General features: G+C 27.1%; 99 protein-coding genes and 3 pseudogenes. 87 read left to right on the plus strand and 15 right to left on the minus strand.

Features of this window, described 5'->3' with window-relative positions; translation table 11 throughout:
* Positions 1–35 precede the first annotated feature (35 nt).
* Both Q0Y03_RS04300 and Q0Y03_RS04305 read left to right on the plus strand, forming a co-directional pair.
* A complete protein-coding gene (locus Q0Y03_RS04300) occupies positions 36–953 on the plus strand; it encodes an Rpn family recombination-promoting nuclease/putative transposase (RefSeq protein ID WP_297712599.1) in 918 nt (305 codons plus the stop codon).
* A gap of 56 nt (positions 954–1,009) precedes the next feature.
* Positions 1,010–2,305: a M18 family aminopeptidase gene (locus Q0Y03_RS04305; RefSeq protein ID WP_297712601.1), complete on the plus strand. Its 1,296-nt coding sequence runs from the start codon at positions 1,010–1,012 to the stop codon at positions 2,303–2,305.
* Positions 2,306–2,477: 172 nt separating this feature from the next.
* Here Q0Y03_RS04305 and Q0Y03_RS04310 read toward each other — a convergent pair whose 3' ends face one another.
* The 3 genes from Q0Y03_RS04310 to Q0Y03_RS04320 all read right to left on the minus strand — a co-directional run bounded on the left by Q0Y03_RS04310 (position 2,478) and on the right by Q0Y03_RS04320 (position 4,165).
* The gene (locus Q0Y03_RS04310; protein ID WP_297712602.1) at positions 2,478–2,918 is read right to left on the minus strand and encodes a prepilin-type N-terminal cleavage/methylation domain-containing protein; all 441 of its coding nucleotides are present in this window, start codon (positions 2,916–2,918) and stop codon (positions 2,478–2,480) included.
* An 822-nt stretch (positions 2,919–3,740) separates the two neighbouring features.
* On the minus strand, positions 3,741–3,905 hold the full coding sequence (locus Q0Y03_RS04315) for a hypothetical protein (RefSeq protein WP_166484656.1): 165 nt from the start codon (positions 3,903–3,905) through the stop codon (positions 3,741–3,743).
* 71 nt (positions 3,906–3,976) lie between these two features.
* Positions 3,977–4,165: a hypothetical protein gene (locus Q0Y03_RS04320; protein ID WP_297712603.1), complete on the minus strand. Its 189-nt coding sequence runs from the start codon at positions 4,163–4,165 to the stop codon at positions 3,977–3,979.
* Positions 4,166–4,518: 353 nt separating this feature from the next.
* On the opposite strand from Q0Y03_RS04320, the gene Q0Y03_RS04325 reads away from it, so the two are divergent.
* The 8 genes and pseudogenes from Q0Y03_RS04325 to Q0Y03_RS04360 all read left to right on the plus strand — a co-directional run bounded on the left by Q0Y03_RS04325 (position 4,519) and on the right by Q0Y03_RS04360 (position 13,943).
* Positions 4,519–5,454 carry a type I phosphomannose isomerase catalytic subunit gene (locus Q0Y03_RS04325; protein ID WP_297712604.1) on the plus strand — a complete coding sequence of 312 codons (936 nt, stop codon included), beginning with the start codon at positions 4,519–4,521 and terminating at the stop codon, positions 5,452–5,454.
* 117 nt (positions 5,455–5,571) lie between these two features.
* Positions 5,572–6,240 (plus strand): transposase, encoded by a 669-nt coding sequence (locus Q0Y03_RS04330; protein WP_297712606.1) that lies wholly within the window; start codon positions 5,572–5,574, stop codon positions 6,238–6,240.
* 111 nt (positions 6,241–6,351) lie between these two features.
* Positions 6,352–6,486: pseudogene (locus Q0Y03_RS04335) on the plus strand (glycerate kinase); the annotation flags it as partial.
* 297 nt (positions 6,487–6,783) lie between these two features.
* Positions 6,784–7,383: an ATP-binding protein gene (locus Q0Y03_RS04340; protein WP_297712607.1), complete on the plus strand. Its 600-nt coding sequence runs from the start codon at positions 6,784–6,786 to the stop codon at positions 7,381–7,383.
* Positions 7,384–7,534: 151 nt separating this feature from the next.
* A complete protein-coding gene (locus Q0Y03_RS04345) occupies positions 7,535–9,205 on the plus strand; it encodes an AAA family ATPase (protein ID WP_363318711.1) in 1,671 nt (556 codons plus the stop codon).
* Positions 9,206–9,578: 373 nt separating this feature from the next.
* Positions 9,579–10,022, plus strand: coding sequence for a MarR family transcriptional regulator (locus Q0Y03_RS04350; RefSeq protein ID WP_297712608.1), 444 nt, complete (start codon positions 9,579–9,581; stop codon positions 10,020–10,022).
* A gap of 179 nt (positions 10,023–10,201) precedes the next feature.
* Positions 10,202–11,935 (plus strand): ABC transporter ATP-binding protein, encoded by a 1,734-nt coding sequence (locus Q0Y03_RS04355; protein ID WP_297712609.1) that lies wholly within the window; start codon positions 10,202–10,204, stop codon positions 11,933–11,935.
* A 13-nt stretch (positions 11,936–11,948) separates the two neighbouring features.
* Positions 11,949–13,943 (plus strand): ABC transporter ATP-binding protein, encoded by a 1,995-nt coding sequence (locus Q0Y03_RS04360; protein ID WP_297712693.1) that lies wholly within the window; start codon positions 11,949–11,951, stop codon positions 13,941–13,943.
* 157 nt (positions 13,944–14,100) lie between these two features.
* Here Q0Y03_RS04360 and Q0Y03_RS04365 read toward each other — a convergent pair whose 3' ends face one another.
* Positions 14,101–14,943 carry a hypothetical protein gene (locus Q0Y03_RS04365; protein WP_297712610.1) on the minus strand — a complete coding sequence of 281 codons (843 nt, stop codon included), beginning with the start codon at positions 14,941–14,943 and terminating at the stop codon, positions 14,101–14,103.
* Positions 14,944–15,596: 653 nt separating this feature from the next.
* On the opposite strand from Q0Y03_RS04365, the pseudogene Q0Y03_RS15520 reads away from it, so the two are divergent.
* Together Q0Y03_RS15520 and Q0Y03_RS04370 are read left to right on the plus strand one after the other, a co-directional pair.
* Positions 15,597–15,671 (plus strand): annotated as a pseudogene (locus Q0Y03_RS15520) (winged helix-turn-helix transcriptional regulator); the annotation flags it as partial.
* Positions 15,672–15,820: 149 nt separating this feature from the next.
* Positions 15,821–16,831, plus strand: a complete 1,011-nt coding sequence (locus tag Q0Y03_RS04370; protein WP_297712611.1) for a hypothetical protein — start codon at positions 15,821–15,823, stop codon at positions 16,829–16,831.
* 415 nt (positions 16,832–17,246) lie between these two features.
* Here the strand turns inward: Q0Y03_RS04370 and Q0Y03_RS04375 are convergent, their stop codons facing one another.
* A complete protein-coding gene (locus Q0Y03_RS04375) occupies positions 17,247–17,381 on the minus strand; it encodes an IS3 family transposase (RefSeq protein WP_363318712.1) in 135 nt (44 codons plus the stop codon).
* A gap of 115 nt (positions 17,382–17,496) precedes the next feature.
* Here Q0Y03_RS04375 and Q0Y03_RS04380 point away from each other — a divergent pair, with 115 nt between their 5' ends.
* The 6 genes from Q0Y03_RS04380 to Q0Y03_RS04405 all read left to right on the plus strand — a co-directional run bounded on the left by Q0Y03_RS04380 (position 17,497) and on the right by Q0Y03_RS04405 (position 24,819).
* The gene (locus Q0Y03_RS04380) at positions 17,497–17,634 is read left to right on the plus strand and encodes a hypothetical protein (RefSeq protein WP_297712612.1); all 138 of its coding nucleotides are present in this window, start codon (positions 17,497–17,499) and stop codon (positions 17,632–17,634) included.
* A gap of 235 nt (positions 17,635–17,869) precedes the next feature.
* Positions 17,870–18,814 (plus strand): hypothetical protein, encoded by a 945-nt coding sequence (locus Q0Y03_RS04385; RefSeq protein WP_297712613.1) that lies wholly within the window; start codon positions 17,870–17,872, stop codon positions 18,812–18,814.
* 103 nt (positions 18,815–18,917) lie between these two features.
* Positions 18,918–19,874 carry a hypothetical protein gene (locus Q0Y03_RS04390; protein WP_297712614.1) on the plus strand — a complete coding sequence of 319 codons (957 nt, stop codon included), beginning with the start codon at positions 18,918–18,920 and terminating at the stop codon, positions 19,872–19,874.
* Between the two features lie 216 nt (positions 19,875–20,090).
* On the plus strand, positions 20,091–21,686 hold the full coding sequence (locus tag Q0Y03_RS04395) for a peptide chain release factor 3 (protein WP_297712615.1): 1,596 nt from the start codon (positions 20,091–20,093) through the stop codon (positions 21,684–21,686).
* Between the two features lie 339 nt (positions 21,687–22,025).
* Entirely contained in the window at positions 22,026–23,990 is a 1,965-nt protein-coding gene (locus Q0Y03_RS04400) for a HAMP domain-containing sensor histidine kinase (RefSeq protein ID WP_297712617.1), read from the plus strand.
* Between the two features lie 76 nt (positions 23,991–24,066).
* The gene (locus Q0Y03_RS04405) at positions 24,067–24,819 is read left to right on the plus strand and encodes a CpsB/CapC family capsule biosynthesis tyrosine phosphatase (RefSeq protein ID WP_297712618.1); all 753 of its coding nucleotides are present in this window, start codon (positions 24,067–24,069) and stop codon (positions 24,817–24,819) included.
* Between the two features lie 124 nt (positions 24,820–24,943).
* Here the strand turns inward: Q0Y03_RS04405 and Q0Y03_RS04410 are convergent, their stop codons facing one another.
* Positions 24,944–25,585, minus strand: coding sequence for a sigma-70 family RNA polymerase sigma factor (locus Q0Y03_RS04410; RefSeq protein WP_297712619.1), 642 nt, complete (start codon positions 25,583–25,585; stop codon positions 24,944–24,946).
* A gap of 575 nt (positions 25,586–26,160) precedes the next feature.
* Here Q0Y03_RS04410 and Q0Y03_RS04415 point away from each other — a divergent pair.
* From Q0Y03_RS04415 to Q0Y03_RS04550, 28 genes are all read left to right on the plus strand, one after another.
* Positions 26,161–26,862, plus strand: coding sequence for a Wzz/FepE/Etk N-terminal domain-containing protein (locus Q0Y03_RS04415; RefSeq protein WP_297712620.1), 702 nt, complete (start codon positions 26,161–26,163; stop codon positions 26,860–26,862).
* 167 nt (positions 26,863–27,029) lie between these two features.
* On the plus strand, positions 27,030–27,707 hold the full coding sequence (locus Q0Y03_RS04420; protein ID WP_297712694.1) for a Wzz/FepE/Etk N-terminal domain-containing protein: 678 nt from the start codon (positions 27,030–27,032) through the stop codon (positions 27,705–27,707).
* An 11-nt stretch (positions 27,708–27,718) separates the two neighbouring features.
* Positions 27,719–28,369 carry a CpsD/CapB family tyrosine-protein kinase gene (locus tag Q0Y03_RS04425; protein ID WP_297712621.1) on the plus strand — a complete coding sequence of 217 codons (651 nt, stop codon included), beginning with the start codon at positions 27,719–27,721 and terminating at the stop codon, positions 28,367–28,369.
* Positions 28,370–28,471: 102 nt separating this feature from the next.
* Positions 28,472–30,370, plus strand: a complete 1,899-nt coding sequence (locus Q0Y03_RS04430) for a nucleoside-diphosphate sugar epimerase/dehydratase (RefSeq protein ID WP_297712622.1) — start codon at positions 28,472–28,474, stop codon at positions 30,368–30,370.
* Between the two features lie 31 nt (positions 30,371–30,401).
* Positions 30,402–31,448, plus strand: coding sequence for a mannose-1-phosphate guanylyltransferase (locus Q0Y03_RS04435; RefSeq protein ID WP_297712695.1), 1,047 nt, complete (start codon positions 30,402–30,404; stop codon positions 31,446–31,448).
* Positions 31,449–31,466: 18 nt separating this feature from the next.
* Entirely contained in the window at positions 31,467–32,063 is a 597-nt protein-coding gene (locus Q0Y03_RS04440) for a sugar transferase (protein WP_297712623.1), read from the plus strand.
* A gap of 9 nt (positions 32,064–32,072) precedes the next feature.
* Positions 32,073–32,663, plus strand: coding sequence for a transferase (locus Q0Y03_RS04445; RefSeq protein ID WP_297712624.1), 591 nt, complete (start codon positions 32,073–32,075; stop codon positions 32,661–32,663).
* A gap of 12 nt (positions 32,664–32,675) precedes the next feature.
* Positions 32,676–33,575: an NAD-dependent epimerase/dehydratase family protein gene (locus Q0Y03_RS04450; protein WP_297712625.1), complete on the plus strand. Its 900-nt coding sequence runs from the start codon at positions 32,676–32,678 to the stop codon at positions 33,573–33,575.
* A 1-nt stretch (position 33,576) separates the two neighbouring features.
* Entirely contained in the window at positions 33,577–34,767 is a 1,191-nt protein-coding gene (locus Q0Y03_RS04455; protein ID WP_297712626.1) for a glycosyltransferase family 4 protein, read from the plus strand.
* A gap of 15 nt (positions 34,768–34,782) precedes the next feature.
* Positions 34,783–35,841: a polysaccharide biosynthesis protein gene (locus tag Q0Y03_RS04460; RefSeq protein ID WP_297712627.1), complete on the plus strand. Its 1,059-nt coding sequence runs from the start codon at positions 34,783–34,785 to the stop codon at positions 35,839–35,841.
* A gap of 12 nt (positions 35,842–35,853) precedes the next feature.
* Positions 35,854–36,960 carry an NAD-dependent epimerase/dehydratase family protein gene (locus Q0Y03_RS04465; protein WP_297712628.1) on the plus strand — a complete coding sequence of 369 codons (1,107 nt, stop codon included), beginning with the start codon at positions 35,854–35,856 and terminating at the stop codon, positions 36,958–36,960.
* A gap of 4 nt (positions 36,961–36,964) precedes the next feature.
* Entirely contained in the window at positions 36,965–38,089 is a 1,125-nt protein-coding gene (gene wecB / locus Q0Y03_RS04470) for a UDP-N-acetylglucosamine 2-epimerase (non-hydrolyzing) (protein ID WP_297712629.1), read from the plus strand.
* A 1-nt stretch (position 38,090) separates the two neighbouring features.
* Complete coding sequence (locus tag Q0Y03_RS04475) at positions 38,091–39,284, plus strand: glycosyltransferase (protein ID WP_297712630.1); 1,194 nt, start codon at positions 38,091–38,093, stop codon at positions 39,282–39,284.
* A 68-nt stretch (positions 39,285–39,352) separates the two neighbouring features.
* A complete protein-coding gene (locus Q0Y03_RS04480) occupies positions 39,353–40,486 on the plus strand; it encodes a glycosyltransferase (RefSeq protein WP_297712631.1) in 1,134 nt (377 codons plus the stop codon).
* A complete protein-coding gene (locus Q0Y03_RS04485) occupies positions 40,467–41,891 on the plus strand; it encodes a hypothetical protein (RefSeq protein ID WP_297712632.1) in 1,425 nt (474 codons plus the stop codon). The genes Q0Y03_RS04480 and Q0Y03_RS04485 overlap by 20 nt, the downstream gene beginning before the upstream one ends.
* Positions 41,888–43,054 (plus strand): glycosyltransferase family 4 protein, encoded by a 1,167-nt coding sequence (locus Q0Y03_RS04490; RefSeq protein WP_297712633.1) that lies wholly within the window; start codon positions 41,888–41,890, stop codon positions 43,052–43,054. The genes Q0Y03_RS04485 and Q0Y03_RS04490 overlap by 4 nt, the downstream gene beginning before the upstream one ends.
* Positions 43,055–43,095: 41 nt before the next feature.
* Positions 43,096–44,514 (plus strand): O-unit flippase-like protein, encoded by a 1,419-nt coding sequence (gene wzx, locus Q0Y03_RS04495; protein ID WP_297712634.1) that lies wholly within the window; start codon positions 43,096–43,098, stop codon positions 44,512–44,514.
* 15 nt (positions 44,515–44,529) lie between these two features.
* On the plus strand, positions 44,530–45,582 hold the full coding sequence (locus Q0Y03_RS04500; protein ID WP_297712635.1) for an acyltransferase: 1,053 nt from the start codon (positions 44,530–44,532) through the stop codon (positions 45,580–45,582).
* Between the two features lies 1 nt (position 45,583).
* Positions 45,584–46,492, plus strand: coding sequence for a beta-1,6-N-acetylglucosaminyltransferase (locus tag Q0Y03_RS04505; protein WP_297712636.1), 909 nt, complete (start codon positions 45,584–45,586; stop codon positions 46,490–46,492).
* Positions 46,485–47,612 carry an acyltransferase gene (locus Q0Y03_RS04510; protein WP_297712637.1) on the plus strand — a complete coding sequence of 376 codons (1,128 nt, stop codon included), beginning with the start codon at positions 46,485–46,487 and terminating at the stop codon, positions 47,610–47,612. The genes Q0Y03_RS04505 and Q0Y03_RS04510 overlap by 8 nt, the downstream gene beginning before the upstream one ends.
* Before the next feature lie 335 nt (positions 47,613–47,947).
* Positions 47,948–49,780: a glutamine--fructose-6-phosphate transaminase (isomerizing) gene (glmS, locus tag Q0Y03_RS04515; RefSeq protein ID WP_297712638.1), complete on the plus strand. Its 1,833-nt coding sequence runs from the start codon at positions 47,948–47,950 to the stop codon at positions 49,778–49,780.
* A gap of 100 nt (positions 49,781–49,880) precedes the next feature.
* The gene (locus Q0Y03_RS04520; protein WP_297712639.1) at positions 49,881–50,810 is read left to right on the plus strand and encodes an LCP family protein; all 930 of its coding nucleotides are present in this window, start codon (positions 49,881–49,883) and stop codon (positions 50,808–50,810) included.
* A 67-nt stretch (positions 50,811–50,877) separates the two neighbouring features.
* Entirely contained in the window at positions 50,878–51,459 is a 582-nt protein-coding gene (locus Q0Y03_RS04525; protein ID WP_297712640.1) for a VanZ family protein, read from the plus strand.
* Positions 51,460–51,903: 444 nt separating this feature from the next.
* Positions 51,904–52,590, plus strand: a complete 687-nt coding sequence (locus Q0Y03_RS04530; RefSeq protein WP_297712641.1) for a winged helix-turn-helix domain-containing protein — start codon at positions 51,904–51,906, stop codon at positions 52,588–52,590.
* A gap of 158 nt (positions 52,591–52,748) precedes the next feature.
* Positions 52,749–53,291 (plus strand): DUF2800 domain-containing protein, encoded by a 543-nt coding sequence (locus tag Q0Y03_RS04535; RefSeq protein WP_297712642.1) that lies wholly within the window; start codon positions 52,749–52,751, stop codon positions 53,289–53,291.
* A 67-nt stretch (positions 53,292–53,358) separates the two neighbouring features.
* Positions 53,359–54,387: a hypothetical protein gene (locus Q0Y03_RS04540; RefSeq protein ID WP_297712643.1), complete on the plus strand. Its 1,029-nt coding sequence runs from the start codon at positions 53,359–53,361 to the stop codon at positions 54,385–54,387.
* Between the two features lie 20 nt (positions 54,388–54,407).
* Positions 54,408–55,733 carry a DnaB-like helicase C-terminal domain-containing protein gene (locus Q0Y03_RS04545; protein ID WP_297712644.1) on the plus strand — a complete coding sequence of 442 codons (1,326 nt, stop codon included), beginning with the start codon at positions 54,408–54,410 and terminating at the stop codon, positions 55,731–55,733.
* Positions 55,734–55,854: 121 nt separating this feature from the next.
* The gene (locus tag Q0Y03_RS04550) at positions 55,855–56,322 is read left to right on the plus strand and encodes a DUF3990 domain-containing protein (protein ID WP_297712645.1); all 468 of its coding nucleotides are present in this window, start codon (positions 55,855–55,857) and stop codon (positions 56,320–56,322) included.
* A gap of 411 nt (positions 56,323–56,733) precedes the next feature.
* Here Q0Y03_RS04550 and Q0Y03_RS04555 read toward each other — a convergent pair whose 3' ends face one another.
* On the minus strand, positions 56,734–57,141 hold the full coding sequence (locus tag Q0Y03_RS04555) for an Rpn family recombination-promoting nuclease/putative transposase (RefSeq protein WP_297712646.1): 408 nt from the start codon (positions 57,139–57,141) through the stop codon (positions 56,734–56,736).
* Positions 57,142–57,453: 312 nt separating this feature from the next.
* Here Q0Y03_RS04555 and Q0Y03_RS04560 point away from each other — a divergent pair, with 312 nt between their 5' ends.
* From Q0Y03_RS04560 to fsa, 7 genes are all read left to right on the plus strand, one after another.
* Positions 57,454–59,373 carry a PTS sugar transporter subunit IIA gene (locus Q0Y03_RS04560; RefSeq protein ID WP_297712647.1) on the plus strand — a complete coding sequence of 640 codons (1,920 nt, stop codon included), beginning with the start codon at positions 57,454–57,456 and terminating at the stop codon, positions 59,371–59,373.
* A gap of 17 nt (positions 59,374–59,390) precedes the next feature.
* Positions 59,391–59,792, plus strand: coding sequence for a PTS sugar transporter subunit IIA (locus tag Q0Y03_RS04565; RefSeq protein WP_133015221.1), 402 nt, complete (start codon positions 59,391–59,393; stop codon positions 59,790–59,792).
* Between the two features lies 1 nt (position 59,793).
* Positions 59,794–60,069 carry a PTS sugar transporter subunit IIB gene (locus Q0Y03_RS04570; protein WP_294129555.1) on the plus strand — a complete coding sequence of 92 codons (276 nt, stop codon included), beginning with the start codon at positions 59,794–59,796 and terminating at the stop codon, positions 60,067–60,069.
* Between the two features lie 52 nt (positions 60,070–60,121).
* Positions 60,122–61,495: a PTS ascorbate transporter subunit IIC gene (locus Q0Y03_RS04575; RefSeq protein WP_297712648.1), complete on the plus strand. Its 1,374-nt coding sequence runs from the start codon at positions 60,122–60,124 to the stop codon at positions 61,493–61,495.
* 84 nt (positions 61,496–61,579) lie between these two features.
* A complete protein-coding gene (locus Q0Y03_RS04580) occupies positions 61,580–62,392 on the plus strand; it encodes a transketolase (RefSeq protein WP_297712649.1) in 813 nt (270 codons plus the stop codon).
* A 12-nt stretch (positions 62,393–62,404) separates the two neighbouring features.
* Complete coding sequence (locus tag Q0Y03_RS04585) at positions 62,405–63,331, plus strand: transketolase family protein (protein ID WP_297712650.1); 927 nt, start codon at positions 62,405–62,407, stop codon at positions 63,329–63,331.
* 33 nt (positions 63,332–63,364) lie between these two features.
* Complete coding sequence (gene fsa, locus Q0Y03_RS04590; protein WP_297712651.1) at positions 63,365–64,003, plus strand: fructose-6-phosphate aldolase; 639 nt, start codon at positions 63,365–63,367, stop codon at positions 64,001–64,003.
* A 135-nt stretch (positions 64,004–64,138) separates the two neighbouring features.
* Here fsa and Q0Y03_RS04595 read toward each other — a convergent pair whose 3' ends face one another.
* Both Q0Y03_RS04595 and Q0Y03_RS04600 read right to left on the minus strand, forming a co-directional pair.
* A complete protein-coding gene (locus Q0Y03_RS04595; RefSeq protein ID WP_297712652.1) occupies positions 64,139–65,233 on the minus strand; it encodes a 6-phospho-alpha-glucosidase in 1,095 nt (364 codons plus the stop codon).
* Positions 65,196–65,624: a PTS transporter subunit EIIC gene (locus Q0Y03_RS04600; protein ID WP_297712653.1), complete on the minus strand. Its 429-nt coding sequence runs from the start codon at positions 65,622–65,624 to the stop codon at positions 65,196–65,198. Before Q0Y03_RS04600 ends, Q0Y03_RS04595 begins: the two co-directional genes overlap by 38 nt.
* Positions 65,625–66,429: 805 nt before the next feature.
* Between Q0Y03_RS04600 and Q0Y03_RS04605 the strand changes: the two genes are divergently transcribed.
* The 4 genes from Q0Y03_RS04605 (at position 66,430) to Q0Y03_RS04620 (ending at position 67,993) form a co-directional block, all read left to right on the plus strand.
* Entirely contained in the window at positions 66,430–66,915 is a 486-nt protein-coding gene (locus Q0Y03_RS04605; RefSeq protein ID WP_297712654.1) for a hypothetical protein, read from the plus strand.
* Positions 66,905–67,291: a nucleotidyltransferase domain-containing protein gene (locus Q0Y03_RS04610; RefSeq protein WP_297712655.1), complete on the plus strand. Its 387-nt coding sequence runs from the start codon at positions 66,905–66,907 to the stop codon at positions 67,289–67,291. The genes Q0Y03_RS04605 and Q0Y03_RS04610 overlap by 11 nt, the downstream gene beginning before the upstream one ends.
* Positions 67,292–67,537: 246 nt before the next feature.
* Positions 67,538–67,756 carry a DUF1659 domain-containing protein gene (locus tag Q0Y03_RS04615; RefSeq protein ID WP_297712656.1) on the plus strand — a complete coding sequence of 73 codons (219 nt, stop codon included), beginning with the start codon at positions 67,538–67,540 and terminating at the stop codon, positions 67,754–67,756.
* A 21-nt stretch (positions 67,757–67,777) separates the two neighbouring features.
* The gene (locus tag Q0Y03_RS04620; RefSeq protein WP_297712657.1) at positions 67,778–67,993 is read left to right on the plus strand and encodes a DUF2922 domain-containing protein; all 216 of its coding nucleotides are present in this window, start codon (positions 67,778–67,780) and stop codon (positions 67,991–67,993) included.
* A gap of 82 nt (positions 67,994–68,075) precedes the next feature.
* Here the strand turns inward: Q0Y03_RS04620 and Q0Y03_RS04625 are convergent, their stop codons facing one another.
* On the minus strand, positions 68,076–71,105 hold the full coding sequence (locus Q0Y03_RS04625) for a glycoside hydrolase family 2 TIM barrel-domain containing protein (RefSeq protein ID WP_297712658.1): 3,030 nt from the start codon (positions 71,103–71,105) through the stop codon (positions 68,076–68,078).
* Between the two features lie 200 nt (positions 71,106–71,305).
* On the opposite strand from Q0Y03_RS04625, the gene Q0Y03_RS04630 reads away from it, so the two are divergent.
* Together Q0Y03_RS04630 and Q0Y03_RS04635 are read left to right on the plus strand one after the other, a co-directional pair.
* Positions 71,306–71,986: an AraC family transcriptional regulator gene (locus Q0Y03_RS04630; protein ID WP_297712659.1), complete on the plus strand. Its 681-nt coding sequence runs from the start codon at positions 71,306–71,308 to the stop codon at positions 71,984–71,986.
* A 21-nt stretch (positions 71,987–72,007) separates the two neighbouring features.
* Positions 72,008–72,142: pseudogene (locus tag Q0Y03_RS04635) on the plus strand (AraC family transcriptional regulator); the annotation flags it as partial.
* A 97-nt stretch (positions 72,143–72,239) separates the two neighbouring features.
* Here the strand turns inward: Q0Y03_RS04635 and Q0Y03_RS04640 are convergent.
* Complete coding sequence (locus Q0Y03_RS04640; RefSeq protein WP_297712660.1) at positions 72,240–73,604, minus strand: glycoside-pentoside-hexuronide (GPH):cation symporter; 1,365 nt, start codon at positions 73,602–73,604, stop codon at positions 72,240–72,242.
* Positions 73,605–74,032: 428 nt separating this feature from the next.
* On the opposite strand from Q0Y03_RS04640, the gene galU reads away from it, so the two are divergent.
* From galU to wecB (Q0Y03_RS04695), 11 genes are all read left to right on the plus strand, one after another.
* On the plus strand, positions 74,033–74,905 hold the full coding sequence (galU, locus tag Q0Y03_RS04645) for a UTP--glucose-1-phosphate uridylyltransferase GalU (protein WP_297712662.1): 873 nt from the start codon (positions 74,033–74,035) through the stop codon (positions 74,903–74,905).
* A 241-nt stretch (positions 74,906–75,146) separates the two neighbouring features.
* Positions 75,147–75,347: a hypothetical protein gene (locus tag Q0Y03_RS04650; RefSeq protein ID WP_297712663.1), complete on the plus strand. Its 201-nt coding sequence runs from the start codon at positions 75,147–75,149 to the stop codon at positions 75,345–75,347.
* 349 nt (positions 75,348–75,696) lie between these two features.
* Positions 75,697–76,440, plus strand: coding sequence for a biotin/lipoyl-binding protein (locus Q0Y03_RS04655; protein ID WP_297712664.1), 744 nt, complete (start codon positions 75,697–75,699; stop codon positions 76,438–76,440).
* Positions 76,437–76,988: an HlyD family efflux transporter periplasmic adaptor subunit gene (locus Q0Y03_RS04660; protein WP_297712665.1), complete on the plus strand. Its 552-nt coding sequence runs from the start codon at positions 76,437–76,439 to the stop codon at positions 76,986–76,988. The genes Q0Y03_RS04655 and Q0Y03_RS04660 overlap by 4 nt, the downstream gene beginning before the upstream one ends.
* Entirely contained in the window at positions 76,975–77,691 is a 717-nt protein-coding gene (locus Q0Y03_RS04665; RefSeq protein WP_297712666.1) for an ABC transporter ATP-binding protein, read from the plus strand. The genes Q0Y03_RS04660 and Q0Y03_RS04665 overlap by 14 nt, the downstream gene beginning before the upstream one ends.
* Positions 77,691–78,977: an ABC transporter permease gene (locus Q0Y03_RS04670; RefSeq protein WP_297712667.1), complete on the plus strand. Its 1,287-nt coding sequence runs from the start codon at positions 77,691–77,693 to the stop codon at positions 78,975–78,977. The genes Q0Y03_RS04665 and Q0Y03_RS04670 overlap by 1 nt, the downstream gene beginning before the upstream one ends.
* 22 nt (positions 78,978–78,999) lie before the next feature.
* Positions 79,000–79,695 carry a response regulator transcription factor gene (locus Q0Y03_RS04675; RefSeq protein WP_297712668.1) on the plus strand — a complete coding sequence of 232 codons (696 nt, stop codon included), beginning with the start codon at positions 79,000–79,002 and terminating at the stop codon, positions 79,693–79,695.
* Positions 79,682–81,292 carry a HAMP domain-containing sensor histidine kinase gene (locus Q0Y03_RS04680; protein WP_297712669.1) on the plus strand — a complete coding sequence of 537 codons (1,611 nt, stop codon included), beginning with the start codon at positions 79,682–79,684 and terminating at the stop codon, positions 81,290–81,292. The genes Q0Y03_RS04675 and Q0Y03_RS04680 overlap by 14 nt, the downstream gene beginning before the upstream one ends.
* 162 nt (positions 81,293–81,454) lie before the next feature.
* A complete protein-coding gene (locus Q0Y03_RS04685) occupies positions 81,455–81,859 on the plus strand; it encodes a TM2 domain-containing protein (RefSeq protein WP_297712670.1) in 405 nt (134 codons plus the stop codon).
* A 25-nt stretch (positions 81,860–81,884) separates the two neighbouring features.
* Entirely contained in the window at positions 81,885–82,607 is a 723-nt protein-coding gene (locus Q0Y03_RS04690; protein WP_297712671.1) for a B-box zinc finger protein, read from the plus strand.
* Positions 82,608–82,639: 32 nt separating this feature from the next.
* Positions 82,640–83,764, plus strand: a complete 1,125-nt coding sequence (gene wecB / locus Q0Y03_RS04695) for a UDP-N-acetylglucosamine 2-epimerase (non-hydrolyzing) (protein WP_297712672.1) — start codon at positions 82,640–82,642, stop codon at positions 83,762–83,764.
* A gap of 60 nt (positions 83,765–83,824) precedes the next feature.
* Here the strand turns inward: wecB (Q0Y03_RS04695) and Q0Y03_RS04700 are convergent, their stop codons facing one another.
* Complete coding sequence (locus tag Q0Y03_RS04700) at positions 83,825–85,120, minus strand: hemolysin family protein (protein WP_297712673.1); 1,296 nt, start codon at positions 85,118–85,120, stop codon at positions 83,825–83,827.
* Between the two features lie 270 nt (positions 85,121–85,390).
* Between Q0Y03_RS04700 and Q0Y03_RS04705 the strand changes: the two genes are divergently transcribed.
* Complete coding sequence (locus Q0Y03_RS04705; protein ID WP_297712674.1) at positions 85,391–86,218, plus strand: hypothetical protein; 828 nt, start codon at positions 85,391–85,393, stop codon at positions 86,216–86,218.
* Between the two features lie 71 nt (positions 86,219–86,289).
* Here the strand turns inward: Q0Y03_RS04705 and Q0Y03_RS04710 are convergent, their stop codons facing one another.
* A complete protein-coding gene (locus tag Q0Y03_RS04710; protein WP_297712675.1) occupies positions 86,290–87,264 on the minus strand; it encodes an LCP family protein in 975 nt (324 codons plus the stop codon).
* A gap of 288 nt (positions 87,265–87,552) precedes the next feature.
* Between Q0Y03_RS04710 and galE the strand changes: the two genes are divergently transcribed.
* A complete protein-coding gene (gene galE, locus Q0Y03_RS04715; protein ID WP_297712676.1) occupies positions 87,553–88,563 on the plus strand; it encodes a UDP-glucose 4-epimerase GalE in 1,011 nt (336 codons plus the stop codon).
* A 116-nt stretch (positions 88,564–88,679) separates the two neighbouring features.
* On the opposite strand, the gene Q0Y03_RS04720 is transcribed toward galE, so the two are convergent.
* Positions 88,680–90,212 (minus strand): LTA synthase family protein, encoded by a 1,533-nt coding sequence (locus Q0Y03_RS04720; RefSeq protein ID WP_297712677.1) that lies wholly within the window; start codon positions 90,210–90,212, stop codon positions 88,680–88,682.
* A gap of 477 nt (positions 90,213–90,689) precedes the next feature.
* Here Q0Y03_RS04720 and Q0Y03_RS04725 point away from each other — a divergent pair, with 477 nt between their 5' ends.
* From Q0Y03_RS04725 to Q0Y03_RS04790, 14 genes are all read left to right on the plus strand, one after another.
* The gene (locus Q0Y03_RS04725; RefSeq protein ID WP_363318713.1) at positions 90,690–91,646 is read left to right on the plus strand and encodes a glycosyltransferase family 2 protein; all 957 of its coding nucleotides are present in this window, start codon (positions 90,690–90,692) and stop codon (positions 91,644–91,646) included.
* A 3-nt stretch (positions 91,647–91,649) separates the two neighbouring features.
* Positions 91,650–93,047, plus strand: coding sequence for an undecaprenyl-phosphate glucose phosphotransferase (locus Q0Y03_RS04730; RefSeq protein ID WP_297712678.1), 1,398 nt, complete (start codon positions 91,650–91,652; stop codon positions 93,045–93,047).
* Between the two features lie 20 nt (positions 93,048–93,067).
* Positions 93,068–94,450, plus strand: coding sequence for an ABC transporter permease (locus Q0Y03_RS04735; protein ID WP_297712679.1), 1,383 nt, complete (start codon positions 93,068–93,070; stop codon positions 94,448–94,450).
* 12 nt (positions 94,451–94,462) lie between these two features.
* Positions 94,463–95,704 carry an ABC transporter ATP-binding protein gene (locus tag Q0Y03_RS04740; protein ID WP_297712680.1) on the plus strand — a complete coding sequence of 414 codons (1,242 nt, stop codon included), beginning with the start codon at positions 94,463–94,465 and terminating at the stop codon, positions 95,702–95,704.
* A gap of 46 nt (positions 95,705–95,750) precedes the next feature.
* On the plus strand, positions 95,751–98,084 hold the full coding sequence (locus Q0Y03_RS04745; protein ID WP_297712681.1) for a glycosyltransferase: 2,334 nt from the start codon (positions 95,751–95,753) through the stop codon (positions 98,082–98,084).
* 19 nt (positions 98,085–98,103) lie between these two features.
* Positions 98,104–99,024 carry a glycosyltransferase gene (locus tag Q0Y03_RS04750; protein ID WP_297712682.1) on the plus strand — a complete coding sequence of 307 codons (921 nt, stop codon included), beginning with the start codon at positions 98,104–98,106 and terminating at the stop codon, positions 99,022–99,024.
* Between the two features lie 284 nt (positions 99,025–99,308).
* Positions 99,309–100,175: a glucose-1-phosphate thymidylyltransferase RfbA gene (gene rfbA, locus Q0Y03_RS04755; RefSeq protein ID WP_297712683.1), complete on the plus strand. Its 867-nt coding sequence runs from the start codon at positions 99,309–99,311 to the stop codon at positions 100,173–100,175.
* A gap of 4 nt (positions 100,176–100,179) precedes the next feature.
* Complete coding sequence (rfbC, locus tag Q0Y03_RS04760; protein WP_297712684.1) at positions 100,180–100,758, plus strand: dTDP-4-dehydrorhamnose 3,5-epimerase; 579 nt, start codon at positions 100,180–100,182, stop codon at positions 100,756–100,758.
* A 24-nt stretch (positions 100,759–100,782) separates the two neighbouring features.
* Positions 100,783–101,676 carry a dTDP-4-dehydrorhamnose reductase gene (gene rfbD, locus Q0Y03_RS04765; protein ID WP_297712685.1) on the plus strand — a complete coding sequence of 298 codons (894 nt, stop codon included), beginning with the start codon at positions 100,783–100,785 and terminating at the stop codon, positions 101,674–101,676.
* Positions 101,677–101,728: 52 nt separating this feature from the next.
* Complete coding sequence (rfbB, locus tag Q0Y03_RS04770; protein WP_297712686.1) at positions 101,729–102,781, plus strand: dTDP-glucose 4,6-dehydratase; 1,053 nt, start codon at positions 101,729–101,731, stop codon at positions 102,779–102,781.
* A 573-nt stretch (positions 102,782–103,354) separates the two neighbouring features.
* Entirely contained in the window at positions 103,355–105,307 is a 1,953-nt protein-coding gene (locus Q0Y03_RS04775) for a hypothetical protein (RefSeq protein ID WP_297712687.1), read from the plus strand.
* Between the two features lie 47 nt (positions 105,308–105,354).
* A complete protein-coding gene (locus tag Q0Y03_RS04780) occupies positions 105,355–106,287 on the plus strand; it encodes a glycosyltransferase family 2 protein (protein ID WP_297712688.1) in 933 nt (310 codons plus the stop codon).
* A gap of 2 nt (positions 106,288–106,289) precedes the next feature.
* Positions 106,290–106,637, plus strand: a complete 348-nt coding sequence (locus Q0Y03_RS04785; RefSeq protein ID WP_297712689.1) for an EamA family transporter — start codon at positions 106,290–106,292, stop codon at positions 106,635–106,637.
* Complete coding sequence (locus tag Q0Y03_RS04790) at positions 106,630–106,962, plus strand: EamA family transporter (RefSeq protein WP_297712690.1); 333 nt, start codon at positions 106,630–106,632, stop codon at positions 106,960–106,962. Before Q0Y03_RS04785 ends, Q0Y03_RS04790 begins: the two co-directional genes overlap by 8 nt.
* Before the next feature lie 92 nt (positions 106,963–107,054).
* On the opposite strand, the gene Q0Y03_RS04795 is transcribed toward Q0Y03_RS04790, so the two are convergent.
* Entirely contained in the window at positions 107,055–108,125 is a 1,071-nt protein-coding gene (locus tag Q0Y03_RS04795) for a hypothetical protein (RefSeq protein WP_297712691.1), read from the minus strand.
* 471 nt (positions 108,126–108,596) lie between these two features.
* Between Q0Y03_RS04795 and Q0Y03_RS04800 the strand changes: the two genes are divergently transcribed.
* The coding region (locus Q0Y03_RS04800) for a glucosaminidase domain-containing protein (protein ID WP_297712697.1) at positions 108,597–109,772 on the plus strand (1,176 nt) is incomplete at its 3' end.

Raw genomic sequence — 109,772 nt, forward strand, 5'->3', positions numbered from 1 at the left:
AAAATCCAAAATTATAAAGAGAGGTTGGCGTGAATATGAAAAATGAGCGTTTACAAAGGCTTGAGCCGTATGAGTTGAAAGACTCACGTACGGTTCTTAGACGGGAAAAGATGAGTAATCATCTCGACCTAGTCGTCAAAAGAATTTTTGGTAATGAAAATAATCCAAGAATATTAATTTCATTCTTAAATGCAGTAATAAAACCAAAAGATTTAATAAAAACAGTACAAATAATGAATAATGATATAGATAAAGAATCTATAGAAGATAAATTTAGTAGATTAGATATTAAAGCAAAAACTAATAAAAATGAATTAATTAATATTGAAATTCAAATTAAAGATGAACATAATATGGTAAAAAGAAGTCTATATTATTGGAGTAAAATGTTTGAAGGACAACTTACAGAAGGACAAAATTATGATAAGCTAGCAAAAACTATTTGTATAAATATATTAAACTTTAAGTGTTTAAAGACAAAAGAAGCTCATTCAATATATAGATTAAAAGAAATTAATACAAATGAAGAGTTAACAGATATTCAGGAAATACACTTTATAGAACTACCTAAACTTCCTAAAAATGAAGAAATAAAAGATGTATTTGATGCATGGATGGAATTTATAGAAAATCCAATAAGTAATAAACTTGAAAAAGCTGAAATGACTATACAAGAGATCAGAGAGGCAAAAAGTGAATTACTAAGATTAAGTGCTAATGATAAAGAGCGTATGAAATATGAAGATAGAAGGGCTGCGTTATTAGATAAAGTAAGTGCTCTTGAGAATGCTGAAGAAAAAGGTATTGAAATTGGGAAGGAAATTGGGAAGGAAATTGGGAAAAAAGAGGGAACTATAGAAGTAGCTAAAAATTTAATTAAAGCTGGTGTGGATATAGAAATAATTATAAGAACTACTGGTCTTGAAAGAAGTGAAATAGAAAATTTATTGTGAAAAAATAGTAAATGAAGTATATTAGAAATATATGAAGTATAAAGGAGTAAGTGACTATGGAAAAGAAGTTAGCGTTAGAATTAATAGATTTTTTATATGACAGTCCAAGTGCTTGTCATGGAGTAAAAGAAACACAAAAGATACTAGATAAAAATGGATTTGTTGAAATAAAAGAAGCTGATAAATGGGATTTAAAAGCAAAAGGTAAATATTATGTTATAAAAAATGATTCAGCATTAATTGCTTTTGAAGTTGGGACTGGAGATATAGAAGAAACAGGATTTAGACTTATAGGAGCCCATACTGATGTACCTGGATTTAGAATTAAACCAAATCCTCAAATGATTTCGGAAGGAAAATATGTTAAGCTAAATACAGAAGTTTATGGTGGTCCAATACTTCATACGTGGTTTGATAGACCATTATCAATAGCTGGTAAGGTATCATTAAAAGGTGCATCTCCGTTAAAACCAGAAACAAGATTAGTTAATATAAATAAACCATTATTAATAATTCCAAGTTTAGCAATTCATATGAATAGAGAAGTTAATGAAGGATTTAAGATAAATAGACAAGTAGACACACTTCCTTTATTAGGACTTATAAATGATAAATTAGAAAAAGAAGATTATTTAATGAACATATTAGCAGAAGAGCTTCAAGTTAATAAAGAAGACATATTAAACTTTGAATTAGGCTTATATGAATATGAAAAAGGTATGTTAATAGGAATGAATGAAGAGCTTATTTCTTCAGGAAGATTCGATGATTTATGGATGGTTTATGCAGGAGTTAGAGCTTTAGTTGATAGTAGAGAAAATGAGGCAACTAAAGTCATGATTTGTATAGATAATGAGGAAATTGGAAGCTTAACTGCTGAAGGAGCTAATTCTACATTATTAAACAATATATTAGAAAGAATTACTTTAGGTTTAGGTAAAGATAGAGAAGGATATTATAGAACATTAGCTAATTCTATAATGATTTCTGCTGACTTAGCTCATGCTGTTCATCCAAACTTAGGTGATAAGCATGATCCAACTAATAGACCTGTACTTGAAGGTGGACCAGTATTAAAGATTGCTGCTTCTGGAAGCTATAGTACTGATAGTTTTAATGGGGCTGTATTTGCTGGTGTATGTGAAGCTGCAGGTGTACCATTCCAAAAGTTTGTTAACAGATCTGATGTTAGGGGTGGAACTACAATAGGGCCTGTAACTGCTGCAAATTTAACTATTCCTGTTATTGATATGGGAGCTCCTGTTCTTGGAATGCACTCTATAAGGGAATTAGCAAGTGTTAAGGATAATTATTATACAGTTAAGGCATTTACTGAGTTTTTTAGTATTTAATTAGGAATTACTTGTTAATGAAGTTATATAAAAATAAATATAACAATAATGATATTTTAAAATAATAATACTAGAGTTATGTAATGATGATATATTTAGTTAAGAATATAATTAAATATATCATCATTTTTTTGTAAGAGATTTTTGAAATTTATAGATAAGGTTTTTTAGTTTATTGTGCAGGAGGTTTTGGTGTAGAACTATTTGTTTCCTTAGGTGAAGTTGCATATCCAGAATCAATTTCAAAAGTATAGTTTTCGGTATCCATTAATTGCTTGCATTGTTCAACAGAAAAATCAGTATCGATTTTTTTTATAGAGCCTTCTTCTAGATATTTTTTGTCTATTAAATCTTTAATAGAAGTGGTACTTTCATCACTATTAATTCTAATTTTTGAAGTTTCATAAGCAGTGACAACAGTTTTAGCTTCATTTAAAACAGCAACCTTTTTAGCTTCCGTAATATAATTACCGAATTTAGGAATAAATGCAGCAGATAGAATTGCAATAATAGCTAATACAGCAACAAGTTCAATTAAAGTGAATCCTTTTTTCTTCTTTTTAGGATTCAAAGTTTTACTTTTAAATTTCATAGTTTTGATTTCAAATCTCAAAAAATTTTCACTCCTTTATTAAATGGTGACAAAGTGGAATTATTTAACAATATGATTTATAAAGAAGTATAGACTATAAATGAATCAAATATTCAAAAAAAGCTGAAAAAATCTATAAAATTCATATTTTTATAAAAAATTACAAAAAATATGAATAAATTAACTGCAAAAAGGATAAAAAAATAATAGAGATAACAAATGATAAATAAATTTATTATTATAAGTTTTAAATAGAATTTAAATATACTATGTTTGTTATATTTAATGTTAAGCTTAAAATTTATAAGGTTATCTCTTTAAGGATTTTGATCTATTTCTTTCAAAATACATAGTATGCATAGTTATTTTTATGAAATAACAGAGGTATTAATTTTTGAAAGGCTACTTAAATTATATATAAGAAAAGCTTTATAAGTGCACATGATGGTTCGAGATAGTATTTTAATATTAATAAGATTAATATTAAGCATAACTTCGGATATTTTCTATTTAGACATACTGCAATAAGAATGATAAAGAAATTTATCAGAAGATGACTAAAGTTATGTATAATACGCTTGTCAACAAGTCATAGAGGATAAAGGACTTATTTATATATAATATAGTAGTTTAAGTTTATAGTTTTAATAATATTTGTATTATTAAAAAATAAAACTTAAATAAAATAGAATCAAAATCCTTTTAATTTTCTAGACCTTTATCTAATAGAAAGAGTACTATAGAGAAAAATGATAAGTAAGCAAAAATGCTATAATAAGTTTTAAATCTTATCATAGCATTTTTATTTTCATTTTGAGATACTAATTAAAACAAAGAATTTTGCTAAAACAAAGTATTCTTTTTACTTTCCTTTTGGATAGTTTCTTTATTTTTATTATTTAAACTACCAAGAGGGCTGTTAAAACTATTAAGAGGATTTGGAAGCTCGGTATTACTAGATGGCATAACACCTCTAGTTCTGTGTTGTTTATCGTTAGATTTAGCCATAATACTATTTCTCCTTTAATATATGATTTTATTCTATTAATATTAAAGTTATTTAGGTTTGGTGTATTAATCTAAATATTGTCACTATCATCTATATAGCTAAATTCATTACAAGCGATATTGTTAGCTACAATAGGATCTTCAACAGTATTTGCTAAAGGTGTATCAACTCCCTCTGGAGATTTACTTACTAAAAATTCTTTACTTGGTTTATAATAACTTCTTACGTGTGGCAAATAAACATTAGATTTATCCTTCAAGATAATCCCTCCTTGCAACATAAAGTATTGTTGTAAATATACTGCTATGCATAAAATTAATTAGTGATTTAACTTTAGGAATAATTAAATATAAGCCAATTAGTTTTATAATAGTTTATTCCTAAGCATATATAGTGTTTGAAGGTTGGACAAAAAATATGCATCATTCGAATAAAATATTAATTTATAAATAAAAAAATATGAAAAAAGGCCAATAAATATTAAATTAAATACATTGTTTTTAAAAATACAATAATATAAAATTAATGTGAAACTATATATGAAAATTATAGATTTAGGATTTAATAAAAAGTATAAAAGCTAAGTATAAAGTGAGAGAAGGAGAAATTATTATGTATCCAATAAGATTTGAGAATCTTTATTATGATAAAATTTGGGGTGGGAGAGATTTAGAATCTTTTAGAAATAATTTACCAGCTGGAGAGATTGGTGAGTCTTGGGATGTTGCATGCCATCCAAATGGAACTGGAATAGTTGCAAATGGTGAGTTAAAAGGTAAAAGCTTTGATGAAATAATAGCTGAATTTGGACATGATTTAGTTGGTTCAAAAGTAAGCACAGAAAAGTTCCCATTATTAGTTAAGTTAATAAATTCAAGAGAAAAGTTATCTGTTCAAGTTCATCCAGGAGATGAATATGCTCAAAGAGTTGAAAATCAATTTGGTAAAACAGAAGCTTGGTATGTTGTAGATGCAAAGCCAGGAGCAAAATTAATTGTTGGAACAAAGAATTGTGATAAAGAAGTATTTGCTAAGGCTATAGAAGAAGGAAGATCTGAAGAGTATTTAAATGTTGTAGATGTTAAAAAGGGAGATTGCTTCTTAATTAATAGTGGACTAGTTCATGCTATTTGTGAAGGATTAATAATAGCTGAAATACAACAAAACTCTGATGTTACTTATAGAGTTTATGATTATGGAAGACCAAGAGAAATTCATGTTGAAAAGTCTTTAGATGTAATTAACTTTGATTTGGAAGCAGCAAATTTATCAAATAAAGAAGTTGTTAAATTTGATGGATTCTCTAAAGTAGATTTTTGTGAAAATGAGTATTTTGGTATGCAAAAAATTAATATTGAAACTGAATGGAACGATTGTAGTAATGCAGATAAGTTCTTTATTTTAACTTGTGTTGATGGTAATGGAAGTATTGAATGGTGTGGAAATAGTGAAGAAATAAAGATGGGAGATAGCTATTTAATACCTGCAACATTAGGAAAGTATGTTGTTAAGGGTAACTTATCAGTAATTAAAAGTTACCCAATGTAAAATTATGTATGTGCCTCCGGGGTCAATCCAAATATTGGATTGACCCCGAAGGTGTATTATTTTTATTAGGTATGTCAATAATTAAGCTAAAACTTTTATCAAAAAGGAGGTTATTTAATGGCATCACCTAAAAGGCCATGGATATCTGGAGCGATTTATCATATAACTAATAGGGGAAATCGTAAGGAAATAATATTTAAGGAAACCATTGATTATATTGTTTATTTAGGAATTTTAAGGGAAACTTTAAAGTTTTATAAAGAGGATAATTATAAATTAATTAGCTACTGTCTTATGAGTAATCATGTTCACTTACTTTTGAAGACTGGGACGAAGGACCCGAGTTTTTTTATGAGAAGAGTTAATAGTATGTATGCAAGATATTTCAATAGTAAATATCAATATATAGGTCATTTGTTTCAAGGAAGATACTTTAGTAATTTAATAAATAATGTTATAGAGTTACTTGAGGTTAGTAGATATATACACTTAAATCCTGTTAGAGCTAAGATGGTTGACAGTCCTGAAAAGTATATGTGGTCTAGCTATAATAAGATTGTATTAGATAAAGATAAGTTTGAAGATTTAGATTTAAATAGTAGAAAGTTTATGTTGGATATCTGCATAGATGAAAGCGAAATATTAGATTTATTTAATATATATTCAATAATCGAAGAAAATAATAAAAAGGATTTAGAACATAAGGTAAGGAATATAATGGAAGGGGGCAAAATTAAATATAGGAATTATGTTGAGAGTAAAGTTTATTCGGAAGAAGAACTATAAACATATGTAAAAATATGTAACCACCCCGGAGGTCCTTACATTTTATGTAAGGACCTCCGGGGTGGTTACAGAAAGTGGAAAATAGATTTATTAATTGTGGAGGAGTATACTATGAAGTTTGTTTTAGCACCAGATTCTTTTAAAGAAAGTATGACTGCAAAAGAAGTTTGTATTGCAATGGAAAATGGAATAAGAAGAGTATATAAAGAGGCAGAATGTATTCATGTGCCTATGGCAGATGGAGGATAAGGAATCATAGATTTTCAAAGTAAATTTGGTAAAACACCTGTTGGAGTGTCAATGAGAGCTAAAAAATATGGTATACATAGAAAGAGTAGTTGAGAATATAGTAAGGATATTTTGATTATACCAATAAATGTATGCACCTCCGGGGAGCACCCATTTATTGGGTGTTCCCCGGAGGTATATCGAAATATAGTAAAAATTGTCGTTGAAAAATATTTAAGTTATTGGTATAATTATATTTCCTAAGGATACGAACAAAAAAATGAAATTTTATATAAATATTTGGAGGAGTTACCAATGCCAGTAAGAATTGCTATACTAGGTGGACCAAGATGTGGTAAAACAACATTAATTCAACAATTATACGTAGATTTAAAAATTAGGGATATAAATGTAGGAGTTGCTACAGAATATAGCACAGATTATTTAAGAGATAAGGGAATGATTGAATCTATTTCAGAGCAATATGGAATATATTTAGGTCAATTACATTTAGAAAAGAGTTTAGATGGACATGATTATGCTATAACTGACTATGCTACTTTTGTACCGTACATATATGGAAGATTAATGCTTGGAGATAAGAAGAGAACTAAGAAGGAAATAGAAATATTAAATGATTTATATAGCTTAGCAATCAGAGATCTACCACAATATGATCATATTTTCTTCGTACCAAGAGAATTTGGTTATAAGAAAGATGGAGTTAGATGGCAAGATGAAGAAGTTGCTCAAATGGTGGACAAGGCTATCTTAGGATTCTTAGATGCTGAAAATGTTAAGTATTCAGTAATCACTGGATCAACTAAGGAAAGATCTGAGCAAATAATGAAGATAGTTGGAATAAATAAAGCAATTGTACAACCTGTTAAAGCAAAAGAGGTTGAAGAAAAATAATTTTCTTAAAATAATATTTAATGTTAAAGCTCTACATTTGTAGGGCTTTTTATAATTTAAAGGGTTTATGTTTAGATAATTAGAATTATGATATAATAATTAATAATATGAGTAAAATGGTAATATTTAAAATAAGAAAGAAGGTGTAATAGTGAAGAAGATAGCTTTAGGTAATAGTGATTTCAAGACTTTAATTGAAGATGATAGATATTTTGTTGATAAGACTCTTTTAATAAAGGAGATATTAGAAGATTCAGCACAGATAATATTGATTGCAAGACCAAGACGTTTTGGAAAGACACTTAATTTATCAATGATAAGATATTTTGTAGAAAGATGTGATGAAGATAGAAGACATCTTTTTAATAATCTTTTAATAGAAAAAGAAGAGATAATGAAAAAACAGGGAATATACCCTACCATATATTTAACATTTAAAGATGAAAAGCATGATAAATTTGAAGATTTTCAAATGAAATTAGCATTTTTTGTTTCAGAAATATATAAAAAACATTACTACTTATATGAAAGTTTAACTTTTCAAGATGATAAAAACTATTTTGATAAAATTATTAATAGAGCAAGTACAAAGGCAGAGTTAGAGATGTCTTTGAAAAATATGAGTAAATATCTTTATGATTATTATGGAGAAAAAGCTATTATCTTAATAGATGAATACGATACACCTATTCAACACAGTTATTTTTCAGGTATTTATGATGAGACAATAGGGTTTATGAGAAACTTTCTTTCAAATACATTAAAAGATAATATATATTTAGAAAAGGCAGTTTTAACTGGAATACTTATAGTAGCAAGGGAAAGTATATTTTCAGGTCTTAATAATTTGAAGGTATGTACTATTCTTAAACATGCTTATTCTGATAAATTTGGCTTTACAGAATATGAAATAGAAAAAATGCTAAATTATTTTGATGTAGTAGAAGAAAAGGAAGAGTTTAAAAAGTGGTATAACGGATATATTTTTGGTGATACAGTAATTTATAATCCTTGGTCAGTATTATGTTATTTAGATGATAAAAATAATGGATTTATGCCTTATTGGGTAAATACATCAGAAAATAAAATTATAAAAACTATATTATCTAAGGGGAGCGAGGGATTAAAAAAATCCTTTGAGGAGCTTCTTAGGGGAAATACTATAGAAACTACTATAGATGAAAATGTAATTATGGCAGATATTGAAGCTAATGAAAATAATATCTGGAGCTTCTTACTATTATCAGGATATTTAAAGGTAGTTGGGAAGCGAAGAGAAAATAATAAGGCTTATTACACTTTATCAATTCCTAATATAGAAGTAAAATTTATGTACCAAAAAATGATCGAAGAATGGCAAGGTGAAAGCTATATAGCATCAGAATATAATGAAATGTTAAAGGCTTTAATAAACTTTGATTATGAAGTTTTTGAAGAAATATTTATAGATTATGTAGAAAAGTCATTAAGTTATTTTGATGTATCAGGTGAAGAACCAGAAAGGGTATATCATAGTTTTGTTTTAGGTATGTTAGTATCTTTAAATAATACACATTATGTTTTATCTAATAGAGAATCGGGATATGGAAGATATGATGTAATGGTAATTCCAAAAGATATAAGTAGGCTAGGGATTATAATAGAGTTTAAAAGAGCAAGAAGAACTAATAAAAAGACAATAGAACAGTTAATAGAAGAGGCAAAGACACAAATAGAAGAGAAAAAATATGAAACAGAGCTTTTAAATAGGGGAATAACAAATATTAAAAAATTAGTTATAGTATTTAAAGGCAAAGAAGTTTGTGTTAATGATGTAACTTAACTAAATTGTTCGTTAGAGCTTGAATGCCGTGATGACGAAAATTAATGATATTACCTCCAGGAATTGTGTAATTTTCGTTAAGAATTTATATCTTTCTTTCCATAAAAACTGCTAAAGCTTCGAAAGTCACTTCGCTCCCTCAGCTTCTTAACTCAGTTTTTATTCCAAGAAAGATTAAATTCTAAAACTTAATTACAATATTCCTTCCAATAATATCATTAATTTTTCTTTATCACTGGCTTTAAAGCTAAAAGATACAATTTTCTGTGTGACCACCTTAAAAGTTAACGACTTCTGCTATATTTTATACATTGACTTATAAAAAATTCAATGCTAGAATACATAGTGTGCTATGTAATGAGGAGGATGAAAAATGAGAAACTTTGATCCAAAAGAACATGTAGGTCTGTTAATAAAATTCATAAATGGAAGAGTTAACACTAAAATTAATAAAAACCTTGTAGAATTTAATCTAACAGGTGTACAACATGAGATTTTATGCTTCATAAATAGAAATGAGCATGAAAGAGATGTGTTTCAAAAGGATATAGAGAAATGTTTAAAGTTGACTAATCCTACTGTAACAGGCATAGTAAAAAGGTTAGAAGAAAAAGAAATGATAGTTAGATGTCCAAGTAGTGATGATGCTAGATATAAATGCCTTCATGTAACTGAAAAAGGAAGAGAGGTTATATGCAAAAGCTTTAAATTTGGATCAGAGAATATAGAAAAGCAGTTAGTTAAAGGCATGAGTGATGAAGAAGTAAAAATGTTAAAAGACTTATTATATAGATCATTAAAAAATATGGAGGAGTAATCCTCTTATTTTTAATTTAAATACATAGTTACCTATGTATTATTAAAATTTAATTAAATTTGTTAAGGAGCATAAAAGTTGATGCACAAAATATAGCTTTGCATCATCAAAAAGTGTTTATATAAAAATAAAAAATCGATATACAAATAAGTATATTGAATGAAAAGGAGAGGTGAACTATGATAAAAAAATTAGCTCCATATATGAAAAAATATAAAACTCCATTAATTTTAGGTGTTTTATGTGCGGCATTAGAAGCTATTTTTGAATTATTAATACCATTAGTAATGGCACAAATAGTTGACGTTGGTATTTCTTCAGGAGATACAGGTTACACAATAAAAATGGGATTATTAATGGTTGTTATGGCAGCTATATCATTAAGCTTTGGTATTGGATTATCAAAGTTTTCAGCTATAGCAGGTCAAGGGTTTGGTGCAGAACTTAGACAAGCAGAATATGAAAAAATTCAAACTTATTCTTTTAATAATATTGAAAAGTTTAGCACTGCATCATTAATTACAAGATTAACTACAGATATTACAATGATACAAAACTCATTAACAATGGGAATAAAGATTTTAGTTAGAGCTCCTATGATGCTTATAGTGGCTTGTATTCTTTCAGTTACAATTAGTCCTCAACTAGCAATGATATTCTTAGTATCTATGCCAGTTCTTACTATTTCAATTGCTCTTATAATAAAAAATGTTAAGCCAAAATTTGAAGCAATGCAAAAGAAGATTGATAACTTAAATACTACAGTACAAGAGAACTTAATTGGTATAAGAGTTGTTAAATCTTTTGTTAGACGTAATAAGGAAAAAGAAAAATTCAAAGCAAGTAATGATGATTTATTACAAGCTTCAGAAGGAGCATTTGGTATAGTTGTTTTAAATATGCCAGTTATGCAAGGGGTTTTATTTGCTAGTATTATAGGTATTCTTTGGTTTGGTGGAAACATGGTTCATGCAGGTACATTAACAGTTGGTAAGCTTACAAGTTTCTTCACTTATTCTTTTCAAATTCTAATGTCTCTTATGTTACTTTCAATGGTTCTTATGATGCTATCAAGAGCAGTTGCATCAGCACAACGTATAATTGAAGTTTTAGAAGAAGAACCAGATATTAGAGATCCAGCTAATCCAGTAACAGAAGTTAGAGATGGAGAAATTGAATTCAGAAATGTTAACTTCAAGTATGAAGATGATAGTGATGAAAACAACTTAGAAGGAATTAATATCAAAATAAAAGCTGGTGAAACCATTGGTATAATTGGAAGCACAGGTTCAGGTAAGTCAAGCTTGGTTCAACTTATACCAAGACTTTATGATGCAACTGAAGGTGAAGTTTTTGTTGGTGGAGTTAATGTTAAGAATTATCACATAGAAACTTTAAGAAATGAAGTTGCTATGGTACTTCAAAAGAATACATTATTCTCAGGAACTATTAAGGAAAACCTTATGTGGGGTAATGAAAATGCCACTGATGCAGAAATTGAAGCAGCAGCCGCATCAGCATGTGTTGATGAATTTATTGACAGGCTTCCAGGAAGATACGATATGCACTTAGAACAAGGTGGAGTTAACGTATCTGGTGGACAAAAACAAAGACTTTGTATAGCAAGAGCTATATTAAAGCAACCTAAGGTATTAATCTTAGATGACAGTACAAGTGCTGTTGATACAGCAACTGATGCTAAGATTAGAAAAGCATTTGCAGAAGATTTAAAAGATACTACTAAGATAATAATTGCACAAAGAGTTAATTCTGTAGCTACTGCAGATAAGATTATCGTTATGGATTATGGTAAGATAAGTGCAATGGGAACTCATGATGAGTTAATGGAAAGTAGTGAAATTTATAAAGATGTATACAAATCTCAACAGGAAGGGGTGGGTTTACGTGAATAAGGATAAGAATAATATGTCTCAAGGACAAGCTGCGCCAGGTAAAGGTGGTAAAAAGCCAGGACCTCCAAAGCCTAAAAATATGAAAAAGACATTAAGAACATTAATGAGTTACTTAGGTAAGTATAAATTACAGTTAGCTATAGTAATGGTATTAATAATTGTAAATTCATTTGCAATGATAGCAGGATCATATTTCTTAAAACCATTAGTAAATAATTATATATTACCGGGTGATTTTGCAGGACTTGCTAAGATGTTAGTATTATTAGGAGCAATCTTTGGATTAGGAGCAATTGCTTCTTATGGATATGCAAGATTAATGGTTCATGTAGCACAAAATACTATTAGTAATATAAGAACAGATTTATTTAATAAAATGCAAGAGCTTCCTATTAAGTACTTTGATAGAAATACTCATGGTGACTTAATGAGTTTATATACTAATGATATAGACAATGTAAGTGAAGCCTTAAACAACAGTTTTACAAATATATTAGCTTCAGGACTTACATTTGTAGGAATGATAATAATGATGGCTGTTTTAAGTCCAATGCTAATTATAATAACAGTAACATTCTTAGCAATAATGATATTTGTTATAACTAAAGTTGGTGCTAAGAGTAAGTATTACTTTGGAATGCAACAAAAGCAAATTGGTAAATTAAATGGTTATGTTGAAGAAATGATAGAAGGACAAAAAGTAATTAAAGTATTCTGTCATGAAGATGAGGCAATTGAAGATTTCAGAAAGCACAATGAAGAGTTAAGAAAAGCTTCAACAGGAGCACAAACATTTGGTGGATATATGATGCCGATGTTAGGAAACCTTTCTCATATGAACTATGCAGTAACATGTTGTGTTGGTGGATTGCTTACAATTGCAGGAGCATTTGATCTTGGTTCACTAGTTTCATATTTACAATATACTAAGCAAGTAGCTAACCCAATTGCTCAAGTTTCTCAACAAGTAAATGTAATTTTAGCAGCACTAGCAGGGGCTGAAAGAATATTTGCAGCTTTAGAAGAAGAAGTTGAAGTTGATGAAGGTAAAGTTACTTTAATAAGAGTTGAAGTTAAAGAAGATGGTAAATTAGTTGAAACTGACAAGTATACAGGTCACTGGGCTTGGAAGGTGCCTGCATCAGTAGTAAGAAAAATAAAAAATGAAGAAAATTACGATTTGATATCAGAAATGGCAGCAACATCTATAAAATCAGGAGATTCTCAATTAGAGTCAGCAGCTGCATTAACTGATGAAGCAATATTAGTAGAACTTACTGGAGATGTTAGATTCAAGAATGTTGTCTTTGGATATAATGAAGAAAAGACAGTATTAAAGGATATTAGCTTATTTGCTAAGCCAGGACAAAAGATTGCTTTTGTTGGATCAACAGGAGCTGGTAAAACTACAATTACTAACTTAATAAATAGATTCTATGAAATCAATTCAGGTACAATTACTTATGATGGAATAGATGTTAAGGATATTAAGAAAGATGATTTAAGAAGATCATTAGGAATAGTTCTTCAAGATACTCACTTATTTACTGGTACAATAGCTGATAATATCAGATATGGTAACTTAAATGCAACTGATGAAGAAGTTAAAGCAGCGGCTAAGCTTGCAAATGCTCATACATTTATTAAGCATTTACCACATGGATATGATACAGTTATTACTGGTGATGGTGAAGGGTTATCTCAAGGACAAAGACAATTACTTGCTATTGCAAGAGCTGCAATTGCTAATCCACCAGTTTTAATAATGGATGAAGCAACAAGTTCAATAGATACAAGAACTGAAAAACTTATTGCAGAAGGTATGGATAAGCTTATGGAAGGAAGAACTGTTTTTGTAATTGCGCACAGACTTTCTACTATTAAGAATTCTCATGCAATAATGGTTCTTGAGCAAGGTGAAATAATTGAAAGAGGAAATCATGATTCTTTATTAGAAGAAAAGGGAAGATACTATCAATTATATACTGGAAAAGCAGAATTAGATTAGACAAAATTCGGGCTGCCTCCGGGGAACAACCATTATATGGTTGTTCCCCGGAGGCAGACCCATATTTTGTAAAAAAAGTTCCTAAGAGAAAAGGAATAATAACTTTTTCTCTTAGGAACTTTTTAAATTCTAGTAATTATCGCTAGAACTAGAAGCTTTAATTGCTTTCAGATTCAGAGTTGCTATTTGAATCAGAGCCACCGCCAGAGTTAGAGCCACCGCCAGAGTTAGAATCGCCACCAGATCCAGAACCACCACCAGAGTTAGAGTCACCGCCAGAGTTAGAGTCACCGCCAGAGTTAGAACCACCACCAGATTCAGAATCACCACCAGAGTTAGAATCACCGCCAGATCCAGAACCACCACCAGAGTTAGAATCACCACCAGAGTTAGAATCACCACCAGAGTTAGAACCACCGCCAGAGTTAGAACCACCACCAGAGTTAGAGCCACCACCAGAGTTAGAATCACCGCCAGAGTTAGAACCACCACCAGAGTTAGAATCACCGCCAGAGTTAGAACCACCACCAGAGTTAGAACCACCACCAGAGTTAGAGCCACCACCAGGGTTAGAGCCACCACCAGAGTTAGAGTCACCACCAGGGTTAGAACCACCGCCAGAGTTAGAGTCACCACCAGAGTTAGAACCATTTCCTGAACTAGAATCAGGTTTAATAATATCTAGATCTGAACTATTTACATCTTCATACTCTTCATAACTATTATATTGTGAATCAGTATCAGAATCAGTAGTAGTATATTCATCTTCATAATCATAATTATTAATATTTTCGACTTTTGGTAAGTCCTCAACTACAACTTCTTCATCTGGAATATATGCTTCAATTTCTTCATCCAATATAGGAGATTTTTCTTTGAAAGCAAGTGAAGTGTTAGTAGCTGAATTTGCTTGTATAACATTAATTGCAAAAATTGAAATAATAGCAACTAACAAAAAAACAATATAAATATTTTGAAATTTTTTCGATTTAAAATTCATAATTTAAATTCTCCTCATAAGATAAATAATTATTTTACATTAAATAATATTCTATAAATTGAAAAAAAATCCTCTAAAAAGTTAAGAGTGATTACTTATTTTTTCATTATAAATAAGGCTTACTATGAAAATAAAGTAAAAAATGGTGTAATTATATGAAATCAATTCAGGTATAATTACTGTAATTTTAGGAAGTTTCTTAAGATTCTTTTGGTAATATGAACATTTAGAATTATTACATTTATGTATTTTAAAGTGCTTGCGTTGCTTTTGTTTCGTAAGCGTAGCATCACAATAAGGACAAATAAAGACTATTGGTTTAGTTGCGTAATTAGTTTCTTTGAATGGAAGATTACAAACCTTGCATTTATATTGACCTTTATTACCATTATTATCATAAATATATTCATGGGGTGCACCACATTTAGGACACTTAATTTTTTCAGGAATAGACTTACCATTCCGTCTTTGGACGGGTTTTACGGTCTTATTATATTTATGTTTGTAATAAGCGCAAAGGAATTTATAATCTACTTGTTCAAATTTAAGATTAGCGTAGAAAACTTTACACTAACAGAAATGAAGAGGGGGTAACTTCAAGAGAACAACAAAAGAAAGAGTTAATAAATAAAGTTAAAAATTAAAAAAAACAAGGTTTAAAACAAGTAGAAATAGCTGATAAATTAGGAATAACAAAAGGTACAGTAAGTAAGTATTTAAAACTATAATAAAAAAGTTTCCTGAAATGGGTCTTTATAAATATGTGTTTCTTTGCCTAGTAGCTATTTTTAGTTTCTCCTATAGTTGTAAATTATGTTATACTATATTGTATTTATATTTATATTTATACTAGAAATTAACAAGGAGAAACTAGCTTATGAGGAATAACAAAAAATTTAATTATTTATTTTTTGGACTAGGAATTATACTAATTGGAGCAGTACTTTTTAAAGCTTTTGAATTGTACGATGGTATAAGAACTAAGAAAATATTGCAAGAAGCTTATCTTTCTTATAAAGATCAAGGAGATAAGTTTCTTGCAGATAATAATATAGAAAGTGCGTTAATAGCTTATAATAATGCACTGGATAATACTAATGGTGATGATATTAAGAAGAGTGCAGTATATGAGGAAATTCTCAATTATTATATTAGTGATAAAAATGTAATAATGGTAGATAAGATCATTAATGAGGTAAAGCAAAATATTGAAAAAACTACAGACTCACTTCAATCTATTATTGATGATGAAGAATCTAAACAGTGGTTTCCTATTAAAGTTAGTAGTTTTTCAGTAAATTTATCTGAAGATAGAGAAGTTTCTTATAAGTATGATGAACAGGGAAGGATAATTGAAAGTTCAGTTCCTTTATTTAGGACAAATGAAATGGATGGTATGGCAGGTCCTTTATTGTATCATTTTGAATATTTAGATGATGGAATTATTATTCAAAAAGAATTTAATGAGACTAGAGATGAATATGATAGTTGGTATTATAAGTTTAAATTAGATGAAAATAATATTGTTGTTTGGTATGAAAAATGGAATTACTACACAGGTGAAATGATTGATTCAGAAACATTATATCCAGAAAAAGTTATAAATAATAATGGAAGTAAGTATGTTCTTGATGATAATTGGAGATTAGAAGAAGTAATAAATACTAAAATTCCACAACTAACTCCTATTCCTAATTATATATATACATATGAGAATGATTATGATGAGTTTGGCAATATTATTAGAATAGATAAGTTTAAATATGTGGATGAAAATCCAATTTGGGAAAAATATGATGAATATACATATGTTTATTGTCATGCTGAAGACTTGAATGGAGATCTTAGTTCTTTTCCAACTTCTTCAAGAGTTGTATATTCAAGATAGTAAATCTTACAACTATGATAAAAAACAAATTACTTAAAGTTATTTAAAAGTAAGGTTATAATTTAATATTGAATAGGTAATTTAATAAACTTTTATACTAAATGGCGGATTAGATATAAATTATCTCATTAGATAAAGATAATTGCGAATAACGTACGTTTAAGGGTAGTATCGGATTTGAATGTTTCGTTAAGATTTGGTTATAATAGGAATATAAAGAAAAGACTAGTGCTGGTAACACTAGTCTTCCAGTTGCAACATTTTTTTGTAGTTCGGGGTTGTGATGAATTAAATATTAAGAAAAATATTTATATGAATAGGCGTTTACTCTTGCAGGGGTTGAACGCTTTTTTCATATCCAGAAACTTCTATGTGGTCTTATATCAATATCTTGGATACAAAAAGTCAAACTTTTTTATGTTGCACTTCTGGCTAATAATTCACATTGATCTGGAGTCATGTAATTAATAGAAGAGTGTAGCCTTTTTCTGTTATACCAACCTTCAATATATTTAAATATAGCTATATTTGCTTTTTGAATGTAAATCAAGAACTGAAGCTAGATAACACCGACCATTCTTTATATTCTTGCTCGTATCTTCTGCCCTTTCCCATAATGGACACATCCTTTCTTAACTAAATAATATTTTACTTAGTTCGACTAAATGTGTCCACTGCTTTATACTAACACCACTTTACATATTTATAATGAAAGCTTAGCAGATGAAATTGCTAAGAGAATTGTTGATAAATATGTAGATGCAATAGGTGAACTTGTAGATAATTTAGAAAAGTTATTGTAATAATATTTAATTAAATATTAAGAAGATAAAAGTTGTTTTATAAATTGATAAGTTTAATTTTTATTATGTAATGTGAATTTTAAATAGTATAGTGTATCTGTTATATAAAAATGTTGGTAACAACATTTTTATATAACAGAATGCCTATAGAGGGAAATAGGTATGTTAATAGATAAAACTTAATAAGGATTAAGGTTGAAAAAATGTGTTAATACTCATAACGAGGTGATGAATTATGAGTAAAACCATTAATAATAAAGAATATAGATTAAAGTTATTTAAAGAAAAAATATATAAATCAACATTAAAAATAGAAAATAATATTAACTATAAAAAACAAAATAAATATATAAAATGTCCTCATTGCAAAAGTGAAGAGGTAATAAAATATGGATCATATAATGGTATACAAAGATATAAATGCAAAAACAGCAAATGTGAAAAAACATTTACTAAACAAACTGAAAGTCCTTTTAGATATTCAAAAAAGTTTAAAGAGAATTATCAGAAGTATAAGGAATTATATGAAAAGGGATTAACAATTAGACAATGTGCAGAGATTCTGAATATAACAATAGTAACATCATTTTTCTGGAGGCATAGATTTTTATATAATTTGAAGCAAGTAAATTATGTAGAGAAGCTATGTGATTATGCTGAATTAACAAGAGTAGTTTTACTTGAGAATTTTAAGGGTGATAGATATAGTAAAAGCAAGGAGAAAGATAAAATTTCAATAGTAAATGCGATGAATAGATCTATTGATATTATATCTATAATTGCGGCTAGAAATCATTTAGGCTTTAGAGAGCTAAAGGAAAATATAGAGCCAAGAATTGATAAGAAAGCTATTGCTGTAGCTTTTTTAGATGGAAGACTTCAAGCTTTTTCTGATAAGCATAATAAAATAAATAAAATTAGAATTAGAAGAGTTGAGATCACTCCGATTGATGCAAGTTACTCTATTAATATAAAAGGGTGGTTGAAAAAATTCAGAGGGGTTGCAACTAAATATATGGATCATTATTTAAGTTGGAGGTCTTATGAGTATAAGAATAACTTTCAATATGAGAAAGGCTTAAATAAAGAAGAAAAAAATAAATTACAAATAGATTTGAAAATAAAAATAACTACATATATATCATGGAATAATATTAAGGCAAAAAAGTTAGCTATATAAAAAATTGCTCCTAAGTTTATATTTTAAAAGGAAGTAAGACATAGTAAAATATTAATGTAAAAAATAGAAGAAAATAGAAGGAAATAATAATATGGAGGGGAAAATGAATAAGAAAAAAACAATAATAGGGGCAACAATAATTATAATTTTAGCTTTAATTACTATACTTGGAATATATACATTTAATGTAGTTAATGCAAAAAAAATAAGTAATTCAATAAAGCTTGGTATTAAAAACTTAACAGAAGAAAATTATGAAGATGCAAAAGTAGAATTTTCAAAAATTTTATCTATAGATAAAGAAAATGAAGATGCAAAAGAGCTACTAACATTAATGGAAAAATATATAGAGTTAAATGATTTATATGAAAGTAAGGAGTACTATTTAGCTTCAGAATTAATTACTAAACTTAAGGAAAATAAACAGGTGGAATTATTGGAAGAAAAAATAAATGCTATATCAGCTAAAGTTGAAGAAAAGATAAGGATAATGTCTGAAATAGATAATATTGAAAGTAAAATAAATCCACTAATAGAAGAAAAGAAATATGATGAAGCTATTAAATTAGTTGATAAATATCTAAATGAAGATTTAAAAGAGGAGTATTTAAGCAATCTAAACAATTTAAAAAGTAGTATTAGTAAATCTAAACTTGATTATGGAGAAGAGCAAAGAATAGCAGAAGAACAAAGAATAGCAGAAGAACAAAGATTGGAAGAAGAAAGAAAAGCTGAAGAACAAAGAAGATTAGAAGAGCAGCAAAGGGCTGAAGCTGAAAGTCAAAATCAAACAAGTACTGATACATATCAAATGATTTCAAAGGATAGGGTTAAGGAAATTCTTGATGGAAAGACAGCGGATATGGGAATTACCTTTGAAAATTATGATAGGCCTATTGTATTTGAAAAAAATGGAGTAGTGTATTGGGCTTATAAGCAAATATGGCAAGGCGAATCAGGAACTTTTCTTATAATAGATATGTTTACAGGTAAAGTTATAGTTTCAGAAAAGTTAGATTTTGATCATGGAGAGGCAGATTTTTATTATCCAGGTTATTAAACTATATTTACAACTTATTTAAGTAAATGTAATGAGTATCCTTACTTAGGGGAATTCTTGTATTATTAAAGAAAAAAGTATATAATAATTAAGTTAACTGAGACTCCAAATTTTAATTTCGTTAGAGGAACTTACTCAGTGACTAAAAGCAGTGGAATTTCAATAATAAAAGAAATAAATTTAATTTATTATAAATAATTTTAGGAGGACATAACATTGGCTGATTACATAAATGAGATAAAAAAGAGAAGAACATTTGCAATTATTTCTCACCCTGATGCTGGTAAAACAACATTAACAGAAAAGTTCCTATTATACGGAGGAGCAATAAGACTTGCAGGTTCAGTAAAAGCAAGAAAAGCATCAACACATGCTGTTTCAGACTGGATGGAAATAGAAAAGCAAAGAGGTATTTCTGTTACTTCATCTGTTATGCAATTTAACTATGCAGGACACTGCATAAACATTCTAGATACTCCAGGACACCAAGACTTCTCAGAAGATACATATAGAACACTTATGGCTGCTGACTCTGCTGTAATGGTAGTTGACGCTGCTAAAGGTGTGGAAGATCAAACAAGAAAGCTATTCCATGTTTGTTCATTAAGAGAAATGCCAATCTTCACATTCATCAATAAGATGGATAGAGAAGCTCAAGATCCATTTGGATTATTAGAAGATATTGAAGCAGAACTTGGAATCAAAACATATCCAATGAATTGGCCAATAGGTTCTGGTAAAGACTTCAAAGGTGTTTACGATAGACAAAATCAAAGAATCATAGCATTTAACGGTGGAAATCACGGTTCTACAGAGGTTGAAGCTATTGAAGGTTCAGTTGATGATGAAAAGTTCAGAGAAATATTAGGTGAAGCATTACATGAGAAGTTAATGGAAGATATTGAACTTCTTGATATTGCTGGTGATGAACTTGATATGGAAAAGGTTAGATTAGGAGAATTAACTCCAGTATTCTTTGGATCAGCCTTAACAAACTTTGGTGTTGAGCCATTCCTAGAACATTTCTTACAAATGACTACATCACCACTTGCTAGAAATTCAAATATTGGAGAAATTGATCCATTTGATGATAAATTCTCTGCATTTGTATTTAAGATTCAAGCAAACATGAACAAAGCACATAGAGACAGAATTGCTTTCATGAGAATTTGTTCAGGTAAGTTTACTAAAGGTGAAGAAGTATTCCACATGCAAGGTGGAAAGAAACTTAAGCTAGCTCAACCTCAACAATTCATGGCTGAAAACAGAGAAATTGTTGAAGAAGCATATGCAGGAGATATTATTGGGGTATTCGATCCAGGTATATTCTCAATAGGAGATACTTTATGTTCACCATCTAAAAAGTTTAGATTTGAGGGAATTCCAACATTTGCTCCTGAACATTTTGCAAGAGTTAGACCAGTTGACACTATGAAGAGAAAACAATTCGTTAAAGGTGTTACTCAAATAGCTCAAGAAGGTGCTATCCAAGTATTCAAAGAAAACCATGTTGGTATGGAAGAAATAATTGTAGGTGTTGTAGGGGTACTTCAATTTGAAGTTCTTGAATACAGACTTAAGAATGAATACAATGTTGATATCAAGATGGATAGACTTGCATTTAGATATGTAAGATGGATTGAAAGCTATGATGGAGATATTGAAAGATTAAACTTAACATCTGATGCTAAGAAAGTTAAAGACTTTAAAGATAGAGACTTAATAATATTCCAAAATGACTGGGGAATTAACTGGGCACTTGACCATAACAAAGGGTTAGTTCTTTCTGGTGTAGGTAAAGACGAAGAGTAATTAACTAAAATAATAGTTAATTAATGAAATAACATAAGAAAATTAAGACTTAATTATATAAATTAAAATAAAATGCATGTAGTAAAATTAAAGTTAATGTAATCTATTTATATAGTATTGTTGAAATAATAAAATTAATAGCTATAGATAGGATATATTAAATTTATTACTACATGCTTTTTTATATTATGAAATAATTTATTTTTACTTAAATAAACAAATAAAAACATAATTATATTACAAAGTAATATAATATAATACAAAATAAGTAAAAACATGGTATAATAACTGTTGGAAAAAATTAATTTAATTGTATTATATATGTTTGGGAGGTTATTAATGTATAAACAAATCTTAGAAGAAGATATAATAAAAAAACAAACCAGGAAAATATTAAAATATATTTTTGCCATTGGGGTAGTGGTAATGAGTATTTTTATAGTAAGGATATTTTTAGTTTATAACGATAAAGACTATATAGATTCTTCTGTAATATTTGTTAGACAAGTAAATGGGTTAATATCTGTGACTGCAATAGCTAGTTGTTTAATATTATACAAAAAAACAAAAGATTCTATAGTATTTACATTACTATTAGTGTATGTTGGACTTTCAATAGCATCTATTACAGGACAACTTGACTATTACACATTTTTAGATAATGAATTTAGAGTTAGTAATTATTTAAGTATAACAACATCTTTTTTAAGAGCAATTATACTTTTTATTGCTATTAGACCAAATTCAAAATTACATAAGTTAATAAATAGATATAAGGTACAAGCATTTATATTTGTGGTTATTTATTCCATTATTAGTTGGGAAATAGAAAAGAGAAAATTTATAGGCGAGATTTTTAGTAATGAAGTAATATTCGTTTCATATAATCTACTTATATCTACTGTATATGCAATAGTAGCATTAAAATTGTTATTAATTGGAATAAAACAAACAAAAATTTTATTAGTTACCTTTAGTATAAGCTTATTTTTAATTGCTATTAAGGTTTTTTATATTATATATGGAGTGACATATGATTCAATGAATATGAAGTTAACATCATCTTTATTAACATATCTATCATTTATTATAGTTATTATTGGCTCTATAATAGAGTTATATTTACTGTATAAAGAAGCTGACTATTTAAATAAGGAGTTAAGAAAGTTTTATAATTTAGCTAATAATAATAAACACTCATATATATTTATTTGTGATAAAAATTATAATGTATCATTTATGAATGAAAAAATAAGAGAAGATTATGGTTATAAAATGGATAATGAGGAATTTAAAAAGGAGTTATTAAAAATTAAATTGCCAGAAGAAATTAAAGATATAATTAGTAAAGAAATTGCTGATAAATCAAATTGGAGAGGGATACTAAAAACTTTAAAGAAAGACTCAATTGTAGATTGTTCTATTCAGTTATTAAAATCTGAAGAAGAAGAAAGTCAAATATTAGTTAGCTATATTGATATGTCAGAAACTATTAAATTACAGTCAGAAATAGAAGCTCATAAGATTAATGATGTAAAAAGATCAGAATTTATATCAACACTTTCTCATGAATTAAAAACACCATTAAATATTTTTTATTCAATAATACAGTTATTAGATAAAACTGAAGCCATTGGAATAAAAGAATTTAAAGAAGCTTATGATAAGTATAGCGCTTCGTTAAAATTAAATAGCAAGAGAATGTTAAGGCTTATAAATAATATAGTAGATTCAACTAGAATTGATACAGGAGACCTTAAAGCAGAGTTTGGAAATTATGAAGTGGTATCAATTGTTGAAGATATAGTAATGTCGATAGTACCATTTGCTCAATCAAAAAATATAAGTGTAGAGTTTGATACAAATATTGAGGAACATTTTATAAAGTGTGATCCTGTTATGATTGAAAAAATAGTATTAAATTTAGTGTCAAATTCAATTAAATATACTGAAGGTGAAGGAAGTATTAAAGTAGAGTTAATGCTAAAGGATGATATACTAGAAATGGATTTTAAAGATACAGGTATAGGAATTCCACAGAAGTTAAAAGATAAAATATTTCATAGATTTTCAAGAGTTGATAGTTCATTAAAGAGAGCAAATGAAGGAAGCGGAATTGGTTTAAATATAGTTAAGTCTATGATAGAGGTTCATAATGGAAGCATATCAGTAGATAGCGTATTAAATGAGGGTAGTACTTTTAAGGTTAAACTACCAAATGTATTAATAGAAGATTTACCAATGATAATTTATGAATTTAATAAGGCAAATGCAGAGTTAGAATTATCAGATATATATAGTTAATGAAAAATTGCCTTTTCCTACATAGGGGTTGTACTATATAATAAGAAATAAATATAAACAGGAAGGGGATAAAGAAATGATTGATATACACTCACATATAGTAGCTGGGATAGACGATGGTTCAAGAGATATAGAAATGACAATTAATATGCTAAAAAAAGCAGAAAAGTCAGGAACAACAGATATAATTGCAACACCACATTTTATGCGAGGAAGATTTGAAGTTGAGTATAATGAAGTACTTAAAAGAGTGGAAGAATTAAAACAAATATCAAGAGAAAATAATATAGATATTAATATATATGCAGGTCAAGAAGTTTATTATAGCAAAAACATATTAGAATATTATAATGATAAAATGATAGGAACAATTAATAATACAAAATATATGTTAATAGAACTTCCTATAGTAGAATTTAATATAGATGAAGTAATAAATACAATATATGAGTTACAAATAAGAGGAATTGTTCCAATAATAGCTCACCCAGAAAGATATAAACTATTTATTAAAAAGCCTTCAATGATTAATACTCTTATAAAAGAAGGAATGTTATTTCAATTAAATGCAGGAAGCCTAACTGGTTCTTTTGGAAAAGAAGTTAAGAAAACTGCAACTAAATATTTAGAAAATAATATATATAGTTTTATTGGATCTGATGCCCACAGAGATAGAGGGAGAGATACTGATATTAAAGAAGCATTAGGTATTTTAGAAAGAAATCAAAAAAAAGCATTTATTAATAATGGAAGATTAATGCTTGAAAATGAAGATGTAAATTTTAAGGGAACTATAGTTAAAGAAAAGAAGTTCTTAGGAATTTTTTAAAACAAATATTTTAAATTTATAAGTTTATAAAATTTCTTAATTAATGAATTATATATTTAAAGTTTTAAAATAAGAATTACTTAATAGAAGGAAAGTAAACTTTTATTAAGTAATTCTTTTTACTTTAATCTTTAATACCTTCTTGAAGTTTAGTTAATAGGGAAAGTAATTCACGTCTTTTCTTTGGATAATTTAAATTATTATTAATGCAGTATCTATATAAAGTAGTATTAGGAGTTAGGTAAGCAATTTTAATTAATTTATACTCATCGGGGGAAAGGTTTTTTAGGAGATTTTTCAATAAATCATTTAAACTGGAATTAACAATATATTCTTCTAAATTAAAAGAATCACTAATCAAATCTTCAATTTCAATATCTTCATCTATGGGAATATTAAGGCTAGATTCATCATTATATTTAATTTGATTACGGGCTAAGTTTCTAAAGCCATTTTTAATGGAATTAATAATATAAGAATCAATTGACTTACTTCCTTTAGAAAGATCGTATTTATTAATAGCCTTAATAACAGAAATATTCCCAGTTTGGATTAAGTCATCTGTATCAAAGTTTTTTAATTTATACTTAAAAGCATACTTTTTTATAAGTGGTTGGTATTTTTCAATAAGGAAAAGAATAGCATCTTTATTATTATTTTTAGCTTTACATAGGGTATGAAATAAAAAATTAGAATCATGTTTTGTATTAACTTTTTTTTCTTTGGAATTAGCATTTTCTTTAATTTCTAAATATAAAGACTTCAAACAAAAGGCCCCCTTTTTAAAAGTTATTTAATAAATAAAAAATTAGAACAAATCGAACGTATGTTCTTGGGTATACGTTTATTATAACATATATTCAAAAAAATGGAATATAAAAATACAAAAAAATATAATATTTCTTTATGAGTGAAAGAATAATAAAAAAAATAGTAAAAAATATATAACATCTTTCGACAATAGAAATTAAATAATTAAAATGTCGAGAATTTATATTAAATAAAAATTATAATGGATTAAAAAATATTATTAAAAAAGGAAATTAAAATGTAGTTTTTTACAAAATAAAACAAAGGATGAAAACAAAACGTTTACTTGACAGAAAATTTGCACAATAGCGACCTTTTACGTATTTTTTTTTTGTGATATAATAATTTTCAGATAAAATTAAAATAAATTTAAATTTAAGAAGTTAAAAACATAGAAAAAATATTTAATTTCTAGATTAAAATTTATATAGAAGTTAAAAGAAAAATTTTAATGTTATTTTTTTATAAATTTTTTTATATACATCTAATAATTATTAATAAAATATCGTAAAATGGATTATAGGGGGATAAATGATAAATATTTTAGAGTATTTGACCGAAGTTAAGAAAAATTGTAGAAGTATAGCTATAATAACCTTAAGCTTCGTTCTTATAGCAAGTATATATACAACATTTTTTATGAAACAAGATTATGAAGCTACAGTAAAAGTATTTATAGGAAAACAAAAATTCAAAAATACAATGGAAACCTATAATAATGAAGAAGTTACTTTATATCAACGTTTAATTACTACATATTCAGAAGTTATTAAAAGTAAAAAGCTTATTAATAAATCAATTAATGAATCTAAAATAAACTCATTAAGAGAAGTAGAAGAAAAAATTGAATATGGATCAGTTATTGGAAATTTAACAGTAAATCCAATAACTAATACTCAAATAATTGAATTGAAATATACTAGTAAAAATCCACAACAAAGCTATAACCTAATTTATTCAATGACTGAAAATCTTATAGCATATTCAAAGCAGCTATATCCAACAGTTAATATAAAGGTTTTGGAGCAAGTTAATGTAAATAGTAGTAATTTAATTAGTAAAAAGATAATGGTTATGGGTATAGCATTTATAGGTGGATTAATAGCTAACATAGGGGAAGTAGTTATGATGATGTATTTTAATAATACATTTAAGAGCAAAGAAACTCTTGAAAAAGAATTAGGACTAGCAGTTCTTGGAACTATTCCAGATATGGAAAGTATTAATGTTTAATAGTTATAAGTAGGAAGTGCTTTGCAATTCCTTAATAAATAAAACAAGAAGATTAAAAATATGTGATGATTATAAATATTAAAAATGAAAGTAGTTATACAGTATAATTTACTGCTTTCAATTTTAAAATTATCACTATTAAAAGGAGTGTTTAAATAATGAATGAAATGGAAGAACAAGTAATAAGTTTGTCGGAAATTTTTGAAGCTTTAAAGAAGCGTTGGATTATGATAGTGGCAATTACAGTAGTAGCTACATTGATATCAGGAGTTTTAAGTTTTTTTGTAATTGATCCTGTATATGAAGCAAGTACTAAAGTGTTTATAGGTAAAGAAGAAAGTGATGATGCAGCATATAATAGTAGCGATATTAATATGTATCAACAATTATTACAAACATATGCACAAGCTATAAAAACTAAGGATTTAGCATCAAGAGCAATAGACACTTTATCTTATGATTTAGAGCCAAGTACTGTAATATCTAATTTAACAGTAAATCCAATTAGTAGTACACAAATTCTTGAAATAAAATATAAAAGCAAAGATCCAAAAGAAGCTAAAGATGTATTAAAAAATGTAACTGATGAATTTATAGTTACAGCTAAGGATTTAGTACCAAATGGTAATGTTAGAGTTATTGAAGAAGTGGAACTTCCAGAAAATCCAGTAAGCCCTAATAAGACTATGAATATTGCTATAGCATTTTTATTAGGTTTTATGGTAAGTGTGGGATTAGTTTTCTTAATTGAATATTTAGATAACACTTATAAGAATAAAGAACAACTTGAAAAGGAATTAGATATACCAGTACTTGGAACAATTCCAGATGTTGATATGGTATAGGAGGTAAAAACATGTTTGTAGTTGAAAAAAATCCAAAATCAATAGCAGCAGAAGCTTATAGAAGCTTAAAAACTAATATTCAATATTCTTCTTTTGATAAGGAGTATAAAACGATTGTAGTAACTAGTTCAAATCCAGGGGAAGGGAAATCTACTACTGCAGGTAATTTAGCTTTAACTTTAGCAGAAGGTGAAGCAAGAGTTCTTCTTGTAGATTGTGATATGAGAAAGCCATCTGTACATAAAAATTTTAGAGTAACTAATACTTATGGTCTTTCTGATGTATTACTTCAAAAGCAAAAGGTTATGGATGTTGCTCATGTATATAAGAAAAATTTACATATTATAACTTCTGGGAAAATACCACCAAATCCTGCTGAAATGTTAGCATCTAAGTCTATGAGTTTATTTTTAGAAGAGATGAAGGAACATTTTGATTATATAGTTTTAGATACACCACCAGTACAAGCTGTTGCAGACCCACAAATTCTTTCTACTAAGGTTGATGGAACTTTAGTTGTTGTTAGAGCGGGGGTTACTAAGAAGGAGGATGTTCAAAATTCTATTGCTACTTTAAAAAAGGTTAATGCAAATATTATTGGAACGGTACTTCATGCTGTTGATAATAGTAGGAATAAATATTACTACTATTATGGAGATTAAAATGAATTATAATGTAGGAGTTTGAGACTGGTAAGAAGTTTAAATTAGTCTGAACTACCAACTTATAGTATTATATCATAACTATTTTACGGGGGTGAGAGTATGGAAGATAAATTTATAGATTCTAATTTATTTAGAAATAGAAAACTAAAAATAACTACTTTAGTATTTATAGATTTAATATTAATTTATTTATCTTATTATTTAGCATTTATATTTAGGTTTTATTATGATGATGGTTTAAGAGATATTACATTAATATATAGGGGGCATTTAGTTAGAATATCTATTTTTGCTGTTTTATATGTATTAGTTTTTTACATATTTAAACAATATAAAAGTATATGGACATTAGCAGGATATGATGAGTTTATTAATGGTGTAATAGCTTCTATTGTGGTAATGGCTTTAAATATAGGATTATCACTTTTAGAAAGTAATAGAATTCCACTTATGGTAACAATTCTTGCAGGAATTATGGTTATGATAACTTGTAATGGGGTAAGAATTTTTTGGAGAGTATGTAGAAGAGCTGTTAAGTACGCAGAAGTAGAAAGGTCAAGAGATGTTAAAAATGTACTTATTATAGGTGCAGGTTCAGGAGGAGCTTTAGTATCTTCTGAATATAGAAAGTTTCCACACTTAGGGAAAAAGGTTGTTGCTTTTATTGATGATGATAAACAGAAGCTTGGAACTTATGTAAATGGAATCAAGGTTTATGGTAATAGAAATGATATTGTTTCAGTTGTTAAAGAGAGAAATGTTGATGAAATTATAATTGCTATTGCTTCCATTAAAGAAGGTGTATTAAAAGGGATAATTGAAAAATGCAAAGAGGCTAAGGTTCAAGTTAAGATAATGCCAGGTGTTGCTGAAATGATAGATGAAAAGTTTTCTGTTAACAAAATAAGAGATGTTGATGTTGAAGACTTACTTGGAAGGGAATCTATTAAGCTTGATTATGATGGAATTTCTGATTATTTAAAAGGAAAAACAGTTCTTGTAACTGGTGGAGGAGGTTCTATTGGTTCTGAACTATGTAGACAAATATCTAAGTTTAATCCTAAAGAACTTATAATATTTGATATTTACGAAAATAATGCTTATGAGATTCAAAATGAATTAAGAAGAACTTATCCAAATCTTAATTTAATGACTTTAATAGGATCAGTTAGAGATGAAGTTAGACTAGAAGAAGTTTATAAAACTTATAAACCACAAGTTGTCTTCCATGCAGCAGCACATAAGCATGTACCGTTAATGGAAGATAGTCCAGCAGAAGCTGTTAAAAATAATGTTGTTGGTACTTTTAATGTGGCTAGTCTTGCTAGTGATTATAATGTTGAAAGATTTGTTCTTATTTCTACAGATAAAGCTGTTAATCCTACTAATATTATGGGTGCAACTAAAAGAATGTGTGAAATGATTGTTCAATCACTTGATAAGGTTAGTAAAACTGAATTTGTAGCTGTTAGGTTTGGTAATGTTCTTGGATCTAATGGATCTGTTGTTCCTTTATTTAAAAAGCAAATTGCAAATGGGGGACCTGTAACTTTAACTCATAAGGATATTACTAGATATTTTATGACTATACCTGAAGCAGCTCAGCTTGTACTTCAAGCAGGGGCTTATGCTAAAGGTGGAGAAATTTTTGTGCTTGATATGGGTGAGCCTGTTAAGATTTATGATTTAGCAGAAAATCTTATTAAGCTTAGTGGTTTTGAGCCACATAAGGATATTGATATTAAGGTTACTGGGCTTAGACCAGGAGAAAAACTTTATGAAGAACTTCTTATGAGTGAGGAAGGATTAACAGAAACTAAGCATAATAAGATTTTTATTGGGAAACCTGGGGATTTTGAGCTTGGTGATGTTAAGGATAAAATTAATGAACTATTGAGAGTTGCTATTGGTGGGAATGAAGTTTTGCTTAGAGAGAGACTTAAGGAGTTTGTTCCTACTTATAGGGATCCAGAAGAGCTTAATAGTAAGGTAGTTTAAGTAAATTTAATATTAAGGGGATATTTTGAATATGATATGTGCATTGATTATGGCTGGAGGTAAGGGAACTAGATTTTGGCCTCTTTCAACTGAAGAAAAGCCCAAACAGTTTTTAAATTTAATAGGTGAAGAGACTATGATACAAATGACCGTTAATAGAATTAAGCCGATTATTCCTATTGACAGAATTTTTATTTGTACTGGAAAAATGTATATTAATCTAATAAAAGAACAATTACCAGATTTACCAGAGAGAAATATTATAATTGAACCAGAAGGTAGAAATACAGCACCTTGTATTGCATTATCAGCTTTTATTATTAGAAAGTATTATAATAATTCTACTATGCTAGTGTTGCCATCAGACCATCTTATTAAAAATGAAAATGAATTTAGAAGTATAGTTAGTGATGCTAATACATTTATTAAAGAAAATAGTAATGCGATAATTACATTAGGAATGAAACCAAGTAGACCTGAAACAGGATATGGATACATTAAATTTAGTGTTAATAATCAGAAAGTAAATCAGCGTACAATAATTAAAGTTGATTCATTTGTTGAGAAACCTGATAAACATAAGGCTGAAGAATATATAAAAGAAGGTTCTTATTTATGGAATGGAGGGATGTTTTTGTGGAAGATTGATAATATTTTGGGGAAAATTAAGAAATATTCAATAAGTACATATAAAGCATTAGCTTCAATTGAAAATGTGGAAGACGATAAATTACAAGATTTAATTAATGAGAATTATAAAAATACTGAATCTATATCAATTGACTATGCTGTTCTTGAAAAATCAAGTGATATTTATGTTATACCAAGTGATTTTGGATGGGATGATGTAGGGAGTTGGGAAGCAATTGAAAGATATAGAAAATGTGATAAAAATAAAAATATTCATATAGGTGATATAACAGCTTTAAATAGCAAAAATAATTTAATAGTATCTTCAAATAATAAGATTATTATTGATGGATTGGATGATATTTATGTAATAGAAAATGATGGGAAAATAGTAGTTGGAAAAAAGGATAGAATTTCAACAATTAAAAGCTTAAAAGATATTATATAAGTAATGGGGGACAAGTAAGTGAAAAGATTGTTTGATTTTTTTATGAGCTTAATAGCGATAATAATATTATCACCAGCAATTTTAATAGTTGCTTTAGCTGTTAAGTTTACTTCACCAGGACATATTCTTTTTAAACAAAGAAGAATAGGTAAAGATAATGTTGAATTTGAAATTTATAAATTTAGAACTATGAGAATAGATACTCCTAATGTTCCTACTCATTTACTTGAAAATCCACAGCAGTGGATTACTCCAATTGGGAAGTTTTTAAGAAAAACAAGTTTAGATGAATTACCACAACTTTTTAATATTTTAAAAGGTGAAATGAGTATAGTAGGACCAAGACCAGCTCTTTATAATCAGCTTGATTTAAAAGAAATGAGAACAGAAGTTGGAGTTCATAAGCTTTTGCCAGGATTAACAGGATGGGCACAAATTAATGGAAGAGATGAAATTCCTTTAAAGTTAAAAGTTAAGCTTGATGAAGAGTACCTTGATAGAAAAAGCTTTTTCTTTGATATTAAAATTATTTTTATGACTGTTGTCTCTGTTCTTAAAAGTGATGGAGTTCAAGAAGGTAAAGCAGAAAATAATAATGAAAATGCTACAGTATAGGTGATTAGGATGAAGGATATTGTAATTATTGGTGCTGGTGGTATTGGAAGAGAAGTTGCTTGGATTATTGAAGAAATAAATAAAGCTAAGTCTACATGGAATATTGTTGGGTTCGTTGATGATAATAGTGAAATGTGGAGGAAAGAGCTTAATGGATATAAGGTTTTAGGGGGACTTGATATCTTAGATAAATTGGAAAGTAAACCAGAAGTTATTGTTGCAATTGCTAATTGTGGAGTTAAGAAGGAGATTGTATCAAGTTTAAATGGTAAGTTTGATTTTGCTACGGTAATTTATCCAAGTGTTAGAGTTAGCAAATATATTGAAATTGGAGAAGGCACTATTATTTATCCAGGTGTTAGTTTAACTGTTAATACTAGGATAGGTAATCATGTTGTTATTAGTGGGAATTGTGGAATTGGGCATGATAGTGTAATTGGTGATTTTAGTTCGGTATTATGGGGAAGTTGTTTTAGTGGATTTGATGTTGTTGGAGAAGAGTGTTTTATTGGAGTTGGAACGAAGGTTGCTCAGGGAGTTAGGGTAGCTGATGGGAGAAGAATCTGTACTGGCGGTATTATTACAGAAGATATTATTTAAGGTGGTGAAATGATGAAGATTTTAATTACTGGTGTATATGGAACAGTTGGTAGCTATTTATGTAATAAATTAAAAGATAAACATGAAGTAATAGGTATTGGAAGAAGAGAAAAATATGATGGATGTCATAAATATTATCCTTGTGATATTACTGATAAAGATCAAATTGAAAATATTTTAAAAGAAAATAGTGATTTAGATATTATTATTCATTGTGCAGCACTTGCTCATAATAAGGGGAATGATTTATCAAAAGAAAGATTTATGAAAGTGAATTACGAAGCAACTAAGTATTTTGTAGATTTAAGCAATGAATATTTAAGGCTTAAGAATTTTATTTTTATTAGTACTATTTCTGTTTATGGTGAAAGGTTAGATCAAGATGTATATGTTGAAACTGATATTTGTGAACCAAAGAGTCCATATGCAGTTGCTAAGAAGCTTTCAGAAGAATATATAAGCGAGATTTGTAAAAGTAATTATACAATGCTTAGACTAGCACCAGTTTATTCAAAAGATTTTGCTTTAAATATTGAAAGAAGAAGTAGAATTAAAGGAATTCCTTATGTTGTTGGAAATGGAAAGCAAAAGTTAAGTCTTTGTAATATAAAAAATATTTATGAGGCTGTTAATTATATTGTTAATAATACTGAAACTGAAGTTAATGAAATTTATAATATTTCTGATAGTGAAATTTATGAATTTAATGATTTACTTAAGTTTATTGGTGCTAGTAAGAAGATTATTTTACCTAAGTTTGGATTTAAGGTGTTGCATAATATAAATAGTGTTACTATAAAGAAGCAATTTATTCATGAAAATACTATTAAGCTTATTAGTGATAATATTTACTCTTCAGATAAGTTAAATAAAAAGGTTAAGATGAAGTATGAAATGAAGGATGTAGTGTAGGATGAAGATATTAGTAATTACTCAATATTTTTGGCCAGAAGAATTTAGAATAAATGATATTTGTAAAGGGCTTAAAGAATCAGGACATGAAGTAGAAGTATTAACAGGATTGCCTAATTATCCTACAGGAAAAATATTTAATGGCTATTCTTATTTTAAAAGAGGTGCTAAAGGTTATGAAGGAATTAAGATAAGAAGAGTTGGAATGATTCCAAGAGGGAAAAACAATTCTATTATGTTAGCTTTAAATTACATATCATTTATGATTAGCGCATCTATACGAGTAATTCCATTACTTTTTAAGAAGTATGATAGAATATTTGTTTTCCAAGTATCACCTTTAACTACAGCAGTACCAGCAATAATTTTATCAAAAATAAAAAAAATTCCTTCATATATATATGTACAAGATTTATGGCCGGAAACTTTTTATTCAATAGTAAATGTATCTAATGAAAAAGTAAGAAAAATTATGAAAAAGATATGTAATAAAATATATGATGCATTTGATAAATTATTAATTGCATCAAGGGGTTATGAAGATATATTGGTAAAAGAAGGAATAGATAAAGATAAACTAGAGTATTTTCCACAATGGGCAGAAAATTTTTATTCAAAAGATGATACAAATGAAGAATTAAGAGATGATTTTATAGTTACTTTTGCAGGTAATATAGGAAAGGCACAAAGTGTAGATACAATAATTGAAGCAGCTAATTTAGCTAAAAGTAATGAAAATATTAAATGGCAAATTCTTGGAGATGGTAGTGAGTTTGAATATATAAAAAGCTTAGTTGATAAATACTCCTTACATAAAAATGTAAATTTACTGGGGAGAAAGCCAGCTTATGAAATGCCAAATTACTTTTCAAAATCAGATGCTTTAATAGTTACATTAAAGAATGAAAATATATTAAGAGTTACACTTCCAGCTAAGGTTCAATCATATATGGCGTCAGGAAAACCAATTTTAGCCGCTATTAGTGGAGAGGGAAATAGAATAATTAAAGATAGTAAATGTGGATTAGTTTGTGAAGCTGAAGACTATGTTAAGTTATATGAAAATGTAATTAAATTATTTAATATGAGTAAAGAAGAAAGAAGTACTTTAGGAAAGAACGGAAAAGAGTATTTTAATAAAAACTTTACAAGAGAAAAGTTGTTAAATCGATTACAAACAATTATGAGTTAGTAGGGGGAAGAAGTTATGTTTAAAGATAAAGTTTTATTAATAACAGGTGGAACAGGATCATTTGGTAATGCAGTATTAAATAGATTTATTGATACTGATATTAAAGAAATAAGAGTTTTTTCTAGAGATGAGAAAAAACAAGATGATATGAGAAGAGTTATAAAATCTGACAAGGTTAAATATTACATAGGTGATGTTAGAGATTTAGATAGTATTAATTATGCTATGAAAGGTGTAGACTATGTATTCCATGCAGCTGCTTTAAAGCAAGTTCCTTCATGTGAATTTTATCCAATGCAAGCAGTTCAAACTAATATAGAGGGTTCGGATAATGTATTTAAATCTTGTTTAATTAATGGAGTTAAGAGATGTATATTATTAAGTACAGATAAGGCTGTTTATCCAGTAAATGCAATGGGAATATCTAAAGCTATGGCTGAAAAGGCTATGATAGCTAGAGCAAGAGCTGCACAAGATGGAGATACAGTATTCTGTGGAACTAGATATGGTAATGTTATGGCATCAAGAGGATCTGTTATTCCATTATTCATTGAATTAATGAAACAAGGGAAAGATTTAACAGTTACTGATCCAAATATGACTAGATATATGATGTCTTTAGAGGAATCAGTTGATTTAGTTTTATATGCGTTTGCTAATGGTGAACAAGGTGATATATTTGTTCAAAAAGCACCAGCTTGTACTGTTTTAGAATTAGCTACTGCATTAAAGGAATTATTTGATTCACCAGTTGGAATTAAGATAATAGGTGCAAGACATGGGGAAAAAGCTTATGAAACTTTATTAACTAAAGAAGAGTTTGTTAAAGCTGAAGACCATGGTAATTATTTCAGAATACCATCAGATAATAGAGATTTAAATTATGCTAAGTACTTTACTGAAGGTGAAGGTTCAAGAAGAAATCAAGAAGAGTATAACTCTGATAATACAAATAGAATTAATGTTGAACAAGTTAAGGAAATGTTATTAAAACTACCATATATCCAAAAAGAATTAAGAGATTTTAAAGTAGTTGAAGCTAAAGAAATAGAAAACTTAGCTGAAACTATTTAATAGGAGAATAGCATGAAGGTATTAGTAACAGGAGCTAATGGGTTTATTGGTAAGAACTTAATAGCTAGATTAAATGAGTTAAAGAATTATGAAGTTATTTCAATAGATAGAGATAATACTAGAGAAGAATTAATAAATGGTTTATTAGAAGCTGACTTTATTTTTCATTTAGCAGGTATTAATAGACCAAAGGATGAAAAAGAATTCTTTGAAGGAAATTCGGGGTTAACTGGAGAGATAGTTAATATATTAAAGGAAAATAATAAAAATACACCAATAGCTATAACTTCATCTATTCAAGCAGATTTAGATAATGCTTATGGACAAAGTAAGAAGTTAGCTGAAGAAGAATTATTAATGTATAGTGCAACAGCGAAAGCTAAGGTATTTATTTATAGATTACCTAATGTTTTTGGTAAATGGTGTAGACCTAATTATAATTCAGCAGTAGCCACTTTCTGTCATAATATTGCTAGAGGCGAAGAGGTATGGGTTTCTGATCAAAACAAAGAAATGACTTTAGTTTATATTGATGATGTTGTTAGATGTTTAATTTCATCAATGGAAGATGAAAAAGCTTTAAGTGGTTATGTAAATGTTGATGTTGAGCATAAAGCTACTTTAGGACATATAGTTGAACTTTTAAATAGCTTTGTAGAAAGCAGAAAAAGTTTAATGGTTCCTAATATGGAAGATGAATTTACTAAAAAGCTTTATAGCACATATTTAAGTTATTTACCAGAAGATAAGTTTAGTTATCCATTAAAAATGAATATTGATAATAGAGGTTCATTTACTGAATTTTTAAAGACTTCAGATAGAGGACAAGTTTCTATTAATATATCTAAGCCAGGAATAACTAAAGGGAATCATTATCATCATACTAAAAATGAAAAGTTTTTAGTTGTAAGTGGTGAAGGAGTTATTCAATTTAGAAAAATTGATAGTGAAGAAGTTATAGAGTATAAGGTAAGTGGAGAAAATTTAGAAGTTATAGATATTCCAGTAGGTTATACGCATAACATAATAAATACTGGGACAAGTGATATGGTTACAGTAATGTGGGTTAATGAGGTATTTAATCGAGAAAAACCAGATACAATTTTCATGGAGGTATAATCAGATGAAGAAGTTAAAAGTAATGTCTATAGTAGGGACAAGACCTGAAATAATAAGATTAGCAGAAGTTTTAAAGAAATGTGATGAGTATTTTGAACATGTATTAGTACATACAGGTCAAAACTGGGATTATACATTAAATGATGTATTCTTTGAAGAGTTAGAATTAAGAAAGCCAGATCATTTCTTAGGTGTTGTAGGTAATGATCTTGGGGAAACAATGGGTAATATTATAGCAGAAAGTTATAAAATTTTAGTTAAAGAAAAGCCAGAAGCTTTACTTATATTAGGAGATACAAATTCTTGTTTAAGTGCTATAGCTGCAAAAAGATTAAAAATTCCAGTATTCCATATGGAAGCAGGAAATAGATGTTTCGATCAAAATGTTCCTGAAGAAATTAACAGAAGAATTGTTGACGTTACTTCAGACGTTAACTTAGCTTATACAGAGCATGCTAGAAGATATTTATTATCAGAAGGAATGAGAAAAGAATATACTTTTGTAACTGGTTCACCACTTCCAGAAGTATTTGCTAAATATATGCAAAAGATTAGTGAATCAGATGTACTTGAAAGATTAGGACTTGAAAAAGGTAAGTTTATATTAGTAAGTGCTCATAGAGAAGAAAATATTGATAATGATGAAAACTTTAATAGTTTAATAGATGCATTAAATTCAATAGCTGAAACTTATGATATGCCAGTTATATATTCAACTCACCCAAGAAGTTGGAAGAGAATTGAGGCTAAGGGAATTAAGTTCCATAAAAATATTCAACAATTAAAACCTTTTGGGTTCTATGATTATAATAAACTTCAAAAAGAATCTTTCTGTGTATTATCTGATTCGGGATCACTAGCAGAAGAATCAAATATTATGGGATTCCCAGCTGTTTCTATAAGAACAAGTACTGAAAGACCAGAAGCTATTGATAAGGGATCTGTTATATTAGGTGGAATTACTTTTGATAGTATAACTCAAGCTATTGAAGTTATAACTAAGCAAAAGCAAAATGGCTCTGAACTTGTTAAGGTTCATGATTATACTGATATAAATGTATCAAATAAAGTTGTTAATATAATTCAAGGTTATTCTGATGTAATTAACAGATTTATATGGAGAAAGTAGTATGAAGATATTACAAATAAATTCTGTCTGTGGTGTTGGAAGCACAGGCAGAATTGCAACTGATTTATATAAATTAATAGAAGAAGCAGGGCATGAATGTGTTATTGCTTATGGTAGAGGAACTGCTCCTGAAGGAATAAAGACTATTAAAATTGGTACAAATTTCGATAATTATATGCATGTTGCTAAAACAAGAATATTTGATAAACATGGATTTGGATCAACTAAGGCAACAAAAGAGTTTATAAAAAAGGTTGAAGAATATAATCCGGATGTAATTCATTTACATAATATTCACGGATATTATATAAATATTGAAATTTTATTTGATTATTTGAAAAGAGCTAATAAAAAAGTAATATGGACGTTACATGATTGCTGGGCATTTACTGGACATTGTTCTTATTTTGATTATGTTGGGTGTAGTAAGTGGAAAAACGGATGTAACAAGTGTCCACAAAAAAAAGAATATCCTAATAGTGTATTAATGGATAATTCAGAATGGAACTTTAATAATAAAAAAGATATTTTTACTGGAGTAAAAGATCTTACTATAGTAACTCCATCAAAATGGTTAGCTGGATTAGTTAAGGAATCTTATTTATCTGAGTATAAGGTTGAAGTTATTAATAATGGAATTGATTTAGAAGTTTTCAAACCAACTGAAAGTGATTTTAGGAAAAGGTATGGACTTGAAGATAAGTTTATTGTTCTTGGAGTTGCTAGTGTTTGGGATAGACGTAAGGGATTAAATTATTTAGTAGAGTTATCTGAAAAACTTAATGATAGTTATAAAGTTATTGTGGTTGGTATTACTGAAAAGCAAAAGAGGAATTTACCTAAAAATATTATGGCTATAACAAAAACTAATAATGTGAAAGAACTAGTTGAGATATACTCAGCATCAGATGTATTTGTAAATCCTACATTAGAGGATAATTTTCCAACAACTAATTTAGAAGCAATATCATGTGGAATACCTGTTATTACTTTTAATACTGGAGGAAGTATAGAATGTATAGATAAAAAATGTGGTGAAATAGTATTAGACAATAATTTAATAGGGCTAAAAAATGCTATTATAAAAATAAAGGACAATATTAATCAATATAATAAATGTATTAAAAGAGCAAGTATGTATGGTATTAGAAAAAAAAATAAGGAGTATCATTTATTGTATAATAAGTTAAAGTAGAGGTAAAAAATAAATTTAAAATAATATTAAATATTATTTTAAATTTATTATATATGGAGGAATAATATATGAATTCAAAAAAAGTGATATTCATAGTACCAAAAGATTATAAAAAAATAGGTGGATTGAATATTCCTATAGGAAATTATAGTAAGTTTTTAGAAAATAAATATATAGTAGAATTTATTTTTATACCTTATAAATTTGATAAAAAAGATAAAATAAATTTTATTAAAAAAATTCAAGATGTTAACTGGGAAGATGTTGAATGCGTAATATCATGTACATTAAATCCTGCTTATTCATTTTATAAATTATTTAAAAAAAATATAAAGATTAGAGATATAAAAAAAGTTGCCTTTTTAATGGATAGTCTTACTTTATATGCAAATTCAATTTTAGAGTTTAATAAAATAAAAAAAATAAAAAATACCAAAAAGAGACAATTGGAATATTGGTTGAAAAGTAAATTATATAAATTTAAAGAAAGAAATATATTGAGATATTATGATGAGGTAGTATATGTTTCAAATGTTGATTGTGAATATGTTAAAGATATTTTTAAGAAAAGTATATCAGCTAAATTAAAAGTGATACCTAATGGAATTAAAAAAAATAAAAGTGTTATATGTGATTATAGTATTAAAGAAAATAAATATTTTAATATTGGATTTATTAATACATTTGTTCCAGGGACTATTGAAGAAAATTTGCAATGGTTTTTGGTTGAATGTATGCCTAAGATAGTAGAAGTAGTACCTAATGCTCGTATTATAATAGCTGGAAGAGGTGCATCAACAGAACAAATAGAATTTCTAAATGGTTTTAAATATGTTAAATATTTAGGAGAAGTAGGAAGTCTTTGTGAATTTTACAACTGTGTAGATATAATATTATCAACTGTTGAAAAAAGAAATGGGTTATTAAATAAAAATTTAGAGGCATTTTCTTATCAGAAATGTGTAGTAGGATTTGAGTGGAATTTTTTTGCGTTTGATAATGCAAAACCTAATAAACACTATCTTAAGGCTAATAATATTGATGAATTTATAAAAATATTTAAAGATATACAAGATAAGAAAATAGATATTAATATAATTGCCAAGGAAGCAAAAATTTTTAGTGACACTTACTATAATTGGGATGAAAGTAACAGTAAATTTTATAATGTAGTAGCTAGTAATGAAATTAAAATATATTGAAAAGGATGGTAAAATGGAAAATGAAAGCAGATATATTAAAGGGATAGTTATATTTTTCACCTTATTTACTATTGTAATGAATATAAAGTTAGGATTTATCAAAGATATAATCATTGCTTATTTTATATTAATATTGGGATTAATAGTTTTAATATTAACTCCAATAAAAAAAATGATAACAACATTAATATACACAATATATTTTTATTTTTTAGGAATATTTCAATTACTATTATCCCAAATAGTACCAGAAAAATTTGTTGGGTATAATATGAGTATAAGTGTGATTAAAGATAGTAATCTGAGAATGTATTATATTAAATATTTAATATTATTTTATTTGATATCTATAATTATTATTTGGATTAATTATGCAACCATAAATATTCGTAAAAAGTATAGTTTTAAAAGAATATCAATTAAGAAAAAATATATTTTAATTAATCCCTATATTATATTAATAGTTGTTTCTCTTATAGAATATGTGTTTAGAAGTAGATTTAATATATTAGTACCAGGAAAAGCACCTTTATTACCTAATAGTGGGATTTTTGTTTACTCAATACAGGCAATATCATTATATGTAAAGTATTTAGCATGCGAATATTTTTATAATAAGTATGAAAATAACAGTAAGTTTATAGCAAATGTTATTATGACTTGTTTGATAACTGGTCTTCCAGGCATAGCTTTAGGCTCAAGAAGTACATTTATATTTGATATCGTACATTTTATTATATTTATTATATTTATATTTATTAAAAATAAAGGCAAAATCAAAGGAATTGGGAAATATAAATATTTAATTCTAATCTTTGGATTACTAACAATAAATTTAGGAAATAAAATAAGATTTGAAACACAAGTTAATTATCTAGATTTTTTTATTCAAAGATTTACTGGATTATCAGATGCAATAGCAAGTATATCATATTATATATTTAATGAACAAACTATTGGATTTAGAAATTATTTAAGCAATATTTTAGGAGAAGGTTCAATTAATGTAACAACATATCATACTATTTATGTAATGGGATTTCCGGATACAGGAATACACTCAAATGCGTTACCTATGTTTACAGCAGGATTATTATATGAAGGAGTTTATGGATTGGTTATATTTTCTATTATATTTTCTTGGATTTTATCAAGTCAAGAGATTATAATAAGAAAATTTTTAATAGGTTCAATGAATAGTAAAAAAATAATGAAAATATTTATTATAATTTATTTTTATACTAGGATTTTTTTCAGTTGTATCATGGAGGGGAGAGTTGAGGATATTAGAGGATATATATTAATGTATATAATATTATTAATTGTTAGTAGTATATTTAATATTAATTTAGTTTCAAGAGAGAAATTAGTTATAAATAAAAGAAATGAGGTAATTCATAAGTGAGTAAAGTAGAAGTTATTATTTCTAATGGAGTGCAATATCATACACCATTTCAAGTAAATGAACTTGAAAAATTAGGAGTAAATTATAAGTATATAACTGGACTAACAATAAAAAAATTAAATCACTTAACAAATAATATTGATGAAAGTAAAGTTATATCACTTTCAAAATATATAATGCCATATAAAATTTTAGCAAGATTATTTCCTAAAAAAAGTTGGAATATATATTATAGAATGCATGAAAAATTTGATGTAAAGTCTACTAAGTATATTAATGAATGCAAAATTTTTCACGCTTTTAATGGATTTGCATTAGAATCTTTTAAAAAAATAAATAAAATGAATAATAAGCCGATAAAAATAGTTGAATGTGGTGTTCATCCAAGATATTATAGCAATATTTGTAATGAAGAATTTGAGAAATATGGAGTGTATAGAGAATCTTTATCTAAAGAGTATATTGAAAAATCGGAAAAAGAGTTTAAACAAGCTGATTATATATTAACTTTAACAGATATATGTGTAAAATCTTTTATTGAAAATGGATATGATAGAGAAAAAATAATAGCTATACCTTTAGGAGCAAATATTGAAAAATTTAAAAAAACTAAAGAAAAAAAAAGTAAATTTACTGTATGTTATGTAGGAAGAGTTTCAATACTTAAAGGAGTACAATATTTGTTAAGTGCTTGTGAGATGTTAGATAAGTTAGGATATGATTTTGAATGTAATATTATTGGAGCAATTGATGATGAAATAGCACAAAAAATAGTACAAAAGTATAAAGATGTTAGTTGGGCTAATTTTATTGGTAAAATTGAATATATGCAGTTAAGAGATTATTATAGTGAATCACATGTTACAGTACTACCATCACTAATAGATTCATTTGCTATGGTTGTGTATGAGAGTATGGCATGTGAAACTCCAGTAATAATTACTGAAAATGTTGGTGCACCAATTATTGATAATAAACATGGCTATATTGTACCTATTAGAAATGATAAAGCTATATATGATAAGCTTGTTTATTTATATAATAATAGAGAACAAGCTATTGAGATGGGGAAATTAGGAGAAGTGTATGTTAAAAATAAATCATATGATATTTATGGAGAAAAGTTGAAAGAATTTTATGATAAAATTATTAATCAAAAGTAACTATTAAAGCTTTTAATTAATAATACTAAAGGAGATTATATATGGGAATTAAAACAAGTAAAAATGATATTATATGGAGTTATTTAAGCATATTTGTTTCGCTTTGTAGTAATATTATTGTACTTCCTATTACTATATACTATTTAGATAGTGAAACTTTGGGACTTTGGTATGTTTTTTTAAGTTTGGGTGGAATTGTAACACTATTTGATTTTGGATTTAATCCTACATTTTCTAGAAATATTACATATTGTTGGAGCGGAGCTGAAAAATTAAAAAAAAATGGAATATTCAATTCTAATAAAGGAAATCCAAATTATTTTTTGTTACAGAAGGTAATGTATGCTTGTAAGAAAATATATCTTATAATTGCACTTTGTGCATTAACTCTACTATTGACTTTAGGGAGCATATATATTAGTTATGTGTCAAGGAATATTCCAGGAAATGAAAAAATTATTGCATGGATATTGTATTCTATTGCTGTATTTTTAAATTTATATTATGGATATTTTTCATCTTTTTTAAGAGGAATTGGTTCAGTAGAAAAAGCAAATAAGGCAAATGTAATTTCAAAAATATTTAACATAGTAATAATGTTTATATTATTATTTTTAGGATATGGTATTTTAGCTGTTTCATTAGCTTATTGTTTAAGTGGATTTATATTTAGAACAATTTCTAAAAAATATTTTTTTAATGTTGAAGGTATAAGGAATAATATTAAAAATAATAAAATAAAATTTAAATTTGTAGAATTAAAAGATATATATGATACGATATGGCCCAATGCTTGGAGGGAAGGAATTGTAGCTGTTTCAAATTATTTGTCTAATCAAGCCAGTACTTTAATATGCTCAGCATTTCTTACATTAACTGAAGCTGGGATATATTCAATATCTATTCAAATAATTAGCTGCATAGTTACAGTATCAGGAGCATTATACACAGCATATCAGCCGGAGTTGCAAGCTGCACAAGTTTCTAAAGATTTAAATAAATTGAAAAGATTAATGTCAACAGCAATGTTTATTTATTTAGTATTATTTTTGGTGGGTATATTGTCATTTATTATCATTGGCAGACCATTACTTAATATAATTAAGCCAAATACAATAATAGATGTTAAATTAATTATTGTGACTGGAATATATCAATTTTTATTAACACAACATACATATTATGCATCTTATATTTCAAACTCAAACTATATTCCTTATGTAAAGGCATTTTTAATCTCTAGTATAACAGGAACAATATTTACTGTAGTTTTAATCAAAGTATTTAATTTTGGAATATGGGGATTAATTATTGCACCATTAATTGTACAACTTATATATAATAATTGGAACTGGCCATATAGAGTATTAAAGTCATTAAATATAACTCCATTACAAATGTTAGTTATTGGATATAGTGAAACATTTAGTAATATTAAAAAGTTAATAAATAAACAATAAAAGTGGGAGTTTTATATGGAAAAAATCAAAAGTGATAAGATCGAAAGCATAAATATTTTAAAAACTTTAGCTATTATATTAGTTATTTTAGGACATGCAGCTAATGGATTTAGTGGTGGTTGGAAATTTTCATCAATAAATGATTCAGAATTTATAAAGGGAATATATGTGTATATATATTCCTTTCATATGCCTCTTTTCATAGCAAGCTCTGGTTTTTTATACATGGAGGGAATAATTAAAGGAAAGTATAGTAATAATTATGAGTTTATAAAAAAAAAGTTTAAATACCTTATAGTACCATATTTCATAGTAGCAATTTTTTTTGTCATACCAATTAGATTAATTATAGGATATTATGAAAATAACATAAGTTATATTATATTAATAAAAAACTTATTAATAAATTTATTTACTGTAAGAGATATAGGGCATTTATGGTTTCTTCCTGTTCTTTTTATGATATTTTTAATATTTAATTTATTAAAAATATGTTTTTTTGTAAATAAATTTATTGTGTTGATAGTGTTAATAATAATAAATCTACTCTCATATTACATTCCAGGAATTGGAATAGTGAGGTTGTTACTTCAGCTTTTAATATATTTTTATTTTGGGATACTTCTAAGGCTCTATTATGAAAAGTTAAATTGGCAGAGGTTTGATATAGCTATAATATTAGTTATTATACAAATTATATTATTATACTTAAATAATAATATAATAAATTTAAGAATTATCAATAATATTTTTGTAATTTTAATTAGTGTGGTAGGAATTTGTATATTTATTATACTAGCTAATAATATTTGTATTAGTAAATGTTTATTTACAAAGTCTAGAACGTGGAGATTTATATATAATAATGGATTTAATATGTATTTATTTCATGAACCTTTAATGTATATATTTATGAGTGTTATGTTTGATATGAACATTTTAAGCATTATACCATTTTTAATTTATATTATAATTGGAGTTTATGGTACAATACTTTTTATTAAACTAATATTTAAAATAAAGTTAATAATTAAAGAGATATTTTTAAAGAGAGTAAGGAGAAATTAATATGAGTAGTAATAAATTGTTAAAGCATGCTTATCTTATTATTGCACATAATCAATTTGAATTATTAGAAAAATTAATTTTATTATTAGATGATGAAAGAAATGATATATATATACATATAGATAAGAAGGTAATGGATTTTAATTTTGAAAATTTTTTAAATATGACAAAAAAATCAAATGTTTATTTTATTGATAGAGAAGATGTAAATTGGGGTGGGTATACACTTGTTAATGTAGAAATGATGTTATTAAAAGCAGCAATTCAATATAATTATGAATACTATCATTTGATTAGTGGAGTTGATTTACCAATAAAAACTCAAGATGAAATTCATAGTTTTTTTACTAAGAATAAAGGTAAGGAATTTGTTCACTTTGATTCTTTAAATTTATCATCAGAGGAATATAATAGAGTTAAGTATTATTATTTTGTACAAGATAAAATTAGTAGTAAGAATCCAATGAAAACTTTTTTTCGAAGGTTAGAAATATTAGGAGTTAAACTTCAAAAAATTATTAATATAAATAGAATAAAAGACTTGAATATTAAGCTAGGTAAAGGAGCTCAATGGTTTAGTATAACAAATAATTTTGCAAAATATATAATAGAAAATGAAACTTTAATAGAAGATATTTTCAAATATGGTAATTGTGTTGATGAAATGTTTGTTCAGACAATTTTGTTAAATTCTAAATTTAAAGATAATTTATATTATAAAAATTTTGATAATAATTATAAATCAATTTTAAGGTATATTGATTGGGAACGTGGAAAACCATATATTTTTAAGAGAAGTGATTATAATCAATTAATGAGTTCAGAGCATCTATTTGCAAGAAAATTTGACTTAAATAAGGATTCTGAAATAATAAATAAAATATTTGTAAGGTTAAGTGGAGGTGAGTAATATTAAAAATAGAAAAATAAAGGTAATGAATAGAAATTCAAATTTAGAGCTATTGAGAATAATTTCTATGGTAATGATAGTAACACTTCATATTATAACCCAAGGAGGGTTGATTTTTAGTATTAATCCATTATCATTTTCATATGCAGTGATGGAATTATTTCAAGCTATAAGTTATGTTTCTGTAAATTGTTATGTACTGATTAGTGGATATTTTTTAATAAATTCAAAGTTTAAATTTAGTAAGATATTTAAAATTTGGTTGCAAGTACTATTCTATTCAATATCTATTTATATAATATTATTAATACTTAATAAAATCCCTTTTAATTTAAAGGAACTAATTAGGTCAATGTTCCCATTAACATTTGGACAATATTGGTTTGCAACTGTTTATATAATTTTGTATATAGCATCTCCTATATTAAACACTATTATGAGAACAATGTCAGAAGCACAAGTTAGACTATGGATATTTGTAATGATTTTGCTTTTTTCTATATCTCCTATAAAAGATAGTATAGGAGTTCAAGATGGTTATAGCTTATATTGGTTTATTTGCTTATATTGTGTAGGTGCGTATATAAGGTTATATTATAAACCTAAATATATATACAAAAAATATTTATTTGGTTTTATTTTTGCTACAGGTATTGATTATATTTTAGCAATGACTTCAGTTTGGATCACAGTTAGATTATTTGGCGTTGCAAGAGGAATGTCGTATTTTTTAGCTTATAATTGGATAGGAACGTTTATTGCATCTGTCTGTTTATTTATTTTTATATTGAACTTAGAGGTGAAAAGTCAGAAAGTTAATAAATATATTTTAAGTTTTTCTACTTTAACATTTGGAGTATATTTAATTCATGTAAATCCACATCTTTCAAAAGTAATATGGAATGAAATTTTAGTTACAAATAGGTATTTAGAATATAGAGGAAAATTTTTTATTTATATGCTTATGGTAATTTCTTTATATTTAGTATGCTCGTTTATTGAGTATATTAGGCAAAGAGTTTTTAATAATATCTATAATATTATATTTAGTAGCAAATTAGTTAATAAGATACTTTCATTAAGGATATTATTAAAATTAAAATCTTTATTTAATTATTAAAAGTAAGTAAAGTGTAAGATTTATTTATGGATAATGTATTATAAAAATAAGATAATAAATTTAGAGATTTTAAGAAGAAGTTATATTTTGAGGTAAATAAAAATAATTTCAAAATGAAAAGGTGTAGATGTAGAGAACTTAAAAAGAGAAAAATAGAAGAGAAATTTACGGCGTTATTAGATTTGGGTTTATAATTTAAAAAAGAAAAATTAATTAATATATATGATATTGAAAAAATCATATATATTAAAAAAATAACAATTAAAGTAATATACGTATTAAGTGTTTTAAAAATATTTATATAACTACATTTACAATAAGAAAGGAACTATAATATGTGTGGAATAGTAGGATACATAGGTAAAAGACAAGCATCTGAGCTATTAGTTGAAGGTCTTTCAAAATTAGAATATAGAGGATATGATTCAGCAGGTGTTGCAATCATAGAAGATGAAAAAATAAGTGTAAGAAAATTAAAAGGTAGATTAGCTAATTTAGAAAATGATTTAAATTCTAATTCAATCAATGGACATATAGGAATAGGACATACTAGATGGGCAACTCATGGAGAGCCATCAGATGTTAATTCTCATCCTCATTCAAATGGAAATGCAACAATAAGTGTTGTACATAATGGGATTATTGAAAACTATATGAAGTTAAGAGAATGGTTAACTTCTAAAGGGTATGAATTCTTATCAGAAACAGATACAGAGGTTATACCAAACTTAGTTGATTACTATTACAGAGATGGAAGAAATCTTTTTGATGCAGTAGTAAAAGCTACAGCTAAATTAGAGGGAAGTTTTGCTATTGGAGTTATTGCTAATAATGAACCAGATAAGATTATTGCAGTAAGAAAAGATAGTCCACTTATAGTTGGATTAGGAGAAGATGAAAGCTTTATAGCTTCTGATATCCCAGCAGTTTTAAACCATACTAGAGATGTTTATTTATTAGAAGATAAGGAATTTGTTATCTTAACTAAAGATGGTGTTGAACTTAGAACTGAAGATGGTGAAAAGATTGAAAAAGAAGTTTATCATGTAACTTGGAATGTAGATGCTGCTGAAAAAGGTGGATATGAAGACTTTATGCTTAAAGAAATTCATGAACAACCAAAAGCAGTAAGAGATACTTTAGCAGGTAAAATTGCATTAGGAAAAGAAATAACTTTAGATAATGTTAAGTTTACTAAAGAAGAATTAGAAAACTTTGATAAAGTTTATATAGTAGCTTGTGGAACAGCTTATCACGCAGGTGTTGTAGGTAAAACTGTTATAGAAAAACTAGCTAAGATCCCAGTAGAAATTGACGTAGCATCTGAATTTAGATATAGAGAGCCATTAATAACAGATAAAACTTTAATAATAGTTGTATCTCAATCAGGAGAAACAGCAGATACTCTTGCAGTTCTAAGAGATGGTCAAAGACAAGGAGCTAGAGTTCTTGCAATAACTAATGTTGTTGGATCTTCAGTATCAAGAGAAGCTGATGATGTTATATATACATTAGCAGGACCAGAAATTGCAGTTGCATCTACTAAGGCTTATGTAACTCAATTAGCTGCATTCTATATTTTAGGATTATACTTTGGTAGATTAAAGGAAACTATTACTGAAGAATATGCTGAAGAAATTAAAGGTGAAATGCTAACAATTCCAGAAAAGATAGAAAAAGCATTAGAAATGAAGGAAGAGCTTCAAAAGTATGCTGATAAGCACTATAATCATAGAGATATATACTTCTTAGGTAGAGGATTAGACTATGCTGTAGCTATGGAAGGTTCTTTAAAACTTAAAGAAATTTCTTATATTCACTGTGATGCTTATGCTGGTGGAGAATTAAAACATGGACCTATTGCTCTAATAGACCAAGGGACTGCAGTTATTACATTATTAACTCAAGAGTCTTTAAAGGATAAGATGATATCTAATGTTAGAGAAGTTTCTACAAGAGGTGGAAATATATTTGCAGTAGTTAATGAGGGAGATGAAACTTCTAAGGAAGTTGTTGATTCGTTAGTTTATATTCCTAAAACTATTGATTTATTAACTCCAATGATAAGTGTTGTACCACTTCAATTAATATCTTATTATGTTGCAAAACAAAAGGGTTGTGATGTTGATAAGCCAAGAAATTTAGCCAAGTCAGTTACTGTAGAATAATCTTAAATATTGAATGATAACCTCTATATTAAATTATGGAGGTTATTTTGTAAAATTTATTAATTCATAAATATGTGTAAAGGGGAAGTGAAGTAATTAGATGAAAAAAGGAAGTAGAATTAGTTTAGTTATTTTAGGAGTTACTCTAAGTATACTTTTAATTATTGTAGGAGGAGTATATTGGTATGGTAGTCATCTATTTAATAAAATCGAAAAAGTTGAAATAGATACAAATGATGTAGGAATAAAAGAAGAAGTTCAAGAAAAGTTATCAGAGTATAGTGATAGTGTAATAAATATTGCTTTATTTGGTATAGATGCACAGGATGGAGAAGCAGGAAGATCAGATTCAATAATAATTGCTACAATAGATACAACTCATAAGAAGCTAAAGTTAACATCAATTATGAGAGATTCATATGTAACAATAGCAGATAGAGGTCAAGATAAGATAAATCATGCATATGCTTTTGGAGGTGCTCAATTAGCAATAAAGACACTAAATGAAAATTTTGATTTAAACATAGAAGACTTTGTTGCAGTTAACTTTACAACAATGCCTAAAATAATTGATAAATTAGGTGGAGTTACTATTGATATAACTAGTGAAGAAGTAAGTCATATTCCAGGAATTGATAGTGCTGGTACATATACTTTAACTGGTGAACAAGCTCTTGCATATTCAAGAATTAGATATGCAAGTGGTGGAGATTATGTAAGAACAGATAGACAAAGAACTGTATTAAATAAAGTTTTTGAAAAGATATTAGCTACTAATGTTACACAATATCCAAGTTTATTAAGTGAAGTTTTACCTATGGTTAAGACAAGCTTAAATTATTCAGAAATATTAGATTTAGGAAATGAAGTATTGAAAATGGGAGCAACTAATTTAGAGCAAGAAAGATTCCCAAGAGATGAGTATTGTGAAGGAAAGATGATAAGTGGTATATATTACTTAACTTTTGATAAGGAACAGACAGTACAACAATTACATGATTATATATTCGATGATATAAAAAGTTGGTAATATAATAGTACAAGAAACTGAACTTTTAATTAGAGTTATGCCTGAAGGGGAAAAGTGGGGGTAGATAATGTTTGTTATTACTCAAAATATGTTTTTGGCTCTTGGAGCTGTATTATGTTTATATTTTAAAAGAGATTTATTGTTTAAGCTTATAACAGGAAAAAATATATATAGTGATTTAAATTTAAAAGAAGAATTAATTAAGCTAATATTTAAAATATATATAGTAGGTGTTATTTCCAAAGTATATTTTCCTTTTACTTTGGCTTGGGGAGAATATATTAACTTTAAAGAACCAGTAATTATATTAAGTCCTCTTTATAGTATAGAGATTATTTATCAGCAAGGAGGAATAATGAATCTTATTTATAATTTAGTGGGTAATCTTCTTTTACTTATGCCAATGGGATTTTTTATTTCATATTATTTTAGTAATATATTTAATACATTAAAAAGAGTTTTTATTTCTATGTTTTTAATATCTTTATTTATTGAAAGTACTCAAGTTGTATTATCTTTAATTGTTCCTAATATATGTAGATTTTTTGAAATAAATGATTTAATACTTAATAGTATTGGTGGAATAGTAGGATGGAAGTTGTATAATAATTTAATTTATATGAAGAGTATGGATTTACTCAATGAATAAGTAAATGATTTATATGTCAAATTGTAAAATAAATTAAATGAATGTAAATAAATTTACAAAACACGTTGAAATAAGTAAGTAACTTTAGAAAATAGTCAAAAAAATTAAGTAAAAATATTGAAGAGATTACACTTAATATGGTAAAATATAGTTAAATAATAAAAAAGTGTAAAAACTTATATTTATTATTTAATAAATATTATTTATTTTATAAAAAATAAAAAGAGCAAAAGTAGGGCTAACTACATTTACTCTAAAATGTTATTGAATACCATAAGTATACAATTAATCATAACAATTATATTGTATTACACTTTGTAAATATCTTCAATAACTTTTCTAAATACAATTAGGAGGTTAAAAATAATAAGCATAGAATATTTTGTTTTTTAGTTAAAAATAAATAATATTTCATTTTATTATGGCGTTATGGGGGAATTGAAAGTGGGGAATAATAATTTTGATATATATAGTAAATATATTAAGACCTTTAATTCATTATTTATTAAAAATGATGATATAGAAAATGAGCTTAACAAAGAAAAGGAATATATTGAAAGCGAGTTATTTGAAATCTATGAAAAAAAGTTTATGGAGGAGTTCCTTACTACTGTATTTCAACTTGGATTAAGTGCAATGAGAAATAGTAATTTTATTAAGGAAAGTAATGACAAACATTCTTATAGTAATACAAAGAATGAACAAGTAGTAACAAAAATTGATTTTATTGATTATCAACAAAAGGAATGTAAAGGTTTAAATAAGAGGGATAAGTTTTATAGAGAATGTAGTAATTGTATTTTAAATGATAAGAAATCAGTAATTAATATGAAGAAAGTTGATAATATATGGACTTATAATAATATTGAAGTGGACTTTATAAATTTTACTGCAAAAGTAAATGGGGAATATGTAAAATTGGGAATGATACCAATTAAAATATTAAAGCTTTTATTAGAATATGAAGGACAGGTTTTGAGTAGAAGTCAGATTTTAGATAATATATGGGGAAATGATATATCATTATGTGATAGAACCATAGATGTTCATATTAGTAATTTGAAGAGAACTTTAACGTTGGATACTTGTATTCAAAGTATTAGGTATATAGGATATAAGATTAATTTATAGTATTTTTAAACTCAGAGGTGAAATAATTTCATTTCTGAGTTTTTTTGTATGGAAATATACCCATTTTACAATTTTAATAAAAAACTTTCTGTAATTTATATTCCCTTAATATTTCAGGAGTAAACTTTAATTATTAAATGGAATCGGGGGTATAAATTATGAAGAATATTAAGAATATTATTAATCAAAGGGAGGAACTTATAAAGTCTTTAGCTATTTTGAAAGTAAAAAAGTATCTTTCAATTATTGATGAAAAAGAGTTTACAGAAGAGGTAGTAGATATTTATTCTAATGAATATTATTGTGGAGTTATAGAAAATCTTTCACATATTTCTTTTAATGAAGTTGTTCGAAGAATTGAGGAAATAAAAGAGAGTGATATGGAGCTTAAGGTTTTATTTAATGAAAAAGTGATGATTCAGCTTAAGGGATATTTTACTACTAAAGTTTGTGATGTAATTTTATTAACTAAAAATAGTATTGAAGTAATTAAAATAATATCTAGGGAAGAGGATATTATTAATATTTATGAGTCACCAGAAATGAAGATAATTGGCCTTGGAGTTATAGATAAGTTCTTAACTCAGACAAGTAGTGAAGTAATTAATTTAACAGTAATTCAACCTAATATATTAATAGTATCAATATTTCAAGTAGGAGTAGAAGCTCTTTTACATCAGTGTGAATATACACTAATTTAGCAAAGCTATACCCTGGGATGTTGGAAAAATCACATCTCTAGGGTATATAGAAAGGTGGGTTTAAGTTATGGAAAAGCATTTAGATATATTACATAAGCTTGTATTAGATAAGGGAATTAACAGAAGAGAAAGAGACATGCTTATTGCGTTAAAGGCATTTGATTTTGAAGACAGTAATGTTATTTCGGTAGGATTACAGACTTTATTAGATTATTTTTGTATTAAAAATAAGGAATCTATTTATAGTGTGTTGAGAACATTACAATCTAAGAATTATATAAGAATTGAAAAGAAAAATGGAATGAGAAATGTATATGTGATAATAAAGGATTATTTGTTGGGTAAGTATGTTGAAGATAGTGGATACAATGGTGAAACTAGTGATGCACAGGGTAGTTACACTAGTGTACCTAGTTGTGAAGAAAGTAGGTACACTGATGAAACTAGTGGAATAAGTGGATATGCTGATGTATCTGGTTGTGAGAAAGGTAGATACAAAGATGTACCTAGTACTAGATACGATGATGTATCTGGTGATGCACAGGGTAGTTACATTGGTGTACCTAGTTGTGAAGAAAGTAGGTACACTGATGTAACTGGTGATATAAGTGGACATGATGATGTATCTGGTTGTGATGAAGGTAGATACAAGGATGTACCTGGTACTGGATACGCTGATGTATCTAGTAATGGCCAAGGGGGATACGATAATGTATCTACTTCACATAATAATATATATATAAATAAAAATAATAATAAAATATATATAAATATAATTAATCATTGGAATAGTAAGAAAATAGGTAAATCTGTTAGTTTAAATATTAAAGTTATAGATAGTATAAATAAGGCTATGACTAAATATAACTTTGATGAAATTAAAAAAGCAATTGATAATTATGCCAAGGTTTATAACAGTGATTATTTCTATGATTTTCAGTGGCACTTGTCATACTTTTTAACTAGGGATAATGCTATAGGAAAGTTTGTTGACAATGGAGATATATGGCTGAGATATAAGAAAAAATATTATACTCTTAGGGATGAATATGAGGAGTGGGGAATAAATACAGAGGATTATATAAATAGTATATAAGATTATAGGGGGAGAATATTATGTTAGATAATGGTCAAGTACAATTAGAGCAAGAAATATTAAGTTCAATTCTTAAAAATAGTGAACTTATAATAACAGCAAAGGAAGTTATAAAGCCGTATATGTTTTTGTACGAGCCTCATGTAAATATTTATTTAGGTATTATGGAAATGGTTAATAAAAAAATGTCTATTGATTTGGTTAACTTTTTAGAATATCAAAGAGAAAATATTAATTCTATGGATGGAGTTTCTTATGTTACAGAAATATATACTTGCAATCCAAGTGATTCTGGGTTCAATACAAAGCTTGAGCTACTTATTAGGGGATATAAAAAGCATTTGTATGTTGAAATGGGTAATAAGATTTTAAGAGGTATGTCTATTGATGAAATTGAGGCTGAGGTTGAAAATACTAAGGTTAATATTCATAAATGCCAAATTAAGAAGGAATTAGATATAACACAAGAATATGATGAGTATTTAACTTGGCTTTATAATGAGAATAGGGATGAAGGGATAAAAAGTGGATTTTATTATATTGATAAATATTTGGGGAATTTTCAAAAGGGAAGGCTTATTACTGTTTTTGCTAGAAGTGGTGTTGGGAAAAGTACATTTTCTATACAGGCAGCAGCTAATATGGTTTTTAGTGGAGCAAAGGTTTTTTATGGTAGTGCAGAAATGAGTACTAATCAAATATTTAATAAGATGGCAGCAAGTGCATTATCATTATCTAGTAATTCTATTGATGAGGATAGTATTTTGGTTGAGCAAAAGGACAGTATTTCTAAGCTTATGGCTAAGTTAATGAGTAGTAGTTTTTATGTTTCTACTGAAACTGATCTTGATAAGTTTATTCATGAGATAAAAGTGTATAAGCTTCAAAATAATTTAGATGTTGTTTTTGTTGATTATATTAATAAGTATGTTGATTTTGGTGAAAAGGATATTATGACAAATAAGCTTGGGAAGATTAGTGGTAAACTTAAGACTTTAGCTATGAATGAGGATATATGTGTAGTTTTGGTGGCTCAGGCTAATAGGGTAGTTGATAAGAGAACAGGAGATATTGCAGTTGAGAAGATTGATTCTAGTGATATTCAAGATAGTGCTAGAATTGAACAGGATAGTGATCAAGTTATTGCTCTTTATAGGAATATTAAGCTTGATGATAAGCAGTATAGAGACATGCTATTTAAGCAGGGTAAGCTTAATTATAATTCTAAGGAGGCGGATAAGAATCCTGAATGTATGAATGCTGTTATTATTAAGAATAGACATGGGCAACGTGGAACTTGTGCATTGAGATGGAATGGGAGGTATTCACGAGTTAGTGATTTTTAGGGATTTGTAATAAGGTCATCTTAATAAAGTAGATTTTGTGTTTATAAATAAATATTTAGGTTATATAATATATATAGGTTTATAAAAAACTTATATATGATAGAAGTTGGAGGAGTTAACTATGGTAAAGAGTTCAGAAATTATATATCATGGAAGTTATATGGAGATAGAATTTCCTGAAATCCGAAAACATAGATTTACAAAAGATTTTTCTTGGGGGTTTTATTGCACTAAAATAAAGGAGCAAGCAGAAAGATGGGCAGAAAAGTTTAATACTTCAATAGTAAATGTTTATGAAGTTAAGGATATTGATTCTTTAAATATTAAAAGGTTTGAAGATTATACTGATGAATGGCTTGAGTTTGTAGTTAAATGTCGTAGTGGAAGTACTCATGAATACGATGTGGTTATAGGTCCTATGGCAGATGATACTATCTATGACTATATTGAAGCATATACACATGGGCAAATGAATAAGGAGAAGTTTTTCGAGTTAATGAAATTTAAATATCCTACTCATCAAATAAGTTTTCATACAATTAAAGCTTTAGATTGTATAAATTTTAGAGAAAGTTATGAAGTTCATTAAAAATCCGACGGATCCAGTAAATTTCCAGTTGTATTTTAAAAATGAATGATGAAAATATTGAATTTAATAATACTGTAGAATTGATACCAGGAATATATGATATAAGGGCATTAGATGTTGTACTTAGATCAGAAACTGAAAGTATAATCTAGTGATGGGGAAATAGAGGATATATATACTAATAGTACATCTTTACCTGAATATTTAAATAAAGATAAGAGTAAAGGAATAAAGTATAGTGATAAAAGTCAAAGATAATAAGTGAAACTAACTTCAAGTCGGGAGAGTAGATAGATTTGTTTATTACTAGAGTGTAAAATAATCTGTGTAAACTCTTGTAAATAATGAGCAATTTTCAAAATCTAAATTTTATTTAGTTTACACAAAGTTTTTTACAGGGCCCCATTTCATCTATAATAATTTTTCTATCTCAATTTTTTCTAATCCTGTAATACTACTAATAGTATTTATATCAAGTCCCGCTTTCAAAGAATTTTTAGCTACTTCTATAGCTTTATTTTTCTCTCCCTCCTTTTTCCCAATTTCATTTCCAATTTCTATTCCCTTTTCTTCAGCATTTTCAAGAGCGCTTACTTTATCTAATAACGCAGCCCTTCTATCTTCATATTTCATTCTTTCTTTATCATTAGCACTTAATCTTAGTAATTCACTTTTTGCCTCTCTGATTTCTTGTATAGTCATTTCAGCTTTTTCAAGTTTATTACTTATTGGATTTTCTATAAATTCCATCCATGCATCAAATACATCTTTTATTTCTTCATTTTTAGGTAATTTAGGTAATTCTATAAATTTAGTCAATCTAAATCAACTCCTTATTAACCGCAATATCTTATTTATATTATACTATGTTGATAAGATAAAGTAACTTTAATTTTTAATACCCCAAATATTTTATCTTTTCTGAAATATATAAATTTTATAAGCTAGTTACTATTTTTATATCATTAATAAAATATATTGTAGAAAATAAGTGAAATTAGTATTAAATAGGTATTTCGATGTATAATTACCATAAATAAAAGTTGCCACAATTAAGGAAAACAATTGGTATAGTTTAAAGTTAAGAAAACGAATACAATAATATTGTAAGGTAGCTAAGGAGGTAAAGGGTTGATAATTCTTACTAAAAGACAAATAAAAATAACTAACTTTCTAGAAAATAAACTAGAATGGACAACTATAGAAAATATAGCTAAAGCATTTGATGTCAGTGAAAGAACAATACGAAATGATTTAGATTCTATAGGAGCATTTTTACAAAAAAATAATATTGAATTAGAAAGAAAGCCAAGATTAGGAGTTAAGATTAACTTAAAAAGAAATCAAAATATCAACAATATACTGAAAGAGTGTACTAATAAGTTATATACAGCTGATGATAGAGTTATTATGATAGCAATAATATTGTTAATAAGAAATAGTACAACTATTGAAAAATTATCAGATTATATCCAAGTAAGTAAAAATACATTAGTAAATGATTTGAAAGCATCTGAAGAAATATTAAAGAGTTTAGATGTTGAACTTGCCAAAAAATCATATTATGGAATCACTACAAAAGAAAATAATTATGAAAAGGTAGCAAATGCTTTCTTAGTATTATTCCATAAGCTTGAAGAGAGATATGAATATGAAGTATACAAGCTTTTGTATGAAAATAACAGCTTAGATAAAAACATAATACGAAACATTATAGAAGCTGTTGAAGAAAATAATGATATTCAATATACAGAAGAAGCTTATGAAGAGCTAGAAATAATTTTATTATTAACTATGTATAAAAGTATAAATTCCAAGAGTGAAGATGAAAATTATAAAAGTAATTTATTAACTAAAGAAAGTGTTTTTCTAAAAGAAATTATAGAAAAGTTTTCACTAGTAAAAGTTAATGATGAAAGAATATCTTATTTGTTTAAAGTATTTAAAGGAGCTAAAAGATCTAAGTATATTACTGAAAATAAAGAAGAATTAGATGTTGTTGTTAATGAGATAGTAGAAGAGCTATGCGAAATACTTAATATTAAAGTTGATAATGATAATGATAATGAATTTTTAATGCAAATGGCAATGCACTTAAATGTAGCAATCTATAGATTGAAAAATAATTTGATAATAAGTAATCCTATGTTAGAAGAGATTAAGTATAAAATGTCTTTCATATATAATGTTACAGAAAAGGTATTAAATAATAAAAAGAAAGTTATTGGAGTGGAGTTTCCAGATGCAGAAATAGCATATATGGCAATGTATTTTGAAACTTTATTTGAAAAGTATGTTAAAGGTAATTTAAATTCTAAAATTTTAATTGTATGTAATGGAGGATTAGCAACATCAAGTTTATTAAAGTCTAGAATAAATTTAATGATACCAGAAGTAACTATTGAGGGTATATGTAGATTAAAAGATGTTAATTACTATTTAAATAATACTGATATCGACTTTGTAGTAACTACAGTACCATTAGAACTAAAGGAATATAAAGTTATAAAAGTAAGTCCATTATTAGAGATTGAAGATTTAGAGAGAATTAAAGCTGAAATTTATAATAAGTGGTATGAAAAGAATTGTAAGTATTTAATTGAGAAAGTTAAAAGTGAAGATACAACTGATATAGCAAGAATAATACCTGAAAAATATGCTCAGTTTAATTTAGTTATAGATGATTGGAGAGAAGCTATAAAAGTAGCATCTCAACCTTTAGTAAAATCTAAAAAAATAAAACAAGCTTATATTTCAGACATGATAAGAGTTGTAGAAACATTAGGAAATTACATGGTTTTCATTCCGGAAATCGCATTTGTACATGCTCCGCCAGAAAATGTTATAGATAATGGAGTTAGTTTATTAACATTAAAAGAACCATTAGAGTTTGGAGTTAAAAATAAAGTAACTATAAAAGCAATAGTAGTTTTAGCTAATAAAGAAGAAAGTAAAAGCTTAGTTTCACTAGTAAATATACTGATGAAAGGTAGTAATGTAGATAAATTTAAATCTGCAACAAAATATGAAGAAATAAAAAAACTAGTATAAGAAGTAGGGGGAGGAAAATGTTTGTAAAAATAATAGATGAGGTCAAGGATTACACTGAGGCAATAAAAATATCTTGTGATACTTTAGAAAATGAAGGAATCATAGAGGAAAGATATTATGATTCAATAATAAAAAAAATAGATGAATTTGGTCCTTATTTTTGTATAGCTGATGGGGTATGTATGCCTCATGCCAGACCAGAAGATGGTGCTATAAAAGAAGGATTATGTATATTAAAGTTAAATAAGCCAGTAGATTTTTTAGGGAAACAAATAAGTATGTTTTTTACACTATCTGCAAGGGATAATGATTCACATTTAGGGTTATTAAGAAAAATTGCAGAAGTTTGTATGGATAAAAATAAATTTAATAAATTAATGAAAATAAATAATGAAAAAGAGTTAATGGAGGTATTTTAAAATGAAAAGAATAATGGCAGTATGTGGTTCAGGGTTAGGTTCAAGCTTTATGGTGGAAATGAATATAACAGATGTATTAAATGAATTAGGTGTATCAGGAGAATATGAAGCAAGTCATACTTCTTTAGCAGATGTAACACCATCAGATGCAGATATTTTTGTTACAGGAGCAGATTTAGCTGATAGTGCAAGTCATTTACCAGAGCTTATAGTATTAGATTCATTATTAGATAGAGATGAATTAAAAAATAAGATAAAAGAAAAGTTAGGATTATAAAAGATATATTTCTATTGGATAAGTTTCATAAAAAATACAGGAGGAATTAGTAATGACAGGTTTTTTAAAAGTATTGGTTGATCTTGTATCACAACCATCAATTTTGGTTGGAATAATAGTTTTAGTTGGATTATTACTTCAGAAAAAAGATTTAGATGTAATTATTAAATCTACATTAAAGGCGATGGTTGGTTTTTTAGTTATTAGTGCAGCTGCAAATGTTATAACAAGTTCATTAACACCGTTTGGAACTATGTTCTCACATGCATTTAATATATCTGGTGTTATTCCAAACAATGAAGCAGTTGTTGCTTTAGCTATTGATGAGTTTGGAACAGCAACAGCTTTAATTATGGCATTTGGAATGATAGCCAATATTATTATAGCTAGATTCACGAAATTTAAGTATATTTTCTTAACTGGGCACCATACATTATATCTAGCTTGTATGATAGCAGTTATATTAGCATCTGGAGGAATGGCAGGAGTACAATTAATTTTTACAGGTGCAATTGCATTAGGTTTAATAATGGTACTATCTCCAGCAATATTACAGCCTTTCATGAAGAAGATAACAAAAAATGATTCTGTTGCATTAGGACATTTTTCAGGTGTAGGATATGCTTTATCAGCATTAATTGGAAAAGCTGTAGGTAAAAATTCAAAATCAACTGAAGAAATGAAAGTACCAAAATCTTTAAGTTTCTTAAGAGATTCAGTTGTATCTATTTCACTTACAATGGTTGTTTTATATTTAGTAGTTGCAATTGTATCAGGGCCAACATTTGTTGAAAGTGAATTATCAGGTGGAGATAACTATATAGTATATTCTTTAATTCAAGCATTAACATTCTCTGCAGGATTTATATTAATTCAAAATGGAGTTAGATTAGTACTTAATGAAATAGTTCCAGCATTTAAAGGAATTTCAAGCAAATTAGTTCCTAACTCAAAACCAGCATTAGATTGCCCAATAGTATTCCCATATGCTCAAAATGCAGTATTAATTGGATTTATATTCTCATTCTTAGGTGGAATAGTATCTATGATAGCTTTAGGAGCTTTAGGATTAGTTGTAATAATACCAGGGGTTGTACCACACTTCTTCTGTGGAGCTACATCAGCAGTTTTCGGAAATGCTACAGGTGGTAGAAGAGGAGCTATTTTAGGATCTTTTGTGAACGGTATATTAATATCATTCTTACCAGTAGGTTTATTACCTGTACTTGGAAACTTAGGAATAGCAAATTCAACATTCTCAGATGCGGATTTTGCTGTATCAGGAATTTTCTTAGGAAAAGTTCAAGAATATATTGGTGGTACAGGCTTAACTATAACATTAGTTGCTATAGTTGCAGTATTAGTTGTAATTAGCTTAGTAAGTAAGGATAAAGAAGTTAAGGTTAAAAATACAGAAACAGTTTAAATAGTGTGTAGATTTAAGATTGAGGAATTTATTGATTCCTCAATTTTTATACAAAAATATAAATAGAAAAGGAGAATTTTATTAATGAATAAAGATAAATTAGTTGAAATATCAAAGAATTTAAGAAAAGACATAATAGAAACAATAAATAAAGCAGGTTCAGGACATCCTGGCGGTTCCCTTTCTATTATAGATATACTTTCGTATTTATATTTTGAAAAGATGAATATAGATGTATCAAATCCTAAGTATGAAGAGAGAGATAGATTTGTATTAAGTAAAGGACATGCAGCTCCAGCTTTATATGTTACTCTTGCTGAAAAAGGTTTCTTTGATAAAGAAGAATTAAATCATTTAAGAGAACTTGGTTCTATTCTTCAAGGGCATCCTGATGCAAAGAAGTGTCCAGGTGTAGATATTTGTACAGGATCTTTAGGTCAAGGTTTTTCAAATGCATGTGGTATTGCTTTAGGAAATAAACTTAATAATTATAATTCTAAAACTTATGTTGTATTAGGAGATGGAGAGCTTCAAGAGGGAATAGTTTGGGAAGCTATGATGGCTGCAGCAAAATATAAGCTTGATAATTTAGTTGCTATAGTTGATAAAAACAACATCCAATTAGATGGAAGAGTTTCAGATATAATGCCTTTAGATAATTTAGAAACTAGAATTTCTGATTTTGGATGGCATGTAGTTCAATGTGATGGTCATGATTTTGATGATATAAATAGAGCTTTTAATGAAATAGAAGAAGTTAAGGATAAACCTAAATGTATAATTGCAAATACTATTAAGGGAAAAGGTGTTTCATTTATGGAAGATAATGTGGCATGGCATGGTGTTGCACCAAATAAAGAACAAACTGAAATGGCTATAGAAGAAATAGTACGATAGGGGGAAGTATTAATGAAGAGAGCAACAAGAGATTCTTATGGACATACTTTAGTAGAACTAGGAAAAGAAAATAAAAATATAGTAGCTTTAGAGGGAGATTTATCAAAGGCTACTAAATCAGAATTTTTCTCAAAGGAATTTCCTGATAGATTTTTTAATATAGGAATTGCAGAACAAAATATGATTGCTATGGCAGCTGGTTTATCAACTACAGGAAAGATACCATTTGCTTCAACATTTGCAGTTTTTGCTGCTGGTAGAGCATTTGAAATAATAAGAAATTCTGTTTGTTATCCAAAAGCTAATGTAAAGATAGCAGCTACTCATGCTGGAATAACTGTAGGTCCAGATGGAGGTTCTCATCAGGCTATAGAAGATATTGCTTTAATGTGTTCACTTCCTAATATTATAGTGTTATCACCTGCTGATGATATTGAAGCTTGCAAGTGTGTTAGAGCAGCAGCAAATATTAACTCACCTGTTTATATAAGATTAGGAAGAATACCACTAGATGATATATATGATAATAATTATGATTTCCAAATTGGAAAAGGTAGTGAATTAGTTTCTGGTAATGATGTAACTATTATAGCAACAGGAATTATGGTTCATAAAGCTTTAAAGGCAGCAGAAGAATTAAAGGCTGAAGGTATTAATGCTAGAGTTATCAATATATCTACAATTAAGCCTATAGATGAAGAAATTATAATTAAGGCTGCAAAAGAAACTAAAGGTATAGTAACTGTAGAAGAACACTCTGTTATTGGTGGACTTGGAGATAGAGTTTCATCTGTAGTTTGTAGTAATTACCCTGTATTAGTTAAAAAAATTGGTGTTAATGATGTATTTGGTGAGTCTGGTAATCCTGATTCATTATTAGAAAAGCATGGATTAACTGTTGAAAATATTAAAAATACAACAATGAGTATACTTAAGTAGTTTTATATAAATAAAAGTTTGGAGGGATGTAATATGAAAATATTTATTGATACGGCAAATGTAGATGAAATTAGAGAAGCTGCAACATGGGGAGTTTTAGATGGAGTTACAACTAATCCATCATTAATTGCAAAAGAGGGTAGAGATTTAACAGAAGTAATTAATGAAATATGCTCAATTGTTAATGGTCCTATTAGTGCTGAGGTTATTAGTTTAGAACATGAAAAGATGGTTGAAGAGGCCTTGGAATTAGTAAAGATTCATGAGAATATTGTTATTAAGATACCTATGTGTATTGAAGGGTTAAAGGCAGTTAATATTTTAAGTTCAAAAGGAATTAAAACTAATGTTACTTTAATATTCTCATCTCAACAAGCTTTAATGGCGGCAAAGGCTGGAGCTACTTATGTTAGTCCTTTTGTTGGAAGATTAGATGATGTTGGAATGGATGGAACTGAATTAATAAGTGAAATTGCTAACATATTTAAGATTCAAGGTATTAAAACTGAAATTATTTCTGCAAGTATTAGAAATCCGATACATGCTTCTAAGTGTGCAGCCGCTCAAGCTGATATTGCAACTATTCCATTTAATGTATTAAAGCAAATGTGTTTGCATCCATTAACTGATGTAGGAATTGAAAAATTCCTAAAAGATGCAAAAGTAAATTAAATATGTATTAATTCACTGCATATAATAAGAGTTTCTTAGAAGAAAAATCTTATTACATTATTATTCTAAATACAAAAGGATCTACGCACTAATTATTTAGTGCGTAGATCCATGTTTCTCCTGTTATAATAAAGCTTATTTTAATTCAGGCCATAAACCTTTATTAGCTGCGTATAATTCATCTAACACCTTTTTACCAACAGTATAATTAGGGATTGTTTTATTAAGCATCACAGCTTCTAAAGCTTTTTGGTAAGAGCCAGACAATGCTGCGTCAACTGTCAATTTTTCATATGCTTTTTGCATTTCCATCAAGCCCTTTTGGAAAGCTGGTATTTCACCAATATTGATAGTTTCAGCTCCCATTGAACCAATATAAGCTGGAGTCTCAACAACTGCTTCTGGATCAAAGTTAGATATTGCACCATTATTCTTTTTATTAACTATAAATCTCTCTCTAGTATTATGAATAATCGCATAAGCAATATCGACAATATAATTACCATGAACCCCTGCATGTAGTGAAGAATCTTTAGCAGATCCTTCTGCAATAACTCGGCGACATTCATCATAAATACGTTTTTCTCTACCTTGCATTACATAATCTCCACGAGTAAAGGAAGGATCATCATGAGCCACCATTTCATCTGGAGTTAAATAATACTGTAAGTAGCAATTAGGGAAATACTCTGGAAAACGCTTAAACAAGCTAATCATTTGTTTATAAGTATCCACCCAATACTGATCTCCCACAGTTTCATCATTTGACATTAAAAGTGTATCAATTTTACCAGAAAGAACATCTTTACGTAATTGTGGCAACAAATCAACCCCATTTTCATCATAGACATTGCTCCACCAACCAAAATGATTTAGTCCAAAGTATTTAAATGTTAAATCGTGATGCTCCTTATTAAAGTACTTTGCAATGGCTCCTTCAATTGAAATCGGCATATCACAAATGCATAAAACATTAGCTTCAGGAAACTCTCTATAAATTGCTTCTGATAAAATAGCCTCTGGATTTGTATAGTTTAAAATCCAAGCCTTAGGACAAATTTCTTTTACCTTTTTTATGATTTCTAGAACAGCTGGTATTACTCTCATAGCAAAGGAGAATCCACCTAATCCACAAGTTTCTTGACCAACAACACCATTATTTAAACAAATTTTTTCATCAATAGCTCTTTGTTTATCTATTTTCTGGACGTGCTGTTTTCCAAAGTGCAAAGGCAATACCTATTGGTAAAGAAATAGAACCAAAGTTTGATAAATAACCTATAGATGGATGCATAGTTGTGATTTGACTTACATTTCCTAGTTCTGCTAACCAGATATTGAATGCACCGTTATATACTTGACCTGCAATTTCTGCAGTACCACCAAGTGGAGTATAAAAAATTGGCATCCATAAGAAATGGTGTAAACCTAATGGTAAAAGTAAACGATTTAAGAATCCATAGAAGAAAAATCCTACTGATCCTGCTGTTGTAGTTGTTTTTACAACTGCTTCAACAACTGAGTTAACTATTGGCCAAACATAAGTAAGTCCTATTGCAAATAGAATTGTTGCAAATACAATAAGTATATAAACAGACTTTGTACCAGAGTATGGAGACAAGTACCTATGTAGTTTAATTTTTCATAATCTCCCTCTTTCATTAAATATGTTTTCTTAGTTATATGACCATTACTCTTCAATTGACATTCGTACTATTGCACAAATCAACTATACCTCTCAGTCTTCAATTAGTCGATTAGCAAAAAGGGCAGGCTTTAATAATTTTAAAGAACTAATTTTTTTCCTTTCAAAGGAATTTTCATATAAATCAACAAATCAATTAGAAACATTACCCTTTGTGATGGTAAATCAAGGTTGGGATAAAATAGATAATTATTTTAATAATGCTTTCTAAAGCAAAAAAATATATTTGTTTGGCGAAGGGTTTTGCCAAATGTTAGTTAATTATACTTATCGTAAATTACTATTGAAAAAAATTTATGCTATTGACTTAAACGGCGTGGAAATCAGTTTAGTGTCAGATAAAACACCTTATATATTAATTACATTTTCAGAATCAGGTGAAAATAAAAATGGTTTAATAAAAATGGAATAATGTAAGCATTATGGTGATAAAGTTATCATAAATGTAAAGTACTAATTTTTAAAGCCAAGCTTTATATATAAATCAAGCGACAAGCTTATATGAGAATATGAGTTTGTCGCTGTTTTTTGTTAAATTAATTCCTTATCAAGGGTAATATCTTATCTATATTATACTATGTTGATAAGATAAAGTAACTTTAATTTTCAATACCTACAATATTTTATCTTTTTTGAAATATATAAATTTTATTTATATATTTCAGAAAAGGTATATAATAATGATATATAGGAAAATATATCAATCTAGGAAGTGATTATAATGATGATACGTATTAACTCAATGAGATTTCAGAATATAGTAAATAATTATATTGAAATATTAAATGATTTAGAAGAAGATTACTATTTATATGATACATTAAAAGAAGATGACAAGTTCTACAAGCAAGTATCTAATTCTTTTAGAAATAACATGAAAGAGATGTATACTATTTTTGAAGATTATTTAGCATTTTCATTGAGTTCTGTAGGAGTAGCAGTAACAGATAAGAAGTTAAGGGATTATATATTAAATGCATTTGAATTAAAAATAATTCCAGAGGATTTTTATGAGTTTTATAATAAAACATTAAATATTAGAAATACATTTGCTCATCAATATAAGAAGCCTACAACAAAAGAATTAATAAAATTATATAAAAATAATAAAAGCGTTTTAGAAAACTTTAAGATATTTATGGAAGAAAGACTTAAGGATAATATTAAAAATAATAGAAAGGATTTATTATCTTTATATGATGAATAATAATGAAATAACAAAAGTAATACATGAAACTTTCACAAGGGATGATATTGATGCTTGTTATATTTTCGGAAGCTTTTTAACTAATAGATTTACAGAGGAATCTGATATAGATATTGCAATACTTGGTAGCATTGAGTTAGAAGACAGACTTTATATAGAAGGAATTTTAGAAGAAAAGCTAGGGAGAGCTATAGATTTAGTTAATATAGAGGAATTACCAAAGAACATGCAATTACAAATTATAAGTAGGAATAAGAAGGTTATATTTAAGGATAATGAAAATACTGATAGGTATTTATATGAATTAAATAAATGGTATAAAGAGGAGTATCCTTTTTGGGTGAAAATGCAAAGAGAGATTGGATATGAAATATAGAAATTGATGAAGGAATTTTATATAGAAATATAAAATTAGAAATAAATAAATGATTTATTGGGCTGTCGCACTAAAAAAATTATACACAATATATTGTAGTATTTATTCTTAATGCAACAGCCTTTTTTGTAATTATAAAAAAATAAACAAATAAAAATGTAAAAAATCTATTTCAATGGATATGTATTAATTGTAAGGCAAATAAATAAAAAGCTTACAATAAAAAGTGAAATGGAGGAATTTATTATGGCAAACAAGGCTTTAGAAAGCACAGTACTATCAATTGAAGTACAATCAGGAAGTGATAAGGATGGTAATCCAACCTACACAAAAAAGAAAATAGGTAACTTAGTAGCAGATGCAGAACTTGCAAAAGTTCAAGCAGTAGCTTCATTAGTGGCAGATTTACTTAGTGCAAATACTAGAAATTTCTATGTAACTGAATTATCTCAAATTCAAGAATAATAAAAGCGGGGTGTGTGAATTATGGAATATACATTAACAATGACATTTTTAACTGAAACAGGGGAAAAAGCTAATATATCTATTTCAGATGTTAAAGCTGGAATAACAAATGATGAGGCTAAAGCTTTAATGGACAGTTTAATTGAAAATAACATTTTTGAAAACAGCAAAGGAAGACTAGTTTCTAAGTATTCAGCTCAAGTAACAGAAAGACAAGTTACTAAGTTTACTGTTTAGTAATTTGAATTAAATATAAAGCGACAAGCTTATATGAAAATATGAGTTTGTCGCTGTTTTTTCGTTAAATGAGTATTTAATATTACATATTTGTTTTTACAAATTTTAAATAGAAGTTATATGAAAATTCTTCTTCATTAAATCTATATTCTTCTGGTAAATCAGGACCACAGCTATTTGAACCAATACCACTTTGTTTATAATCAATAATTAAATAAGTTAAATCTTCTTCATTTAAATCAAAGTTATGGCTTGTATTAGTTAATTGCTCAACAGAAAAATGTGAAACATTAAAAGCAAAATCATTTTCAGATAAAACATATATCTTTCCAGTATTATTAGTTATAGATACTTCTCGGCAGAAATGATGGCTTCCATTTTCTTGAGGTTTTATATAGTCTTCATGCATTTCAGAAACTTTTGAATTAAATCTACCTAAATAACAACAAGAATTTTTATCTATATAATTTTCATATGGGCCAAAGCCAAAATAACTTACATCTTCATAAGATTTATTTAATTTAAGTTGTACTCCAAAGCGTGGTAAAAAAGGAGTTCTCATATTTTTATTAGCTTTAATATCACAATTAATTAGCCCACATGAGTAAATGCTCCATGTTACTGTAAGATCAATAACTTTTTCCCTATATATTGGAATTAAACTTAAGGAAGTAATTATTTCTACTTTATTTGAGTGTTCTTTAATTTTAGTGTTATATACATATGTTGTAATTTGATTAAAACCAGCTTCAATCCAAGGATTTTTAATTTTTCTATCATTGTCTGTAGGAGCTCTCCAAATAGTAAATTCCATTGGAGCATTTATAAAGATTTCTCCCAAAGACTCAATAAAATCAAAGGTTGCTGTATTTTTATTGTATATAAAATTAAAATCTGAATTTATAATTTTAATTTTATTAAGAGTTTCTTCTATATAAAACTTTTCTTCATTATTATTAACTTTTATTAGTTTATTTACAGATTCTATATTTGTTGTTTCATTTTTTATAACAAATTGATCGTGACCTAATATGAAGTCCTTTCTATAAAGGGAGTTATTTGTTTTTACACTATACTCAAACAATATAGTAATAATTCCAACTGGTAATTTTGATATATTTAAATCATACCATTTTTCTTCCTTTGGATTTAAGCTTTCTAATATTAATTTATTAGATGAAACAAAGTCACCATCTAAATACACTTTATAAGTAATATCTAAGAAGTCATTAATATTTTTAAAATCAAGCATATTTTTAAGTTTAACTTTTTTATTAGTTTCATCAAATTCTAATGCTCTTACAGGTCTGTTAACATTTTTATATTCTAATAAGCCAGTATGAAGTTTTCTATCAGGATAAACTAAACCATCAACACAGAAGTTTCCATCATGGTTTTCTTCTCCAAAGTCTCCCCCATATCCGTATACTTTTTTGGCATTTTCAGATTCTTTTATAAGAATAGCATGGTCACACCATTCCCAAACATAAGCACCAGCAAATTCATCATGATTTTGAATAAGTTCATCATACTCATTTAGTCCACCAGGACCATTACCCATAGCATGTGCATATTCACATAATATTAATGGTTTGTCCATGCCTTTTTTAAAGTAATCTTCAATTTCCCCTATACTTGGATACATCCTACTAATAACATCAAGATTGCTAAAGTCATTTTTTCTTTTTTTACTAGCGTAATATGCACCTTCGTAATGTACTGGGCGTGTAGGATCTAGTTTCTTAGCATATTTTGCCCCACTTTCAAAATTTATTCCAAATCCAGATTCATTTCCAAGTGACCACATAAAAATACAAGATCTATTTTTAAAAGGAACTATAGAGGAATCAATTCTATCAATTATAACATTCTCGTAAATTTTATCATCAGCTATCATATTATAATTATCTAAATAGCCAGCTCCATATAATTCAACAACCCCATGGGTTTCAATATCAGCTTCATTCATAACATAAAATCCATATTCATCACATAATTCATAGAAAATTGGAGATTTAGGATAATGAGAAGTTCTTATAGAGTTAATATTACATTCCTTCATTAATTTTAAATCTAAAAGTAAATCATCATAAGTAACAACGTATCCAGTACTTGGATTAAAATCATGATGATTAACACCTTTTAGTTTTATAGGAGTATTATTAATCTTTAAAATAGAATTTTCTATTTTAACTTCCCTCATACCTATTTTTTCTTTTATAACTTCATTTTCTGTTTTTATTAATAGTGTATATAGATTAGGTGACTCAGCACTCCAAAGCTCTACATCATTAATATTTATTTGTAGATTACCATTACATATAATTCCAGATGAAATTATATCATTATGAGCATTAATTAAATCGTATTCAATTTTTGGATTTCCAATGACAGAAAGAATTTCGATATCTAATTTTCCTTCTTTAGCTAATACATCTACAGTAGGAGTTGTTTTGTAATCTACTATTCTTGATTTTGCTCTTTTTAATATATATACATCTCTAAATATACCTGACATTCTAAATTTGTCTTGGTCTTCAAAATAAGTACCATCACACCATTTTAGAACTAATACTGTAATTGTATTCTTACCATTTACTAAAAAGTTTGTAATATCAAACTCAGATATGCCATGAGATATCTGGCTATAACCAACAAACATTCCATTTATCCAAAAGTAAAAACATGAATCTACTCCTTCAAAGGTTATATGGTAATCATGTTCTTCAGAATTTATTTTAAAATCAAATTCCTTTTTATAAATTGCACATGGATTGTTTTTAGGAACAAAAGGTGGATTATAAGGTATAGGATATTTTACATTAGTGTATTGATTATAATCATATCCATTTAGTTGCCAAACAGAAGGCACATCAATTGAATCTGAAAGATTAATTTCATTAATATTATTAAATTCTTTAATTAATTGTAGGCTATCAAAATAATTAAATTCCCATTTCCCATTAAGTGAAAAAAAGTTCTTTTGTTTATTTCTGTCTTTAACATTAATAGCCTCAATAGTATTTACAAATGGAACGTAATAACTTCTTCTTTCCATCATATTTACATGTAATTTAGAAATATCTTCATGGTATTCATTTAATAGTAACATTTTTCCCTCCAAATATATTTAAAGTGATTATGGCATAATGAAACATAATTGCATGTTTATGAAACATAATTCCATATAATTTACTTTATAAAGGCATTTTTTGCCTATAATTTAATGTTAATATGCAAATTAATATTTTTAAATAGTTATAAAGTTCTAAAATATGCTATAATGTTTCCTATGGTGTTTAGGAGGTATATATGCAAATATTATGGAAAAAGTATACGAAAGAAAATTTTGAAATGAGTTTAGATGAATGCGGGATAGAGCAAGGTATTCCGGGCTTTGGATATAAGTATGAAGTGTTAAAAAATGCTGTTATACATTATGTAAGTAAGGGAGAAGGTACTTTTAAATTCAATGATAAAGTATATAGATTAAAGAAAGGCGATATATTTATATTATTAAAAGGAATGAAAGTTGAATATATGGCATCTATAGATGACCCATGGGAATATTATTGGATAGGATTTAGTGGCTCAAATTCTAATGAATATTTAAGTAGAACTTCTATTATTGATTCTTATGCTGTTAATTGCAAAGAAAATTCAAAAATACCAAGTATAATATTAAATATGTGTGAAATATCAAAAACATATAACCCTTCACAATCTGATGATATATTATTATTAAAAGAATTGTATTCATTATTATATGCTATTATAGAAGAATTTCCTAAGCCATTCGAGCACAAAGATACAGAGCTACATACATATATTCAAGAAGCTATTGACTTTATTAATTCTAATTATATGAATAGTATAACTGTTCATGAAATTGCAGATCATGTAAACTTAAGTAGAAGTTATTTATATAAAATGTTTATAAAAAATCTTAAGATTTCTCCACAAAAATATCTGATAAATCTTAGGATGTATTAAGCAACTTTTTTATTAAAAAATACTAAGCTTCCTATAGGCGAAGTTGCAAGTAAGGTAGGTTATAGTGATTCTCTATTATTTTCAAAATCATTTTCAAAGTATTTTTCAATGTCTCCATTAAATTATAGAAAGAAGCAAATGGATAAGAGTGAATAATTTTTATATTAATATTATACATTTAGTATTGTTTAGAATATAAAAAGTATAAATGAAGCTTAATCTAATATGTTTCATTTATACTTTTATTAATTTTTTATTTACTTATTCTTGTAATACCATTTTTTAAATCATCTACTATTGCATCATATTCTGCTTCAGATAAATTATATCTTCTTAATAGTAAGAAGCTTATTATTATAATTATACAAGGAATTAAAGTTTGCATTAAATGAATTCCATTTAGTGTAAATGTAGACTGAGATGAATTAGCGCTATATCCAATATAAGCTAATATATATCCACATAAAGATCCTCCAATAGCATTAGAAATCTTACTTTTAAATATATTTAGAGAGAATATCATTCCTTCTGATCTAGTTCCTGTCTTCCACTCGCCATATTCAACGCAATCAGCAACCATTGAAGTTAAGCTAATATATCCAGCTCCATCAAAAATTCCTGCTATAAAATTTACAGCTATCATTAAATATAATGAAGAGTATGATAGTAAAAATACTAAAATTGACCCAGATGCACTAACAAATAATCCTAAAAGAGCAGTATTTCTTTTTCCTAGTTTTTTTGTTAAGTATGGAGATATTAATCCACCTAATATACTTGCTACCAAACCAATTGAAGTTACTACTGGAATCATCATTTCTGCATTAAAGTTATACTTTATATAGTATATAGATATTGTATTTTTTATTGAACCACTTAACTCTAATACTAACATTGATAGTAATACTATTCTTAAAGGTTTATTTGTCTTTAATAAATTTATAAATTGTTTAAAGCCTTGCTTTTCCTTTTTATTTGTAGTAGCACTAATTTCCTTAACTCCAAAAGCAGTGATCCAAATAAGTATACTTGCAGAAAAGGCATAAATTATTGCTACTTTTGTCCAACTTTTAAGAGCTGAAACAAGTGGAATAGTAAGGATAGAAATTATAAATCCACCAACATATGCTACTGTTCTTGCAGAGGTAACAATTTTAGTTTTCCCTTCAGAAGATCTTGTAATATTAGCAGACAGTGACCAATATGGTATGTCCATAGCAGTAAAAGATATCCCCCATAAAATATATGCTACATATATCCATATAATTTTATTGCTATAACTTAAATCTGGTGTTGAAAAACACATTATAGTTGTAATTGATATAAATATTGGAACAGCAAATAAATAAGGTCTACTTTTCCCAATTTTAGTATTAGTATTGTCAACTATAACACCCATTATAGGATCTGTTATACCATCTATAATTCTTGCTACTAAAAATAATGTACCTACGGCGGCAGCACCTACTCCAAAATTATCTGTTAAAAAAATTAAAAGATATGTATTGATTAATGAAAATATAATATTATTACCTAAGCTTCCAGCTGCATAGCTAGATAAAGTTTTTATAGAAACATCATCATTTTTGTCAATTTTTTTGTTTATTACCGTATTCAAACTATCACCTCTATATTTTTATAATAAAAATCTACAATACCTTTTGATTAAAATTTAAATAGAAATCGATTTCTTTAATTTCATATATAATATTACAGAAATTTTTTTTATAATAATATAGAATTAAGTTTCTAAAATATTGATTTATATTTCCTAATTAGATGATAATTTAATAAATAAATTAGTTTAAATGGGATAAAAAATACATAAAATACTCTAAATCAATATAAAATGTCGAAATATATCGTATGGATGTATACCTCAAATACGTATTATAGTGGTATAATTATTGTATTAATGTCTAAAAAAGCAAATTAAGTAAAATTGAAATAAGACATGTATTTTAAATAATTGTAAAGTGTTTAGATACAGTTTGCTAAAAAATTATAATTAGAACTATAGTAAAAGGTAAGGAGACAATAATTGTTATGGAAAAGAAAATAAGAAAAGCAATAATACCTGCAGCTGGTCTTGGAACTAGATTTTTACCAGCTACAAAGGCACAACCAAAGGAGATGCTTCCAATAGTTGATAAGCCAACATTACAATACATAATAGAAGAATGTGTTGCATCAGGTATAGAAGAGATTCTTATAATAACAGGAAGAAATAAAAAGAGTATAGAAGACCATTTTGATAGAAGTGTTGAACTTGAAATGGAGCTTGAAAAAGCAGGAAAACAACAAATGCTTGAAATGGTTAGAGAAATATCTGATATGGTTAATATACATTTCATAAGACAAAAAGAGCCAAGAGGATTAGGTCATGCAATACTTTGTGCAAAGACTTTCGTTGGAGATGAACCTTTTGCAGTATTACTTGGTGATGATGTTGTTTATAATGATCAAAAACCATGCTTAAAGCAACTTATTGATTGTTATGGGGAGTATAAAACTTCAGTTTTAGGGGTACAAACAGTACCAGCACAAGATGTTAATAAGTATGGAATAGTTGGTGGAATTCATATTGAAGATAGAGTTTATAAGGTTAAAGATTTAGTTGAAAAGCCTTCAATAGAAGAAGCACCATCAAATGTTGCAATATTAGGTAGATATATAATTACACCAAAAATATTTGAAATATTAGAAAATACAGCTCCAGGCAAAGGAAATGAAATTCAACTTACAGATGCATTACTTAAGCTTATTGAACATGAAGCAATGTATGCTTATAACTTTGAAGGAAGAAGATATGATGTAGGAGATAAGCTTGGCTTCCTTCAAGCTACAGTTGAATATGCTCTTAGAAAAGAAGATTTAAGGGATGGATTTATTGAATATTTAAAAACTATTATAAAATAGAAGATAATTTTAAGTTTTCTATTTATTTATTGAGTGTAGTCAGGTTACTTTATCAATTAATGTAAAGGCTCTCAGAAAATCAGAAATTTGATTTTCTGAGGGCTAATTATTTTTTGTAACTTTTTATTTTTCAAATGGATATTCTGGGAATCTTATAGAAAATATATTAACAATTAATAGAATACACTCAAAATATATGGCAAGAATTATAATAAAGTTGTTTATTATAAGAGGTGGTTATTTGATTAAATATGTTTTAATTATTGGATTTGTATTTTTAGTATGTTTAGCTCTTTTTGCTTTATTAAAGTCAGCAAGTGATTTTGATGATGAAGCTGAAGAATTTTATAATAATTTTTATGAAGATGATGGTTTAAATGAAGAATATGATTATTATGAGGATAGATATAAGGAAATAATAGATAATCATAAGGATATATAGTTTATATTTTATTATTTATAGTAAAATTGAAAGTTTTAATCTTAAATTTACAAGAACTTAAATTTACTTTAACAAAGATACTATATTATAGTTATTGAAACACTTTGATTTCTTAGGGGGATAAAAATTTCATCTGTACATTAGTAGAGTAGAAGTTTTTATTACCCTAGGAGTAGGAAATAAATAGAGTAAATAATTAATAATAATAACCCCAGGGGGAAGGGAATTCATTTCCTTCTCCTGGGGTTATTTATTATTAAGGTTATATTAAGATTGGGTAAATAAAACCTTTATCTTTATGTCCTATAATTATCTTATAAAAGATAGAGTTATAAGGAGTATAGAGTGTATGAAAAGAAGCAGTATAAAAAGGTTAATAATAAAGAATAAAAAAGCTATAATTATAGTTAGTGCAGTACTTATTTTAGGTGGCGGATTAGTACTAATAAAAGCTAGAAAGAATACAGATTCACAAATATCAAATGTAGAAAGTATACAAGGAACTGTTACCCTTGAAAAAGGGGAAATAAATAAATCTATAATAGTTAATGGAAATGTGAAAAGTGGAGAAGTTTCTAATGTATCATCATCTATTGCTGCAAAAGTTAAATCTGTTAATGTAAAAGTTGGAGATATAGTTAAAGCTGGAGATGTTATTTGTGTCTTAGATGACAGTGATATTATTAAAGAAATTGAAAGTAAAACTAAAGCGTTAGAAGAACAAAGAAAAACCTTACAAGATAATTACAATAAGCTTGTAAGTCAGTTAAGTACACTAAAAAGTACACAATCACAAAGCTCGAGCAGTCAAAATAAAGCTGTTGAAGCAGCTTCTAATATTTTAAATAAAGCAAATGCAGATTTAAGTAATTATGAAGGAACTTTTAATAGTATAAAAAATACATATGACATCATGATTAGTGCTATAAAAGATAAACAAGCTAATTATAATAATGCAGAAAACAATAAGAAACAAGCTTATGAGAATTGGATAAAGTCAGGTGGAACAATTGATTCACAAGAGTATAAAAAATATATAGAGGCTAGTGAAAACTTAGATAGAAAGCAAGAAGAGTTAATGTTGGAAGTATGACAGATGGTGCAATTGCAACAATTCAATCTACAGATAATCTTATTCTTGAAGTTAATATAGCAGAATATGATATTCAAAAAGTTAATATAGGAATGAAAGCTAAAATAAGTAGTGATACATTAACTGATAAGGTTGATGGTGAGCTTGTAAGAATATCTCCAGTAGCTAGTGAAGGTGATAAAAAGGGATTTACTGCTGAAATATCTATAAAAAATGCTTCAGGGTTATTTATTGGGACTAGTGCAAAAGCAGAAATAATTATTTCAGGGAAAAGTGACGTTATATTAGCACCTATTGATGCTATAAAAAATATAGATAATAATCCTTCAATACTTGTAAAAGAATCAGATGGAAAGTTTAAAGAGATACCAATTACTGTTGGTGAAAGAAATGATTATTATGCAGAAATTAGTGGAAGCAATATAAAAGAAGGTATGGAGATTAATGCTTATGCTTCTTATGATTCGGAATATAATAGTGAAAGTAATGAAGGTAGTGATGAAGGCTCTGATATAAATGAAGGGGGAGTCGATGATGAAGGAATGTAAGGATAAAAAGCTTCTTATTAATATGAACAATATAATAAAGAGGTATTATATTGGAGAACCTAATGAACTTGAAATTCTTCATGGAATTGATGTGAAAATATATGAAGGTGAGTTTGTAGCTATTGTAGGTGAATCAGGATCAGGAAAGTCTACATTAATGAATATTATTGGGGTTTTGGACAAGCCAACAGAAGGAGAATATTATTTAGATGGAATTAATGTTAGAAATGCCTCAGAAAAAGATATGAATAATATAAGAAATCAAAAGATAGGTTTTGTTTTTCAAAATTTCAATCTTATAGGAAGAACTTCAGCTCTAAAAAATGTAGAATTGCCAATGCTTTATGCAGGAATAAGCAGCAAAAAACGCACAGAAAGGGCAATGGAACTTCTTAAAAAGGTAGGCATGGAAGAAAGATGTAATCATCAACCAAATGAGCTTTCAGGAGGACAAAAGCAAAGAGTTGCAATTGCTAGGAGTTTAGCCAATGATCCATCTATAATACTAGCAGATGAGCCTACTGGTGCCTTAGATAGTGAAACAAGTCGTATTGTTATGGATATTTTTCATGAATTAAATATAAAGCAAAAAAAGACAATAATTCTTATAACTCATAGTAAGGAGTTAGCAGAAGAGTGTCCCCGAATAATAACTATAAAGGATGGCAGAATTATAGATGATAGAAAGGGAGGGAGTCTTTAGTGGGATTATTTGAAAATATTAAGTTATCTATAAGTAGTTTATTAGCAAATAAGTTACGTTCAATTTTAACTATGCTAGGGATAATAATAGGTATAGCTTCAGTAATAACAATTGTAACAATTGGAGACTCTCTAGCAAGTTCTATAACTAATGAAATGTCTGGATTTGGAGCTAGAAATATAAATGTATATTTAGAACAAAAGGCTATGAATACAGAGTCAGAAAATTTTGATATGCAGAGTTTTACTTATGTAGAGCCAACAGAAGAAGATAATATTACAGATGAAATGTTAGATAAATATAAAAATACATTAGGTGATAAAATAGAAGGTATATCTGTTTCAGAAAATGTAGGAAATAATAAAATTAGCAATGGAAAGAATAGTGCTAATATTGATATATATGGTGTAAATAATGGTTATTTTAAAGTAGAAAACACTAAGCTTTTATCAGGAAGATTTATTTCTAATAATGATATAAGTAACTCTAGAAAAGTTGCTATAGTTAGTGATATTTTTATAGATGATTACTTTGGAAGTCAGTATACATATGAAGAGGTATTAGGAAAGAGTTTTGAAATAACAGTTGGGAGTAATATGATTAGAGTATATATTTCTGGTGTTTATGAATTTGATAAAAGTAAAGCTTTGGGAGTAGATTCTGGAAAGGAAAAAACAACTACAAGTTTATATATTCCAATTTCAGTGGTTAAAAACATTAATGGTGGAGATAAAGGATATAATTCTTTAACAATACTTCCTAGTAATAGTGTTAATGTAGAAGAGGTTTTAAATATAACTAATGAATTCTTTACTAATGAATATAGAAAAAATAAAAATATAGTACCAGTTGGATTTAGTATGGAGTCTATGATGGAATCAACCAATAAGATGATTAATAGTGTTAAATTAGCTATTAGTGCTGTTGCTGGAATTTCATTATTAGTAGGTGGAATTGGAGTTATGAATATAATGATGGTTTCAATAACTGAAAGAACTAAAGAAATTGGTATACGTAAAGCTTTGGGTGCTGGTAGAGGTATTATATTAATTCAATTTATTGTTGAGTCTATAATTATATGTATAATTGGAGGTATAATAGGAATTATATTAGGGTTTATATTGGGAGCTATAGGTGCAAGTGTAATGGGATATACAGCTAAACCTAATGTAAGTGCAATTTTAGGTGCAGTTGGATTCTGTATGGGTATTGGTGTATTCTTTGGCTATTATCCAGCAAGTAAGGCAGCTAAATTAAATCCTATTGATGCATTAAGATATGAATAGTCTATAAGGAGAAAAAGATAATATGTCAAATAAAATTTTAATTGCAGAAGATGATGAAGATATTATTGGATTATTAAGGTTATATTTAGAAAAGGAGGGCTATGAATTAGTTTTAGCAACAAATGGAGAAGAGGCTTTTCAAAAGCTTTTACAAGAGAAGATTTCATTAGCTATTTTAGATATAATGATGCCTAAGATGAATGGATATGAACTTACTAAAAAGATAAGAGAAATAAGTCAAATACCAATTTTGATTCTTTCAGCTAGAAATCAAGATAGTGAAAAGATTTTAGGACTTGATTTAGGTGCAGATGATTATCTAACCAAACCTTTTAATCCTTTAGAGGTAATTGCAAGGGTAAAATCTCTTTTAAGAAGAAGCTATGAATTTAAAGTTAAGGATTCAGAAGAAGATAATATTATAACTATTGGTGAAATTACCTTAAATTATGAAAATAGAATTGTAATTAAAAATGGAGTAGAAGTTCAGCTTACAGCAACTGAGTATAAGATATTAGCATTATTAATGCAAAAGCCAGGAAGAGTTTTTACTAAGGCACAAATATATAAATGTATAAATGGTGAATATTATCAAAGTGATGATAATTCTCTTATGGTTCATATTTCTAGGATAAGAGAGAAAATAGAACCAGATCCTAAAAATCCTATATACGTAAAAACTATTAGGGGGTTAGGTTATAAATTTGAAAAATTATAAGAAAAAGAGAGGTAGTATATTTTTATTATTACTAAAAAATTATATATTTTATAGTATCATAATTATAATAACTTGGGTAATAATAAACAATATAGTATCAATGGTGTTTGATAAAAAATATAATTTTGGATTAGGATTAAGCGTTGATGATAAAAAGTTACTTGTGGAAGAAGCCTTTGATAAGTTAAATGTAAAATCTATAGCTGGTCGTAATGGAGAAATAGAAATTCTAAATGAAAATAATGATATTATTTATAGTTCATCTAATAATAAGGACAAATATACAGAGAGTGAATTAAATTTTATTCAGAATTATGAAGGAGAGTATATTTATACAGGTATTTATGATTTTAAAGGTGAAGATAATAATTATTATAAAATTATAATATCAACTCCATATGATATTAATGAGAATGGAGAATCTTATTATAATATTGATAAGGGCTGGCTTAAAGTGTTAGATAGCAATCTAAATGTGGTGTATCATTTAGGAGATAATTCTGATAATATCAATTCGTATACAGAAGAGGAGTTAGGATATATAACTGGTGATTACCCAAAGGAATATTATTTAAATAAATATACTTATGTTAATAAAAATGGAGAAAATAGAACGGCCATCATAAAGTCAAAAAAAGTTAATGAAGAAGTTTTATATGAAAGTTTTGATAAATTAAATAATATTTCTTTTGGATTATTTTTTATTTCTTGTATAATATGTACCATTATTTTTGGATTATTTTTAAAAAAGAAGGTTCAAAAGCCTTTAAATAAGTTAAATAGAGCAATGCAACTTTTATCAGAAGGAAAGAATAATGAGAAAATAATCTATTCTGGACCTAAGGAGTTCGTTGAAATTTGTGAAAGTTTTAATGTTATGATGAATAAGTTAGAAAGTAGTGAATTGGAAAAAGATAAATTGATTAAAGACAAGCAAAGTATGTTAGCTGATATTTCTCATGATTTAAAAACTCCAATAACTACTATTCAAGGCTACTCTAAGGCACTAGCTGATGGAGTTATCTCTCCTGAGGAATATGAGAAATATTTTAATATCATTTATTCTAAAGCAAATCGTCTAACAGAGCTTATTAATATTTTTTATGAATATAGTAAGTTAGAACATCCAAGTTTTAAGTTAGTCCTTGAGGAAGTAGATTTAGCTGAATATCTAAGAGAATATATAGCAATTAAGTATGAGGATATTTTAGAAAATGGATTTAGTATTGAAGTAGATATTCCTGAAAAAGTAATGGAATGCAAAATTGACAAGGTGCAGTTTCAAAGGGTTTTAGATAATATTTTAGGAAATGCTATGAAACATAATCCTGTAGGAACAGAGATTTATGTTGCTTTAAGTAATGAGGGAAGACGCTATAAAATTATTATTGCAGACAATGGAGTAGGTATTCCACAGGAGATAATTAATGATATATTTTCACCATTTACTGTTGGAGATGAATCAAGGAATATAAAGCAAGGTTCTGGGTTAGGTCTTGCAATAACTAAAACTATAGTAGAAATGCATAATGGAACTATTAAGTTAAATACATCTCTTCAAAGGATGTATAAAACTGTTTTTGAAATAGAAATATAAATATAAAGTGTTGCCCCTATGAATTTAAAATCTAAATTCATAGGGGCAAATTATTTTATACTTGTAATTAACTTTTCCTAGGATTTAAATTATATGATATAATTATAAATGTAAGAGAAAGTAGATTTTATTACTTTAAATTTAAGGAGAGATGTAAGAATTATGAAGTGTTATTATCATGATAATAAAGAGGTAATAGCTGCATGCACAGAATGTGGAAGATTTATTTGTGATGAATGTAAGGTTGATATAAATGGAAAAGCAGTATGTAAAACATGCATAGAAACAGAAGTATTTAAGCCAAATAATAAATATAATAGAACAAATCAACAATGTTATAACAATTATTATTCAGGTAAGCCAACACAAAAGAGTTGGTTAGTAACATTATTATTATGTCTTTTTGTTGGAACTATAGGAGTACATAGATTTTATGTAGGAAAAATAGGAACAGGGATATTGCAATTAGTTACTTTTGGTGGTTTTGGAATATGGACTTTAGTAGATTTTATATTAATTGCTTGTAAAAAATTCACTGATGCAAATGGTGATTTAATATTAGATTAATAATGGAAGGGGGAGTTAAAAAGGTATGAATTGTTCAAATCATGAAGAAAGAGAAGCAGTAGGTATGTGCGTGAGATGTCACAAGCTTATATGTGAAGAGTGTAAGGTAAAAATAAATAATAAGTATTATTGTAAAGAATGTGTATCTGAAATGTACTCAGATAATAATAGTAACAATAATTATAATAATGGAAGTACTATAAATTCAGATAAGGTTAAGGAGTATGCTGATAAAGCAGTAAATGCTACAGTTGAGGCTACAAACAATACATTAAATTTAGTAAAAGATTTTTCAAAATCTGAAGACTTTAATGAAGTTAAGGATAAGATTAGTCAGAATAAAAAAATAGCTAATTATGTTCTTGGAATAATTGCTATTATATTATTGGTACCTAAAGTAATAAATAATATTAGTAGCATACCATATTTCTTTGAGGAACTTATATTTTCAGCGAGATATTATGGAATTTTTAGCACAATGTTTTACATTATAGAATTTGTTTTAAGTTTTATTGAGCCTATAATAATTATTGCATTAGCATCATTATTATTTAATAATTTTATCAATTTAAAAAGACAAATAAGAATAATTGCACCAATAGTAGTTGTTATAGCATTTACATTAATTAGATTTGTTAGTGCAAGTATATCATCTAGTTACTATGGATTTAATATAATAATAAGCATGTTTTCATATTTTGTTCCTGTAATATTAATAGTAGTAGGAAGCTATTTAGATAAGGAGTAATAATATTAGAATTTACTTAGGAGGTAAAGATATTGAGTAAAATAAAAGTCTTGAGCGTATTTGGCACAAGACCAGAAGCAATAAAGATGTGTCCTTTAGTTAAAGTTTTAGAGAAGGATGATAGAATAGAATCAATTGTATGTGCTACAGCTCAACATAGAGAAATGCTTGATACAGTACTTGAGATTTTTGATGTTAAACCACAGTATGATTTAAATGTAATGTCACATGGTCAAACAATAGTTGATGTATCTAATAAAGTTTTAATAGGTGTAGATAAAGTAATAAAAGAATGTAATCCAGATATAGTTTTAGTACATGGAGATACTTCAACAACATTAAATGGAGCATTAGCAGCTTTCTATAACCAAAAGCCAATAGGACATGTTGAAGCAGGACTTAGAACTGGAGATATTTATTCTCCATTTCCAGAGGAAGCTAATAGAAAATTAACAGGAGCAATTGCTACTTTACATTTTTCAGCAACAGAAAGTAATAAGGCTAATTTAGAAAGAGAAAATATACATAAAAATATATACATAACAGGGAATACTGTAATTGATGCTTTACTTAGTGTTATAGATAAAAATCATAAATTTGAAGATAAAAATTTAAATAATATAGATTTTGAAAATAAAAAAATAGTTTTATTAACTGCACATAGAAGAGAAAATTGGGGAGAGCCAATGAAAGATATATTTGCAGCAGTTAAAGAACTTGTTATTAAAAATCAAGATGTAAATGTAATATTCCCAATGCATAAAAATCCTTTAATAAGAGAGATGGCAAATGAAAGTTTTAAGGGAGTAGATGATAAAATACATTTAATCGAACCTCTTGAATATGTTGACTTTGCAAATCTTATGGCTAAGTGCTATCTTATAATGACAGATTCAGGTGGGATACAAGAAGAAGCACCAGCTCTTGGTAAGCCAGTTATTGTTTTGAGAACAGAAACTGAAAGACCAGAAGCAGTTGAAGCTGGAACTGTAAAATTAGCAGGAATTAATAAAGAAGACATATTTAATATTGCTGATGAGCTTATAAATGATGAAGAAGCTTATAATAAAATGGCTCATGCAGTAAATCCTTATGGAGATGGAAAAGCTTGTCCAAGAATTGCTGATCATATAGTAGAATATTTTAAAAATAAATAGATATAAATAAAAAAATACCGTATAACCAACTAAGGATATACGGTATTATAATTTTTAATATTATAATATTGATATTTGTACTTTGTTTATTCTTTTGCCTGTTACAGACAAGATTTTAAACTTTACTGAATCAATAATAACTTCTTTATTAATATACTTATTAGGTATGGTATTTATATTTTGAATTATTAACCCACCTAAAGTATCTATAGAATCTGATTTAAAATCTAAATTTAAATGCTTATTTAAATTTAAAATGCTAACTAGGCCAGTAGCTATATAAGTGTTAGCATCAATTTTTTCTATATAATCAATGTTTTCATCATATTCGTCTTGAATATCGCCAACTACTTCTTCAAGCAAATCTTCTAAAGTAACTATTCCTGAAAATCCACCATACTCGTCTATAAGTATAGCCATATGATTTTTAGAATCTTGTAATTCTTTAAGAAGTATATCTATAGATTTAGTTTCTGGAACTACATATGGTTTTCTAAGAATACTTTTAATATTAACATTTTCAATTCCTTTTTGTATTATCTCTGAAAATATATCCTTCATATAAATGACACCAATAATATTATCAATATCATTTTCATAAATAGGAATTCTTGAATAGTTTTCTTGCAATATTAAATTTATATTTTCTTTAATATTAGAATTAGCTTCAATACAAAATGTTTCAGTTCTTGGAGTCATTACTTCACGAGCTAAGATGTCATCAAACTTAATTATACCATCTATCATAGTCCTTTCAGTTTCATTTATGGCACCTTGTTCTTCACCAAGTTCAACTAAACTTTTGATTTCCTCTCTTGATATTTTTTCTTCACCAGATTTATCTTTTATTCCAAATAATCTTAAAATAGAGTTAGTTGAAATAGAGAGAAACCATACGAATGGTTTTGTAAATTTGGAAATAAATATTATAGGTTTTACACTAAACATAGCAACCTTTTCTGCATTTTGTAATGCTATTCTCTTAGGTACCAATTCACCAAGCACTAAAGTTATATAGGATATTACTAAGGTGGTTAATAATAAAGCTATATCATCACCATAAGGAACTCCTAAATTACTTAAATACAATCCAAACCCTTTTGAGATTGATGTTGCAGCTGAAGCAGATGCGAAAAATCCAGCAAAAGTAATACCAACTTGTATTGTAGCTAAGAATCCACTAGCATCCTTAAGTAAGTTTAATAATAATTTTGCCTTCTTATTATTCTCCTCAGCTAATAAATTTAATTTTGTTTTGTTGATTGATACTATAGCCATTTCAGCAGATGCAAAAAATGCGTTTACTATTACTAGTATAAGAATAAGAATAATACTACCCCCCGAGCTATCGTCCATTAAAAAAATCCCTCCTAAAAATATGATGAGAATATTATAGCATGTACAAATTTTAATAACAAACTAAGTAAATATGCTTAAATTAATAAAAACAAATGATATATCACATACAAAGTGATTAAATCATAAAAATGGGGATATTTAGTAAAAAAACAAAGTGAAATAAAGAAATTTGGTACATAAATATTTTTATTGAAATGTAATAATTAATATAGGAATGGCAATAATTAAGATAAATAAATTTATATATAAAGGAGTTAAAAAGTTAATATGAAGAAGGTTTTTAGAATACTTATAATTACTTTTTTAGCATTAAATACACAAATTTTATATGTACATAGTGAGACCTTGAATTTAATAGAAGAAAAATTAGATAGTGTGGGGGTTCCGGATGAGTATAGTGATAATATTATTAATTATATTACTAATTTAAAGCTTAGTAGTGAAGAAACAAAAAATTTATTAGAGGATGCCAATAATATTATTTCAAGAATAAAAGAAAAGAAAGATTATAGTGAATTTACATTTATAGAATTATTTAATATTTATGGTGAAGCTTTAAATATAGCAGATGAATTAAATATTAATTTAGATTTGGATTTATCGAGTAAGGAAGTTGTTTTAAAAGATAAAGATAGTAAATTAACATTAATTAAATGTGATATGGATGATGTTAAACGGTATTATGAAAATTATAAGGAATCGCCTCTTACATCACAAGATTATGAGGAATTAAAAAGTTACATAGTCGAAAATACGATTATTAATGATGAAAACACAAACAATAGTGATAGTAATAATAATTTTAATGATATGACTAAAAGTGATGATTATAGTAATAGTCATTTAAATGATGATGTGGCTGGGGATAGTAAGAAAAGTAATAGTAGTGATTTAAACGATGAAGAAATAGCTAAAAATAGCAAGACAAGTGATAATAGTAATTTTACTGAAAATAATAGTGAGACCTTAAATACTGTTAGTGCAATAAAAAGTAAAAATATTAATAGGGTGTTGAGTATAGTATTTTTAGTTTTATTTGTTTGTGTAGTAGTTTCGTTATTAATAGAGTCAATATTTTTTAATAGAAATAATTAATAAAAGCATATTTAGTAATATTAAAATGAGATGCCCATATTATAGTGCATCTCATTTTAAGTTATATAATTTTAATATAAAGAATATAAGAAGTTATGTATATCTTTAGTGGTTTCTTCCATATCAGTTGTTAAATGAAGCATATCAGTTGCAATCATTTCTGATTTACCATCAAGTGGGAATCTAGATTGCTCAATTGTTGGTACACCCATACTTAAAACCTTACTTGCTATTGACATTATTTCAGTATTAGTAAGATTAGTTGAAACTAATGGTAATATGTCATTCATCATAGTAGCTAAATCGGTAATTGAAGCAGTTTTAAATTTTTCAAATAAAGCTGTTAAAACCTCTCTTTGTCTTTCTGTTCTTTTGAAATCTCTGCCTTCAGTATATCTTATTCTACAATAAGCAGCAGCTTGAGTACCATTTAAAGTTTGAAAACCAGGAGTTGTTAATTTTTCAGTGTTTGTACCATTTTCTTTATCGATACTAGTTATATAATTATTAATGAAATTTAACTCTTCACTTGTAATATTTAATTCAACGCCTCCAAACTTATCTATTATAGTTGGTAGAGTATGTAAGCTTACATGAATAAATTTATCAACTGTTAAATTAAAGTTATAGTTGATAGTTTTTAATATAAGTTCAGGACCACCATATGCCATAGTATAATTTAAGTTTTGTTTATTGCCACTACCATCAGGCAAGTCTAAATAAAGATCTCTCATAAGAGAGAAAAGTTTAAGTCTGTTATTTTTAGTATCAATTCCTAATATCATAGTAGCATCAGATGCACCGTATAGATTTCCGTATTTCTCATTTTCAGTAAAGTCTGTACCGAATAAAGCAATAGAAATAACATCTTCATCTTCTTTAGCTGGTTCTTTACCAGTTTCAGTAACGGAACTTCTATCAATCTCTACTCTTTCTACCTTTGAACTAAAATGATTAAATGCAAAAACGGACAAAGAAATTATTAGTACAAATACTAATAAGATGCTAATTAGTACCTTTGTTGTTGTTGATAATTTTCTCTTCATAAGTTCCCCCTTAAGTTAATTAAAGATAGTTATTATAATTTATATAGTGATTATACCATAAAAGTTATAATCACTATATAAATTTATACGTTAATTATCTGTATAGAAAATTATATAAAAGACAAAAGTATCATTAACTAATATTAAATTAATGCTTTTAATAAAGTTAAATTGTTAGAATATATTAAAAACTTTATTAATTAATTTAAAAAAGATATTTTAAATTAAATTTAATTGTTATATAATATTAATGAGGAAAATAAAACTTTTATTGGGAGGAGATTGTATATGGCAGTTTTAGTATCAGGTGGAATGGGATATATCGGAAGCCATACAACAGTAGAGCTTTTAAATGCAGGATATGATGTTGTAATAGCAGATGATTTAAGTAATAGCAAGGAGCTTGTTAGAGATAGAATTAAAGATATAACAGGCAAAGACGTTGAGTTTTATAATGTTGACTTAACTGATGTAGAAAAGACAGAAGAAATTTTTAGAGATAATGAAATAGATTCAGTAATTCACTTTGCAGCATTTAAAGCAGTAGGTGAATCAGTAGAAAAGCCGTTAGAATATTACTATAATAACTTAACTAGTGCATTAGTAGTATTAAAGGCTATGAAGAAATATGGTTGTAGAAACTTTGTATTTAGTTCTTCAGCAACAGTTTATGGAGATGCAAAGGTTGTTCCAATAACAGAAGATTCTCCACTTTCAACTACTAATCCATATGGATCAACTAAGCTTATGATTGAAGATATGCTTAGAGATATTGCAAAAGCTGAATCACAATTCAATATAGCAATACTTAGATATTTTAATCCAGTTGGAGCTCATAAGAGTGGAACAATAGGAGAAGATCCAAATGGAATTCCAAATAATTTAATGCCATACATTACCAAAGTTGCTATTGGTGAATTAAAACAACTTAGAGTATTTGGTAATGACTATCCAACACACGATGGAACAGGGGTAAGAGATTATATCCATGTTGTAGATTTAGCAGCTGGTCATGTTAAAGCTTTAGAGAAATTAGCAACTAATCCAGGACTTGTTACTTATAACTTAGGTACAGGTAATGGATATTCAGTATTAGATGTTGTTAAAGCATTTAGTGAAGCATCAGGAAAAGAAATTCCTTATGAAATAGCTCCTAGAAGAGCTGGGGATATAGCTACTTGTTATGCTGATCCTAAAAAGGCTAATGAAGAATTAGGATGGAAAGCTGAAAGAGGAATCAAGGAGATGTGTGAAGATTCTTGGAGATGGCAAAGCAATAACCCTAAGGGATATAACTAAGAGTTAATTTACAAAATAAATAATAGTAATAAAAAAATAGAGGATTTTATGATGATTACTAATTATGCATAATTAATGATATATAGTAAATTTTAAATCCCCTATTTTTATTATAATTATTTAAATGTTATTTCATTTGAATAAGAAAATACAGTTGAACCAGTTGCAGAAGGTTGGCAAACTTGAACTATGCTATTAGTTTTGCAACAATCTTTTGAAATAGCTAGAGTATTACTATCTATAAAAGTTTTATCAACATATTTCCCATCAACATATACATTACTATAATTATTGAAGTTTTCACCTTTAATTAAAATATTATTATCATCATAGGTTTCAACATTATTAACTTTTACATTTTTAAAACAGATTTTATACTCACTTGAAGGAACAAGCTTTTCATAATCATCAGTATAGTTTTTGCCATAAAGCATGTCATATTCTAATTGATTAAGATATTCAGTCTTTGTTTCTTGATTAAGATTACTATTATGAAGTAAACTTAAAGTTGTATCTGGGAAAGAAAGCTTGTCTAGTATTAAAGATGTAAGATTATAAGTTTTAATATCCTTATCATCTTCTTTTAAATTCATATTATCCCAAATAACATAAGGTGTTGATTTAATTGTATTAATAGAAACATCGCTAGTGTCTAGTCCTACTGCTGGAAAGTGATCTCCATAAAAAGAAATTATAGTAGGTTCATCTAAGGCATTAACAGCATCAATTAAGTTACCAACAAATTGATCCATTTCGTAAATTTGATTTATATAGTATTCTAAGCTATTTTTATTATCTTTAGAATAATCATTAGTAATATAAATTTCTTTATCTTCTACATAATCATTAGGATATCCTCCATGACCTTGAACAGAAACACCAAATATTAGGTCAGGATTATCAGTAGAAGTAATTATATTACAAATTTCATTTATTAAAACATTATCCTTTGGCCAACCTACAGGAGTTCTTTCAGGAGGAGACATACATTCTATAGGAGTAAAGCTATCAAATCCTAAATTTTTATAAACTTTATCTCTTGTATAAAATTTTCCTTCATGATTATGAAGAGCATTAGCACTATAACCTAAATTTTTTAAAGAATAAGCAAGTGATGGTATAGATTTTTTTGAAGCTATAGTATTAAAAAGAAATTCACCTGTACCAAAAAACTCAGTTGACATTCCAGTAATAACTTCAAATTCTGTATTAGCAGTACCTCCACCAAAGGAAGGAACAGATAATAGACCAGATGTAAAATCATCAGATAATGCTTCAAAATTACTAACTGGATTTTTGTTTAATTCAATATTAGTTATCCAATTAGGATTTATAAAAGATTCAAGTTGAACTATTATTATATTAGGTTTAATAATAGAAGTATCAGAATTTACTTCTTTATTAGAAGAATTATCTTCAATTATTGCTGAAGAGGTTAAAGTTTTATTATTAGAATTTTCAGCAGTTAATATATCTAATTCATTTTTTATACCTGCTATAGTATTTTTTGAATAACCATTAGGTTTAGACATTCCATTATTAACAGCACTATTATAAAAGGAATATGAAAAACCATATTGGTTATAGCCACCAGTTATATCCCAAAAGTTTTTACTTATTATATCATTGTCTAAACCATAATTTAACAAAATTTTAAATAGTGCAAAAAATATAAGTAATGAGGTTATATTTCTTATATATTTAATTTTATACTTTTTACATTTAAAAAATTTTTCTATTGTTATATAATTATTAGGAAAACAAAGGATTTGTTGGAAGTGGATTATATATAGAAGTTTTGACATCAGGAGGAATATCTTTAAAAAAGTCTAGATATTATCATTACAATTGATAAAAATGGAAAGGTAACAATATTAAAGGATATATTAATAAAATTATTTGATAATTTGACAATAATTAAAAATAATAATAGTATTAATAAGAAGAATTTTATATAATTAGTTTTATGTTAATCAAATATATAATATATTAATTTAATATGAAATTAGTATAGCAAAAAAATGAGAAAAGTTAATTTTATTTAAATAAAAATCAAATATTATGGTTTGGTTGTAGAACAATGCATAATCATAATATTTTATAAAGATATAGGAGAATTTAAGATAATGAGTGTTTCAGTAGTAATTCCAAATTATAATGGAGAAATGTACTTGAAAGCTTGTATGGAAAGCTTAATGGAACAGTCTTTAAAAGCTGATGAGATAATAATTGTAGATAATGCATCAACGGATGAAAGTGTTAAATATATAAAAAATAGATATTCAAACATAGTCAAATTAATTTGTTTAGAAAAAAATTATGGCTTTAGTAAAGCTGTAAATGAAGGTATTAAAAATAGTAATAGTGAATTTGTTGTATTACTTAATAATGATACAGAATTACATAAAGAATGGTTATTGGAATTATATAATTGTATAAAAGATGATGAAAGTATATTTTCCGCATGCAGCAAGATGTTAAGATTTGATAATAGAAACATAATAGATGATGTAGGAGATGAATATACTATATTTGGATGGGCTAGAAAAATAGGCGATGGAGAATTAAGTGATAAGTATAAGGAGTCAAGGGAAGTATTTTCTTCATGTGCAGGAGCGGCTATTTATAGAAAGAGCATATTTAAAAAAATAGGATTATTTGATGAGAATTTCTTTGCTTATTTAGAGGATATGGATATATCATATAGAGCTAGAATTTATGGTTATAAAAATTATTATTCAGCTAAAGCTAAGGTGTATCATATAGGAAGTGCTACTAGTGGAAGTAGACATAATTCATTTAAAGTAAAATTATCAGCTAGAAATAGCATTTATTTAATATACAAAAATATGCATAGCATACAAGTGGTGGTTAATTTTATATTTATATTATTAGGAATATTAATTAAATGGCTATATTTTTCTGTTAAAGGATTAGGAAGAGATTATATAAGTGGAATAATTGAAGGAATAAGAACAAGAAAAAAAATTAATAGGGTAATAGTAAAAAATAACTTATATAACTATATAAACATTGAGAAGATGTTAGTCAAAAATACATTACACCTTTTTAAGCGAGGTTAGAATATGATTAAGCAAAATCAAAAGTTAATAAATAAAGCATTAGTTTTTATAGATGCAGTAGTGATAATTTTATCTTTTTTATTAGCATGGTATATAAGAATTCATAGTGGAATTATGGAATTAGAAGGTGGATCACTTACTTTTAAAGAGTTTTTGATACCTGTTCTTATAATGTTGCCTATATATATAATACTATATAATTTTAAAAGATTATATAGTGCTGAAAGAACTGTTTTTTTAAGTAAAGAGATTATAAATATATTTATTGCAAATTTATTTGGAATAGTAATATTTTCAGGGTTATTATTTGTAAATAAAACAATAGATTATTCAAGATCATTACTTATTATGTTTTTTATTATATGTACAATACTTATTTCTCTTGAAAGAGTAATTATAAAAATATCAATGAGAAGTGCAAGAAAAAAGGGACTTAATATAAGATATACAGTATTTGTAGGATATAGTGAGAGTACAGAAAAATTTAATAAATTAATTAATGAAAATAGACATTGGGGATATAAAGTATTAGGTGTTTTTGAGGATTATAAAATTGATTCAGAAAATTTGAATTATCTAGGAAATATAGTAGAATTAGATAATTATCTTACTGAAAATAGAGATGTAGATGAAATAATTATAACTTTAGAGATGAAGGATTATGATAAATTAAAAACTATAATATCAATATGTGAGAAGCTTGGTATTAGAATACAAATAATCCCTAGTTATTACAAGTATTTTCCGGCTAAGCCTTATGTAGAAGAAATAGGAGGATTACCTTTAATAAATATGAGATATATACCTCTTGATAATATATTAAATAAGGCTATAAAGAGAGGAATTGATATTGTAGGTTCTTTATTAGCAGTTATTATTTTTTCACCAATAATGCTAATTACAGCTATATTAATAAAGTTAACAAGTAAGGGACCTATAATATTTAAGCAAGAAAGAATAGGGCTTAATAGAAAGCCTTTTATTATGTATAAGTTTAGGAGTATGAGACAACAAGATCCAGAAGAAGAAAAGAAGGATTGGACAGTTAAAAATGATCCAAGAAAGACAAAAATAGGGACATTTATAAGAAAAACTAGTATTGATGAATTACCTCAATTCTTTAATGTATTAAAAGGAGATATGAGTCTTATAGGACCAAGGCCTGAAAGACCATTCTATGTAGAAAAGTTTAAAGATGAAATACCTAAGTATATGGTTAAACATCAAGTAAGACCGGGAATCACAGGATGGGCACAAGTTAATGGATGGAGAGGTGATACATCCATAGAAAAAAGAATAGAGTGTGATATATATTACATAGAAAATTGGAGTTTAACATTAGATATAAAAATTTTTATATTAACGTTTTTTAAAGGATTTATAAATAACAATGCTTATTAGAAATTAAAGGAGATAAAAATATGAAAAAGGTATCAAGGAGAAAGATATTTATTTTTTTGTGTACTTGTTTTGTAACTGTTGCATTATTTGCGTTGTTTGAAAAATATTATTCAGTTCAACCTAATACTGCAAAATTAACAATGAAATTAAAATCTAATAATATAGAGCAATATCAAGTTTATTATGATACAAATGGGAATAAAGAATGGTCAGAAGAAAATTCTATAAAGGTTTTATATACGAACACAGGTAAAGAGGATAAGTTAAGCTTTGCTTTACCAATAGAAACTAAAAATATAAGAATAGACTTTGGAAATGAAAATAAAAGTTTAGAGGTAAAAAATTTAACTTTAAAAAGAAATAAAAAGTATACTTTTTCTAAAAGAGATATAGAAGAGAAAGTAGGAGAAAGTGCAGATTTAAAATATGATATAACAGATACAGGATTTGATATTAATGTTATAGCAAGTGATCCATATATAGAAATAGAAAATATAAATAATCAGATAATAGATGTTACTTCAAAGCCAATTATATATGATGTATTAATGATGCTATCTTCATTAATATTAGGATTTATAGTAGCTAATGCATTAACAGGGATAAAAAAATCAATAAAATTTATAAAAGTATCTATAGACAATAAAGGATTAATAAAATCTTTAGCTAAAAATGATTTTAGAAATAAATATGCTTCTTCTTATTTAGGAATAGTATGGGGGTTTATAAATCCCCTTATAACAATATTAGTATATTGGTTTGTATTCACAGTTGGTTTTAGAAGTTCAGATGTGGGTGATGCTCCTTATACAATTTGGTTTATAGCAGGAATAATTCCATGGTTCTTCTTTTCAGATGCTTTAAACTCTACTAGTAATGTATTTTTAGAATATAGTTATTTAGTAAAAAAAGTTGTTTTTAAAATTGAAATATTACCTACTGTAAAAATAATATCAGCGTTATTTGTACATTTATTTTTTGTCATATTTATATATGCTTTAGGAGCAGTATATGGATATTATCCGGATTTATATTCATTACAATTTATATATTACTCATTTGCAATGATTATTTTAGTATTTTGTATTTCATTAATTACTTCATCTGTAATACTATTTTTTAGGGATTTAGGTCAAATTATAGGTATAATTTTAAATGTAGGATTTTGGGCGACTCCAATAGGATGGACAATAGATATGTTGCCTGGAGTTGTACAAAGAATATTTAAATTAAATCCTATGTATTATATAGTTACAGGATATAGAGATTCTTTTATAGACAAAGTTTACTTTTGGGAAAGACCTTATGAAACTCTATACTTTTGGGCATTTTGTTTAGTTGCTTTTTGTTTCGGAGTTAAGTTATTTAAAAAGCTAAAACCACATTTTTCAGATGTTATATAGAGAGGTAAATATATGAGTGAAGTAGTTATAAAAGTTAGAGATTTAGTAAAAAAATATAATATATATGATGATCCTATGGATAGATTAAAAGAGACTTTATCTATAAGACATAAATGCTATCATAGAGAATTTGTAGCTTTAAATGGATTAACATTTGATATTGAAAAAGGTGATGCTGTAGGTATATTGGGGAAAAATGGATCTGGTAAATCTACATTATTAAAAATGATTACTGGAGTACTAACACCTACATCTGGAACTATAGAAATAAAGGGGGTTATATCAGCTATATTAGAATTGGGAACTGGTTTTAATATGGAATATACAGGAATAGAAAATATATATTTAAATGGAACTATGCTTGGATATACTAAGGAAGAGATTGATTTAAGAGTAAAGGATATTATTGATTTTGCAGATATTGGGGATTTTATAAATCAGCCTGTAAAAATATATTCAAGTGGTATGTTTGCAAGACTAGCTTTTGCAGTGGCTAGTAATGTAAACCCTGATATATTAATTGTAGATGAAGCATTAGCTGTTGGGGATACAAGATTTCAAATTAAATGTATAGAAAAAATGAAAGCATTAAAGGAACAAGGGACAACAGTATTATTTGTTTCTCATGCAACAGAGCAAATAAAAAGATTTTGTAATAAAGCTATATGGATTAAGGACGGGATAATAGAAGCTCAAGGTGAATCAAGTGAAATAGCAGATTTGTATGAAGATTTTATGAAATATGGTACAGTAGATAATCAAGCAGATGTTAGGATGGAGTTAAAAGAGGAAGCTAGTATAACTGAAGAAGTTGAGGAAGATAATGGAGAATTTAAAATGCCTTCCAATGAAGATACGTTAGCTTCAATAAAAGAGGTAAAATTATCTAAAGATAAGCTAAGGACATTTGAGGATTTAGAGGTTGAAATAACTTATGATATATATAGGGAAAAAATAGATAGCTTTTTATTAGGAGCAGCTATATATACTCCATCGAGAGATTATATATTTGGACCAAATACGTATTTAGAAAAAGTAGAAATTCCAAATACATTTGGAAGGCATAAAATTGTTTATAGAATTCCTGAAATTCCTTTATTAGGAGGAACTTATACAATTGATGTAGGGATATTTACTGATGAGAGTATAGTAAATTTAGATTATAAAACAGCTGTATGTGAGTTTGTAATTGCAAATAAATATATATCAGAAGGTAAGTTTTATATAAAACATGAATGGAAAGTTATTGAGTAAAGATAATTAGATATTTTAATAAAAATTGTAGGGATGATTAATTTATATGAGTAACAAAGAGTTAAAAACAATACGCATTGGTGGAGAAATATTAAATAGTATTACTATAACAAAAGAAAATAGTTGTGAATTTAACTATAGATATAGTCAATTTAATATAAAAAAGATTGAGCTTTTCTTTAAAAATGTTAAAGGATTTAAAGGTAGAATAAGAGTTGAAATATTTGAAGAAGAATATAAAAGTTTAGTTGGAGAGCAAATAATAGAAAATATAGAAGAAGGTTGGAATGAATTTATATTACCTTATACTGTAGGTGTATTTGAAGAAAAACTTAAAATTAAAATTAAAATGGAGAAAGGTAATTCTATTGAAGTAGCTACAGATAAATATGATGCTGTTTGTATGAGATTATTATATGAAGATATACAAGAAAGAGAATTAGCATTAGATTTAGATAGGGTGACAAAGGAGTTAAGAAAAATTTATAATTCAAGTGGTTGGAGACACTTGGTTTCAGTTTATAGATTTAGAGATATTATATTTAACTTTTTTAAAAAAATTAAGAAGTTGAAAACTTTATTTTTTGTAGTAGTTAAAAATTTAAATAAATCAAATATAAGTAGGGCTAAAGATTTTATAAAAGATAATGGTTTTAAAGCTTTTATTAGAAAAGTAGTATCTAAGTTAAAAGGAGAAAGATTACAATATAAGAACTGGATTGAAAAACATGTTGCTACTCCTGCTGAATTAGAAATACAAAGAAATTATGAATTTGAATATAAGCCATTAATAAGTATTTTAATTCCAACATATAAAACACCAAAACATTTATTAATTGAAACTATGAATTCTGTTTTAAATCAAAGTTATAGTAATTGGGAGTTATGTATTGCAGATGGAAATTCTGAAGAGTCTTATATAAATGAAATGTTAGATGAATATGCAAGAAATGATAAGAGAATAAAAGTTAAATATCTTGATGAAAATAAAGGTATAGCTGGTAATACTCAAGAATGTTATTATATGGCTACTGGAGATTATATAGGATTATTTGATCATGATGATTTGTTAGAGCCTAATGCATTATTTGAAGTGGTAAAAGCTGTAAATGAAGATAGAACAATAGATTTTATATATACAGATGAGGATAAAATTAATGAGAAAAGTGACTATAGATTTGATCCTCATTTTAAGCAAGATTTTGCGATTGATACTTTTAGAAGCTATAATTATATATGTCATTTTTCGGTGTTTAGAAATGACTTAATGGCAAAAATAAATGGATTTAGAGATGGATTTAATGGAAGTCAAGATTACGATATTATTTTAAGAGCTACTGAGGTAGCTGAAAATATTCATCATATACCTAAAATATTATATTCCTGGAGAGTTCATTCAGGATCTACAGCAGGAAATCCTAAGAATAAAATGTATTGCTATGATTCTGCTAAGAAAGCTTTAGATGAAGAATTAAAAAGAAAAGGAATTAAAGGGAAAGCTAAAGATGGGAAGTATATTGGAACCTATGAGATTGAGTATGAAATAATAGATAATCCTAAAGTTTCAATATTAATACCAACAAAGGATCATATAGATGATTTAGATAGAACTATAAAGTCTGTTTTAAATAATACTGAATATGAGAATTATGAAATTATAGTTATTGAAAATAATTCAGAACAAAGTGAGACTTTTAAATATTATGAAGAAATACAAAAACTTGATGCAGATATAAGAGTAGTAACTTGGGAAAAGGGATTTAACTACTCTGCTATAAATAATTATGGAGCTAAATTTGCAAATGGGGAGTTATTACTTTTATTAAATAATGATGTTGAGGTTATTAATAAAGAATGGCTAACTAAAATGGTATCTTTAGCACAAAGAGAAGATGTTGGTTGTGTTGGAGCTAAACTGTATTATCCAGATAATACAATTCAACATGGTGGAATAATAGTTGGGTTAGGTGGAGCTGCCGCACATGCTCATAGAGGATTCAATAAGAATGAATATGGGTATTTCTTAAGACTTGGAATTACACATAATTTAAGTGCTGTAACAGGAGCTTGTTTAATGGTTAAAAAATCAGTATTTGATGAGGTAAATGGATTAGACGAAAGCTTTGAAGTTGCGTACAATGATGTTGATTTTTGCTTAAGAGTTTTAGAAACAGGAAGAGTGAATGTATGGACACCTTATGCTGAGTTATATCATTATGAATCTAAGAGTAGAGGTGTAGATGATTTAGCAACAAATGAAAGATTCCAAGGTGAATTTAATAGATTCAGAGAAAGATATAAGGAGTTTTTAGAAAAAGGAGATCCGTATTATAACGTAAATTTAACTTTAGATAGAGAGGATTTATCTTTAAAGGAATAGTAATTTTAGGAGGATTTTTATGGCGTTATCAATAATATGTCCTTTATATAAGGCAGAAAAGTATATAGATAATTTAGATGTGTCGTTGAAAAGACAATTAAAAGTAGAGATAAAAGAAATTAAATATATAGTTACAGAATGCCATGAAGATAAAACTATAGAAAAGTTAAAAAATATAAATGCTAAATATAAAGTTATTAAAGCTGAGGAGTTTTCACATAGCTCAACTAGAGAAAAAGCAGTTTATGAAGCTGAAGGAGATATAATTGTATTTATAACTCAAGATATAATTATAAAGAGTGATATGTGGCTGTATAATTTAACTAATAGTATAGAAAAAGGTGTTTGTGAAGCATCTTTTTCTAAACAAATTTGTACAGAAAAAACTATTGAAAGATATACGAGGATGAATAACTATCCAGATGAAAGTAGAATAGTATCAAAGAAAGATATTGACAAATTAGGTATAATGACATATTTTTACTCTGATGCTTCTTCAGCTATTAGAAAAGATATTTTTGTAAAGCTTAATGGATATGATGGGAAAAATTTATTAACTAATGAAGATATGTATATTGCTTATAAGTTAATTAATAATGGATATAAAATTAAGTATTGTGCTGATTCAGAAATAATACATTCGCATAAGTATAAATATTTATCTTTATTAAAGAGATATTTTGATCAAGGTGTATTTTTAAAGCAACATGAATATATCACTAATTCTGGAGCTAACAGTAGTGCTATTAATTTAGCAAAGTTTGTTTTAGTAAATAGTTTAAAAGAAAAAAGTTTTAAAGTTTTTTTCGAGATAATCCCTAATTTTGGCGCTAGATATATTGGTAATAAACTAGGTCAGAGATATGAAAAATTATCTAAAAAAACTATATTAAAGTACACCAATAATCCTAATTATTGGCATAGGGAGTTCTTTAATTAAAAATATATAATGTTAAGCAATATAGTAATTGATAAGATGAAAGAATTTTTATTTTCAATGGCTGAAAGTTAGATGAAATCTAGATTTCGGCTATTTTTTGTGTGAATAGACAAAAGTTAAAATATCTTAATAAAAGTAAGTTAATTCCTAATAATCTTGACAGTTTAAAAGGGACTAATGTAAGATAGGGTATGATAAGTTATAAAAGTAACCTTAAAATAGAAGTATTAAATAAATAGAATAATAAAATATGATATAATTAAAATAATAATGAGGTGATATTTATGAAAGGAATAATTTTAGCAGGTGGATCAGGAACAAGACTATATCCAGTAACAAAAGCAATGTCAAAACAAATGGTGCCAATATATGATAAACCAATGATATATTATCCTATGTCAGTATTAATGTTAGCGGGTATAAGAGATATTCTTATAATATCTACACCAAGAGACATAGTTAACTTTAAAGAACTATTTAAAGATGGTTCAGAATATGGATTAAATATTGAATATGCAATTCAAGAACAACCAAATGGATTAGCAGAAGCATTCATTATTGGAGAAGAATTTATAGGTGATGATAATGTAGCAATGATATTAGGAGATAATATATTCTATGGTCAAAACTTTAGTTCACATTTAAAAGAAGCATCACAATTAGAAAAAGGAGCAATGGTATTTGGATACTATGTTCAAGACCCAAGAGCCTTTGGAGTAGTTGGATTTGATGCAGATGGTAAAGTAACTTCATTAGAAGAAAAACCAGAAAATCCAAAGTCAAAATATGCAGTACCAGGCCTTTATTTCTATGATAACTCAGTAGTAGAAAAAGCTAAGGCATTAAAACCATCAGCAAGAGGAGAACTAGAAATAACTGATTTAAATAAAGTTTACATGGAAGAAGGAGCTTTAAAAGTAGACTTATTAGGTAGAGGAATGGCATGGCTTGATACAGGAACACATGAATCAATGTTAAAAGCATCTAATTTTGTTGAAGCAGTACAAACTACTCAAGGAACATTCATAGCTTGTTTAGAGGAAATTGCTTATAGACAAGGATGGATTTCAAAAGAGCAAGTTAGAGAATTAGCTGGACCTTTAATGAAAACAGAGTATGGAAAATATTTAGTAGATATAATTGAGGAGTAAAGAGATGGTTGAAGCAGGAAATTTTAAATTTATAGAAACTAAAATACCAGATTTATACATAGTTGAACCAAGAGTGTTTGGAGATGCTAGAGGATATTTCATGGAAAGTTATAATAAAGAGCACTTTGATGCTGCAGGATTAACTATGACTTTTGTACAAGATAATGAATCAAGATCTAAAAAAGGTGTTTTAAGAGGATTACACTTCCAAACTCAGCATACACAAGGAAAGCTTGTAAGATGTACAGAGGGGGAGGTATGGGATGTTGCTGTTGACTTAAGAAAAGGTTCACCTACATATGGACAATGGGAAGGCGTATACTTAAGTGCAGAAAATAAAAGACAATTCTATGTACCAGAAGGTTTTGCACATGGATTTGTAGTTTTATCTGAAACTGCAACATTTAACTATAAATGTACAGATTTCTATTCACCAGAACATGATGGTGGACTTTTATGGAACGACGAAGATGTTGCTGTAGAGTGGCCATTAGATGGAATTGAAGAAATTTTATTATCAGAAAAAGATAAAAATCAAAAAACATTCAAAGAGCTAGACTTACCTTTTACTTATAATAAGTAAAGTAAATGTAGTGGAGGTTATCGCATGAAAATATTAATAACTGGTTCAAATGGCCAATTAGGAAATGAACTTCAAAAAATAATAGCTACAGGAACTGCTGAAATAGGTGCAGTTTCAGAAGTAATTAAAAATTCAGAAGTTTTTGCTGTAGATGTAGATAAATTAGATATAACTAACTTAGAACAAGTGAAAACTGTTTTAAAGGAAGTAAAACCAGATGTAGTTATAAACTGTGCAGCAGCAACAAATGTTGATGGGTGTGAAGCGAATAAGGATTTAGCTTTTAAAATAAACGCTTTAGGTCCTAGAAATTTAGCTATGGTTTGTGAAGAAATAGGAGCTAAAATAGTTCAAGTTTCAACTGACTATGTATTTAGAGGTGTTGGAGATACACCATTAAATGAATCAGATATAGTTGCTCCAGTAAGTTATTATGGAAAAACTAAGCTTTTAGGTGAAGAGTTTGTAAGAGAGTTTTCATCAAAGTACTATATAGTTAGAACAGCTTGGCTTTATGGGTATGTAGGTCATAACTTTGTTTATACAATGATGAAGCTTGGAAAAGATAGAGATACTTTAAGTGTTGTAAATGATCAACTTGGAAATCCTACACATGCTAATGACTTAGCATATCACATATTAAAACTTATAGAAACAGAAGAATATGGAATATACCATTGCACTGGAAAAGGTGAATGTAGTTGGTATGATTTTGCAACAGAAATAATGAAACTTTCAGGAAGAAATTGCAAGGTAAGTCCATGTACTTCAGCAGAATATAAGAGTATGTATCCTAATTCAGCTGATAGACCAGCATATTCATCACTTGATAATATGATGCTTAGATGCACTGTTGGTGATGAAATGAGAGATTGGAAAGAAGCTTTAAAGACTTTCATGGATAACGTTGAAAAATAATTAGTAAATTATCGATAAACTTAAAATTTGGAGATATAAGGAGAATTTAATTATGAAAACTTATTTAGTAACTGGTGGGGCTGGATTTATAGGCTCAAACTTTGTATTATACATGTTAAAAAAATATGAAGATATAAGAATAATTAATTTAGATAAGTTAACTTATGCAGGAAACTTAGAAAACTTAAAGTCAATACAAGATGATCCAAGACACATATTTGTACATGGAGATATCTGTGACAATGAATTAGTTAATTGTTTATTTGAAAAATATGAAATAGACTATGTTGCTCACTTTGCAGCAGAATCTCACGTTGACAGAAGTATAAGAGAACCAGAAGTATTTGCTAAGACAAATGTTATGGGAACAGTTAACTTATTAAACTGTGCTAAAGCAGCATGGGAAAATGAAGATGGAACATGGAAAGAAGGAGTTAAGTTCTTACACGTTTCAACAGATGAAGTATATGGTTCATTAGGAGAAACAGGATACTTCATGGAAACTACTCCACTTGACCCTCATAGCCCATATTCATCAAGTAAAGCCGGATCAGATTTAATGGTTAAGGCATACCATGATACATACAAAATGCCAATGAATATAACAAGATGTTCAAATAACTATGGACCATTCCAATTCCCAGAAAAATTAATACCATTATTAATAAATAACTGTTTAGCTCACAAGGATTTACCAGTATACGGGGATGGAATGAACATAAGAGACTGGTTATTCGTTGAAGACCATGCTAAAGCTATCGATATGGTTATAAACAACGGTAGAAGCGGTGAAGTTTATAATGTTGGTGGACATAATGAAAGAACTAACATAACAATAGTTAAGACAGTAATATCTTACTTAAATGAAAATGTTGATAAAGAAGTTACTGAAAACTTAATTAAGTATGTTGAAGATAGAAAAGGTCACGATAGAAGATACGGAATAGACCCAACTAAGATTAAAGAAGAATTAGGATGGTATCCTGAGACTAGATTTGAAGTTGGAATTAAGAAGACTATTCAATGGTATTTAGATAACCAAGAGTGGATGAAAAATGTTACTTCAGGTGCATATCAAAACTACTATAATGAAATGTATAAATAATTGATATATTTAAAAAATAAAGATAGTGTAGCTTAATATAGGACACTATCTTTATTTATAAGATTTATTATTTAGATTGATTGAAGTTGTAAAAAGGTGTTTTTGTAGTAGATTCAACTAATACTCTTATAGACCCATAGCCATAACCCATAAGTTTTAAGTTAATAGCATAAGTAATTTTATCTAAAATATTAGAAAGATCAGATATAGTAAATTATCAAAAGGGATTAAAATAAATGATATTAATAAAAGAATAGCAAGAATTTTGCTAAATTTTTTTTGTCTTAATTATAGGACAAGAAGTTTTTATTAAGATTTTCTAATATAAATACAACTTTTGTGGTAAAATATGTATTATGTTAAATGCAATTAATCATATTATAATTTTATAGATAGATAAATGTGTATTTAAATACTATATATAATTATTATTAGTATTATTTATTTTTAATAATAATGAATTTTATTTAAATTTCATATTTTAGGACTTTTAGATTGCTATTAAATGTTTTGTTAATTATAATATATAATTGATTACGAAATAATATAATTTTAATTTAGAGAGGGGATAGCATGCCAATAGAATCGAAAGAAGAGAAAAGAAAAAAGGATATTTTAGATATATTAATAAAGTATAGGTTTATAATTGCAATAATTGCTTTTGTTTTTTTAGTAGCATTCAAAATTCATGGAAGTTCCATAGGAGTATGGGACCAATATGTAGCGGAAAAGATTAACACTGATGAAAAAACTGTATTATGGGGAAAAGATAGAGCAATTAGAAGTGATGAATGGATGGTTCAAAGCACATATTATATGGCTCAAGCAACTAGTGATGATTATTATCCATTATATAATGAAAATATAATGGATGGAGGATTAAATATGATTTTGGCATATAATGCTCCTGTGGTCAATATAACGATATTGGGAAAGCCTTTTAATTGGGGATTCTTACTTTTAGGAAAAGAATATGGATTATCATGGTATTGGTCATTTAAAACAATTGCATTACTATTATTAGCATTTGAATTATCAATGATATTAACTAAAAAGCGAAAAGGTATTTCTACATTAGGAGCCTTTTGGATTACTTTTTCACCAGCTGTTCAGTGGTGGTTTATGCAACATGTAGGGGACATAGTATTTTTTGCGTTAGCTCTAATAGTATCTTTTTATAAATATTGGGAATATAGGCAAAGTACCGGTAAACGGCTAATATTTTCTGGAATATTTGCTTTTAGTGCAATTGGATTTGCATTAATTATTTATCCTGCATTTCAAGTGCCAATTGCATATTTGATATTAGTATTAATGGCTACAATTTATTTTTCAGTATTTAAGAAGCCTAAATTAAAAGTAAGTGATTATTTTTTTATAGGTGCTATTATAATAACAATTGGTGGGATTTTAGGATGGTTCGTTATTAATTCTATAGATGCAATAAAAGCATCATTAAATACTGTTTATCCTGGAAAAAGAGTATCTGTTGGTGGTGGTGTTGAAATATTTAGATTAGGAGAGTTTATGATTAATACATATACTCCATTTAAAGATATTAATTATCTGAATAATTGCGAAACAAGTTCATTTATTAATTTCTTTATAGGATCATCTATAGTATTATTTATTGCTATTAAGAAAAAGATAAAGGATATTTCAATAGGTATATCATTATTTGCTGTATCAGTAATTGAATTGATATGGATGTTTATACCATTTAATGAAGTAATAGCAAAAATAACATTACTAAGCTATGTTCCAACTAAAAGAATGATGTTAATGTTTAGTTTTACAGCTATGTTGTTATCAATATGGGCTATGGGAGTTATAGTAAATGAAAATCTAATAAGCAAAAAAAATGGATGCTTAATTGCAATTATTAATTGGATAGTATATTGCTTATTGGTATATAATTATCCATATAAGGATTATGTTAGTCTTAAATATTATATAATGCTATTTGGAATATATTTAATTATTAACTTAGCTTTATTTACAGGATTAAGAAAAGTTCTATATTTGTTTATGGCAATAGTTATATTTATGTCAGGAATGACGGTAAATCCAATTGTTAAGGGGATAGGAGCTATATATAATAAAACCTTATCTAAAGCAATAATTGAAATAGAAGCTAATGATCCAGATGAACTTTGGATAGCAGAGGGTGATGGAGTAAAGGGAAATTATATATATGCAAATGGAGCTAAGACATTAAATGGTACTCATTTTTATCCTGCATTGAAAACTTGGGAAAGTATTAGTGATAATAATGAAATATATAATAGGTATGCTCATATAAAAATCAATTTAATTGAAGGAAATACTAATTTTAACTTAGACAGTTTAGATGTATTTTCAATAAATCTTAATATTGATGAACTTAAGAAGTTAAATGTCAAATATATATTAACAAAGAATGAATTAGATACTAAGTTTGAGGATTATGATGCAATAAAATTTAATAGGATATATTATAGTGAAGTTGATAATAACAAAATTTATGAGGTTATTTATAATCAATAAAGTGTAAAGTTTAATTTACGAATGTTAAATTTTTAGGAGGATTAATAATGAAGATAGCTGTACTTATACCGTGCTATAATGAAGAATTGACTATTGGAAAAGTCGTTGATGATTTTAAAAGAGAATTACCAGAAGCAGATATATATGTGTATGATAATAATTCCAAGGATAAAACTGGAGAAATTGCAAAAGAGCATGGAGCTATAGTAGTTAAGGAGATTCGTCAAGGAAAAGGTAATGTTGTAAGATCTATGTTTAGGGATATAGAGGCTGATATATATGTAATGATTGATGGAGATGATACATATCCAGCAGAAGCTGCTAGAATGTTAATTCAACCAATTATTGATAATGAGGCTGATATGGTTATTGGAGATAGATTATCAAATGGGACATATGAAAAGGAAAATAAAAGAGCATTCCATAATTTAGGTAATAACTTAGTTAAGGGATTAATAGGGATGCTATTTAAAAATGAAATTAAAGATATTATGACTGGATATAGAGTATTTAATAGATTCTTTGTTAAGACAATGCCTGTAATAAGTGATGGATTTCAAATTGAGACTGAGATTAGTATTCATGCATTAGATAAAAAGTTTAGATTAAAAGAAATACCAATAGTGTATAGGGATAGACCAGAAGGCAGTGAGTCAAAGTTAAGTACATTTAGAGATGGATTTAGGGTTCTTAAGACATTAGCTAGCTTATTTAAGGATTATAAGCCTATGATGTTTTTTGGAATATGCAGTATATTATCATTAATATTAGGATTAATTACTGGAATTCCAGTAATATATGAATTTATAATAACTGGATATATAAGAAAGCTACCATCAGCAGTATTATCAGTTGGATTTATTTTAATATGTATTATATCGCTTGCTAGTGGATTAATTTTGGATACTATAGCAACAACAAATAAAAAAGATTATGAATTATATTTAAATAAATATAAAGAGCAGCAAGGGAAAAGATAATTATGGAAAAGGTTATATTGTCTTTAAAAAAGAATAAAATAGGTATACTTATAATGATTGTTTCAGCAATCTGTACTGCATTTGGGCAATATTTTTGGAAAATATCTGAGGGAAATATTATAAAAGATTTAGTTATAGGTTTTTTTCTTTATGGAATTGGTGCAATAATTATGATTATTGCATTCAAGTTTGGAAGCCTTTCAGTATTGCATCCTATGATGAGTATTGGATATATAGTAGCTTTATTTATAGGATATTTTTTACTTGGTGAATATATTACGGTAATGAAGGTTGTTGGTATTATATTTATATTAATTGGAGTAACCTTAATAGGAGTTGGAGATGAGTAATATTATTTATATAATTCTTTTAATAGGAACATTATTAGGTGCTTTAGGTGGATTTTGTTTAAAAAAATCCACAACAAAAGAAAGTTTAATAAAAAGCTTTTTAAGCCCGTTTTTATATTTAGGTGGAGTATTATATGTATTTTCTGCAATATTAAATATAATAGTATTAAAACAGTTACCATACTCTGTGGTTTTACCATTGACATCAATAACTTATGTTTGGTCATTATTTATATCGTACTATTTTCTTAATGAAAAAATTACTAAAATCAAAATATATGGTATTATATGTATAGTTATAGGTGCAATTTTTATAGGAATATAAAAAAGGGGCTGTATCATATTGAATTTATAAATTCAATATGATACAGCCTATTTTAATTGCTAAGTGTCTATTTTTTCACGTTTACGGATTTTTTAGTACTTTGATGGTTTATTTAATATATCAGTTAAAACGTAAAGTAGTATTATAATAAATAGAGGTAGCCAAAGAAGAGCAAGTCTATTTATTATAAATAAATCTTTAGAAAGAACTATTAAACCTGTTAATATTGTAAAATATGCAGTAAATTTAAATAAGAAAATAGCCTTTTTATCTTTAATTTTTATTATAAAATAGATGAAAGCTATACAAGATGCTATGGTTAAAATAGTTCCTAAAATATTTCCTATGCAATATAAAATTAAATAAATTAAACCTGTATTTAAAAATCCTAATAATGGTGGATCGTATATAATATGAATAATTAATTGAGTGAATAAATTAATCAACATATTAATTCCACTTCCAAAATGAGTAGTGAATATTTCTTGTAAATATGTAATTTGAGCTAATGAAAAAAGCGAATTTGAATGATTTTCTTGAAAATTAAAATTAACAAAGAAATAAATTGTAGCAACTATTGCAATAAAATAGAATATATCTATAAAACTAAGAATTCGCTTATTATTTTTAAAGGTAAAAATAATACATGCAATAATAACTAATAAAGAATATGCCCTAAACTCAAATAGTAATAAGGATATTATTAGAATTAAGATTAAAATCTTATAATTTATTTTTTGTGATAGTATATAATAAATCAATATAGAAATTAAACAAATTATAATATTATCCCTCATAAGTAAAGAGTTACATAAAATATAACCAGGTAATATACTAAAAATTCCTACACTTAATAAAGAAAGTTTTTCGTTAAGATATACTTTAGATATTTTGTATAAAAATATTGATGTTGGAATATATACAAATAATTTTATTAAAATTAAATCTAGAGTAGATTTTATTCCTATACCTTTAATGAGTGTTAATAAGATTACGAAGATATTGTAGTTTCCATAACTAGCATGACCTTCCGCATCTACGAATTCATATACAGGTAATTTTTTATGTAACCATGCACTAATATCTCCATTCTTTAAATGGTTTAATAAGATATCAGAATCTATATAATATTTATATTCATCACAAAAGTGATTATTTGCCACGTTTCCAAATAATATTCCATGTTCAAATCCATTTGATAAATTATTATAATATATGACTATAGAAAATAAAGCGTAAATTATTAAGAAACTACTAGAGAGTAAAAAGAAACTTTTAGAGTAAGAATTTCTTTTGTATAGGTAGTAGTTTAATAATAATATAAAAATAATTATTAAAGGTGTAAATATACTCATGACAATCTCCTTGATATATTTTATTTTCTCATATTAGTATATAGTATTAAGCAAAATATAACAATAATGTACAAGCTATTTTAAAATAATAGTTATAAAATAATACTGTAACAAAATTGACTTATAAATTACATTAATATATCTATTTCACTATTGATGTGGCATCTATTTACAAAAATATTTGTAATATGTTACTATTAATAGGAAGCTATTATCAAAAGTAGGGGGAATGCGATGAAGAAAAATAGAATTTTTATAGTATTAGTATGTCTATTGTTTATGCTTAATTCATTTAACTTCAATGTACAAGCGTTAAGTAGTAACTCAAGTAGTAGAGCAATAGGAAATGTTAATATAGTTTCAGAAGTAGATACTTCTTTAGAGACTATTGAAGCATGGGCCAGAAGCAAAAATGCTACAGAAACATTTGTTGGATTAGCAAAACTATACAAGCAGTATGCTAAATCAAGAGGTGGAGTTAACTGGGTATTAGCTTATGTACAAGCTGCTAAGGAAACTGGATATGGAAAATTTGGGGGAGTTTTAGATGAATCCTATCATAATCCTTGTGGGTTAAAAAATCCAAGTGGTGGAGATGACTATGATGCAAATGCTCACAAGAAATTTGATAACTGGGATCAAGGAGTAATAGCACATTTAGATCATTTAGCATTATATGCTGCTGCAGATGGGTATCCAAAGACAAGCTATGTTGATAGTTGGAAAGGTGAAGAATTATCAGTAGATGAGACATATGATCCAAGGCATACAGGGTGGTTTGGTACTACTAGTGGTATTTTAGGCAAAGCAAAGGATGCATTAAGTTTAACTGGAAGTTGGGCTTCAGATCTAAATTATGGAATAGAGTTATTTAGACTATATTGTGATGCAACTAAATCAGAATACTTACCAGCAAGAAGTAATTTAGAATCACCATCAAATTCAGAAGTTATTACTAATGGTAAGTTAAGAATTAAAGGATGGGCTTTACATGCATTTGGAATTAAAGAAATTAAGGTTTTAGTTGATAATTCTCAAGTTGCAACTATAAGTACTGGAGTTAGTAGATCAGATGTTAATTCAACATATCCAGGATACTTTAATGGAGCTAATTCAGGTTTTGATGAGACAATAGATATAAGCAATCTTGGAACTGGTAATAAAACTGTAGAGGTTAAGATTATTGCTAGAAATGGCGAAACTCAAAGTTACAAAAGAAATATAATAATTAAAGGTGAAGAAAATACATTACCTTTTAGGTACTCATTAGATGAGCCTGTTACTAATGAAAAAATAAGCTCAAATAGCTTGAAAATAAGAGGATGGGCATTAGCAGGTTCTGGAGTTAAAGAAGTAAGAGTATATGTTGATGGAACAGATTTAGGAACAGTTCCTTATGGAACATCAAGAGCAGATGTAAATAGTGTATATCCAGGATATTCAAGTGGAAATAAT

Source organism: Clostridium sp., assembly GCF_026168755.1.
Classification (GTDB): Bacteria; Bacillota; Clostridia; order Clostridiales; family Clostridiaceae; genus Clostridium.

What these genes read in the sequence shown, in the direction of transcription:
- Q0Y03_RS04300 (WP_297712599.1), top strand. Translation starts at nt 36, where the DNA reads ATGAAAAATGAGCGTTTACAAAGGCTTGAGCCGTATGAGTTGAAAGAC.
- Q0Y03_RS04305 (WP_297712601.1), top strand. Translation starts at nt 1,010, where the DNA reads ATGGAAAAGAAGTTAGCGTTAGAATTAATAGATTTTTTATATGACAGT.
- Q0Y03_RS04315 (WP_166484656.1), bottom strand. Translation starts at nt 3,905, where the DNA reads ATGGCTAAATCTAACGATAAACAACACAGAACTAGAGGTGTTATGCCA.
- Q0Y03_RS04325 (WP_297712604.1), top strand. Translation starts at nt 4,519, where the DNA reads ATGTATCCAATAAGATTTGAGAATCTTTATTATGATAAAATTTGGGGT.
- Q0Y03_RS04330 (WP_297712606.1), top strand. Translation starts at nt 5,572, where the DNA reads ATGGCATCACCTAAAAGGCCATGGATATCTGGAGCGATTTATCATATA.
- Q0Y03_RS04340 (WP_297712607.1), top strand. Translation starts at nt 6,784, where the DNA reads ATGCCAGTAAGAATTGCTATACTAGGTGGACCAAGATGTGGTAAAACA.
- Q0Y03_RS04350 (WP_297712608.1), top strand. Translation starts at nt 9,579, where the DNA reads ATGAGAAACTTTGATCCAAAAGAACATGTAGGTCTGTTAATAAAATTC.
- Q0Y03_RS04355 (WP_297712609.1), top strand. Translation starts at nt 10,202, where the DNA reads ATGATAAAAAAATTAGCTCCATATATGAAAAAATATAAAACTCCATTA.
- Q0Y03_RS04360 (WP_297712693.1), top strand. Translation starts at nt 11,949, where the DNA reads ATGTCTCAAGGACAAGCTGCGCCAGGTAAAGGTGGTAAAAAGCCAGGA.
- Q0Y03_RS04365 (WP_297712610.1), bottom strand. Translation starts at nt 14,943, where the DNA reads ATGAATTTTAAATCGAAAAAATTTCAAAATATTTATATTGTTTTTTTG.
- Q0Y03_RS04370 (WP_297712611.1), top strand. Translation starts at nt 15,821, where the DNA reads ATGAGGAATAACAAAAAATTTAATTATTTATTTTTTGGACTAGGAATT.
- Q0Y03_RS04380 (WP_297712612.1), top strand. Translation starts at nt 17,497, where the DNA reads ATGTGTCCACTGCTTTATACTAACACCACTTTACATATTTATAATGAA.
- Q0Y03_RS04385 (WP_297712613.1), top strand. Translation starts at nt 17,870, where the DNA reads ATGAGTAAAACCATTAATAATAAAGAATATAGATTAAAGTTATTTAAA.
- Q0Y03_RS04390 (WP_297712614.1), top strand. Translation starts at nt 18,918, where the DNA reads ATGAATAAGAAAAAAACAATAATAGGGGCAACAATAATTATAATTTTA.
- Q0Y03_RS04400 (WP_297712617.1), top strand. Translation starts at nt 22,026, where the DNA reads ATGTATAAACAAATCTTAGAAGAAGATATAATAAAAAAACAAACCAGG.
- Q0Y03_RS04405 (WP_297712618.1), top strand. Translation starts at nt 24,067, where the DNA reads ATGATTGATATACACTCACATATAGTAGCTGGGATAGACGATGGTTCA.
- Q0Y03_RS04415 (WP_297712620.1), top strand. Translation starts at nt 26,161, where the DNA reads ATGATAAATATTTTAGAGTATTTGACCGAAGTTAAGAAAAATTGTAGA.
- Q0Y03_RS04420 (WP_297712694.1), top strand. Translation starts at nt 27,030, where the DNA reads ATGGAAGAACAAGTAATAAGTTTGTCGGAAATTTTTGAAGCTTTAAAG.
- Q0Y03_RS04425 (WP_297712621.1), top strand. Translation starts at nt 27,719, where the DNA reads ATGTTTGTAGTTGAAAAAAATCCAAAATCAATAGCAGCAGAAGCTTAT.
- Q0Y03_RS04430 (WP_297712622.1), top strand. Translation starts at nt 28,472, where the DNA reads ATGGAAGATAAATTTATAGATTCTAATTTATTTAGAAATAGAAAACTA.
- Q0Y03_RS04435 (WP_297712695.1), top strand. Translation starts at nt 30,402, where the DNA reads ATGATATGTGCATTGATTATGGCTGGAGGTAAGGGAACTAGATTTTGG.
- Q0Y03_RS04445 (WP_297712624.1), top strand. Translation starts at nt 32,073, where the DNA reads ATGAAGGATATTGTAATTATTGGTGCTGGTGGTATTGGAAGAGAAGTT.
- Q0Y03_RS04450 (WP_297712625.1), top strand. Translation starts at nt 32,676, where the DNA reads ATGAAGATTTTAATTACTGGTGTATATGGAACAGTTGGTAGCTATTTA.
- Q0Y03_RS04455 (WP_297712626.1), top strand. Translation starts at nt 33,577, where the DNA reads ATGAAGATATTAGTAATTACTCAATATTTTTGGCCAGAAGAATTTAGA.
- Q0Y03_RS04460 (WP_297712627.1), top strand. Translation starts at nt 34,783, where the DNA reads ATGTTTAAAGATAAAGTTTTATTAATAACAGGTGGAACAGGATCATTT.
- Q0Y03_RS04465 (WP_297712628.1), top strand. Translation starts at nt 35,854, where the DNA reads ATGAAGGTATTAGTAACAGGAGCTAATGGGTTTATTGGTAAGAACTTA.
- wecB (WP_297712629.1), top strand. Translation starts at nt 36,965, where the DNA reads ATGAAGAAGTTAAAAGTAATGTCTATAGTAGGGACAAGACCTGAAATA.
- Q0Y03_RS04475 (WP_297712630.1), top strand. Translation starts at nt 38,091, where the DNA reads ATGAAGATATTACAAATAAATTCTGTCTGTGGTGTTGGAAGCACAGGC.
- Q0Y03_RS04480 (WP_297712631.1), top strand. Translation starts at nt 39,353, where the DNA reads ATGAATTCAAAAAAAGTGATATTCATAGTACCAAAAGATTATAAAAAA.
- Q0Y03_RS04485 (WP_297712632.1), top strand. Translation starts at nt 40,467, where the DNA reads ATGAAATTAAAATATATTGAAAAGGATGGTAAAATGGAAAATGAAAGC.
- wzx (WP_297712634.1), top strand. Translation starts at nt 43,096, where the DNA reads ATGGGAATTAAAACAAGTAAAAATGATATTATATGGAGTTATTTAAGC.
- Q0Y03_RS04500 (WP_297712635.1), top strand. Translation starts at nt 44,530, where the DNA reads ATGGAAAAAATCAAAAGTGATAAGATCGAAAGCATAAATATTTTAAAA.
- Q0Y03_RS04505 (WP_297712636.1), top strand. Translation starts at nt 45,584, where the DNA reads ATGAGTAGTAATAAATTGTTAAAGCATGCTTATCTTATTATTGCACAT.
- glmS (WP_297712638.1), top strand. Translation starts at nt 47,948, where the DNA reads ATGTGTGGAATAGTAGGATACATAGGTAAAAGACAAGCATCTGAGCTA.
- Q0Y03_RS04520 (WP_297712639.1), top strand. Translation starts at nt 49,881, where the DNA reads ATGAAAAAAGGAAGTAGAATTAGTTTAGTTATTTTAGGAGTTACTCTA.
- Q0Y03_RS04525 (WP_297712640.1), top strand. Translation starts at nt 50,878, where the DNA reads ATGTTTGTTATTACTCAAAATATGTTTTTGGCTCTTGGAGCTGTATTA.
- Q0Y03_RS04535 (WP_297712642.1), top strand. Translation starts at nt 52,749, where the DNA reads ATGAAGAATATTAAGAATATTATTAATCAAAGGGAGGAACTTATAAAG.
- Q0Y03_RS04540 (WP_297712643.1), top strand. Translation starts at nt 53,359, where the DNA reads ATGGAAAAGCATTTAGATATATTACATAAGCTTGTATTAGATAAGGGA.
- Q0Y03_RS04545 (WP_297712644.1), top strand. Translation starts at nt 54,408, where the DNA reads ATGTTAGATAATGGTCAAGTACAATTAGAGCAAGAAATATTAAGTTCA.
- Q0Y03_RS04550 (WP_297712645.1), top strand. Translation starts at nt 55,855, where the DNA reads ATGGTAAAGAGTTCAGAAATTATATATCATGGAAGTTATATGGAGATA.
- Q0Y03_RS04565 (WP_133015221.1), top strand. Translation starts at nt 59,391, where the DNA reads ATGTTTGTAAAAATAATAGATGAGGTCAAGGATTACACTGAGGCAATA.
- Q0Y03_RS04570 (WP_294129555.1), top strand. Translation starts at nt 59,794, where the DNA reads ATGAAAAGAATAATGGCAGTATGTGGTTCAGGGTTAGGTTCAAGCTTT.
- Q0Y03_RS04575 (WP_297712648.1), top strand. Translation starts at nt 60,122, where the DNA reads ATGACAGGTTTTTTAAAAGTATTGGTTGATCTTGTATCACAACCATCA.
- Q0Y03_RS04580 (WP_297712649.1), top strand. Translation starts at nt 61,580, where the DNA reads ATGAATAAAGATAAATTAGTTGAAATATCAAAGAATTTAAGAAAAGAC.
- Q0Y03_RS04585 (WP_297712650.1), top strand. Translation starts at nt 62,405, where the DNA reads ATGAAGAGAGCAACAAGAGATTCTTATGGACATACTTTAGTAGAACTA.
- fsa (WP_297712651.1), top strand. Translation starts at nt 63,365, where the DNA reads ATGAAAATATTTATTGATACGGCAAATGTAGATGAAATTAGAGAAGCT.
- Q0Y03_RS04605 (WP_297712654.1), top strand. Translation starts at nt 66,430, where the DNA reads ATGATGATACGTATTAACTCAATGAGATTTCAGAATATAGTAAATAAT.
- Q0Y03_RS04610 (WP_297712655.1), top strand. Translation starts at nt 66,905, where the DNA reads ATGATGAATAATAATGAAATAACAAAAGTAATACATGAAACTTTCACA.
- Q0Y03_RS04615 (WP_297712656.1), top strand. Translation starts at nt 67,538, where the DNA reads ATGGCAAACAAGGCTTTAGAAAGCACAGTACTATCAATTGAAGTACAA.
- Q0Y03_RS04620 (WP_297712657.1), top strand. Translation starts at nt 67,778, where the DNA reads ATGGAATATACATTAACAATGACATTTTTAACTGAAACAGGGGAAAAA.
- Q0Y03_RS04625 (WP_297712658.1), bottom strand. Translation starts at nt 71,105, where the DNA reads ATGTTACTATTAAATGAATACCATGAAGATATTTCTAAATTACATGTA.
- Q0Y03_RS04630 (WP_297712659.1), top strand. Translation starts at nt 71,306, where the DNA reads ATGCAAATATTATGGAAAAAGTATACGAAAGAAAATTTTGAAATGAGT.
- galU (WP_297712662.1), top strand. Translation starts at nt 74,033, where the DNA reads ATGGAAAAGAAAATAAGAAAAGCAATAATACCTGCAGCTGGTCTTGGA.
- Q0Y03_RS04655 (WP_297712664.1), top strand. Translation starts at nt 75,697, where the DNA reads ATGAAAAGAAGCAGTATAAAAAGGTTAATAATAAAGAATAAAAAAGCT.
- Q0Y03_RS04660 (WP_297712665.1), top strand. Translation starts at nt 76,437, where the DNA reads ATGACAGATGGTGCAATTGCAACAATTCAATCTACAGATAATCTTATT.
- Q0Y03_RS04665 (WP_297712666.1), top strand. Translation starts at nt 76,975, where the DNA reads ATGAAGGAATGTAAGGATAAAAAGCTTCTTATTAATATGAACAATATA.
- Q0Y03_RS04675 (WP_297712668.1), top strand. Translation starts at nt 79,000, where the DNA reads ATGTCAAATAAAATTTTAATTGCAGAAGATGATGAAGATATTATTGGA.
- Q0Y03_RS04685 (WP_297712670.1), top strand. Translation starts at nt 81,455, where the DNA reads ATGAAGTGTTATTATCATGATAATAAAGAGGTAATAGCTGCATGCACA.
- Q0Y03_RS04690 (WP_297712671.1), top strand. Translation starts at nt 81,885, where the DNA reads ATGAATTGTTCAAATCATGAAGAAAGAGAAGCAGTAGGTATGTGCGTG.
- Q0Y03_RS04700 (WP_297712673.1), bottom strand. Translation starts at nt 85,120, where the DNA reads ATGGACGATAGCTCGGGGGGTAGTATTATTCTTATTCTTATACTAGTA.
- Q0Y03_RS04705 (WP_297712674.1), top strand. Translation starts at nt 85,391, where the DNA reads ATGAAGAAGGTTTTTAGAATACTTATAATTACTTTTTTAGCATTAAAT.
- Q0Y03_RS04710 (WP_297712675.1), bottom strand. Translation starts at nt 87,264, where the DNA reads ATGAAGAGAAAATTATCAACAACAACAAAGGTACTAATTAGCATCTTA.
- galE (WP_297712676.1), top strand. Translation starts at nt 87,553, where the DNA reads ATGGCAGTTTTAGTATCAGGTGGAATGGGATATATCGGAAGCCATACA.
- Q0Y03_RS04725 (WP_363318713.1), top strand. Translation starts at nt 90,690, where the DNA reads ATGAGTGTTTCAGTAGTAATTCCAAATTATAATGGAGAAATGTACTTG.
- Q0Y03_RS04730 (WP_297712678.1), top strand. Translation starts at nt 91,650, where the DNA reads ATGATTAAGCAAAATCAAAAGTTAATAAATAAAGCATTAGTTTTTATA.
- Q0Y03_RS04735 (WP_297712679.1), top strand. Translation starts at nt 93,068, where the DNA reads ATGAAAAAGGTATCAAGGAGAAAGATATTTATTTTTTTGTGTACTTGT.
- Q0Y03_RS04740 (WP_297712680.1), top strand. Translation starts at nt 94,463, where the DNA reads ATGAGTGAAGTAGTTATAAAAGTTAGAGATTTAGTAAAAAAATATAAT.
- Q0Y03_RS04745 (WP_297712681.1), top strand. Translation starts at nt 95,751, where the DNA reads ATGAGTAACAAAGAGTTAAAAACAATACGCATTGGTGGAGAAATATTA.
- Q0Y03_RS04750 (WP_297712682.1), top strand. Translation starts at nt 98,104, where the DNA reads ATGGCGTTATCAATAATATGTCCTTTATATAAGGCAGAAAAGTATATA.
- rfbA (WP_297712683.1), top strand. Translation starts at nt 99,309, where the DNA reads ATGAAAGGAATAATTTTAGCAGGTGGATCAGGAACAAGACTATATCCA.
- rfbC (WP_297712684.1), top strand. Translation starts at nt 100,180, where the DNA reads ATGGTTGAAGCAGGAAATTTTAAATTTATAGAAACTAAAATACCAGAT.
- rfbD (WP_297712685.1), top strand. Translation starts at nt 100,783, where the DNA reads ATGAAAATATTAATAACTGGTTCAAATGGCCAATTAGGAAATGAACTT.
- rfbB (WP_297712686.1), top strand. Translation starts at nt 101,729, where the DNA reads ATGAAAACTTATTTAGTAACTGGTGGGGCTGGATTTATAGGCTCAAAC.
- Q0Y03_RS04775 (WP_297712687.1), top strand. Translation starts at nt 103,355, where the DNA reads ATGCCAATAGAATCGAAAGAAGAGAAAAGAAAAAAGGATATTTTAGAT.
- Q0Y03_RS04780 (WP_297712688.1), top strand. Translation starts at nt 105,355, where the DNA reads ATGAAGATAGCTGTACTTATACCGTGCTATAATGAAGAATTGACTATT.
- Q0Y03_RS04785 (WP_297712689.1), top strand. Translation starts at nt 106,290, where the DNA reads ATGGAAAAGGTTATATTGTCTTTAAAAAAGAATAAAATAGGTATACTT.
- Q0Y03_RS04790 (WP_297712690.1), top strand. Translation starts at nt 106,630, where the DNA reads ATGAGTAATATTATTTATATAATTCTTTTAATAGGAACATTATTAGGT.